This is a genomic window from Nonomuraea sp. NPDC003214, from assembly GCF_053590035.1.
In genome coordinates this window covers 57,012-168,403 of sequence record NZ_JBSFSX010000004.1, presented here as the reverse complement: position 1 = coordinate 168,403, position 111,392 = coordinate 57,012, and the positions used below count along the sequence as shown (strand labels likewise).

Below are 111,392 nucleotides of genomic sequence, written 5' to 3'. Positions count from 1 at the left end.
AGCAGCGGGTCGTCCACGTCGGTGGCGTTCTGCGTGTAGTGCACCTCGTGTCCGGCGTCGCGCCAGAGGCGGCCGACGAGGTCGAAGGCGAGGTAGGTGTTGGCGTGCCCCAGGTGCGTGGCGTCATAGGGGGTGATGCCGCACACGTACATCCGGGCGGTGGGGCCCGGGTCGGTCTGCCGCACCTGCTTGGCCGCGGTGTCGTAGAGCCGCAGCGGGACGCTCTCACCGGGCAGCTTGGGGATGTTGGGGGCGGACCACGATCTCATGTCTTCGAGCCTATCCGTCCCGATCAGCTGTCATGTCGGTGAAGTCGTACGTCACTCCGCCGGTGTCGAGCGTGAGCAGGGTGACACTGAGCGTGGTGAAGCGGCGGCCGTCGGGCAGCGTGTGGTCGACGATGAGCGCGGCGGGGTCGGCGGAGGGCGGATCGGTGATCAGCTCGTGCCAGTCGGCCGTGCTCTCGAACCGGGGCAGGAACGCGGTGACGCGCTCGCTGGCGGGGTCGAGGCCGCTGTTGACGATCATGCTGGTGCCGTCGGGCAGGACGGTCGTGGCGAGCCGTACGCCGTCCCAGGTGAACAGGCGGGCCCGGCCGGGGTCGGCGAGCACCAGGTGGAAGGGGTCGTAGCGGGTCAGGTCGAGGTCGGGCAGGTCGCCGGCGGCGACGGCGCGCAGCGGCAGGTCGCCGCGGGAGACCTTGACGGCGTCGGGGGCCTCGCGGCCGCGGCCGTTGAGGAGCGCGGCGGCGCGCCGGGCGGACGGGTCGACCGCCAGCCAGGTGCCGCCGGCCTTGAGGTCACGCCCGCCGACCACGCCGGGGTAGTCGGGCCAGTGCTCGCCGGGGCCCTCCCAGGGGCGGTCGGCGAACTCGTCGCGCACCCCCATGAGGGTGAGGGGCAGGCCCGTTCTCACGATCACCGTGCACATGCGGCAAAGCGTAGTAAACAGGATTAGATGGGCGGCCAGGGGATGGCAGGCCAGCCCTCGGAGGGCGAGGGGTGCACGCCGGTGTCGAGGAGCTTGCGCACCCGCTTCCACGTCGCCTCCACCTCCGCGAGCGTCAGCAGCTCGCGCAACCGGCGGCCGAGCGAGCCGGACTCCAGGTCGCGCTCCAGCTTGGCGAGCACCGCCACCGCCTCGCGGGCCAGCGGTTTGCCGCGCCACTGCCACAGCACGGTGCGCAGTTTGTCCTCCACGGCGAAGCAGACGCCGTGGTCGACGCCGTAGACGTGGCCGGTGGGCATCGGCAGCAGGTGGCCGCCCTTGCGGTCGGCGTTGTTGACGATCGCGTCGAACACCGCCATCCGCCGCACCACCGGGTTGCGGCTGCGCACCAGCCGCATCAGGTCGACCTCGCGCTCGGTGTCGATCCAGAGCTGGCACATGCCGGGACCGAACGGCCCGTCGCGGTAGACCGTGGGCGGCACGACGTGCCAGCCGGTCGCCTGGGAGACCTCGAAGGCCGCGACCTCGCGGGCGGCCAGGGTGCCGTCGGGGAAGTCCCACAGCGGCCGCTCGCCGCGCACCGGCTTGTAGACGCAGGCGACGCTGCGCGAGCCGAGCGTGACCGAGCAGTAGAGGGTCATGTTGGTGGCTTCGACGAGGCGGCCGGCCACCTCCAGGCGGCCGTCGCGGAGCAGCTTGAGCGTCTCCTCCTCGTTCATGGCCGTGGGAGGGGTGGGCCTGACGGCCGGCTCGCTCTCCGGAGCGGTCATGAAGCCGCCTCACCTCCGCGGTAGCCGTTGAGACGTACGCACACGTGACCCGTGGCGTCGAGCGGCTGCCCGCAGAGCGGGCACGGCGGGCGTCCCGCCGACACGATCTTGAGCGCCCGCTGGGTGAAGGCGCGGGCGGCCCCGGCGCTGATGCGCACCCGCAGCACCGCGGGCTCGGGCGCGTCGAGGTCGTCCTCGTCGACGACCTCCTGGGCCTCGATGACGACCTGGGAGCTCTCCTCGTCCCAGGACAGCGCCATCGTGCCGACCCGGAACTCCTCCGACACCGGGACGTCGAGGGGGCCGTCGTCGGCCAGGTCGGCGGGGGCGATGGCCGGCACCCGGGCGGTGCCGCCGCTGAGCCGCAGGACCTCGTCGAGCATCTCGTCGAGCCTGTCGGCGAGCGCGGCGACCTGCAGCTTCTCCAGCGCCACGGTGGTCAGTCTGCCCTCGGCCCTGGCCTGCAGAAAGAAGGCTCGTGCGCCCGGCCGCCCGAGGGCGCCAGCCACGAACCTCTCCGGTGGGTCGTAGTCGAAGACCGGCATAGCCTGACCTTACGTGGTCCCGGGCCCGCCGCCGACGGCGGCATCGCTCCCGGTGGAGTTTTCTCCCCCGTCTTTCTCCTCCGAATCCTCGGGCAACCGCAATTCCCCCATATCGTTAACTCTGAGAACAAAGGGACGCAAGGGGGCATAGCGAATCACGGTGAGAGCCGCCGGATCAGCAGTTATCCGCTGAAAGTGATCGAGGTGGAGCCCCAGAGCGTCGGCCACGATCGCCTTGATCACGTCTCCGTGGCTGCACGCCAGGTAGACAGCCTTCTCCCCCAGGCGTCTATTCCACTCCCGGACCGCCGCCACGGCCCGCGCCTGCATCGCCGCGAGCGACTCGCCGCCGGGGAACTCGGCGGCGCTCGGGTGGGCCTGGACGACCGGCCAGAGCGGCTCCCGCGCCAGCTCCTTGAGCGCGCGCCCGGTCCAGGCGCCGTAGTCGCACTCGATCAGCCGCTCGTCGGTCAGCACCGTCAGGTCGCGGCCCCCGGCCACCGCCTCGGCCGTCTCCACGCAGCGCTCCAGCGGGCTGGAGACGATCGCGTCGAGCCGTACGGAGGCGACGCGCCCGGCCAGCGCGGCGGCCTGCGCCCGGCCCGCGTCGCTGAGGTGCACCCCCGGGGTGCGGCCCGCCAGGATCGGCCCCGTCAGGTCGGTGAGCCCGTGGCGGGCCAGAAGCAGCGTCGTCACGACCCAAGTGTCGCAGGCGTCTATCACGGCGTTTCACCCACCCGAGCGGTAACCTGGCGGGATCATGGAGCAGCGCTATGTCGGCCACAGCGGCCTGTCGGTGTCCCGGATGGGCCTCGGCACGATGACGTGGGGGCGTGACACCGACGCGGACGACGCCGTGGCCCAGCTGCGCACGTTCATGGACGCGGGCGGCACGCTGGTCGACACCGCCGACGTCTACACCGGCGGCGACGCCGAGCGGCTGCTGGGCCGGATGCTGCGCGACTCGGTGCCGCGGGCCGAGCTGGTGATCTCGACCAAGGCCGTGGTGACCCCGCTGGGGCGCCGGCCGCGCGACGCCTCCCGGCGTCACCTGATCGCCGCCGTCGACGACTCGCTCGGCCGGCTCGGGCTCGACTATGTGGACCTGTGGCAGCTGCACACCTACGACGCCGAGGTGCCGCTGGAGGAGACGCTGGCCGCGGTCGACGCGATCGTCTCCTCGGGGCGGGCCGTCTACGCGGGCGTGTGCGACTACACCGGCTGGCAGCTCGCCGCGGCGGCCGTGACGCAGCGCGCGGCCCCGGGGCGGGTGCCGATCACCGCCGTGCAGGCCGAATACTCGCTGCTGGCCCGCGACCCCGAGCGCGAGCTGCTGCCCGCCGCCCAGCACTGCGGGGTCGGCGTGCTGGCCTGGTCGCCGCTCGGCCGGGGCGTGCTGACGGGCAAGTACCGGACGGGCATCCCGGCCGATTCCCGGGCCGCCACGCCGCATTTCGCGGATTTCGTCCGCCCGTATCTCGACGAACGCAGCCGCCGGGTGGTGGAATCGGTCATGACCGCGGCCGACGGGCTGGGGGTCTCGCCCTTGGCCGTCGCGCTGTCCTGGGTGCGCGACCAGCCCGGGGTGGCCTCGGCGATCGTCGGCGCCCGCACGCTGGCGCAGCTCAGGAGCACCCTCCCGGCCGAGGACGTGGTGCTGCCGATCGAGATCCGAGAGGCCCTGGATGACGTGTCGTCACCCGATTGACGGCGAACGAGAGCTCAACTCGCGTATCACTAGTCGATACCGAATCGCAACATTAACGGGAAAACACCTGCGTCTGATGGCCGATGTCCATAAAGATTTCCTCCGGGAGCGATTCGGGAGGGGACGAATGGGGAGCAGGAGCGCCATCTCGGCCGGGGTGCTGGCGATGGCGCTGGCGGCCGTGCCGGTCGCGGCGCCACCCGCCCAGGCCGCCGACTGCGAGCGCGGCGGCGGACTGCTCTCCGGGGTGACCGACAGCCTGTGCGGCGTCGTCGAGGCGGTCACCGGCACCGTCGACCAGCTCACCGGCGGGCTCACCGATCCGGTGACCGACGGGCTCGACAAGACCACCGACACGGTGCTCGGCACGGTCGGCGAGGCGGTCCCCACCGGCCGGCCGCGCGCCTCCGGCAAGCCGTCCGGCAAGCCCGCCGCCACGCCCGACCCCCCGGGCCCCGTCGAGCCGCCCGAGCCGCCCGACCCGAAGGTCACCGAGCTGCTGCCGGAGCCGCTCGACGAGGTGTGCCTGCCGGTGGTGGGCTGCGACGAGGACGGCGTGCTCGGCGGCCTCACCACGCCGACGCCGGCGGCGACCGGCCCTGACGACGGCGAGGACGACCGGCCCGCCGACGAGCGCGGGCGGCGCGAGGACACCACGGCCGTGCCCGCCGAGGTCGTCACCACGCCGCCGGGCGACACGGTCGTGCCGCCGGACAACCAGCCGCACCTGATCGACTCGCGGCAGGAGCCGGTGGGCGACAAGCCGTCGGCCGACCCGGAGGACTTCCGGATCGACCTGCTGTGGCCCAACCCGTTCGCCGAGGAGTTAGGCCTGCCCGCCGACGAGCGGCCCGTCGTCCGGCCCTCCACCCGCGCCTCCGACGTGGTCGGCACGGCGCTGACGATCATCCTGCTCGCCACGGCCGTGGCCGCCACCCGCATCGTGCAGCAGCGCCGTCACCGACGCGAGCAGAGCGAGACCATCCCCTTCGAGCCGGCGCGCGGCAACGGCCTCCACCGGCTCGCCTGACCCGCCCGCCGGGCGCGCCCGCCCGGCGTCAGGCCGGATCTCCGGGCCCGCTCTCCGGGGTCAGGCGCCGATCGCGTGGACGCCGCCGTCGACGTGCACGATCTCGCCCGTCGTGGCCGGGAACCAGTCGGACATCAGCGCCACGCACGCGCGGGCCGCCGGCATCGTGTCGGCCAGGTCCCAGCCGAGCGGGGCCTTCTCCGGCCAGCTGTCCTCGAACTCCTTGAAGCCCGGGATCGACTTGGCGGCCATCGTGCGCAGCGGCCCGGCGGCCACCAGGTTGGCCCGGATGCCCTGCTTGCCCAGGTCACGGGCCAGGTAGCGGTTGCACGACTCCAGGCCGGCCTTGGCCACGCCCATCCAGTCGTAGACCGGCCACGCCTTGGTCGCGTCGAAGTCGAGGCCGACGACCGCGCCGCCCTCCTTCATCAGCGGCAGGCAGGCCACGGCCAGCGCCTTGTAGGAGTAGGTCGACACGTGCACGGCGGTGGCGACGTCCTCCCAGGTGGTGTTGAGGAAGTTGCCGCCGAGCGCCGTCTGCGGGGCGAAGCCGATGGAGTGGACGACGCCGTCGAGGCCGTCGACGTGCTCACCCACCCGGGCCGCCAGCGAGTCGAGGTGCTCGGTGTTCTGCACGTCGAGCTCCAGCACCGGCGCCGGGGCGGGCAGCCGCTTGGCGATCCGCTCGACCAGGCTGAGCCGGCCGAACCCGGTGAGCACCACGGTGGCGCCCTCCTGCTGCGCCAGCTTGGCGACCGAGAAGGCGATCGAGGCGTCGGTGAGCACGCCGGTCACCAGGATGCGCTTGCCTTCGAGAAGTCCCATGTCAGTGCCCCATTCCGAGTCCGCCGTCGACGGGGATCACGGCCCCGGTGATGTAGGAGGCGTCGTCGCTCGCCAGGAAGCGCACGACGCGGGCGACCTCGGAGGGGGTCGCCTGCCTGCCGAGCGGGATGTTCTTGACGATCGCGTCGGTGTCGAGCTCGGCCGTCATGTCGGTGGCCACGAAGCCGGGCGAGACGACGTTGACGGTGATGCCGCGCGAGCCGTACTCCCGGGCCATGGAGCGGGCGAAGCCGATCAGCCCGGCCTTGGAGGCGGCGTAGTTGGTCTGGCCCGCCTGGCCGAGCATGGCGATGACGGAGGAGACGAGGATGACGCGGCCGCGCTTGAGCTTCATCATCGGGCGGATGGCCCGCTTGGCGACGCGGAAGGCGCCGGTCAGGTTGGCGTCGACGACGTCGGTGAAGGTCTCCTCCTTCATCATCGCCAGCAGCGTGTCCTTGGTGATGCCGGCGTTGGAGACGAGCACCTCGACGGGGCCGTGCTCGGCCTCGACCTTGTCGAAGGCGGCCTCGACGTCGGCCATGCTGGTGACGTCGCAGCGGACGCCGAACAGCCCTTCAGGCGGCTCCCCCGATCGGTAGGTGACGGCGACGGCGTCGCCGGCCGCGGCCAGTTCGCGGGCGATCGCGAGGCCGATGCCGCGATTGCCTCCTGTGACGAGTACAGAGCGTGCCATGAGAACTGACGCTATCTCCTACCGGCGGGTACCGGCTTGTCCGGGGGATACAAGATCACAGCGTTAGGATCGTGGACATGCGCCAGATCGATGACGATTTCCTCGCGCTGCCGCTCAGACGGCTCGCGGACGCCGCCCTGCAACGCGCACGCGAGCTCGGCGCGGAGCACGCCGACTTCCGGCTCGAACGCATCAGAGCCGAGACCCTGAGCCTCTACGACGCGCGCCTGGAGGGCGCCGCCGACGCCGACGACCTCGGCTACGCCGTGCGCGTGGTCAAGGGCGGCACCTGGGGGTTCGCCGCCGGGATCGACCTGACCCCCGAGGCCGCCGCGCGGGTGGCCGAGCAGGCGGTGCGGGTCGCGGAGGTGAGCGCCCCGATCAACCGTGAGCCGATCGAGCTCGCGCCCGAGCCGGTGCACGGCGAGGTCACCTGGGTGTCGTCCTACGACGTCGACCCGTTCGACGTGCCGTCGGCCGACAAGGTGGCGCTGCTGGCCGACTGGTCGGCGGGCCTGCTCAAGGGCGCCGACCACGTGTCGGCGCGGCTGCTGCAGGTCAAGGAGCAGAAGTTCTACGCCGACACGGCCGGCACCGTGACGACGCAGCAGCGGGTGCGGGTGCATCCCGTGCTCAACGCCATGAAGGCGTCGGAGACCGGCTTCGACGACATGTCCACGATCGCGCCGCCGGTCGGCCGGGGCTACGAATACCTGACCGGCACGGGCTGGGACTGGGCGGCCGAGCTGGCCGCGCTGCCGGAGCTGCTGGCCGAGAAGCTGGCCGCGCCGTCGGTCGAGGCGGGCGACTACGACCTGGTGATCCACCCGTCCAACCTGTGGCTGACCATCCACGAGTCGATCGGCCACGCCACCGAGCTCGACCGGGCGCTCGGCTACGAGGCCGCCTACGCCGGCACCAGCTTCGCCACCTTCGACCAGCTCGGCGAGCTGGTCTACGGCTCGCCGCTGATGAACGTGACCGGCGACCGCACCGTCGAGCACGGCCTGGCCACGATCGGCTACGACGACGAGGGCGTGCAGGGGCAGAGCTTCGACATCGTCAAGGACGGCGTCCTGGTCGGCTACCAGCTCGACCGGCGGATGGCGCTGATGAAGGGCCTGGGCCGCTCCAACGGCTGCGCCTTCGCCGACTCGCCCGGCCACATGCCGATCCAGCGCATGGCCAACGTGTCGCTGGCCGCCGCGCCCGGCGGCCCGTCGACGGAGGAGCTCATCTCCGGCGTGGAGCGCGGCATCTACATCGTCGGCGACAAGAGCTGGTCGATCGACATGCAGCGCTACAATTTCCAGTTCACCGGTCAGCGCGCGTACCGGATCTCCCACGGCGAGCTCGCCGGGCAGGTCCGCGACTTCGCCTACCAGGCCACCACCACCGACTTCTGGCAGTCGATGGAACGCGTCGGCGGCCCGCAGACGTACGTGCTCGGCGGGGCCTTCAACTGCGGCAAGGGCCAGCCGGGGCAGGTGGCGCCGGTCAGCCACGGCTGCCCGTCGGCCCTGTTCAGGAACGTACGGATACTCAACACCGTTCAGGAGGGCGGAAAGTGACTCCCCAGGAGATGGTGGAGCGGGCCCTGGAGCTCTCCACGGCCGACGGCTGCGTGGTGCTGGTGGACGAGGAGTCCACCGCCAACCTGCGCTTCGCCGGCAACACGCTGACGACCAACGGCGTGGCGCGCTCCAGCCGGCTGACCGTGATCTCGATCGCCGGGCGGGGCGTGGGCGTCGTGTCGCGCGCCGCGGTGCGGCCCGAGCAGCTCGCCGCCGTGGTGGCCGCCGCCGACGCGACCGCGCGCGACGCGCAGCCGGCCGAGGACGCGGGCGAGCTCGTCGCGGGCGGCCCGGCGAGCGCGTCGTGGGACGGCCCGGTGACGCCGACCGACATCGAGGTGTTCCGCGGGTTCGCGCCGGCGCTCGGCGAGGCGTTCGCCTCCGCCGAGGCGGGCGGCAGGAGGCTGTACGGGTTCGCCGAGCACACGCTGACCACGACGTTCCTCGGCAGCTCGACCGGGCTGCGGCTGCGCCACGACCAGCCGTCGGGGCGGCTGGAGCTCAACGCCAAGTCCGCCGACCTCAAGCGCTCGGCGTGGGCCGGGGTGGCCACGCGCGACTTCACCGACGTGGACGTGGCCGCCCTCGACGCGGGGCTGGCGCAGCGGCTCGACTGGGCCAAGACGCGCGTTGACCTCCCGGCGGGCCGCTACGAGACGCTGCTGCCCCCGACGGCGGTCGCCGACCTGATGGTCTACCTGTTCTGGTCCGCCGGCGCCAGGGACGCGCTGGACGGCCGCTCGGTGTTCTCCAAGCCGGGCGGCGGCACCCGGGTCGGCGAGCGGCTCGCCACGCTGCCCGTGACGCTGTCGAGCGACCCGGCGGCGCCCGGGATCGGCTGCGCGCCGTTCGTGACGGCACGCTCGTCCAGCAGGGAGAGCTCGGTGTTCGACAACGGGCTGCCGCTGTCGGCCACCGACTGGATCGCCGACGGCCGGCTGGAGGCGCTGCTGCAGACGCGCTACTCGGCCGGGCTGAGCGGCCTGCCGGTGACGCCCTCCGTCGACAACCTGATCATGAAGGGGCCGGAGGACGGCCGCTCCCTGGAGGAGATGATCGCCTCCACCGAGCGCGGCCTGCTGCTGACCTGCCTGTGGTACATCCGCCAGGTCGACCCGCAGACGCTGCTGCTGACCGGGCTCACCCGCGACGGCGTCTACCTGGTCGAGCACGGCGAGGTCGTGGGCGAGGTGAACAACTTCCGGTTCAACGAGAGCCCGGTCGACCTGCTGGGCCGCCTCACGGAGGTGGGCGCGCCGGAGCAGACGCTGCCGCGCGAGTGGGGCGACTACTTCACGCGGGCGGTCATGCCGCCGGTGCGGGTGCCCGACTTCAACATGTCGACGGTCAGCCAGGCGAGCTGATCGCCAGCTCGTGCACACGGCCCCAGCGCTGCCCGGTGACCAGCCGGGCGGTGCCGGCCGTCAGGTCGTACACGACCGACCAGCGCGTGTGCGGCTGCGCCACCCGGCGCAGCAGGGCCAGGGGGTCGGCGCCGGCCCCCTGGCTGAGCGCGCGGTAGCGGGGATCGGCCAGGCGGGTGGCGCGGCTCGCGCCGGTCATGGTGATGTTGGTCAGCACGCGGTCCTCGATGACGTTGAGCCTGCCGTCGCCGTACTCGACGACCGCCGAGCGGCCCGAGCGGTCGCCGATCAGGTAGTGCACCTGCGGGCCGCCGGAGAAGTCGACGTCGTAGCGGCGCATGAGGGCGACCGCCTCGTCCACGGTGGCGGCCCGGTCCAGGAGCAGCCGCATGACGCGGGCGCTGCCGACCGTCGTGCGTCCCGGCGCGCGGGCGGGCAGCAGCGCGTCGGGCACCTGGGCGAGGCCGACGGCCAGGCCCTTCTCGTTCATGCCGTCGAACGGCGCCAGCACCGCGTGCGCCAGCCGCCGCCGGTCGGCCGGGTCGCCGAGGTCCGGGGCGCCGCCGTGGCCGAGCACGTACGAGACGTCCGAGATCGACAGTGAGGCGTAGCCGCCCGGCGGGCGGGCGTGCACCACCATCGCCGGGTGCGGGTCCCAGTCGAAGTTGCGGCCGAACACCGGACCGGCCTCGCCGGGCTGCAGGAACAGCGAGCAGGCCCACGCGTCGTCGCGGCGGGCGAGCTCCTGCTCGGTGAGGGGCGCCTCGGCGTCGTAGCCGCCGTGGAAGGTCATCTCGTACAGCGGCAGGTCGTCCAGCCGGCGCAGGCTCGCCGCCGTACGGGCCGCCTCGGCGGCGCTCTGGCGCAGGACGGGGGCCGGGGCGGGCTCCTGTGACCGAGGCGGCGGCTGCCCGGCGGCCTCCCGCGGCGTGGCGGTCGTCCCGCAGGCGGCGAGGGCGCAGGCGAGCACGACGGCGAGCACAGCGCTGAGCACAGCGCCGGGCACAGCGGCCAGGGCAGGCGGGGCGGGCGGGAGCGCGGGGCGGCGGCGCATGCCCGCAGTGTGAACGGCCCGCGCCGCCCCTGTCACGTCCCGCACGGAACCGTGACAGAGACGGCGTTTCCCGGGCTGTCAGGGCGTGCTCAGGCGTCTTCCAGCCTGAAGCCGACCTTCATCCCGACCTGGAAGTGCGCCACCTCTCCCCCCTCGATGTGGCCGCGCACCTCCGTCACTTCGAACCAGTCGAGATGGCGCAGGGTCTGCGAGGCGCGCCGGATGCCGTTGCGGATGGCCTCGTCGACGCTCTCCCCCGAAGTGCCGACGATCTCGGTCACCCGGTACGTTCGGTCCGTCATGTCCACATCCTCCTTACTAGAAGGCCATGATCGCATGACCTGTGCTCCCAGGGGGGTGCGCCTTCGCGAGCGCCCCGTCCGAGGTCTACGGTGGGAAACATGAGGGGTTGGCGCAGGAAAGAGGCGGTTCACCAGGTGACGGACGCCCGTCCGTCGCTCACCGCCGACGTCCATCGGCGCGAGATCAGCTACCTGGTCAAGATGGGCATCCGGACGATCTGCCTGATCCTGGCGGTCGTGGTGCCGGTGCCGTGGCCCTACCGGCTGCTGTTCATCGCCGGGGCCGTCTTTTTGCCATACATAGCGGTAATCGGGGCCAATGAGAGGGGGAGGGACGCCCCACCTCCCACCTTTCACACACCCGAAGCTAACCAAAGCGAGATACCGCTGCACCGACGCGAGATCGGGTCGTGACTAAGTCTTGACGCATCCCATGGGTTGTAGGTGTACGCTTTAGGCAAGCGCTCCGGTCCCCCGTCGGAGTGCTGGTGCCGGCGTTCCGGGCCCCCGTCGGAACGCCGATGAAGCGACGCCGGGTGGTTTGCCCCCGTAACCACCCGGCGTCGCCCTTTTTCCAGGTAAAGCGTCGCATTAGATGATCTGTTCGACGCGCGCCCCCCGTATTGGATAGGGCTGCTTTCCCGAAATCGTTTACACCCCGCCCTGGCCGTATTTCACAGGAAATCTTCAGGTTCGGGCGGGGCGCTTGACAGCGGTAGTTCGTTCCAGTGTCAGCTGTCCGTCAGCGTCTCGGCCGTCGCCTCGCCCCAATTGCGGGCCAGCGTCGTCAGCCGCGCCACGGCCTCCTCAGGCGCCGTGCCGGCCCCCTCGGCCAGCCCCAGCAGGTACGCCGTCAGCGGCGCCGCCGGCCTCGCGACCCCGTGCGCCACCTCCTTGGTCAGCTCCAGGATCTGGTCCCGGTCCACCCGCGCCGGGTCGATGCCCAGCTCCTTGCAGGCCAGCGCGGTCCATTCGGCCAGTACGTTCATCCGTGCCTCCTCGAGGTCGTCCACAGTGTCGCAGTCGAACCATGCCCGGCGCGGCAACGCCACCCGGGCCCGTGCCAGCGGCGCCAGCAGCCCGCGCAGCGACCGCCCCTCATAGCGGCCCAGCGCCTCCCGCAGCCCCGCCACGTCCCACACGCCCAGCAGCCACTGCTCCCGCCCCTCCCCATCCACCGCCACCACCCCACCGCCCGGCCCAACCCCGGAACCGCCCCCAGCCGGTACGGGCCGACCAGCGTTGCCTGACGCCGCCCGTACCAAGGAAGCGCCCCCCACCCGGGAAGGCCCGGACAGCCCGGACACCGCCCCAGACGGGCCGGACGCCGTTCCGGGCTGACCGGACGCCGCCTCGGGCCGACCGGAGGCACCCGGTGGCGTGTGAGGCTCCTCCCCTCCGGAGGGAGCGCCCGCCACCGTGGGAGGCCCGGGCGGGCCCGAGGCCGCCCCAGACGGGCCGGGCGCTGCCTCGGGCCGACCGGAGGCACCCGGTGGCGTGTGAGGCTCCTCCCCTCCAGAGGGAGCGCCCGCCATCGTGGGAGGCCCGGCCGGGCCCGAGGCCGCCCCAGGCAGGCCGGACCCCGCCCCGAGCCGACCGGAGGCGCCTGGCGCCGGAGGAGGTTCCGGTCCCTCGGAGGGAGCCTCCACCATCCGGGAAAGCCCGGACGGGGCGGTCTGTCCGGTGGGGGCGTCCGTCGCCGCCAGGTGTGCGGGCCGGTCTGGCGCTGTCGCAAGGTGGGGCGGCAGGGAGTGGGCTGCGGTGAGGAGGGTGGTGAGGTGGTGGACGTTCAGGAAGGGGAGGTCGGCGGCGAGGAGGATCACCCAGGGGGCCGTGACGTGGGCGAGGCCGGCGCGCAGGGCGGGGATCGGGCCCGCGCCCGGCGGGTCCTCGCGCGTGAACAGGACGCCGGGCAGGTCACGGGGCGGGCCGACGACGATGACGCGCCCGGCGGCGGGGACGGCCGCGACGACGTTCTCGACCAGCGAGCGGCGGCCGACGTCGAGGCCGGGCTTGTCGAGGCCGCCGAGGCGGCGGGCCTGGCCCCCGGCGAGGATCACCGCGTCGTACCCGGGCGTCATGGCGCCGCGCCCGGGAGGGGGACGGCGTGGGCGGTGCGGCCGTGCACGCCGGTGGTCGTCGTGGCGGTGAACAGGGAGTTGAGCACGGCCTCCTCGACGGCGTCGAGCGTCGCCTCGAACAGCGGGCTCAGCGAGGCGTCCGGCACGGGGGCGGCGCCGGGGCGGACGCTGAAGGCGATGCCGTAGTCACCGCTGCCGTGGGTGTAGGCCGCGCCGACCCGGGCCAGGGCGAAGACGGCGCGCCGTGCCACCCGGGTGAGCTGCCGCGCGTCCAGCGGCGCGTCGGTGGCGACCACCACCATGCACGACCCGGCCTCCCCGTCGTCACCGGCCGCCACGGGGGCGGGGAGAGGCGCTGGAGCGGCACCCGGTGCCGGGGAGCCGGTCGACGGCCGGTCCGTCTCGAGGGGGCCGGCGGGCGACGGCAGGGGCCGGCCAGGGAGTGGCGTGACCGCCGGGGATCGGCCCGGCTGCCCAGGGGTGGCCGGGGGGAGGCGGAGGGTGCCGGCGAAGTTGGCCTGGACGAGGGCGCCCACGGTGTACGGGGGGACGAGGCGGGAGGAGGTGCCGATCCCGGCCTTGTGGCCGAGCGCCACGGTGCCGGTGCCCGCGCCGACGCAGCCTTCAGGGACGGCCCCGCCGGTCGCGGTGTCGATGGCCTCCAGCACGTGCGCCTCGGTGATGGGCCGGGCGCGGATGTCCGACAGGTGGCCGTCGTTGCACTCCCCCACGACCGGGTTGAAGGTGCGTACGCCGGCGCAGTCGGGCCGGGCGAGCATCCAGGTGACGAGCGCGTCGGCGGCGCGGAAGGCGGACAGCGTGGCGGTCAGGACGACGGGTGATTCCAGGAGGCCGAGCTCGGCGAGCTGGGTGGCGCCGATGAGCTTGCCGTGGCCGTTGCCGGTGAACACGCCGGCGGGCAGCGGGCTGACCGGGGTGGCGCCGGGGACGACGGCGGTGACGCCGGTGCGGATGCCGGGGTCGCGGACGACGGTGCGGTGGCCGACGCGGACGCCGGGCACGTCGGTGATGGCGTTGTGCGCGCCGGGCCGGCCGGCGAGCGGGAGGCCGAGGTCGCGCGCTCTGGGCACCTAGCCGCCGATCGCCGACATGGGCCGGGCGGGCTGGAGGAAGGACGGGTCGTCGATGCCGTGGCCGGGGCGCTTGCGGGCGACGGCGGCGAGCCAGCGCTGGGCGAGGTCGTCGTCGGTGGCGCCGGCGCGCATGGCGGACTTGAGGTCGGACTCCTCGGTGGCGAACAGGCAGTTGCGGATCTGCCCGTCGGCGGTGAGCCGCACGCGGTCGCAGGCGCCGCAGAACGGCCGGGTGACGGAGCCGATGACGCCGACGCGGCCGGGGCCGCCGTCGACGAGGAAGCGTTCGGCGGGGGCGCTGCCGCGGTCCTCGCTCTCGTCGGGGGTGAGGGTGAACGCGGCCGACAGCAGGTCGAGGATCTCGTCGGCGGTGACCATGGTGTCGCGGCTCCAGCCGTGCTGGGCGTCGAGCGGCATCTGCTCGATGAAGCGCAGCTCGTAGCCCTGTTCCAGGCAGTAGCGCAGCAGCGGGACGGCCTCGTGCTGGTTGACGCCGCGCATGAGCACGGCGTTGACCTTGACGGGGCGCAGGCCGGCGTCGTGGGCGGCGGCCATGCCGGCGATCACGTCGGTGAACCGGTCGCGGTGGGCGAGTTTCTTGAACGTGTCGCGGTCGAGGGTGTCGAGCGAGACGTTGACGCGGCCGAGCCCGGCGGCGGCGAGGGGGGCGGCCAGGCGGGCCAGGCCGATGCCGTTGGTGGTGAGCGACACCTGGGGGCGCGGGGTGAGCGCGGTGGTGCGGGCGACGATGTCGGGCAGCTCGCGGCGCAGCAGCGGCTCGCCGCCGGTGTAGCGGACCTCGCGGATGCCGAGGCGTTCGACGCCGATGGTGACGAGCCGGACGATCTCGTCGGCCGTGAGGAGCTGGGAGTTGGGCAGCCAGTCGAGACCCTCGGGCGGCATGCAGTAGGAGCAGCGCAGATTGCACTTGTCCGTGAGCGACACCCGCAGATCCGTCGCCACCCGTCCGAACGAGTCTCGCAACATGGGGCGTCACCTCCTGTCGTTCGCCAGAGGCCCAGCCTACGTCGGCCTTAGGTGCTGTCTCAAAACGCATACCGCTGTACGTGCCGGGCGTCGGCGAGGTACAGCTCGGGGTGGCCGTCGGCGAGGTGGGCGGCGAAGGCGGCGTCGCCGGCGGCGGCGCGTTCGCGGATGTGGCGGGCGAGCCCGTGCAGGACGCGGACGAGGGTGCCGGGCAGCGCCCGCCGGTCGGCCTCGGGCAGCCCGTAGGCGTCGCAGAACAGCCGCAGCCGCCGGATCTGCTCGGCGACGGGCGGCGGCTCCTCGCCGTGGCCGCCGAGGGTGATGGGGACGAAGCGGTAGGCGGCGTGGGCGACGTCCCACAGGCGGGGCGCGGGGTGCGCGGTGTCGAAGTCGATGAACGCGACGGGCACGCCGTCGCGGAAGACGCAGTTGTACGGGGCGACGTCGCCGTGGCAGACGACCTCGGCGGGCTCCTTGGGCGCGAACTGCCAGCGGGCGCCGTCCGGCGGGACATAGCCGATGGTGGCGTCGTGGTAGTCGCGCAGCAGCGCGGCCACGGCGGTCAGCGTGGCGTCGCTCCAGGTGGAGGCGGGCGCCGGGTAGTGGGCGACGACGCCGGGCACGTAGTCGAGGATCTCGCGCCCGCGCTCGTCGAGGCCGTGGGCGCGGGGCGCGCCGGTGAAGCCGCGGGCGGCCAGGTGGGTGAGCAGGCCGTGCACGGCGGGGGTCCACGGCGCGGCGGGGCGGCGGACGGTGTCGCCGGCCCGGACGACCTCGTTGACCCCGCCTCCGGCCAGCGGTTCTTCGGCGATCACGGCGGCGATCGTAACAAGCCGGCGGGGTAAAATGAGTGGGTTTTCACCTGCGCCCCCGGCAGACTGGATCAAGAACGAACCGAGGAGATCCACTCATGCCGCACCAGCCCGCACCGAACCTGCTGTCCTGGGCCAGCGAGATCGACGAGGGAACGATCACGCAGGCCGCCCGCGCCGCCCGCCTGCCGTTCGTCTCCGGGCACGTCGCTCTCATGCCCGACGCGCACGTCGGCATCGGCGCGACGGTCGGCTCGGTCATCCCCACCGAGGGCGCGATCATCCCGGCCGCCGTCGGCGTCGACATCGGCTGCGGCATGGTCGCGACCGAGACCACGCTCACGGCCGCCGACCTGCCGGCCACGCTCGACGCGCTGATGCCGCTGGTGGAGCGCCGCATCCCGGCGGGTGTCGGCAAGGGCCACGAGGACCCGTCGGTCGACCGGGCGCTGAGCGAGCTCGGCCGTCCGCGCACGGAGCTGACGGGCAAGCAGGAGGCGACGGTGTCGCGCCAGTTCGGCACGCTCGGCTCGGGCAACCACTTCGTCGAGGTGTGCCTGGACGAGCGCGACCGGGTGTGGACCGTGCTGCACTCGGGTTCGCGCGGCATCGGCAACCAGCTCGCGACCAGGCACATCGCCGGGGCCAAGAACCTGATGCGGCGCCAGGCGATCGGGCTGGAGGACCCGGACCTGGCGTACCTGGTGCAGGGCACGCCGGAGTTCGACGCCTACATCGAGGACATGCTGTGGGCGCAGCGCTACGCGATGGCCTCGCGGGCCCGGATGGACCGGGTCCTAATCGACGCCCTGTTCCGCGTCGTGGGCACGGGGCGGAGGGTGCGGACCATCAACTGCCACCACAACTTCACCCAGCTGGAGGAGCACCACGGCAAGAGGCTGTGGATCACCAGGAAGGGCGCGATCAAGGCCGACACCGGTGACGAGGGCGTCATCCCGGGCTCGATGGGGACGCGCTCGTACATCGTGAGCGGGCGCGGCAACCCGGAGTCGTACCACTCGTGCGCGCACGGGGCGGGGCGGCGGATGTCGCGCACCAGGGCCAAGCGGGAGCTGTCGGCCTCGTCGCTGAAGGCGGCGATGCGGGGCCGCACCTGGAACGAGGACCGCGCGGCGGCGCTGGTGGACGAGCACCCGGAGGCGTACAAGCCGATCGACCAGGTGATGGAGGACCAGAAGGACCTGGTGACGGTGCGGCACACGCTGCGGCAGGTGTTCAACTACAAGGGCTGACACAATGGCGGGCGTGACGACCGTGTACGTGTTCAACGGCCCCAATCTCAACCTGCTCGGCACCCGCAGGCCGGAGGTCTACGGGACGGCCACGCTGGCCGACGTGGAGGCGCTGTGCCGCGAGGAGTGCGCGGCGGCCGGCGTGGAGCTCGACTTCCGGCAGTCCAACCACGAGGGCGACCTCGTCGACTGGATCCAGGAGGCGGGCGCGGCGGTGAAGGCGGGCCGGGCGGTGGGCGCGGTGGTCAACGCGGGCGCCTACACGCACACGTCGGTGGCGCTGCACGACGCGATCGAGGGGGCGGAGCTGCCGGTGGTGGAGGTGCACATCTCCAACGTGCACCGGCGTGAGCCGTTCCGGCACCGCTCGTACCTGTCGCCGGTGGCGGCGGGGATCGTGGTGGGGTTCGGGGTGCGCGGCTACGCGCTGGCGATCAGGGGGCTGTGCCCGCCCAGCTGATGCGCTCCTCCAGCAGGGCCTGCTGGGCGGGGTTGGCGGTCAGGCGCAGGGCGCGCTCGTCGGCCTCGCGGGCCTCGCCTGGCCGGCCGAGGTCGCGCAGCAGCTCGGCGTGGGTGGCGTGATAGAGCGGATAGCGGTCGAGCGCGGCCCGCAGGTCCTTCAGCTCGCCGAGCGCGGCCTCGGGGCCGTCGGCGTGGCGCACGGCGACGGCGCGGTGCAGCCGGGTGACGGGTGAGGGCGCGAGCCGCAGCAGCATGTCGTAGAGGACGACGATCTGCCGCCAGTCGGTGTCGTCCCAGCGGGCGGCCTCCGCGTGGCAGGCCGCGATGGCGGCCTGGAGCTGGTACGGGCCGGGCGCGCGGTGGCGGCGGGCGGTGCGGGTCAGCAGGGCGGTGGCCGCGGCGATGGCGTCGTGGTCCCAGCGGGACCGGTCCTGGTCGCGCAGCAGCACGAGGCCGCCGGAGTCGTCGAAGCGGGCGGCGTCGCGGGCCCGGTGCAGCCGGATGAGCGCGAGCAGCCCGGCGGCCTCGGGTTCGGCGGGCATCAGCCCGGTCAGCAGCGAGGCGAGCCATTCGGCGTCGTCGACCAGGTCGCGCGAGTGGGCGCGCTCGGCGGTGCTGGACAGGTAGCCCTCGTTGAACAGCAGGTAGATGACGGCCAGCACCTCGCGCACGCGGGCGGGCAGCTCGCCGGCGGCGGGCACCCGGTACGGGATCCCGGCGTCGGCGATCTTCTTCTTGGCGCGGGTGATGCGCTGGGCGACGGTCGTCTCGGGGGCGAGGAAGGCGGCGGCGATCTGGCCGGTGGTGAGCCCGCACACCACGCGCAGGGTGAGCGCGATCTGCGCGGCCCTGGGCAGCGCCGGGTGGCAGCAGGTGAACATGAGCCGCAGCCGCCCGTCGGGCTCGGCCGGGGCGGGGTCGCGCAGCAGCTCCAGCTTGGCCCGGTAGACGGACTCGCGGCGCAGCACGTCCAGGCCGCGGCGGCGGGCCACCGTGTGGAGCCAGGCGTCGGGGCGGTCCGGGATGCCCTCGTCCGGCCAGCGTCGCAGCGCGGTCTCGACCGCGTCCTGGACCAGGTCCTCGGCGGCGGAGAAGTCGCCGAGGAGCGACACCAGCGAGGCGGCGAGCCGGCCCGCGTGCTCGCGCACCACGCGGGCCAGCTCGTCGGCGGGCGCGCCCGTCACCGTTCGACGGGCCTGATCTCGACCGTCGGGCAGGCGGGCCAGGTGCGGACCATGGCCAGGGCCTCGTCGAGGTCGGCCACGTCGATCTCGGCGAAGCCGCTGACGACCTCCTTGCCCTCCATGAACGGCCCGTCGGTGATGACGGGCTCGCCGCCGCCCTCCAGGCGGACGGTGGTGGCGGTGTGCGGCGGCGCGAGCTTGCTGCCGCCGGTGATCCGGCCGGCGTGGTCGGCGAACCACTGCTCGACCTTGCGTACGGCCTCGGCGCGCTCGTCGTCGGTCATGGCGGCCAGGTCCTTGGTGAACTGCTCGGTGTCCATGAACATCAGCACGTATTTCACGACATTCCCCTTCCCGTGGGTCTCACCTGTAAGACGAACGGGAGCGCGCCCGTCACGACACCGGCCGCCAGGCGGGCGGCTCGCCGGTGTCGGTCAGGTCCCAGGCGCCGTTCGCGCGCAGGCGGTCCTCGTAGTAGTGGACAGTGGCGGGCATGGGCACGCCGGTGGCGAAGGCGGCGCGGGCGGCCCGCCTGAGCCGTTCCGGCGGCACGCCGAGCGCGGCCTCGGCGACGGCGGCGAGGCGTTCGAGCGCGTGGTGGCCGAGGAAGCTGTCGTAGGCGAGGCTGAAGACGCTCTCGCGCGGCTGCCGGACGTCGCGGGAGATCACGTTGACGGGCGGCAGCTCGCGGGCGAGGCCGAGGTCGTGGCGGGTGCGGGGGTCGACGTAGACGCCGCAGTCGCGGTAGAGGACGGCCGTGCGCCCGCCGTCGTCGAAGGCGAACAGCGTGTTCTGGCCGTGCGGCTCCAGGACGCATCCCGTACGGGTCAGCGCCCGGCACCACAGCTCGACCATCGGGGTGACGACGCGGCGGGCCAGCCAGTCGCCGGGGTCCTCGCGGCTGCGGGCCACGAGCTGCTCCATCAGCGTCGGGTCGCCGGGCCGCCGCACGTCGTGGCCGTACAGCGCGAACAGCGGCACGGTGAACGGCAGGCCGCCGGAGCGGGGGCGGGCCTCGCGCAGCAGGAAGCCCCACGCCTCACGCGGGTCGTCGCCGAGCACGCCGCCCGCCACCTCGGGCAGCACGGGCAGCCCGGCGGCCAGCAGCTCCTCGGCGGCCCAGAGCTGCACGGTGATGATCGGGCGGCGCAGCCGCCGGGTGAACCGCGACAGCCTGCGCGGGTAGTGCAGCTTGACGAAGTGCGGCTCGACGGGCTCGGCGCCGATCCGCTCGACGAACACGGTGCGGGCGTTGGCCGAGGGCACCACGGTCAGGTCGGGGCCGCGTTCGGCCAGCGCGTCGCGGCCGGGCAGGGCGGGGTGGGCGAGCGTCTCGGGGTGGACGGGCAGCAGGAAGCCGTCGCCGCGCCGGTAGAGCTTGGTGAGCGTGGACTCGACGGCGTTCGTCAGGAACGTCCCGGTGACGCGGAAGGTCGGCACGGAGAAGCGGGGGCGGCCGAGCTGCGGGTGGTAGGGCTCGGAGATCTCCAGGTCGGCGGAGAAGCTGCTGTAGGCGCGGGTGCCCCCGCCCAGGTAGCGCTCGGCGTGCTGCCAGGTGTGGAGGGGGTCTGCCGCGTCATCGAGGATCATCGCGTCCGTCCAGGTAGTGCAGGCCGGGGTGGGGGTGCATGAGGAAGTCGTGGTGGGACAGGTTCCACGCGTAGGCGCCGGCCAGGCCGAAGGCGATCAGGTCGCCGGGGCGCAGGCCGGTGACGGGGGCGTCGCGGTGCAGCACGTCCTTGGGGGTGCACAGCTGGCCGACGAGGGTGGCGCGGCCGGTCAGTGCGGGGCCCGCGCTCTCGCGGTGGATCACGGTGAAGGGCTGGTCGTGGCCGCGGGCGACGGGGGTGCGCAGGTGGTGGGTGCCGCCGCGCAGGACGGCGTAGTCGCGGCCGTGGTTGCGCTTGACGTCGAGGACGTCGGTGACGTACCAGCCGTCGTAGGCGGTCAGCGCGCGGCCGGGCTCGATCCGCAGCCGCGCCCCGCCGAGGCGGGACAGCGCGCCGGAGTAGGCTTCCCAGCCGAACCGCTCGTCCGGGGCGGCGTAGTCGACGCCCATGCCGCCGCCCAGGTCGAGCTCGGGGGCGGTGAGGTGCGGCAGGTGCGCGCCGATCCAGCCGAGCGCCCAGCGGGCGACCTCGGCGGCGAGCCGGGCCAGGCCGGCCGCGTCCTCCCGGGCCCAGGTGAGGTGAGTGTGCAGGCCGTGCACGCGGATCCGCGGCGCGTCCGCGAGCAGCGGCAGGCAGGCGGCCAGCCCGGAGGGGTCCATGCCGAACGGGGTGGCGGCGCCCTCGCCGGGCAGGCCGGGGTTGGCGCGCAGCAGCACGTCGGCTCCGCGCGGGCCGGCCAGCTCGATCAGGCGGGCCAGCTCGCGGGGGCTCTCGACGTGCAGCCGCTCGACGCCCGCCTCCAGGGCGAGGGCCAGCTCGGCGGGGGTCTTGCCGGGGCCGCTGAAGGCGATCCGGGCGTCCGGCGCGACCTCCCGCACGTGCGCCAGCTCGCCGCCGGAGGCGACCTCGAAGCCGTCCACGTACGGGCGCAGCGTCCGCAGGATCTCGGCGGCCGGGTTGGCCTTGACGGCGTAGAAGACCTCGGCCGTGCCGCCCATCGCGGCGCGCACGTCCGCGGCGTGCGCGGCCAGGCCGGGCAGGTCGTACACGTAGGCGGGCAGGCCGCCGGCGCCCGCCAGCCGCAGCGCCGCGGCGCGCACCCGCTGCCTCACGGGCCGTCGCCCCGTTCGCGTCTCCTCATCGGCTCATTGTTCCGCATGGGCGGGTCCTTCGGGTTTCCTGAGAGTGAACGGGACGGCTGCGGGCCGGCCGGGCGGGTTCCCAGAGTTCTCCCAGAAGCTCACAGAAGGCGGTCGGCCGGACCCGCCAGGATCTCGGCCATGACGACGATCGACGTAAGAGGGCTCACCAAGCGGTACGGGCCGGACACGGTGGTGGACGACCTGTCGTTCACCGTCTCCCCCGGGCAGGTGACCGGCTTCCTCGGCCCGAACGGCGCGGGCAAGTCCACCACGATGAAGATGATCATGGGGTTGGCGGCTCCCACGAGCGGGTCCGCCACCGTCGGCGGACGCCGCTACCGGGACCTGCCCGTGCCCCTGACCGAGGTGGGCGCGCTGCTCGACGCCGGGGCGGTGCACGGCGGCCGGACGGCGTACGACCACCTGCTGGCGCTCGCGGTGAGCAACGGCCTGCCCCGGCGCCGCGCGGACGAGGTGCTCGCCAGGACCGGGCTGGAGTCCGTGGCCGGCAAGCGGGCCGGCGGGTTCTCGCTCGGGATGCGGCAGCGGCTCGGCATCGCGGCGGCCCTGCTCGGCGACCCGGCTGTGCTGATCTTCGACGAGCCGGTGAACGGGCTCGACCCCGAGGGCATCCGCTGGATCCGCGACTTCATGCGCTCCCTCGCCCGGGAGGGCCGGGCCGTGCTGGTCTCCAGCCATCTCATGAGCGAGATGGCGCTGACCGCCGACCACCTGGTGGTCATCGGCCGGGGCCGGCTCATCGCCGACACCGGGATGGGCGAGTTCGTGCGCGGCGCCGGCGAGGGCTCCGTGCTCGTCCGCGCGTCCGGAGCGGACTCCTTCGCGCGCCGGCTGACCTCCGCCGGGGCCGCCGTGCGCGGCGGGCCGGAGTCGTCCCTCGTCGTCTCCGGCATGACGAGCGCGGAGATCGGCAAGCTCGCCGCCTACCACGGCGTCGAGCTGAGCGAGCTCACCCCGCAGCGGCCCTCGCTGGAGGACGCCTTCATGGAGCTGACCAGGGACAGCGTCGAGTACCAGGGGGCCCGGGCATGAGCTCCGTGCGCTTCACCCGCCTCCTGCACGCCGAATGGATCAAGCTGCGCGGGCTGCGTTCCACCTGGTACACGCTGGCCTGCCTGTTCGTGGTCGGGCTCGGCATCACGGGCCTGTCGATGAGCACGGCCGGGGCCGACCACGCGGCCCTGACCGAGGCGGAACGGCAGGCGTGGGACCCGACGAACCTCAGCCTGACGTCGTACATCGTCGCCCAGCTGATCATCGGCGTGGTGGGCATCCTGGTCGTCACCTCCGAGTACGCGACCGGGCTGATGGCGACGACGCTGACCGCCGCGCCCCGCAGGCACCGGCTGCTGGCGGCCAAGGTGGTGGTGGCGACCGCGATCGCCGTGGTGGCGGGGCAGGCGCTGATGCTCGCCTCCTTCCTCCTCGGCCAGGCCCTCCTCGCCGGTCAGGGCGTGCCGTACGCGCGGCTCGGCGACCCGGGAGTGTTCTCCGCGGTGGCGGGCGGCGGGGTCTACCTGGCGGCGATCGCGCTGCTGTCGGCCGGGCTCGGCACGATCATGCGGGCCACGGCGGGGGCGCTCGCCACGCTGGTGGGGATCGTCTTCCTGGTACCCGCCCTCGCGGGCCTGTTCCCGTCGTGGCTGCAGGGCCTCGTCGCCGTCTGGCCGACCAGGGGCGCCGCCGCGGTGCTCACGACGGTCCCCGACCCTGCCTACCCGCACCCGTGGCTGAACCTGGGCGGGATGTGCCTCGGCGTGGCCGCCGTGCTGGCCGCCGCGTTCGTGCTCTTCCGGCGCCGCGACGTGTGATGGGCGGGCACCGGGCTTCCGTATCCTGGCTGGCGTGGACGGATCAGGCCGGGCGATGACGCCCGAGGACGCCGAGCGGCTGCTGGTGGTGGACGACGAGGCCACCGTCCGCGAGCTGCTCGCGGCGACGCTGCGCTTCGCCGGGTTCCGGGTGACCTCGGTGGCGACCGGGACCGAGGCGGTCGCCGCGGCCGGCGCCGAACCGCCCGACCTGGTGCTGCTCGACGTGATGCTGCCGGACATGGACGGCTTCGAGGTGGTCCGGCGGCTGCGCGAGCGGGGGCCGGTGCCCGTCCTGTTCCTCACCGCCCGCGACCGCCAGGCGGACAAGGTCACCGGGCTCTCCCTCGGCGCCGACGACTACGTGACCAAGCCGTTCGACCTGGAGGAGCTGATCGCCAGGATCCGCGCGATCCTCCGCCGCACCTCCGGCCACCACGCCGGGGTGCTGAAGGTGGGCGCGCTCACGCTCGACGCCGACGGGCACCAGGTGACGCGGGAGGGGCGGCCGGTCCGGGTCTCCCCCACCGAGTTCCGGCTGCTGCGCTACTTGATGGAGAACGCCGGGCGAGTGGTGTCCAAGGCGCAGATCCTCGACCGGGTGTGGCGCTACGACTTCGGCGGCGACGCCAGCATCGTCGACACCTACATCTCCTACCTGCGGCGCAAGGTCGACGCCGGGGAGCCCAAGCTCATCCACACCGTGCACGGCGTGGGCTACGTGATGCGCGAGCCCCGGCGGTGAGGCGGCTGTCGCTGCGGGCCAGGCTGCTGCTGCTCACCGCGGGGCTGCTGCTGGCCGGGCTGAGCCTGGCCGGCGCGGTCGTCGCCGACCAGCTGGAGCGCTACCAGCTCGGCCGGCTCGACGGCCAGCTGCGCTCGCTCACCGCGCTCGTCTCCAGCGTGCCCGCCCCGGGGCCGCCCGACCTCGCGGACGCCGCCGCCCGGCCCGGCCTCCTCGCGCAGGGACTCGACGTGTTCGGCAGCCCGTACCTGGTCTCTCTGGACGCGGGCGGCGCGGTGGCGGCGAGCGTGCACTCCCCCAGGGTGGCCGCCGCGACGCTGCCGCGCCTGGAGGACCTGCGCGCGGTGCCCGCGGACGCGTCGGCCGCCGACCTGCCCGCCGCCGACGGCTCGGGCCGGTGGCGGGCCGTCGCCCGGCCGGCCGCCGGGCGGGGCGGGACGGTGATCGCGGCGGCGCCGCTGGCCGAGGCCGACGCGACCATCGCCCGGGTCCGGGTCAGCAGCGTGATCAGCGGCGCGGTGCTGCTCGTCCTGCTGACGGGGGCCGGCTGGTTCGCCCTCGGCCGGGGGCTGCGGCCGCTGCGCCGGATCGAGCACACCGCGGCCGCGATCGCCGGCGGCGACCTCAGCCGGCGGGTGCCCGTGCTGGCGCCGCCCGGCACCGAGATCGGGCACCTGGCGGCGTCGCTCAACACCATGCTCGGCCAGCTCGAACGCGCCTTCGCCGACCGGGCCGCGTCCGAGGCGCGGATGCGGGCGTTCGTCTCGGACGTCAGCCATGAGCTGCGCACGCCGCTGTTCGTCATCAAGGGCTCGGCCGAGCTGCACCGGATGGGCGCGCTGGCCTCCCCCGCCGACGTCGACGAGGCGATGCGGCGCATCGACCGCGAGGCCACCCGGCTCACCGCGCTCACCGAGGACCTGCTGCTGCTCGCCCAGCTCGACGAGGGCGCCGACGAGCAGCTCGACCTGGCCCCGATGGACCTGCGCACGCTCGCCAACGACGCCCGGCACGACCTGCGCGCCCTCGACCCGGCGCGTCCCGTCGAGGTCACCGGGCCCGACGGCGGGCCGCCCGGCCCGGCGCCGGTCCACGCCGACGAGGCGCGGCTGCGTCAGGTGGTCGCCAACCTGGTGGGCAACGCCGCCGCCCACACCCCGCCGGGCACCCCCGTGCGGATCGGCGTCGGCACGGCGGACGGCCGGGCGGTGCTCGACGTGGCGGACGAGGGGCCGGGGATGACGGCCGAGCAGGCGGGCCGCGTCTTCGACCGCTTCTACCGGACCGACCGCTCCCGCGACCGCTCGGTCGGCGCCGGCGCGGGGCTCGGGCTGGCCATCGCCCGCTCCCTCGCCCGCGCGCACGGTGGCGACGTCGAGCTGCGGACCGCCCTCGGCGAAGGCGCCCGCTTCCGCCTGACCCTCCCCCTCCTGGACCCCTGACGGCCCCGTGCGGACCGTACGGCTCCCGCTCCCGGCGGGATCGGCGTGACGTGACCGCGCGGGGCGGGTCTTCCGGGTCCGCGCGGTCCCGAAAGGGGCGGGCGCGCCCCCGCGTGGGGGCGCGCCCGTGGGAAGCCGCGCGGGCCGTACGGCTCCCGGTGCCGCTCCTCCCTCGGCCCGCGCGGAGATCAGGGGTACGCGGTCACGGCGAGGCGCAGGTGTAGCCCGAGGGCGTCTGCGTGTTGCCGCTGGGGCGGTTGACCTGGAAGCCGAAGCTGGTGGCGGCGTTGGCGGCCAGGGTGCCGTTGTAGGAGACGCTCTTGGCCGTCACCGTCTGCCCGCTGGTGGTCAGGGTGGCGTTCCAGGAGCCCGCGAGGGTGTGGCCGGCGGGCAGGGTGAAGGTGACGGTCCAGCCGTTGAGCGTGGCCGAGCCGGTGTTGGTGACGGTGACGGGCTGCACGACGTAGCCGTTGTTCCACTGGGTCTGGATGGTGCCCGTCGCGGTGCAGGGGCCGCCGGGGCCGCCGCCCGCGCTGGTCTCGAAGGTCACCGTCGCCGAGGGGGTGGACAGGTTGCCGGCGCCGTCGCGGGCGCGCACGTACACCTGGTACTCCGTGTCGGCCGTCAGGCCGGTGAGGGTGGTGGAGTTGGTGGCCGACTGGCCGAGCAGCGTGTCGGTGGCGCCCTGCTCGCGGTAGACGTTGTAGCCGGCCAGGCCGCTGCCGCCGGAGTCGGTGGAGGCCGCCCAGGACAGGCTCGCCGAGCTGCTCGTGACGCCGGAGGCCGCCGGGGTGCCCGGGGCGGTGGGCGGGGTGGTGTCGTTGCCGGTGCCGCCGGCGAGCGCGTCGTGCACGGCGGTGTAGGCCGGCTTGGTCTGGTAGTTCTCGTTGTAGATGAGCGCGGCGCCCTCGCCGGGGAACGTGTCGGGCACCCAGGAGTGCCTGTCGGTGATGCCCCAGATGGTGACGCCGGCGCAGGCGGTCACGGCGAGGCAGGCGTTGACGACGTTGCGGTAGTAGGTGGCCTGGGTGGCGTCCTTGGAGGCGTCGCGCGGCATCTGCATGCGCACGTCGAGCTCGGTGATGCGCACCTGGACGCCGAGGTCGGCGAAGCGCTGCAGGTTCTGCTGCAGGTCGTTGGGGAAGCCGTACTGGATGGCCAGGTGGCTCTGGAAGCCGACGCAGTCGACGGGCACGTTCTGCTGGCGCAGCGACCGGACCAGGTTGTACATGGCGGTGCTCTTGGCGTTGATGCCTTCGACGTTGTAGTCGTTGATGCACAGCCGGGCGTCGGGGTCGGCGGCGCGGGCGTAGCGGAAGGCGTCGGCGATGTAGCTCTGGCCGAGCGTGTTGTACCAGAACGAGCTGCGCAGGCTGCCGTTCTCCTCGAAGACCTCGTTGACCACGTCCCAGGAGACCAGGGCGGGGTTGTCGGCGTAGCGGCCGGCGACCGTGTCGATGTGGTTGCGCATGGCCTCGCGCATGGCGGTGGCGGACAGGTTCTGCACCCAGGTGGGGGTCTGGCTGTGCCAGACGAGCGTGTGGCCGTGGACCTGCTGGTCGTTCTGCTCGGCGAAGTTCATGATGGCGTCGGCGCCGGAGAAGTTGAACTGGCCCTGGCTGGGCTCGGTGGCGTCCCACTTCATCGCGTTCTCGGCGGTGATCTGGTTGAACTCGCCGGCCGCGAGGGTGCGGTACTGGGTCTCGTTCGACAGCGGCCCGGTGGCGAGGGCGGCGCCGATGAACTTGCCGCGTGCGGCGGCGTGCTGGCGCAGCGGCGCCGAGGCGTCGGCGGGGGCGGCCGGCGCCAGGAACACGGTGAGCAGGGCGAGGGCCGCCGCCGCCGTGAGGGTTCTGATCCGGGCTCCGGATCTGTTGAGCGTTGTCGAGAGCACGAGCACCTACCTCCGCGAAGTTCCGATCCCGAAAGTTTCAACAGCCCGGGACCCTTGCGGGGAAGGTATTGACATGCGGGAGCGCGGTCAATGCCGGGAACGGCTTCCCGCCATCGGCGCAGGTGGTGAGCAGAAATTATCGGACGCAATATGAAACTTTCATGCGCGGAGGCGCCGCGTGCCCGCCCCGCTGGGGGAGCTGGGGGCGGGCACGGGGTCCCGGTAGGTGGGTGGCCTGCCGGGAGCATGGCGGTCAGGCGCCGGTCCTGCGCCTCGTGCCGGTCATGCGTCGTCGTCGGAGACGCGCGAGGCGTCCGTGCACGTGCTGGATCCGGAGCTGAGCACGGGGAACAGCGCGCCGCAGGTGCTGACCGGCGCCGACACCGGCTCGACGATCTCGTCGTTGAAGATGATGATGTCGCCGAGGAGCGGTGGAGCCGGCTTCGCCGCCGCCGGGGACACCTGCGCGAGCAAGCCGACGATCACGCCGCCGATACCCGTTGCTGCGGCGAGGCGGAAGCCGGGTCGCCCGGCCGGTGCCGGCTCGGCCGGCTGTTCAGCATGATGCGGTCGATGAGGGCCAGCGCGACAGCCGAGACGATGAAGGTCAGATGAATCAAGGTTTTCCATAGCAGTTCCCTGTCGGTGACGGCCGGGCGGGCCGCGTTGATGAATATCTGCAGCAGGTGGATGGAGGAGATGCCGATGATGGCCATGGCGAGCTTGACCTTGAGCACGTTGGCGTTCACGTGGGAGAGCCATTGGGGCTGGTCGGGATGCCCCTCGATGCGCAGGCGCGACACGAACGTCTCGTAGCCGCCCACTATCACCATGATCAGCAGGTTGGAGATCATCACCACGTCCACCAGGCCGAGGACGATGAGCATGACGGTGGTCTCCGGAGGGTGGCCGCCGAACCCGAGCTCCACGAGGTGGATCAGCTCGGCCATGAACCGCCACACATAGACGACCTGTGCGGCGATGAGGCCCAGGTAGAGGGGTGCCTGGATCCAGCGGCTGAGGAACATGACGTAGCCGAGGCGCTTGAGCGGGCTGCGCCGCTCCCGGGGGGCGCCGGCCACGTGCAGAGGCAGGGGCGGGTGCATCTAGGACGTGAGGAGGTTGACGTGCTGGATGACGGTCTCCAGGCCGATCAGCGGCTCGCCGCCGGCGTCCGCCGCCAGGGGCGGCAGGACGATCGCGGCCGCCGTGAGGACGGCGACGTACAGGGTCCGCAGGTACAACGCTGCTCCTTGGGGTTGCTGGGCGGAACGGAAGCCTGCGGCCGGGACGGGGGCCGCCCCGGCCTGCCGAGGGTCAGGGCGCGGTCAGGCAGTTGACGCCGGGCACCTCGGCCGGGAGTCCCGGGGCCGAGGGGTCGACGAGGGTGGTGACCTCGCCGGCGCTGGCCGTGAGGCACTCGATGGCCCCGACCGGGTCGACGATGGCGTGGGCGGGCGCGGTGGCGGCGAGCAGGCCGCCGGCCACGAGGGCGGCGACGCCGGTCAGGCGAAGCGTGCGGTGCATGAGACCTCCTGGGTCCGGTAGGGGAACACCCCTGAACTGCTACCCACAGTAGTTTTTCAGTAACTCTCAGTACAGGAATTGACCGCGATTCTCATGTGCGCCGCCGCGAAAAAGACCCTTTGCACGCCTTTGTGGATCATGTTAACTGGAGGAGAAAAGGTGGCGATCTATCATGCTGCTCATCGACGGCGTCCGCGTACGGCAGCGCGGCGAGGTCTGGCTCGACGACATCAACCTGGAGTTACCGAGGGGGATGACCACCCTCCTGGGGCCGATGACGGCGGGCAAGACGACGCTCATGCGGGTCGTCGCCGGGCTGCATCCACCGGACACGGGGCGGGTGCTCGTCGGCGGGCGTGACGTCACCTCGGTCTCGGTGCGCCGCAGGTCGGTCGCCTTCGTCTACCAGCGTTTCATCAACTACCCGACGCTGACGGTGTACGAGAACATCGCCTCCCCGCTGCGCCTGGACCGGGCCTTCCCCCGCGAGTCGGTGGACCGGCGGGTGCGCGAGGTGGCCGAGCTGATGGGCATCGGCGAGCTGCTGGACCGGCGGCCCGGCGAGCTGTCCGGCGGCCAGCAGCAGCGCACCGCGATCGCCAGGGCGCTGGCCCGGCCGGTGGACGTGCTGCTGCTCGACGAGCCGCTGGCCAACCTGGACTTCAAGCTGCGCGAGCAGTTGCGCGCCGACCTCAAGGGCATGTTCGCGGACTCCCCCGGCGTGGTGCTGTACGCGACGGCCGACCCGAACGAGGCGCTGTCGTTCGGCGCCCCGGCGGTGGTGCTGGGCGAGGGCCGGGTCCTGCACACCGGCGACGTGGCCGCCCTGTACGCCGGGCCGCCGTCGCTGGCGGTCGCGGCGGCGCTCAGCGACCCGCCGCTCAACGTGCTGCCGGGCGTGGCGCGCGAGGGCGGCATCGACTGCCTCGGCGCGACCTTCCCCGCCCCCGCCGGGCTGCGGCCGGGCCGTGAGGTGGCGCTGGCCGTGCGCCCGCACCAGGTGGCCGTCGAGCGCCCGGGCGGCGGCGCGGTGGGCTTCCCCGCGGAGGTCCGGCTGGCGGAGGTGACGGGCGGGTCGACGTTCCTGCACCTGCTGCTGGACGGCGGCCCGCACGTGGTGGCCCACCTGCCCGGCACGCGGGCCTACGAACCGGGCGGCCGGGCGACCGCGTACGTGGACCCGGAGGACGTGTTCGTGTTCGAGTCGCGGCATGGCGGAGGACAATCTGCATGACTGACATCCGGCTGGAGGGCGTGGGACACAGCTACGACGGCGGCCGGACGTGGGCGCTGCGGCCGACGACGTGGACGTGGCGCGGGTCGCGGGCGTACGCGCTGCTCGGGCCGAGCGGGTGCGGCAAGACGACGCTGCTGAACATCGTCTCGGGGCTGCTCTCCCCCACCACCGGCCGGATCTGGTTCGGCGACCGGGACGTGACCGGGGTGCCGACGGCGGGGCGCAACATCGCGCAGGTCTTCCAGTTCCCGGTGCTGTACGAGGAGATGTCGGTCTACGACAACCTGGCCTTCCCGCTGCGCAACCGGGGCCTGGGCCGGGCGGAGACGGACCGGAGGGTGCGGGAGGTGTCGCGGCTGCTGGGCCTGGACGAGCATCTGCGGCGCCGGTCGCGGCGGCTGGACCCGGGCCGGCAGCAGATCGTCGCGCTGGGCCGCGGGCTGGTGCGGCCGGACGTGGCGGCGGTGCTGCTGGACGAGCCGCTGACCGTGGTCGACCCGGCGGTGAAGTGGGCGCTGCGCAGCAAGCTGAAGGAGATCCACCGCGACACCGGGCACACGCTGATCTACGTCACGCACGACCAGACGGAGGCGCTGACGTTCGCCGACGAGGTGGTCGTGCTCAACGAGGGGCGCATCGTGCAGGCGGGCGAGCCGGGCGAGCTGTTCCTGTCGCCGGCGCACGAGTTCGTCGGCCACTTCATCGGCTCGCCCGGCATGAACGTGCTGCCGGGCGAGCTGTCCGGCGGCGTGGTGCGGGTCGGCGGCACGGCGCTGGGGCGGGCCTCCGGCGACCTGCCGCCGGGGCCGGTGCGGATCGGGGTGCGGCCGGAGTTCGTCCGCCTGGGCGCCGGGCACGGCGGGCTGAACGGGCTGACGGGCCGGGTGACGGGGGTGGACCGGATGGGCGCCTACGACCTGGTGCACGCGGCGGTGGACGGGCACCCGCTCGTCGTCCGCGCGGAGGCCGGGACGGCGGTCACGGTGGGCGAGGCGGAGCCGCTGAGCTTCGCCGAGGGGCGCGCGTTCCTGTTCAGGGACGCCGTCAGGTGCGGGGTCGTCGAGCCGCTGGACGGGAGGCCCGGAGCGTGAGCGACAAGCGCCCGCCGGAGGTCAAGCGGCGCGACAACCGGGCCTGGTGGCTGGTGCTGCCGGTCGTGCTCTCGGTGGCGTTCACGGCGGTGATCCCGCTGATGACGGTCGTGAACTACTCGGTGCAGGACGTGTTCAGCCCGAACGACCGGATCTTCGTCGGGCTGGAGTGGTTCCGCGACGTGACCCGCGACCCGGAGGTGCGCGCGGCGTTCGGCCGCACGCTGCTGTTCTCGGCGCAGGTGCTGCTCGTCGAGATCCCGCTGGGCGTGGCGATCGCGGCGACGATGCCGCGCCACGGGCGCATCGCGGTGCCGGCGGCGCTGGTCGTGGTGGCGCTGCCGCTGCTCATCCCGTGGAACGTGGTCGGCACCATCTGGCAGATCTTCGCCCGACCCGACATCGGCCTGGGCGGCTGGGCGGTCAACCGGGTGCCGGGCGTGAACTTCAACTACACGCTCGACGCCACCGACGCGTGGATCACGGTGCTCGTCATGGACGTGTGGCACTGGACGCCGCTGGTGGCGCTGCTGGCGTACGCGGGGCTGCGGTCGATCCCGGACCCGTACTTCCAGGCGGCGCAGATCGACGGGGCGTCGGCGTGGGCGACGTTCCGGCACGTCCAGCTCCCGAGGCTGCGCGGGGTGCTGACGATCGCGATCCTGCTGCGGTTCATGGACAGCTTCATGATCTACACCGAGCCGTTCGTGGTGACGGGCGGCGGGCCGGGCAACGCCACGTCGTTCCTCAGCATCCTGCTGTCGAAGATCGCCGTCGGGCAGTTCGACCTGGGGCCGGCGGGCGCGTTCTCGCTGCTGTACTTCCTGGTGGTGCAGATCGCCTGCTACGTGTTCTTCACCGTGCTGACGAGGAGCGGCCGATGAGCGGGCGGGACGGGCGGCGGCTGCCGTGGGCGCGGACGGTGTTCTGGCTGTACGGGGCGACGCTGCTGCTGCCGGTGCTGTGGATGTTCGGCATGTCGATCCGCCCGAACCAGGACATCCTCGGAAGCTTCTCGCTGATCCCGCAGCGGGTGACGTTCGACAACTACGTCACGTTCTTCACGAACCCGGTGTGGTATTCGAGCTACCTGAACTCGATCGTCTACACGTCGATGAACGCGGTGATGTCGCTGGTCGTGGCGTTGCCGGCGGCGTACGCGTTCTCCCGCTTCCGCTTCGCCGGGGACCGGCACCTGTTCTTCTGGCTGCTGACGAACCGGATGGCGCCCCCGGCGGTGTTCCTGCTGCCGTTCTTCCAGATCTACCAGTCGGTCGGCCTGTTCGACACGCATCTGGGCGTGGCGATCGCGCACATGCTGTTCAACGTGCCGCTGGCGGTGTGGATCCTGGAGGGGTTCATGTCGGGCATCCCCCGCGAGATCGACGAGACGGCGGCGATCGACGGCTACTCGCTCCCCCGGTTCTTCGTGCGGATCTTCCTGCCGATGATCCGGTCTGCGATCGGCGTGACGCTGTTCTTCTGCTTCATGTTCAGCTGGGTGGAGCTGCTCATCGCCAGGACGATCACCTCGGTGAACGCCAAGCCGATCGCCGCCACGATGACGCGCACGGTGAGCGCGGCGGGCGTCGACTGGGGGCTGCTGGCGGCGGCCGGGGTGCTGACGATCGTGCCGGGCGCGATCGTCATCTGGTTCGTGCGCAACTACATCGCCCGCGGGTTCAGCCTGGGGAGGGTGTGAGCGGTGCTGGAGTGGATGGTGTGGACGGCGCCCACGGCGCTGGTGTTCGCCGGGCTGGCGCTGCTGCTGGCCGGGATGGCCGTCTGGGCGCGGATCTCGCCGCCGGTGGCGCGGCGCGGCTTCCTGCGCATCGAGACCGATCGGGGTGACCGGCTGTACATCGGCCTCGTCAGCGCCGCCGTGGTGCTCGCCGGGTGGATCGCGGTCAGCGACCTGTCCATGTGGCTCGCGCTGGCGCTCGCGGTCGTGGTGGTGCTGGTCATCGGCAGATGGGGCTGACCCGAGGAGGCGCAATGGCGTTCATGGCACGAGGTCCGGCCGTACCCGTCCTGCTGCTCGCCCTGGTGGCGGCGGGATGCTCGCAGGGGCAGGGAGGCGGTGGCGGCGAGTTCCGGGAGGCGGACGCGAAGGCGGCGGCGCAGCGGTGGGTGTCCACCGAGTTCACGCCGAGCACGCTGACGCGCGACCAGCAGCTGGCCGAGATGGACTGGTTCATGAAGGCGGCCCAGCCGTACCGGGGCATGGAGATCAACGTCGTGTCCGAGACGATCACCACGCACCAGTACGAGTCGCAGCGCCTGGCCAAGGCGTTCGGCGAGATCACCGGCATCCGGGTCAAGCACGACCTGATCCAGGAGGGCGACGTGATCGAGAAGCTGCAGACGCAGATCCAGGGCGACCAGAACATCTACGACGCCTACGTCAACGACTCCGACCTGATCGGCACGCACGCGCGCGGCGACTACGTCTTCCCGCTGTCGGACTACATGGCCGGCGAGGGCAAGGCCGTCACCTCGCCGACGCTCGACCTCGGCGACTTCATCGGCATCAGCTTCACGACCGGGCCGGACAAGAAGCTCTACCAGCTTCCCGACCAGCAGTTCGCCAACCTCTACTGGTTCCGCTACGACTGGTTCACCGACCCGGCGATCAAGAAGCAGTTCCGCGACGCCTACGGCTACGAGCTGGGCGTCCCGGTCAACTGGGCGGCCTACGAGGACATCGCGGAGTTCTTCACCTCGAAGGTCAACGGCGACGGCACGATCGACGGCGTCAAGGTGTACGGCCACATGGACTACGGGCGCAAGGACCCGTCGCTCGGCTGGCGGTTCACCGACTCGTGGCTGTCGATGGCGGGCAACGGCGACCCTGGCCTGCCGAACGGGCTGCCGGTGGACGACTGGGGCATCCGGGTGGAGAACTGCCGACCGGTGGGCTCGTCGGTCACCCGGGGCGGCGACACCAACGGCCCGGCGGCCGTCTACGCGCTGACCAAGTACGTCGACTGGCTGAAGCGGTTCGCGCCGAGGTCGGCGGCCGGGATGAACTTCAGCGAGGCCGGCCCGGTGCCCGCGCAGGGCAACATCGCCCAGCAGATCTTCTGGTACACCTCGTTCACCGCCGACATGACCAAGCAGGGGCTGCCGGTCGTCAACGCCGACGGCACGCCGAAGTGGCGCATCGCGCCGAGCCCGCACGGCGCGTACTGGAAGGAGGGCAACAAGCTCGGCTACCAGGACGCGGGCTCGTGGACGCTGCTGCGCAACACCCCGGCGGAGCGCCGCGCGGCGGCCTGGCTGTACGCGCAGTTCGTCACGTCCAAGACGGTGTCGCTGAAGAAGTCCATCGTCGGGCTGACCTTCATCCGCGACTCCGACCTGCGCAGCGACCACTTCGAGCGCAACGCGGACAAGTACGGCGGCCTGATCGAGTTCTACCGGGGCCCGGCGCGTGAGCAGTGGACGCCGACCGGGACGAACGTGCCGGACTACCCGAGGCTGGCGCAGCTGTGGTGGCAGAACGTGGCCACCGCCGTCACCGGGGAGACGACGCCGCAGCAGTCGATGGACAACCTGGCCAGGCAGCAGGACGACATCCTGTCGCGGCTGGAGAGGCGCGGCTACGGCGGGGCGTGCGCGCCCAAGCTGAACCCCGAGCGTGACGCGCAGCACTGGCTGGACCAGCCGGGCGCGCCCGCGCCGAAGCTCGCCGACGAGCGCGGCAAGCCCGAGACGCTCGACTACGACCAGCTCGTCGCCCAGTGGAAGAAGATCGACTGACGGCGGCCCCGGTTTCCGGCCGGAGACCTCAGGGCAGGACTCCGGCCAGGGGATTTCGGGGGAAACACAAATGAACGGCTGGCCGCTGCTGCGGCAACTCATGGGCGGGGACCCCACCGGGCGGGGGCGGGCGGTCAGGTCCGCGCGCACCGACCGGCTGGAGGCGCGGACGGCGACGGCGGACCGGGTGGTCAAGTCCGTCTGCCCCTACTGCGCCGTCGGGTGCGCGCAGAACGTCTACGTCCGCGACGGGAAGGTCGTGCAGATCGAGGGCGACCCGGACTCGCCGGTCAGCCGGGGCCGCCTGTGCCCGAAGGGCGCGGCCAGCCTGCAGCTCACCACCGGCTCCGGCCGCCTGGACAAGGTCCTTTACCGGCCGCCGCACGCCGCCGGCTGGCAGGAGCTCGACCTGGACACGGCGATGGACATGGTCGCCGACCGGATCATCGCCACCCGTCGCGCGACGTGGGAGTGGGAGCGCGACGGCGCGCGCACCGCCCGCACGATGGGCATCGCCTCGCTCGGCGGCGCCACGCTGGACAACGAGGAGAACTACCTCATCAAGAAGCTGCTCACGGCGCTGGGCGTGGTGCAGATCGAGAACCAGGCGCGGGTGTGCCACAGCTCGACCGTCGTCGGCCTCGGCACCTCGTTCGGGCGCGGCGGGGCGACCACGTTCATGCAGGACCTGCAGCACGCCGACTGCATCGTCATCGAGGGCTCGAACTTCGCCGAGGCGCACCCGGTGGGCTTCCAGTGGGTGATGGAGGCCAAGGCGCGCGGCGCGACGGTGATCCACGTCGATCCGCGGTTCACCCGCACGAGCGCGCTGGCCGACCTGCACGTGCCGCTGCGGGCGGGCAGCGACGTGGCGTTCCTGGGCGGGCTGATCAACCACGTGCTGACCGAGGAGTGCTACTTCCGCGAGTACGTGGTCGCGTACACCAACGCCGCCACCCTGGTCGGCGAGGACTACCGCGACACCGAGGACCTCGACGGGCTGTTCTCCGGCTTCGACCCGCAGGAGCGCTGCTACGACCACCGGAGCTGGCAGTACGAGGGGATGCCGGTGATCTCGGCGGCGGGCGAGCGCGAGCAGCCGCAGGCGGGGCAGAGCGAGATGCACGGGGCGGGCGGCTCCAGCATGCGCGGCACGCCGACGCGGGACGAGACGTTGCAGCACCCGCGCTGCGTGATGCAGATCCTGCGCCGCCACTTCGCCCGCTACACGCCGGAGATGGTGGAACGGGTGTGCGGGGTGCCGCCCGAGCTGTTCGCGCGGGTCTGCCGCCATCTGACGGAGAACTCCGGGCCGGACCGGACGTCGGCGTTCGTGTACGCGGTCGGGTGGACGCAGCACAGCGACGGCTCGCAGTTCATCCGGGCGGCGAGCATCCTGCAACTGCTGCTGGGCAACATCGGCCGGCCGGGCGGCGGCATCCAGGCGCTGCGCGGGCACGCCAGCATCCAGGGCTCCAGCGACATCCCGACGCTGTTCAACCTGCTGCCCGGCTACATCCCGATGCCGCACGCGCACCGCCACCAGCGGCTGGAGGACTTCCTGCGCGCCGACGCGCCGGTCAAGGGCTACTGGGCGCACATGCCCGCCTACCTGGTGAGCCTGCTCAAGGCGTGGTGGGGGCCGTCGGCGCGGCCCGACAACGACTTCCGCTTCGGCTACCTGCCCCGGCTGACCGGCAGCCACAGCCACTACGACACGGTGATGGCGCAGCTCGACGGCACCTGCAAGGGCTACCTGCTGCTGGGCGAGAACCCGGCGGTCGGCTCGGCCAACGCCCGCATGCAGCGCCTGGGCATGGCCGAGCTCGACTGGCTGGTGGTGCGCGACTTCAACCTGATCGAGAGCGCCACCTGGTGGAAGGACGGGCCGGAGATCGAGACCGGCGAGCTGTCCACCGCCGAGATCGGCACCGAGGTGTTCTTCTTCCCGGCCGCCGCGCACACCGAGAAGGACGGCAGCTTCACCAACACCAACCGGCTGCTGCAATGGCACCACAAGGCCGTCGAACCGGCCGGCGACCGGCGCAGCGACCTGTGGTTCATGTACCACCTGGGGCGGATCATCCGGGAGAAGCTGGCCGGGTCCGCCGACCCGATGGACGCGCCCGTGCTCGACCTGACCTGGGACTACCCGGTGAGCGGGCCGACGGCCGAGCCGGACGCGGAGGCGGTGCTGGCGGAGATCAACGGCACCGACGCCGAGGGCCGGCCGCTGTCCGGCTACGACCAGCTCAGGAGCGACGGCTCGACGGCGTGCGGGTGCTGGATCTACTGCGGCGTCCGCGCCGGCGGCGTCAACCAGGCGGCCCGCCGCAGGCCCGGCGCCGAGCAGGACTGGATCGCCGCCGAGTGGGCGTGGGCGTGGCCGGCCAACCGGCGGCTGCTGTACAACCGGGCCTCGGCGCGGCCCGACGGCAGCCCGTGGAGCGAGCGCAAGAAGCTCGTGTGGTGGGACGGGTCGGCCTGGTCGGGCTACGACGTGCCCGACTTCGAGCGGGGCAAGGCGCCGGACTACCGGCCGCCCGAGGGCGCGGCCGGGGTCGAGGCGCTGTCGGGCGTCGACCCGTTCATCATGCAGGGTGACGGCAAGGGCTGGCTGTTCGCGCCCGCCGGGGTGCTCGACGGGCCGCTGCCCACGCACTACGAGCCGCAGGACTCGCCGGTGGCCAACGCCCTGTACGGGCGGCAGCGCAGCCCGGCGCGCAAGCTCTACCCGCACGTGCACAACCGCTACCACCCCAGCGGCGGCGAGGCGGGCGCGTCCGTCTACCCGTACGTGGTCACCACCTACCGGCTCACCGAGCACTTCACCGCGGGCGGGATGAGCCGCAGCACGCCCTACCTGGCCGAGCTGCAGCCGGAGATGTTCTGCGAGGTGTCGCCCGAGCTGGCCGCCGAGCGCGGCCTCACGCACGGCGGCTGGGCGACGATCGTCACCGCGCGCAACGCCATCGAGGCCCGGGTGCTGGTCACCCAGCGGATGACGCCGCTGCACGCCGACGGGCAGGTGATCCACCAGATCGGGCTGCCGTTCCACTTCGGGCCCAACGGGCGGGCGCGCGGCGACGCCGCCAACGAGCTGTCGGCCATCTCGCTCGACCCGAGCTCGCACATCCAGGAGGTCAAGGCGCTGTCGGCGGACATCCGGCCCGGCCGGCGCCCGCGCGGCCCGGCGCTGCCGGAGCTCGTCCAGCACTACCGGCTGCGCGCCGGGATCACCGAGCGCACCGGAACGGAGGCGTGACATGGGCCGCGTCGGCTTCTTCACCGACACCAGCGTGTGCATCGGCTGCAAGGCGTGCGAAGTGGCGTGCAAGGAGTGGAACGCCGTCCCGGACGACGTCCTCGGCTTCACCGGCATGTCGTACGACAACACCGTGGGGCTGGGCGCGAGCACGTGGCGGCACGTGGCGTTCGTCGAGCAGCCGCACCCCGACTTCCGCTGGCTGATGGCCTCCGACGTGTGCAAGCACTGCACCGAGGCGGCCTGCCTGGACGTGTGCCCGACCGGGTCGCTGTTCCGCACCGAGTTCGGCACCGTCGTGGTGCAGGAGGACGTGTGCAACGGGTGCGGCTACTGCGTCCCGGCGTGCCCGTACGGGGTGATCGGCAAGCGGGAGGGCGACGGGCTGGCTCACAAGTGCACGATGTGCTACGACCGGCTGGGGGCCGGGATGGAGCCGGCCTGCGCGAAGACGTGCCCGACGGACTCGATCCAGTTCGGCGACCTCGACGAGCTGCGCGAGCGGGCGTCGCGGCGGCTGGAGCGGCTGCACGAGGCCGGGGTGGGCTCGGCCCGGCTGTACGGCCACTCCCCCGCTGACGGGGTGGGCGGCGCCGCGGCGTTCTTCCTGCTGCTGGACGAGCCGGAGGTGTACGGGCTGCCGCCGGACCCGGTGGTGACCACGCGGGACCTGCCGTCGATGTGGCGGCACGCGGCCGTGGCCGCGGCCGGGCTGCTGGCGGGGCTGGTGGCGCTGTCGTGGAGGGGGCGGTCATGACCGGGCTGACGGACGTGCGGCTGGACGGGGACCCGGCGCTGCCGCCGGGCCGCGACGCCGTGCCGGAGTCGCTGGGCCGGCCCCGGGAGCGGCGCATGGTGCCCCGGGCGGACTTCGGCTCCTACTACGGGCTGCCGGTGCTCAACGAGCCCACCTGGCAGGCGCACGACATCGGCGGTTACCTGTTCCTCGGCGGGCTGGCGGGGGCCTCGTCCACGCTGGCCGCCGCCGCGCACTTGACGGGCCGCCCACGCCTGGCGCGGGCCTGCAAGACGGCGGCGCTGTGCGGGGTGACGGGCTCCCTGTACGCGCTCATCCACGACCTGGGGCGGCCGGGGCGCTTCCTCAACATGCTGCGCGTGTTCAAGGTGACCTCGCCGATGAGCGTCGGCACCTGGATCCTGACCGCCTACGGCCCGCAGGCGGGGCTGGCCGCGGCGACGGCGCTGGTGCCCGGGCCCTGGCCGGGGGTCGCGAGATGGGCCACGGTGGGGGCCGGGCTGCTGGGGCCGGCGCTGGCGACCTACACGGCGGTGCTGATCTCCGACACCGCGGTGCCCGCGTGGCACGGCGGCTACCGGGAGATGCCGTTCCTGTTCGCCGGGTCGGCGGCGGCGTCGGCGGCGGGGATCGGCCTGCTGGCCGCGCCGCTCGCCGAGGCGGCCCCGGCGCGGCGGGCGGCCGTGGCGGGCGTCGCCGTCGAGCTGGCCGCCTCCGCGCGGATGAAGCACCGGCTCGGCACGGTCGCCGAGCCGCTGCGACGGGGCCGGGCCGGGCGGCTGCTGCGCCTCGGGCAGGCGCTGTCGGTCACCGGGGCGCTGGTCGGCCTGACCGCCGGCCGCCGCAGCCGCCGGGCCGCCGTCGTGGCCGGGGCCGCGCTGCTGGCCGGTTCGGTGTGCACCCGGTTCGGCGTGTTCGAGGCGGGGACGGCCTCGGCCCGCGACCCCCGCTACACCGTCGAGCCGCAACGCGCCCGGCTCACCGAGGAGGAGGACGACACCCAGTGAAGAAATACGTCCCGTTCGCGATGATCGTACTGATCACCTGCGCCGCCTCGTGGCTGGCGGCGCGCGCCCCGGAGGTCAGGCGGGAGCCTTCTCGCCCTCGGCGGGCTGGAGGTCGACGCTGTCGCGCAGCGTGATCCTCGGCAGGAACAGCGTGGCCACGACGCCGACGGCGGCGATGCCGGCCGAGATGAGGAAGATGTGCCCGGTCGCGTCGCCGTAGGCGGTGCGGATGACGGTCGCGAACGGCTCGGGCAGCGCCTCCAGGTTGAGCGAGCCGGCCGACTCGGCGGCGGCCCGGCCGGTGACGCCCGCCCTGGCCAGGCCCCGGGTGATGTCGGTGGCGACCTGCTGGGCCAGGACCGCGCCGAGCACCGAGACGCCGATGGTGCCGCCGAGCGAGCGGAAGAACGTGATCGCGCCGCTGGCCGCGCCCAGCTCGCGCAGCGGGACGGTGTTCTGGATGGCCAGGACGAGGTTCTGCATCGACATGCCGACGCCCGCGCCGACCAGCACCATCGCGCCGCCGATCAGCCAGAGCGAGGTGTCGTGGTCCATCGTGGACAGCACGAGGAACCCGGCGGTCAGCACGATCGACCCGCTGACGATGTACGGCTTGACGCGCCCGGTCTTCGACACCAGGTTGCCGCTCACGGCGGAGGAGACCAGCACGCCGAGCATCATCGGGATGGTGAGCAGCCCCGACTCGGTGGGCGTGTAGCCGCGGCCGATCTGGAAGTACTGGCCGAGGAAGACCGCCCCGCCGAACATCGCCATGCCGACCGCGAGGCTGGCCAGGATCGCCAGGGCGGGGGTGCGGCGGCGCACCACGTGCAGCGGCACGACGGGCTGGCTCACCCGTGACTCCACCCAGGTGGCGAGGGCCAGGACGGCGAGGCCGCCGCCGGCCATGACCGCGGTCTGCCAGGAGAGCCAGTCGAAGGAGTTGCCGACGAAGGTGATCCAGATGAGCAGGACGCTGACGCCGGCGGCGATGAGCGTCGCGCCCACGTAGTCGATCTTGACGTTCCGCGCGCGGACCGAGCTGACGTGCAGCGTCTTGTGCAGCAGGGCGAGCGCGGCGATGGTGAACGGCACCGCGACGAAGAAGCACCAGCGCCAGCCGAGCCACGAGGTGTCGGCGATGAGGCCGCCGAGCAGCGGGCCGGCGACGGTGGCCACGGCCATGACGCCGCCCAGGTAACCGTTGTAGCGGCCGCGCTCCTTGGGGCTGATCATGGCCCCGATCACCACCTGGACCAGCACCTGCAGGGCGCCCATGCCGAGGCCCTGCACCGCGCGGAAGGCGATGAGCTGCCCGGTGTTCTGGGCGAACCCGCAGGCCAGCGAGCTCACCATGAAGATCACGATGGAGATCTGGATCAGCAGCTTCTTGTCGAACAGGTCGGCCAGCTTGCCCCAGATCGGCGTGGACGCCGTGGCGGCCAGCAGGGAGGCGGTGACCACCCAGGTGTACTGCGACTGGCTGCCGTTCAGCGCGCCGATGATCTGCGGCAGCGCGACGGACACGATCGTGCCGCTGATCATCGCGACGAACAGGACCAGCAGAAGCCCGCTGAGGGCTTCGAGAATCTGCCGGTGGGTCATCTGCCCGGGTGGTGCGTCCATGGTGGCGCTCACGCGCTTTCCCCCAAATCCTCATCAAACGTGCAGAGGACACCCTACATTCGCACTGGGCAAGTTTGCGCACTGGGCAGTTATTCCCAGCCGGTAAGATGTCCGCATCATGGACAGCACGCTGGGCCTGCGGGAGCGCAAGAAGGCGGAGACGCGGCAGGCCGTGCACGAGGCGGCGCTGCGGCTCACGATCGAGCACGGCTTCGACGCCGTCACCGTCGAGGCCATCGCCGACGCGGCCAACATCTCCCGCCGCACGTTCTCCAACTACTTCGCCGGCAAGGAGGACGCCATCCTCTACGGCGACGAGCGGCGCATCCGGGCGCTGGTCGAGCGAGTGCGCGCCGAGCCCGCCGACCGGCCCGCCTGGCTCGCGCTGCGCGGCGCCGTCCAGCGGCTCTACGAGGAGATCGGCGTCCCGGAGCGCGAGCAGGCGGTGCGCACCCGGCTGGCCATGAAGCACCCGTCGCTGCTGGCCCGCCAGCTCGCCAACCACGCGGCCTTCGACCGGGAGCTGGCCCAGGCCCTCGCGCTGCGCCGCGGCGGCGGCGTGAGCCCCCGGGTGATGGCCGCCGCCTTCCTCGCCGCGCTCCGGCTCGCCACGCACACGTGGATCGAGGAGGAGCAGGCCCGCCCGCTGCACGAGGTCATCGACGAGACGCTGGAGCAGATGGCGCGCCCCTTCACCTGACCGCCCCTTCACCTGACCCGCCCCTTCGCCCGGCTCGTCCCGTCGTCCGGGCGGGTCAGGTCTCGTCGGGCACCGTGACGCCGAGCAGCGGCCGCACCTCGACGCCGCCGCGCACGACGGGCACCAGCTCCGCGATCGACAGCGCGTGGTCGTGGTCGCGCGCCTCGACGACCAGGACCCCGGCCAGCGCCTCCTCCGCCTCGGCGAACGGCCCGTCGGTCACCCGGCCGCCGCGCATCGCCGTGGCGGTCTCGGGCTGCTCCAGGGTCAGCCCGGCGACGAGCCGGCCGCCGAGCCCGGTGACCCGCCCGGGCAGGGCCCGGTGCGCCTCCTGGACGTCGTGCGGCAGGTCGGCGGGGGCGACGGCCTCGTACACGAGCACCGCGTAGCGGGCCATCACCCCACCTCCCCGCGGATCTCGAAATGCCGTGTCATGGTGTGTCTTCTCCCCCGTACGGCGAACAGGGTGCGCCGGAACGGGCAGCGTCACGGCAAAGCTTCGTTGGGCACCGTCTCTGTTTGGGCAGCGCTTCTCCAGGTAGACGCAGCGTATGAACAGCGACATCGAGGCCGTGGTCGTCGGCGACGTGATGCTCGACTCCTGGCTGCGCGGCCCGGTGCGGCGGATCGCCCAGGAGGCGCCGGTGCCGGTGGTCAGCGTGGAGGCCACCGACGAGGCGCCGGGCGGCGCCGGCAACGCGGCGGCGAACCTGGTGGCGCTCGGGGCCCGGGTGCGCCTCGTGGGTGCGGTCGGGGACGACGCCTGCTCGGGCACGCTCACCCGGGCGCTCGAACTGCTGGGCGTGGACGCCCGGCTGGTGATCGTGCCGGGCCGCCGTACCCCGCACAAGCAGCGGCTGATGGTCGGCGAGCAGCTCATCGCCCGCTACGACGAGGAGGACCGCGAGCCGCTCGGCGGCGAGGCCGAGGAGCGCGTGCTGGCCGAGCTGGAACGGGCGCTGCGCGGCGCCGACGTGGTGGTGGCCTGCGACTACGGCGGCGGCGTCTGCACGCCGGCGGTGCGGCGGGCGCTGACCGGGCTGCCGGTGCTGGTCGTGGACGCGCACGTGATCACGCCGTGGCGGGAGTGCGGCGCGACCGCGATGCTGCCGAACTACGGCGAGGTGCTGCAGCTCCTCGGCGAGGACGGCGACACCGCCGACCGGGTGCGCTTCCTCACCGACCGGTCCGAGCGGCTGCTGGCGGCGTCGGGGGCGCGGATGGTGGTGACGACGCTCGACGGCGAGGGCACGCTGCTGCACCGGCCGGGGCGGCCGCCGTACCGGACGTACGCCGATCCCGCGCCGGACCACATGACGACGGGGGCGGGCGACACGTTCACCGCGGCGTTCGCGCTGTGGCTGGCGGGCGGCGCGGAGCCGGAGCAGGCGGCGCGGGCCGCGCAGGCGGCGGCCGGGGTGGTCGTGCGCAGGCCGGGCACCGCCACCTGCACCCGCCACGAGCTGCTGAAGGCGCTGCGCGGCGAGGACGAGCTGCTGCGCCCGGCCGACCGGCAGGCCGAGCGGCTCGCCGAGCGGCTGGACGAGCACCGGCGGCGCGGAGATCGGATCGTGTTCACCAACGGCTGCTTCGACGTGCTGCACCGCGGCCACGTCACCTACCTGGAGCGGGCCGCGCAGCTCGGCGACGTGCTCGTGGTGGCCGTCAACAGCGACGCCAGCACGGCGCGGCTGAAGGGGCCGGGCCGGCCGATCAACTCGTGCGAGGACCGCATGTCGGTGCTGGCCGCGCTCGGCTACGTCGACTACGTGACCTCCTTCGAGGAGGACACGCCCGAGCGGCTGCTGCGGATGATCCGGCCCGACCTGTACGTCAAGGGCGGCGACTACACGGCCGCCATGCTGCCGGAGGCGCCGCTGGTGCGGGCGATGGGCGGCGAGGTCATGGTGCTGGACTACGTCTCCGACCGGTCCACGACCGCGATCATCGAACGGGTGCGCTCGCTGCCGGAGCAGCCATGACCCCATTCGCGCGCCACCACGTCTTGGAGCCGCCGTGAGGATCGCGGTGCTGCGGGCGAACGCGGTCGGGGACTTCCTGCTGGCGCTGCCCGCGCTGGAGGCGCTCAGCAGCCGCTACCCGGGGGCGGAGATCACGCTGCTCGGGCTGGACTGGCACGCGGCGTTCCTGCGCGGCAGGCCGGGGCCGGTGGCCGAGGTGGTGGCGCTGCCGCCGGTGACCGGCGTGTCGACGATGGAGGCCGGGCACCGGGCGCCGCCCGAGCTGTTCGCCCGGCTGCGGGAGCGGCGGTTCGATTTGGCGGTGCAGATCCACGGCGGCGGGCGGCACTCCAACCCGTTCGTGCGGGAGCTGGGCGCGGGCCTGACGGTGGGGCTGCGCGCGCCGGACGCCGAGCCGCTGGACCGGTGGGTGCACTACGGCGGCCACCAGCACGAGACGCTGCGCTTCCTGGAGGTGGCGGCGCTGGTCGGCGCCACCGCCGACCGGCTCGAACCGAGGGTGGAGGTCACCGCGGCCGACGCCGCCGAGGTGGCGGCCGTGCTCGGCGAGCCGCCGCCCGGCCTGGTCGCCGTCCACCCCGGCGCGAACGACCCGCGCCGCCGCTGGCCGGTCGAGAGCTTCGCGGCCGTCGCCGACGCGCTCGGCCGGCCGGTCGTGGTCACCGGCAGCCGGGCCGAGCGGGACCTGGTCGCGGGGGTGGTGTCGGCGATGCGGCGGCCCGCCCTGCCGCTCGCGGGAGAGCTCGGCCTGGGCGGGCTGGCCGCCCTCTACCGGGCGTGCGACCTGGTGGTGGCCAACGACACCGGGCCGCGGCACCTGGCGGCGGCCGTGGGCACGGCGACCGTCGGCGTCTACTGGTGCGGCAACCTGATCAACGCGGGGCCGATCAGCCGGGACCGGCACCGGCCGCTGGTGTCGTGGACGCCGGCCTGCCCGGTGTGCGGGACCGACGGGCTCGACCCGGCCGTGCCGCGCTGCCCGCACGACCCGTCGTGGGTGGCCGGCATCCCGGTGGAGGCGGTGCTGGAGCAGGCGCACGACCTGCTGCGATCCGATCACCGGCCATGAGTGGTCGTGCTCCCGGCCGGGAACGCGGAAGGCCCGCACCCTCGGGGGGTGCGGGCCTTCCGGTGAAGCCGTGTGAAGGGGTCAGGCCGGAACGATGTTCTCGGCCTGGGGGCCCTTCTGGCCCGCGGTGATGTCGAAGCTGACCTTCTGGCCTTCGCGCAGCTCGCGGTAGCCGTTGCCCGCGATGTTGGAGTAGTGGGCGAAGACGTCAGCGCCTCCACCGTCCTGCTCGATGAAGCCGAAGCCCTTTTCAGCGTTGAACCACTTCACGGTGCCAGTCGCCATGTCAATCTCCTTCGATTGGCGAAGAGTGCGGGGAAGCGCGGTTCGCGGATCCCGTGTCGCCGTAGTGACACCTGAGGAAGATGACCGCCGAAAACACAAATGCGCCCGAGGGTCACATCCCGCCAGGCGCACACGAAATCCATGGGTACCAGAACTGCAACGCCTAATACGCTAGCACGCTCCGCGCTCTCTGACGACGATCTCGCGAAGATCGACAGCTGTCGTGGCGCCGCGTCATGACCAGAGTGCGGCGGGATCGTCAAGAATGCCCCGGACCGTCGCCAGCGCCGCCCCCAGCAGCGGGCCGCGACGGCCCAGCTCGGACACGGTCAGCGCCTCCGGGTCCCACGGCCGCACGGTCACCCGCGCCGCCAGCTCGCGCCGCATCGCCGGCAGCAGCCACTCCCCCAGCTCCGCGTACGCGCCGCCGAGGACCACGGCCGCCGGGTCGAGCAGGTTCACCGCCCCGGCCAGCGCCGTCCCCAGCGCCGTCCCGGCCCCGTCGAGCGCCCGGACCACCGGCGTCTCCCCCGCCCGCGCCAGCTCCGCCAGCGCCGCCACCACGTCCGCACCCGCCGGGACCGCATCCACCGGGGCCGCGCCCGCCGGGGCCGCACCCGCCACGTCCGCGCCCGCCGGGGCCGCGCCGACCGCCGCCGGGAGCGGGAGTCCCGCGGCGCGCAGGACCGCCGCCTTGCCCGCGTACTGCTCCAGGCAGCCCCGGGCGCCGCACGAGCACGGGAACCCGTCCGGATGCACCGGCATGTGCCCGAGCTCGCCCGCCAGCCCCCGGGCGCCGCTGAACAGCCGCCCGCCGACCACGAGCGCCGCGCCGATGCCGCTCTCCGCCGACACGTGCACGAAGTCGTCCGCCACCGGATGCGCCCACAGCTCGGCCAGCGCGCCCAGGTTGGCCTCGTTCTCCACGCGCAGCGGCAGCTCCCCCGGCCACAGCCCGGCGACGGGAACGTCGTGCCAGCCCAGGTTCGGCGCCCGGGCCACGGTGCCGGGCACGTCCCCCACCAGGCCGGGCACCGCCACCACCGCCGCGACCGGCCGCAACCCCAGCTCGGCGGCCCGCCGGGTGGCGTCGTCGGCCAGCTCCGACAGCGCCGCCATCACCCCGGCCGGGCCCAGTGCCGCGTTGGGGCTCTCGGCCCGGGACCACACCCGCACCTCACCGCGCAGGTCGGTGACGCAGGCGCCCAGATGCTCGACGCCCACCTCCAGCCCCAGCCCGGCCGGGCCGTCCTCGCTCACCGCCAGCGCCGTCCCCGGCCGCCCCACCCGGCCGCTCGCCGCCGGCCCCAGCTCGGTCAGCAGCCCCCCGGCCAGCAGCTCGTCCACCAGGCTGGAGACCGCGGTCCTCGTCAGCCCGGTCCGCCCCGCCACCGCCGCCCGCGACACCGGCCCGTGCGCGGCCACGGTCCCCATGACGAGCGCCAGGTTGTGCTGCCGCATCCCCTGCTGCGACGCCGGCCGCCCCCCGTCCTGCCGACGCGCCTGCTCCCAACGTCTCACACCCGCACCCCCGCACCAGCGACCCGCCCGCCTCCACCCCGAAGAGCCCCACCCTCCGCAGGGGCGACTCCCCGTACGCGGCTCCCGCCCCCACGAGCCGCCTCCCGGCCGGAAGCGGCAGACCGTCCCCCCGCCCGCGCCCGCTTGCTCCCCGCAGGGCCGCCCCCTCGATCACCTCGGGACCCGGCACCACCTTGCCCCGCACGGGGGGCCATGCCTTCGGAACCGGCAGCCCCCTGCGCAAGCCGCGCCTCCGTACGGGCACCGCCGCCCCTCCCGCAGACGGGCCCGCCCTCCGCAGGGGCGGCGTCCCGTACGACGTCGGCGGCAGCAGCGCCGCGCCCGCTCCCCTGGGTGGCAGCCTTGCCCCCCACGCACGCGGGCCCGCCCTCCGCAGGGGCGGTGGCACTGGCGGTGGCAGCGCGGTGCCCGCTCCCCCGGTCCGCAGGCTTGCCCTTCTCGCACTCCAGCGCGCCCTCCCGAGGGGGCGTGGCGCGCACAAGGGGCCCGCAGCCGGGGACGTGTCGCGGGCGGGGGGCCTCGGCTTCGAGGGAGGTCGCCGGGGGAGGGGCGGTGCTTCCGGTGGGCATGGGGATCTTCCGGGGGTCAGGGGGTGGTCAGGAGACGGTCGGCACGGGGCAGCGTACCGGCGATCCTGTCCATCGCCTCGGCGTCCCTGGGGAGCGGGTCGAGGAGGGTGCCGCGGGCGGTCCCCCAGCGGCGGGCGACCTCGTCGGGGGCCTCGCCCGTGAGGAGGGAGGCCGCCTGGGCGGCGGCGCCGAGGGCGACGAGCTCGCCGGCGGCGGGGATGAGGACGGGCCGGCCCGAGAGGCGGCGGATGGTGTCGCGCCAGGCGGCGCCGCGCGCGCCGCCGCCGATAAGGACGAGCGGCACGTCCGGGTCGGGCTGTTCGCCGCCGGCGCGCAGGACGTCGTCGAGGGCGGCGAGGAGCGAGTGCGCGGCTCCGTCGTAGGCGGCCTGGAGCACCTGGCCGGCGGTGGTGTCGTGGCGCAGCCCGTACAGGAGGCCGGCGGCGTGCGGCAGGTTGGGGGTGCGTTCGCCGTCGAGGTAGGGCAGGACGACGGCGGTGCCGCCGGGCTCGACGGCGTCGCGGTCGCGGCCGAGCAGGGAGGCGATCTTGTCGACGGCCTGGGTGCAGTTGAGCGTGCAGGCGAGCGGCAGCCAGTTGCCGAGGGCGTCGGCGAACCCGGCGACGACGCCGGTGGGGTCGGCGGGCCGGCGCCGGGTGACGGCGTAGACGGTGCCGGAGGTGCCGAGGCTGAGCACGGGGGTGCCGGGGAGCAGGCCGAGGCCGAGCGCGGCGGCCATGTTGTCGCCGGTGCCGGCGGCGACGGGGGTGCCTTCGGCGAGCGGCCCGCCGGGGAGCGCCGTGCCGGCGAGGCCGGTGGTGACGCGGGGCAGTCTGGCGGGGTCGAGCCCGGCGGCGTCCAGCAGGCCGGTGTCGTAGCCGGTGGGGGTCCACCAGCCGGTGCCGGAGGCGTCGCCGCGGTCGGTGACGGCCTGGCCGGTGAGGCGTTCGGTGAGGTAGTCGTGGGGCAGCCGGACGGCGGCGGCGCGGGCGGCATGGGCGGGCTCGTTCTCGGTCAGCCAGAGCCATTTGGTCAGGGTGAAGGCGGCGGTGGGGACGCTGCCGACGCGTTCGGCGAGCCGGTCGGCGCCGTGCTCGGCGACCAGGGCGGCGGCCTGGCCGGCGGAGCGGACGTCGTTCCAGAGCAGGGCGGGGCGTACGGGCTCGCCGGCGTCGTCCAGGGTGACGAGGCCGTGCTGCTGGCCGCCGACGGAGGCGGCGGCGGCGCGGGCGGCGTGGCCGGTGGCCTCGACGGCGTCGCAGAGGGCCTGCCACCACTGCCGGGGGTCGCTCTCGCGGCCGGCGCCGGCGGTGACGGTGTGGGGGGCGCGGCCCTCGCCGACGACGGCGCCGGTGTCCACGTCCACGGCGACGGCCTTGGCCGACTGGGTAGAGCTGTCGATGCCGATGACGACGCGCTGTGCCGACATGCTGCCTCCTGCATTCCGGGGGCGGTCTTCCCTCCGCCGCCTTGGCATATTAATTTGTTTTCTGCCCTTACGAATAGGAGTCCCAGTGACTGACAGCCTCACGCCCCGCCCGGAGCACAAGTTCTCCTTCGGTCTGTGGACCGTCGGCTGGCCGGGTCGCGACCCGTTCGGCGACGCGACCCGCCCGGCGCTCGACCCGGTGGAGACCGTCAACCGGCTCGCCGAGCTCGGCGCGTACGGGGTGACGTTCCACGACGACGACCTGATCCCGTTCGGTTCCGGCGACGCCGAGCGCGACCGCCACGTCAAGCGGTTCCGCCAGGCGCTGGACGAGACCGGCCTCGTGGTGCCGATGGCCACGACGAACCTGTTCACGCACCCGGTGTTCAAGGACGGCGGGTTCACGGCCAACGACCGTGACGTGCGCCGCTACGCACTGCGCAAGACCATCCGCAACATCGACCTGGCCGTCGAGCTGGGCGCCAAGGTCTACGTGGCGTGGGGCGGCCGCGAGGGCGCCGAGTCGGGCGGCGCCAAGGACGTGCGGGTGGCGCTCGACCGCATGAAGGAGGCCTTCGACCTGCTCGGCGAGTACGTGCTGAGCCAGGGCTACGACCTGCGCTTCGCCGTCGAGCCCAAGCCGAACGAGCCGCGCGGCGACATCCTGCTGCCGACGGTCGGGCACGCGCTGGCGTTCATCGGCGAGCTGGCCCATCCGGAGCTGGTCGGGGTCAACCCGGAGACCGGCCACGAGCAGATGGCCGGGCTCAACTTCACCCACGGCATCGCCCAGGCGCTGTGGCACGGCAAGCTGTTCCACATCGACCTGAACGGGCAGACGGGCGTCAAGTACGACCAGGACCTGCGCTTCGGCGCGGGCAACCTGCGGGACGCGTTCTGGCTGGTGGACCTGCTGGAGAGCGGCGGGTACGAGGGGCCGCGGCACTTCGACTTCAAGCCGCCGCGGACCGAGGACGTCGACGGCGTGTGGGCGTCGGCGGCCGGCAACATGCGCAACTACCTCATGCTCAAGGAGCGCGCGGCGGCCTTCCGCGCGGACCCGGAGGTGCAGGAGGCGCTGCGCGCGTCCCGGCTGGACGACCTGGCCAGGCCCACGCTGGCGGACGGGGAGACGCTGCAGGACCTGCTCGCGGACCGCGGCGCGTTCGAGGAGTTCGACGCGGACGCGGCGGGGGCGCGCGGGATGGCGTTCGAGCGGCTCGACCAGCTCGCCATGGAGCACCTGCTGGGCGCCCGCTGAGGCTTGAGGGGCGGCCGCCTCCGGGTGGCCGCCCCTCGTGCGCTGCGCGGACGTCCCAGGGGCCCCGTTGGTTTACCCAGATATCCGAATTTTCCTGACAAGTTGGTTCTGGCCCCGACAGAATGCGATTTCCATCCAGCGTCTACCGGAAACTGGAGGGAACACCGCATGCGCCGATCCCTTGGGATGATCGCCTGCCTCGCCACCGCCGCCACGCTCGTGACGCCCGCCGCCCACGCGGCGAGCACGGCCTCCACGGAAAGCACCGCCCACGCGGAAAGCACGGCTCAGGCGGCCTGCCGGCTGTCCGTGACGGGACCGCAGGTCGGCGACGACGGCAGGATCCGGGCGTCCGCCACCAGGAGCGGCTGCGAGCGCCCGGCGCTGATCCGCGTGCGCGTCAAGCGCGCCCAGCCCGGCAAGGACCCGGTGGTCAAGAGCGGCGCCCGGCGGGCCGCCGGCGCCCGCCTCACGCTCACGCTCCCGTGCGCCCCCGGCGTCTACTACGCGCTCGCCACGGACTACCGCGGCCACACGGCCAGGTCCCGCCCGGTCCGGCTCACCTGCTCCCCCGCCCCGGCCCCGACCCCGACCCCGTCCGCCACCGCGACGCCCGCCCCTGCCCCGACCTCCTCGCCCGCTCCCCCGGCGGGCACGGTCGGCACGGCCGAGGAGAACGAGGTCGTCCGCCTGACCAACGCCGAACGCGCCAAGGGCGGCTGCGCCCCGCTCAAGCATGACCCGCAGCTGCGCAAGGCCGCCTTCGGCCACTCCTCCGACATGGCCGCCCGCGGCTACTTCAGCCACACCTCCCAGGACGGCCGCTCGTTCATGGACCGCATCCGGGCGGCCGGGTTCACCGGCGGCACCGGCTGGGCCGAGAACATCGCCATGGGCCAGCGCACCCCGGCCGCGGTGGTCAGCGGCTGGATGAACAGCTCCGGCCACCGGGCGAACATCATGAACTGCACGTACACGCTCATCGGCGTGGGCGCGGCCAAGAACGCCAAGGGCCAGACCTACTGGACCCAGAACTTCGCCGCCCGCTGATCCGTACGGCCCCCGGCGCGCCCCGGGGGCCGTACGTCACTCCTGAAGGGGCTGCGGCTCCAGGTTCAGCACCACCACGCGCGGCGCCACTCCCGTGATGGCCACGTGCAGGGCCAGCGTGACCAGGTTGTAGGCGACGTGCACGGCGATGGCGGCGGGGAGCCCGTACTCGAACATGACCAGGAACAGGAACATGCCCATGTACCAGGACCAGATCCACCCGATCAGCCCCTGGTAGAGGTGGCCGTTGCGGAAGCGGCCGTTGCTGGCGAGGATCGCCGCGGCCACGGCCCAGGCGCCGAGCGTGAGCTGCTCGTGCAGCATGCCGAAGGTGGCGAGGTCGGCGAGCGGGATGAGCACCTCGGTGAACAGCCACCGCACCGGGTGCAGGTCGGCGAAGCCCAGCAGGACGAAGTCGGCGAAGGTGGCGCCGGCGATGGCCGCGTAGAAGAGCACCCACCGGAACGCGATCTCCTCCAGCGCGCTCTGGAACAGCATCCGGGCCGGCCCGAGCCGGATGACCTGGGCGTCCTCGACGCCGTAGGCGGCGATCTGCCGCTGGGCGTGACGCTGGCGGGGCGCGGCGATGGCGGTGATCAGCAGCCCGGCCGCCAGGACCGGCCAGACGAGCGTGACCGCGCCGGTGAACGCGGGCCAGAGCGGCCGGTCGAGGGCCCAGAACGTGTCGAGCTCGAACGGGATGACGTCGGGTGCGAGCCATTCGAGCGCCAGCACCAGCAGGGCGGAGAGCCCCAAGCCGAAGGGGAGGATGCAGCAGGACAGGGCGAAGCCTAACAATGGCATGCCGGAGGCCCTTCTGAAGGGTTCAGCCTCTCTCCATCATGCCGAGAAACGGGGCGGAATCCGCTGCCGCCGGGGCCGGATCGGGCGGCGGCAACAGAGCCGTGGCGCGGGGGCTAGGCAGGCGCTCCCGGGACGGCCCTCCCTAGGCGGGGACCCGCCCGACGGCGCCGTCGATGCGCAGCTTGGGCATGCCGTCCATCAGCGGGATGTCGTCGTCGCCGGCGAGCCGCCAGTCCTGGACGGGCACGAGCCCGGGCCCGATCAGGTCGAAGCCGTCGAGCAGCGCCAGCACCTCGTCGCGGGAGCGGAACGTGGGATGGGCCGGGGTGTTGGCGGTGGCCCGGTAGAGCTCGCCGCGCGCCTCGGGGTCGCTCTCCAGCATCGCGTGGGAGAGCACCAGGTGGCTGCCGGGCGCCATCCGCTTGCGGAAGGCGGCGATGATCCCGGCGGGGTCCTCCTCGTGCTTGACGAAGTGGAAGATGCCGACGAGCAGCACCCCGACGGGCTGGTCGAAGTCGATGAGGCCGGTGACGTGCGGGTCGGTCAGGATGTCGGCGGGCCGGCGCAGGTCGGCCTGGATGCTCTCCACGCCGGGCGAGTCGGCCAGCAGCACCTGGGCGTGCAGCCGCACCACCGGGTCGTAGTCGACGTAGATCACCCGGCAGGCGGGGTGCACCTCGCGGGCGACCTCGTGCACGCTGGGCGAGGTGGGGATGCCGGCGCCGACGTCGATGAACTGCCGCACGCCCTGCTCGGCCAGATGCCGTACGGCGCGCACGAGGAAGATCCGGTTGGCCCGGGCGACGAGGCGGGAGTCGGGCGCGACGGCGAGCAGCCGTTCGGCGACGGCGCGGTCGACCGCGACGTGGTCCTTGCCGCCGAGCAGGTAGTCGTAGACCCGGGCGGAACTCGGGACGCCGGGGTCTACGCCGGGCGGAACCCGCTCAAGCTCGGTCACGGAGGGGTCTCCTTCACCTCAAGCAAGCCTCAAGCAGCTTGATCGACATGCTACTCGGTCAAGCAGGGCGGATGCGTGCCTATCAGGCGGGCAGCGGGGGCCGGCTCAGCGGGGCGGCGCGGTGGACTCCCTGACCACCAGCCGCACGGCGATCCGGGTGTCGCGGCCGGTGAGCCCGGGGCGCCGGATGCGCTGCACGAGGTGCCAGACGGCCTGCGCGCCCAGCAGCTCCTTGTCGCTGGCGATCGTGGTGAGGGGCGGGGAGGCGTGCGCGGCCATGGCGATGTCGTCGTAGCCGATCACGCTGACGTCGCCGGGCACGCACAGGCCGCGCTCGCGCAGCGCGGCGAGCGCGCCGAAGGCCGACTCGTCGTTGGCGCAGAAGACGGCGGTCGGCGGCACGGGCAGGGCGAGCAGCGCCGCCATCTGCTCGTGGCCGGTCTCGGAGGTGAACTCGCCGCGCCGGACGTAGCCGGGCGGCGGGCGCAGCCCGCGCTCGGCGAGGGCCCGCCGGTAGCCGGACAGCCTGCGGGCGGCGGGCAGCACGCGCTCGTCGGCGGTGATGACGGCGGGCGGCGGGTCGGTGTGGCCGAGGTCGAGCAGGTGGCGGGTGGCCAGGTAGCCGCCGGTCTCGTCGTCGTGGCCGACCTGGTCGACGGCCAGTCCGTCGGGCAGGTCGCCGGCGGCCGACTCCAGCAGCACGCAGGTGACGCCCGCGTCGAGGATGCGGAGCAGCTGGTCGCGGGGGGCCGAGCTCAGCACGAGCAGGCCGCCGACCTGCTCGCGGGCCACGCACAGCGGCAGCAGGTCGCCGCGCCGCTGCACCACCTCGTACGTCATCGACAGGCCCAGCTCGGCGCACGCCTGCTGGGCGCCGAACAGGACCGGGGCGTAGTAGGGGTTCGCCGGGGCGAACAGGTCGTCCACCCAGGAGACGAACCCGATCATCCCGCCCGGCGCGGCGGTGGCCTTGCGGGCGCGGGGCCGGTAGCCGAGTTCCTCGGCCGCCTGCCGCACGGCGGCGCCGGTGGCCGGGGACACCCAGGACTTGCCGGCGAACACCGCCGAGGCCGTGCCGATGGCCACACCCGCCCGCTCGGCGACCTCCTTGAGCGTGACCCGGCTCATCGACTCCCCCGCGTTGAAATCTTCAGCCGAGCCTACTGAACTTTCAACACGACAGGAACGGACGAATGCGACATCATGCGTCCGGTGAAGCTTAGAAAGCCTGTCACGCTCGTCCTCCTGCTCGCCTCCTCGGCCTGCGGGCTGACGAACGGGGCAGAAGCACCCCAATCTGCCAGCCGGTCCAGCGCGCCGCCGCCGGCGTCCTCGGCGCCCGCCACCACTGCGCCCGCCACTGCGCCCGCCACCGCATCCGCCACGGTGCCCGCGACGGCCGCGCTCGCGGAGTCGCGCAGCACGCTCACGCCCGACCTCAAGGTGGAGGTCACCGGCCTGAACCGGATCGGCGGCGCGCACCTGGCCGTCCAGGTCCGGCTGACCAACACCGGCGAGTCCGACAGCATCTCGTGGACCGGCCAGCTCGGCGACCAGACGAGACCGCTGGGCCAGATCCGCTGGGCCTCCGGGATCGGCGTGCTCGACACGGCCGCGCGCTCGTGGATCCTGCCCTACCAGCCGGCCGGCTCACCGTGCCTGTGCAGCGACCAGGACCGCGACAAGCTGCCGTACTCGCTCGACCCGGGACAGTCGGTCGACCTGTACGCGATGCTGCCCGCGCCCGCGGGCTCCCCCTCCACCGCCACCGTGGTCACCCCGGTGGGCCCGCCGATGCCGGACGTGCCGATCAGCGATGATCCGCCCGTCACCCCGCCCGGCGTCACCCTCCCCGACCCCGGCGCCGAGCAGGTCACCACGCTGGCCCGTCGCATCGTGACGCCGTCGGAGTCCACCGACCAGTCGGAGGAGACCGCCGACGACGGCAAGGACCTGAGCATCAGCCTCTCCTCCGACGTGCTGTTCGCGGTCAACCGGGCCACGCTCACGCCCAAGGCCAGGGCGGTGCTCGCGCGCGCCGCGAAGCTCGTCGACGCCTCCCCCGGCGACACCGTCAAGGTCGAGGGGCACGCCGACTCCTCCGGCACCGACGCGATCAACGACCCGCTGTCGGCGCGCCGCGCCCAGGCGGTCCGCAAGGCGCTGTCGGCGCTGGTCACCCGGGACGGCGTCACCTACCAGGCCCGGGGGTTCGGGTCGCGGCAGCCGCTCTACGACAACGGCACCGACGAGGGCAGGCGGCGCAACCGCCGGGTCACGGTGACGTTCGCCAAGCCGGAGCCCGCCCCGGCCGCCACCCAGCCGAGTGCGCAGCCGAGTGCCCAGCCGGCCGAGGGCCTGACCGGCTCGACCACGGCCGACGGGCAGCCGTTCAAGCTGGAGGTGACCGGCCTGCGGCGGCTGCCGGACGGGCTCGGCCTGCTCACCTACCGGGTGAAGAACGAGGGCGGCGCCGAGGCCTGGTACAACGAGCTGCACCGCGCCAAGGACTGGATGTCGTTCAAGTATCAGGCGGCCACCGCCGTCACGCTCACCGACGAGCGGGGCAGGCGCCGCTACCTGCCGGGGCGGCTCCAGGTGCCGGCCGAGAACGGCGGCGTCGACGCCTACTGCGCGTGCACCGACGTGTCCGGGGTGCGCCTGTCCAGCGAGAAGTTCGGGCCGGGGCAGGAGCGGGAGTTCTGGGGCCTGTTCGAGCTGCCGGCGGCGGCCGGGGAGCTCACCGTGGAGATCGCCGGCTTCGGACCGCTGCGGGTGCCGCTCCCCTGACAGTTCCGCTCCGGGAATGCCGTGACGACGGCGGACGCCCGGTCCCCCGCGTGTGAGGGGCCGGGCGTCCGCGTGATCGGCTAGCGGTGGTGGTGGCGGCCGTAGACCTTGACCCAGTCGGTGTCGGACGACGGCTCCAGGTGGCGCGAGCCCTCGAAGACCGCCCGCCAGGTCCCGGACGAGCGGGCCTCGACCCGGGTGTGGAAGTAGCCGTCGCGGCCGGTCTTCAGCGTGTCGACGTACTCCCAGCGGCCGCTGTAGGACGGCTTGAAGAGGATGACGATCCGCTTCCAGCCGAGCCGGTGCCAGCTGCCTTCCTTGCAGCGGTTGTCGTGCAGGACCACGACGAGGCCGCTGGCGAAGTCCTCGTCGCAGTGCACGGACAGCTTGCCCTCGACGGTCAGCGGCTTGCCGCGCCAGGCGGGCTCGGGGTTGACGTCGAGGTCGAGCCGGGTCTGGCCACTGTCGTAGCCGGGGTCGGCCATCGCGGGCGCGGCCGCTCCCGCGAGCACGGTGGCGCCCATGGCGGCCGCCGCCACTCCGGCGGCGAGTCGTCGCATCATGAAACTGACTTCCTTCCCCGTATGGAACGCGCGCCGGGACGGCACACGTCACCGTCCAATGACGCGTAAGGGTAAAGAAAGGTTGCGAAGCGGACGATCACAATTTCGCAACACCAATTCCGGTGATGTCGTTTATGGAGTTGTATTAGGGCTTTTATCCTGCGATTTCGTGGATTTTGGACTGGTCAGGCGCGTAGTGGCCGGTGCCCGCGTACCGCACCCGCCAGAAGCCGCCCGTCCGATCGCGCACCGTGTGCGTGAACGAGCCCTTGGCGTCCGTGGTGACGTACCCGGCGTGCGCCCACTCGGCGGACGGGCTCTGCCGCCACAGCAGCTCCACCCGCTGCCCGCCGAACGGCGAGAGCCCGGTCAGGCCGCGCGCGTCGGCCCTCTTCAGCGAGCCGTGCAGCCGGACCCCCTCGGCGTGGCGGGACCGCTCCACCGCGACGTCCGACAGCCGCGTCTCCCGCCTGAGCTGGAACGTCTCGTACGCGGTCACGCTCGCGCCCTGCGCACCCTTGGCCGTCGCGGTGATCGTCCAGGTGCCGGCCGGGTAGAAGCGGGTCAGCTCCTTGTCCGGCAGGAAGCGCCAGGTCTGCCAGCCGCCGCTCATCCGCATCGGGCTCGGCGCCAGCCGCCACACCAGCCGCACCGGCACCCCGGGCCGCCCCTCGGCGCCCTCCTCGCGCACCACCTGCGGCCGGAACGCGCCCGCCGCCGTCCGCACGGTCTCGGCGGCCGAGCGCACCGCCTCGGCCCCCGACCGGACGGCCTCCGCCCCGGGCCCGCCGGCCTCCCCGCCTGGCCGCCCGGCCTCCGTCGCGGGCCGGGCGGCGCCCTCGCCGGGCCGCGCCGCGTCCGCGCCGTCCGCCCCCCGGTCCGCCGCACTGTTGGCAGTGCCGTCCGCTGTGCCGTTAGATGTGCCGTTAGATGTGCCGTCCGCTGTGCCGGGCCGGGCCGGGTTCTCCGGTACGGCCTGCGCCGGTGGCAGGGCGTCGGCGCCGCCTTCGGTGACGTTCTCGTCCGGGGCGAGGACGCGGGGCCGGCCGGGCGGCGACGGGCGCTCCGCGCCGGCGGGCGGCGAGCCGGGCTCGACCGTGACGGTCACCCCGTCGCGCCCCCGCACCCCCTTGGCGACCACGTCGATCACCAGGCGGACGGAGTCGCCTGCCCCGACCACCGGAGCGGCCGGCCGTACGGTGATCTCCCGGATGGCGAGCTCGGTCGCGGCGGAGGACGCCGGTGCGGGCACCGTGAGCGCACCCGCCGCGAGCGAGACGAGAAGAAGGCTTCTGGTCATGATCAAGACGGTACGAACCGCCCGGTCATGACCTGGACCACGACACACGCCCCCGATGGCAACCGATGGCAAAAGGTCAGGAGTCGTACAGCCCGGCGATGAGATCGGCGTACTTGGCGTGGACCACCCGCCGCTTGAGCTTGAGGCTGGGCGTCAGCTCCTCGGTCTCGGCGGTCCACTCGGCGCCGAGCAGCGCCCACCGCTTGACCTGCTGGACCCGGGCGAGCTTGGCGTTGGCGGCCTCGACGGCCGTCTCGACCTCCTTGAGCACGTCGGGGTGGGCGGCCAGGTCGGCGAGCGTGGTGAACGCGATGCCGCGCGCCTGGGCCCAGCCGGGCGCGACCTCGCCGTCGAGGGTGAGCACGGCCACCGGGTGCGGCCGGTTGTCGCCGTAGGCGAGGGCCTGGCCGATGAGGGGGTGCTCCTTGAGGTGGTTCTCGATCTCGGCCGGGGAGATGTTCTCGCCCCCGGCGGTGATGATCAGCTCCTTCTTGCGGTCGACGACCCGGTAGAAGCCGTCGGCGTCGACGGTGCCGATGTCGCCGGTGTGCAGCCAGCCGTCGGCGTCGATGAGCTCGGCGGTGGCCTCCGGGCGGCCGAGGTAGCCGGTGGTGTTGAGCGGGCTGCGGGTCAGGAGCTCGCCGTCGCCGGCGATGCGCACCTCGACGCCGGGCTCGGCGCGGCCGACGGTGCCGAGGCGGTAGCAGGCAGGGCCGTTGCCGGTGAACGCCCCCGTCGTCTCGGTCATCCCGTACACGTCGATGACCTTGAGCCCGAGCCCGGCGTAGAAGCGCTGGACCTCGCCGGCGAGCGGGGCGGCGCCGGTGGCGGTCCACTGGGCGCGGTCGAAGCCGATCATGCCGCGGATGACCGACAGGAGCGAGGCGTCGGCCTTCTCGTACGCGACCTCGATCTCGGGGGTGAGGGTGGCGCCGTACTGCCCGGCCTCGACGTAGGCGACGCCGGCCGCCATGGCCTGCCGTACGGCCTCCTGCTGCTCCTCGGGCTGGGTGGCCAGGACGGCGAGGAGGCGGGCCATCATCTTCTCCCACACGCGGGGCACGCCGAAGAACAGCATCGGCCTGACCTGGCCGAGCGTGGCGCCGAGGTTGGCCAGGTCGGTGCAGAAGTGCACGTGGGAGACCTTGACCAGCGGCAGGTAGAGGCTGAGGACGCGCTCGGCGATGTGCGCGTAGGTGAGGTAGGAGATCTGGGTGCCGAGCAGCGGCAGCGAGGCCATCCGGTCGGTGGACTCGACCTCGTAGAAGATGTTGGTGTGGCTGAGCGGCACGCCCTTGGGCATGCCGGTGGTGCCCGAGGTGTAGAGGACGGTGGCGACGTCGGCGGGGGTGACGGCCCGCCAGCGGGACTCGACGGTGGCGGGGTCCTCGGCCAGCCGGGCGCGGCCCAGGTCGAGGAAGTCCTGCCAGGACATGAACCGGTCGCCGTCGGGCGCCCCCTCCAGCATGATGATCGTGCGGAGGCCGGGCAGCCGGTCCAGGACGGGCTCCCAGCGGGCGAGCTCGGCGGGGCCGCCGAGCACCGCGTAGCGGGCGCCGACGTCGCCGGCGACGAAGGCGATCTGGTCGGGCGCGAACGTGGAGTAGACGGTGCAGCCGACGCCGCCCGCGTGCACGGCGCCCAGGTCGGCCAGCACGTGCTCGCTGCGGTTGACCATCATCAGCGCGACCGGGTCGCCGGGCTCCAGCCCGAGCGCGGCGAAGGCGGCGGCGATCTCCAGCACGCGGCCGCGCGCCTCGGCGTAGGTGAGCGTGGCCCAGCCGCCGGCCGGGCCCTCGACGGGGTCGGAGTAGGCGGGGGCGTCGGGGTGGCTTTCGGCGACCTGCCGGAGCTGCTCGCACACGGTGCGGCCGGCGATGAGCCGCTCGATCTCCGCCCGGACTTCGAGGACTTCTGCCATGGCGCGGGCCTCCAGTCAGCGACCACTTACACATTTGGCATGCATCGCACCACACCGCGCGGGTAGCGGCAATGGGTCTGGCACATCTGTGACGTAGAGTAATCTTTCACACGCTTTGAGTGACCATCGGGGGCACGGATGAGTAACGGCGGCAGGACGTTCTTCGGTCACCCGTGGGCCCTGGCGACGTTGTTCGGCACCGAGATGTGGGAGCGGTTCAGCTGGTACGGGCTGCGTGCCATCCTGGCGACGTTCATGGTGGCCTCCCCCGCCAACCAGGGGCTCGGCATGACCGAGGAGACCGCCCAGGCGGTCGTCGGCGTCTACGGCGCGCTGATCTACCTGGTGGCGCTGCCCGGCGGCTGGATCGCCGACCGGATTCTCGGGCCGCGCCGGTCGGTGTTCTGGGGCGGGTTCGTCATCATGTGCGGCCACATCAGCATGGCCATCCCGGTCCAGGGGCCGGCCTTCGTGTGGCTCGGGCTGCTGCTGATCATCGCGGGCACCGGCCTGCTCAAGCCGAACATCTCCGTCATGGTGGGCAAGCTCTACCCCGACGACGCCGACGCGCGCCGCGACGCCGGGTTCTCGCTGTTCTACCTGGGCATCAACCTGGGCGCGTTCTTCGCCCCGATCGTGGTGGGCTGGCTGGCCGCCGGCGACCGGTGGCATCTGGGCTTCAGCGCGGCGGCGGTCGGCATGGCGCTGGGCCTGGCGCAGTACGCCTGGGGCGGCCGCCGCAGCCTGCGCGGTGTGGGCGAGCGGCCTGGCATGCCGCTGTCGCCCGCCGAGCTGCGCCGCTTCGTCCTGATGACCTGCGCGGCGGTGGCGGTCGCGGCCGTGGCGCTGGGCGCGTGGGCGGCGACCGGCACGTTCACGCTCAGCCGGTTCACGCTCGTGGTGACGGTCGTGATCCTGGCCGTGCCCGTCGTCTACTTCGGCTACATCATGCTCGGCAGCCACGACCTGACCGAGGACGAGCGGTCCAGGATGAAGGCGTACATCTGGCTGTTCATCGCCGCCGCCATCTTCTGGATGATCTACGACCTGGCGCCGAGCAAGCTGCTGTTCTTCGCGCAGAACAACACCGACCTGTCGCTGTTCGGGGTGCCGATCCAGGCGGCGACCACGCAGTCGTTCAACCCGCTGTTCATCATGATCTTCGTGCCGGTGTTCGCGGCGCTCTGGGTCAAGCTGGGCAACCGGGTCAGCACGCCGCAGAAGTTCGCCTTCGCGCTGGTCATGGTGGGGCTCAGCTTCGTCATCATGGCGCTGGCGGCGTCGCTGGCGCAGAGCGGCCGGGTGTCGGTCTGGTGGCTGGTGCTGGTCTACCTGGTGCAGGTGTTCGGCGAGCTGTCGCTCAGCCCGGTCGGCCTCTCGGTCACCACCAAGCTGGCGCCGCAGGCGTTCAAGGGGCAGATGCTCGGCGTGTGGTTCATCGCGGTGTCGGTGGGCGACGCCGTCGGCGGGCAGACCGGGCGGCTCGGCAACGTGATGTCCGAGCCCGCCTACTACCTGCTGCTGGCGGCGCTGGCGATCGTCGCCGGGCTGGCGCTGTTCATGTTCACCCGCAAGCTGCGCGCGCTGATGGCCGAGCACCACGTGCCCGCCATGCCCCCCATCCGCTAGCCGCCCCGCGGACATCCTGTAGACATTGCCAACGTGTCAGAACTTCTCGATCTCGCCGGCATCTTCGTCTTCGCGCTGTCGGGCGCCCTCATGGGCGTGCGCAAGCGGCTCGACGTGGTCGGCATGGCGGTGCTCGCCGAGATGACCGCGCTGGGCGGCGGCATCGTGCGCGACCTGGTGCTCAACGTGCGGCCCGCCGCGTTCCAGAGCCTCGGCTACGTGCTGGTGCCGGTCGTGGCCACGGCCGTGGTCTACTTCTGGCACCCGCACGTGGCCCGCGTCATGCCCGCCATCCTCGTGCTCGACGCCGCCGGCCTCGGCCTGTTCTGCGCCGTCGGCACGGCCAAGGCCCTGGAGTACGGGCTGAGCCCGCTGCACGCCGCCCTGCTGGGCGTCGTCACGGCGGTGGGCGGCGGCATGCTGCGCGACGTCCTGGCCGGCGAGATCCCCACCCTCCTGTACGACCGGCAGCTGTACGCGCTGCCCGCCCTGCTGGGCTCGGCGGCGATGGCGATCCTGTCGGAGCTCGGCCTGCACGGCTGGCCCGCCACGCTGGGCGCGGCCGTCCTCGCCTTCGTGCTGCGGATCGCCGCCATGCGCCTCAACTGGCGGGCCCCCCTGGCCAGGGGGATCACCGAATGACCCCGCTCACACCATCGGGCTGAGGGAGTCGGGCACCCGGGCGGGGCCGATCGGGCCGTGCCGGTGGGCGGCGGCGACGCGGGTGACCGCCTCCCGCAGGAGCGCGGGCGGCAGCGTGTAGGGCAGCCGCAGGTAACCCTCCAGCGTGCCCTCCAGGCCGAACCAGGGGCCGGGCGCGATCCGTACGCCATGACCGGCGGCCGCCTCGGCGAGGGAGACGGCGGAGCCGGAGCCGAGCCGGATCCACAGCGTGCCGCCGCCGCGCGGCACCGCGAACTCCCACTCGGGCAGGTGCGTGCGCAGCGCGGTAACCAGGGCGTCGCGGGAGGCGCGCAGGGCGCGGCGGCGTTCGGCCCTGGTCTCCTCCAGCCGGTCGAACAGCCGCGCGACGACGAGCTGTTCCAGCACCGGGCTGGCGATGTCGGCGGCGGCGCGGTGCAGCGCCATGCGCCGGGCCAGCGCGGCGGTGGTGCGGATCCAGCCGATGCGCAGCCCGCCCCACCACAGCTTGGACGCCGACCCGATGCTGATCACCCGGCCGTCGGTGTCGAAGGCCGCCATGGGGGCGGTGCGGGGCACGTCGTCCAGGGCCAGCTCGGCCCACGTCTCGTCGACGAGCAGCGTGGTGCCGCAGCGCCGGGCGGCGCCGGTGAGCGCGGCGCGGGTGGCGTCGTCCATGAGCGCGCCGGTGGGGTTCTGGAAGTCGGGCATCAGGTAGGCGAGGCGGGCGGCCGGCTGGCGCAGGGCGGCGGCGACGAGGTCGGGCTGCCAGCCCTCGTGGGTGACGCCGACGGGGACGATCCGGGCGCCGCGCAGGCGGACGGCGTCGATGGCGTGCGGGTAGGTGGGCGACTCGACCACGACGGGGTCGCCCGGCCCGGTGAGCACGCCGAGGACGAGCTGGATGGCGTTCTGGGAACCGGTGGTGACGAGGATCTGCTCCGGCCGGGTGGCCAGGCCGCGCCCGGTGTAGTAGGCGGCGATCCGCTCGCGCAGCACGGGCAGGCCGAGCGCGTGGTAGCCGTTGCCCATGCCGTAGCGGGGCAGGTCGTCGACGGCGGCGGCCATCACCTCGCGCAGCGCGGAGGGCGCGGGCGGGGCGGCGGCGTGCATCTGGATGAGGCCGCCGTCGTCGACGGCCAGCCACGGGTTGTCGGACGACACGGCGGGGTCGGGCAGCACGGTCCAGCTTCCCGAGCCCTGCCGGCTCTCCAGGTAGCCGCGCTCGCGCAGCAGGTCGTAGGCGGCGGTCACGGTGGTGCGGCTGACCTGGAGCGCGCCGGCCAGGTGCCGTTCGGCGGGCATGCGCACGCGGACCGGGATGCGGCCGTCCATCACGAGGGCGCGCACGGCGTCGGCGAGCGCCCGGTAGTAGGGCCGGGCGTCCGGTGGCACGTCGGCGAGCCGGGCCACCTGCTGAGCCGACAGATGCTTCATAAGGCCACTTTTCCTGATTGGCCCTGTAAGAGCAAACCGGGAGCGTGCCACTCTGGGTCCATCATGAGCGAAGCGACTGTCACCCCGATCGGCTCCCTGCCCCTGCGCCTGCTGCGGCTCTACGGCGGCCTGGCCCTGTACGGCACCGGCATCGGCCTCCAGGTCGAGTCCGGCCTCGGCAACGGCCCGTGGGACGTCTTCCACCAGGGCGTGGCCCGCTGGACCGGCCTCAGCATCGGGACCGTCATCATCATCGTCGGCGCGGTCGTGATGCTCGCCTGGATCCCGCTGCGGCAGCGGCCGGGCCTCGGCACGATCAGCAACGTGATCTTCGTGGGGCTCTTCGCCGACGCCGCCATCCTGCTGCTCCCCCCCTCGGGCCACCCGGTGCTCGGCTGGCTGTACGTGGCGCTCGGCGTCTCGTCGATCGCGCTGGCCACCGTGCTCTACATCAGCGCCGGGATGGGCGCGGGCCCGCGCGACGGCGTCATGACCGGCCTCGTCCGGCTCGGCCTGTCGGTCCGGCTGAGCCGCTTCCTCATCGAGATCACCGTGCTGGCGGCCGGCTGGCTGCTGGGCGGCACGGTCGGGCTCGGCACCCTGCTGTTCGCCCTCGCCGTGGGCCCGCTGACCCAGGTCTTCACCCGGTGGTTCCCGCTGCGGTGAGCGCGACCCGGGGCCGGTCATGACGCGACATGACCGGCCCCGCCGCGTGTAGCGTCGAGACATGCGGATCGAGGACTACGCGCTCATCGGTGACATGCAGTCGGCCGCCCTGGTCGGCAGGGACGGCTCCATCGACTGGCTCTGCCTGCCCAGGTTCGACTCCCCCGCCTGCTTCGCGGGCCTGCTCGGCAGCGACCGCAACGGCCACTGGTGGCTGGGGCCGACCGGGCGCAGGCCCGCCGACCGGCGCCGCTACCGGCACGAGACGCTCATCCTGGAGAGCGAGTGGGACACCCCCACCGGCACCGTCCGGGTGATCGACTTCATGCCGCCGCGTGACGTCAACCCCGACGTGGTGCGCATCGTGGAGGGCGTGTCCGGCACCGTGGAGATGTCCACGCAGTTGCGGGTGCGCTTCGACTACGGGCGGATCGTGCCGTGGATGCGCCGCACCGACGGCCACCTCCAGGCGGTCGGCGGCCCCGACTCGGTCTGGCTCCACTCCCCCGTGCCGCTCAAGGGCGGCGACTACGCCCACGTGGCCACGTTCGAGGTCAAGGAGGGCGACCGGCTGCCGTTCGTGTTCACCTGGCACCCCTCGCACGAGCCGATGCCGCCCCAGATCCACTGCGAGAACCAGCTCGCCGAGACCGAGGCCATGTGGGCCGAGTGGGTGTCGCGGTGCACCTACGACGGCCCCTGGCGGGAGGCCGTGGTCCGCTCCCTGATCACGCTGAAGGCCCTCACCTATGCGCCCACCGGCGGCATCGTGGCCGCCCCCACCACCTCACTGCCCGAGGACCTGGGCGGCGTGCGCAACTGGGACTACCGCTTCTGCTGGCTGCGCGACGCGACCCTGACGCTCGACGCCCTGATCGGCTCCGGCTACCTGGAGGAGGCCGGCGCCTGGCGGTCGTGGCTGCTGCGCGCGATCGCCGGCCGCCCCCAGGACCTGCAGATCATGTACGGGGTCGCGGGCGAGCGCCGGCTGCCGGAGCTGGAGCTCGACTGGCTGGAGGGCTACGAGCGCTCCCGGCCGGTCCGCATCGGCAACCAGGCGGTCAACCAGCTCCAGCTCGACGTCTACGGCGAGGTCATGAGCTGCCTCTACCTCTCGCGCGCCTCCGGCCTGGCCCCCGACGACCGCGGCTGGGCCGTCCAGCGCGAGCTGCTCAACTACGTCGAGGAGCACTGGGACGAGCCGGACGAGGGGCTGTGGGAGGTCCGCGGCCCGCGCCGCCACTTCGTCCACTCCAAGATGATGTGCTGGGCGGCACTCGACCGGGCCGTCAAGTACGTCGAGAACTTCGGCCGCACCGGCCCCGTCGACCGGTGGCGGGCGCTGCGCGACAAGGTGCACGCGGAGATCTGCGACAAGGGCTACGACGCCGGCCGCAACACCTTCACCCAGTCCTACGGCTCGCACGAGCTGGACGCCTCGCTGCTGCTCATGCCGATCATCGGCTTCCTGCCTCCGGACGACCCGCGCATGATCGGCACCGTGGCCGCGATCGAGAAGGAGCTGATGTCCGACGGGTTCGTGCTGCGCTACCCCGTGGCCGAGGACAACGACGTCGACGGGCTGCCGGGCGGCGAGGGCGCGTTCCTGGCGTGCAGCTTCTGGCTGGTGGAGGTGATGGCCATGCAGGGCCGCCGCGACGAGGCGTGCGCGCTGTTCGACCGGCTGCTGGCGCTGCGCAACGACCTCGGCCTGCTCGCCGAGGAGTACGACCCGCGCTACGACCGGCTGGTGGGCAACTTCCCGCAGGCGTTCTCGCACGTCCCGCTCATCCACGCGGCCCGCGCCCTCAGCGGCGACCCGCGCGTGGAGCCCCGGGCACTGAACGAGATGCCGCGCGAGCCCTAGACGGCCAGCCGGGCCAGCACCCGCGCGAACTCCGGCGGCGGGGCCACGACCAGCCGGATCTGGCCCTGCTGCCGCACGATGTCGGCCCGGATGAGGGTCAGCCGCCCCTCGTGCCACCAGTGCACCTGCGGGCTGAGCCCGCCGGTGCGGGCCGCGTGCAGCCGCAGCCGCTCGATCGCCCGCACCACGCCGATCCCGTCCACCGGGTGCACGAGCAGCGTGTACGGGTCGGGCAGCACGACCAGGGCGCCGTCGGCGGGCACCGGCAGGTAGTCATCCAGCCAGCGCAGATGGGTGGCGGCGGCCGGGATGCGGCCGGTCAGCCGGGTCACCGGGGTGCCCGACAGCTCGATGGTCTCCACCGACAGCTTGTCGTCCAGCCGGACGTTGGAGACGGCCAGCTCCAGCGCCTGCCCGGAGGGCAGCGGCCAGCAGCCGGCCTCCTCGGGGCGCACCGGCCGGGAGCCGACCGTGAGCAGCTCCACCGCGTCGCCGTTGAGGTGGCGGCCCACCACCCGGGTCAGGTCGGCGACCTCGTCCACCGCCTCGACGCGGGTCCGCAGCAGCGGCTTGACCTGGTCGAGGTCGCACACGTCGAGCAGCTCGTCGGCCGCGGCGACGGCGCCGGCCAGGTGCTCGGAGACCAGCGTCGGCCAGTCCTCGCGGGCCCGGCGGCCGGCCTCGCGGCGCAGGCCGGTGAGCCTGACCAGGATCTCCCGCCCGCCGCCGAGCGTCAGGGACGCGCCGTCGGCGGCGAAGCGGCAGCTGTAGCCGAGCGAATCGGCCACGAGGGCGAGCAGGGAGTCGAGGTCGACGTCCTCGACCGCCCGGCGCGAGGGCTCCCGGTCACGTTTGAAAAAGTTCACGCGCCGCATCCCCCCAATGTCCGGTTCGTCCCCTATGTGAGTCCTACCTTGCCGGTTCGTCGTTCCCGATCGGGCCAGCCAGCGAGCACGATTCGGTATCGATAACCCCAAGCGCCCCAAGCCACACACTCATCTGGGGAGACCCATGCCCCACGGGCAGTCCTGCCACGATCGGCACCCCCAGCGGGAGCAGCCGGTCGCGCAGCACCGGGTAGGGGTCACCGCAGTCGACCCAGGAGCCGAGCGCGATCCCCCGCACACCGTCGAACGCCCCCGACTGCAGGAGCTGGGTGAGCATCCGGTCGATCCGGTAGGGCTCCTCGGTGATGTCCTCCAGCAGCGCGATCCGGCCCGCGAACGACGGCTGGTGGCGGGTGCCGCACAGGGAGGCCAGCAGCGACAGGTTACCGCCCGTCAGCACGCCCTCGGCGCGGCCCGGCGCGAGCGCCAACTCCCCCTTCACCGCGGGCACTGTGCCGGTCAGCGTCGCCCGCAGGTGCTCCCACGTCGCCGCCTCCGGCCCGTCCTCGCCGCCCAGCAGCAGGCCGCCCGGCATCGGGCCGTGCAGCGTCGGCACCCCCAGCTCGATCCCGAACGACTGGTGCAGCGCGGTGATGTCGCTGGAGCCGACCAGCACCTTCGGACCGGCGGCCCGCATGGCGTCCCAGTCGAGCAGCCCGAGCAGCCGGGCCGCGCCGTAACCGCCCCGGGAGCAGAACACCACCGACACCGCCGGGTCGCACCAGGCCGCCTGCAGATCGGCGGCACGGTCGGCGTCGGAGCCCGCCAGATAGGGCAGCTCCTGGCGGTCCAGCGCGTGGGCGCCCACGACCACCTTCAGGCCGAGCCCCTCCAGGCGCTCGACGCCCCGCCGGAGCTGGGCGGCGTCGGCCGGGCCCGACGGGGAGACGATCGCGACGGTGTCGCCTGACTGCAAAGCTGGGAATGGCACGTTCACCCGCCAAACGGTGTCACACTTTACCTTCCGGATGCGACTCGCGACCGGCTCACGGGCTGCCCGACGAGGCGAACTGGGTGCGGTAGAGCTCCGCGTAGAGGCCGCCGCGCTCCAGCAGCTCCTCGTGCCGGCCCCGCTCGGCGATGCGGCCGTCGTGCACGACCAGGATCTCGTCCGCCTCCCGGATCGTCGACAGCCGGTGCGCGATCACCAGCGACGTGCGGCCCGCCAGCGCCGTCTTGAGCGCCTGCTGGACGGCCGCCTCCGACTCCGAGTCCAGGTGCGCGGTGGCCTCGTCGAGCACCACCACGCGCGGCGCTTTGAGCAGCAGCCGCGCCAGCGCCAGCCGCTGCTTCTCCCCGCCGGACAGCCGGTAGCCGCGCTCGCCCACCACCGTGTCGAGCCCATCGGGCAGCGACTCCACCAGGTCGCCGATCTGCGCCGCCCGCAGCGCCGCCCACAGCTCCTCCTCGTCCGCCTCGGGACGGGCGTAGCGCAGGTTGGCGCCGATCGTGTCGTGGAACAGGTGCGAGTCCTGCATGACGACGCCGATCGTGTCACGCAGCGAGGCGAACGTGGCGTCACGCACGTCCATCCCGTTGATCCGCACCGCGCCCTCGTTGACGTCGTAGAGCCGCGACACCAGCGAGGTGATCGTGGTCTTGCCGGCCCCCGAGTGGCCGACCAGCGCCACCAGCCTCCCCGGCCTGGCGGTGAACGACACGCCGTCGAGCACCTGCTGGGAGGGGCCGGTGTCCTGCCGGGCCACCGACTCCAGCGAGGCCAGCGACACCTCCGCGGCGGCCGGGTAGCGGAAGCGCACGTCGTCGAACTCGACCGTCACCGGCCCCTCCGGCAGCGGGCGGGCGTCCGGCCGCTCGGCCACCATCGGCTTCAGGTCCAGGATCTCGAAGACGCGGTCGAAGCTGACCAGCGCCGTCATCACGTCCACGTGCACGTTCGACAGCGAGGTCAGCGGCCCGTACAGGCGCATCAGCAGCGCCGCCAGCGCCACCAGCGTGCCCAGCTCGAACACCCCGCCCACGGCCAGCACGCCGCCGATGCCGTAGACCAGCGCGGTCGCCAGCGCCGCCACCAGGCCGAGCGCGACCCGGAACACGGTGCCGTACATGCCGACCGTCACCCCGACGTCACGCACCCGCGCGGCCCGGCCGCCGAACATGCGCGCGTCGTCCTCCGGCCTGCCGTAAAGCTTGGCCACCGTCGCGCCCGCCACGTTGAACCGCTCGGTCGTCACCGAGCTCATCTCGGCGTCGAGCTGCATCTGCTCACGGGTCAGCGCCGACATGCGGCGGCCCACCCACTTGGCCGGCACGATGAAGATCGGCAGCAGCACCAGCGCGACCAGCGTCACCTGCCACGACAGCACCAGCATCGCGCCCAGCACCAGGACCAGGCTGACGACGTTGGACACCACCGACGACAGCGTGCTCGTCAGCGCCCGCTGCGCGCCGATCACGTCCGTGTTGAGCCGCGACACCAGCGCGCCGGTCTGCGCGCGCATGAAGAACGCCACCGGCATCCGCTGCACGTGGTCGAACACCTCGGTGCGCAGGTCGTAGATCAGCCCCTCGCCCACGCGCGCCGAGAACCACCGCTGCACCAGCGTCAGCCCCGCGTCCACCAGCGCCAGCGCGGCGATCGCCACCGCCAGCCCGACCACCACGCCGGGCCGCTTCGGCAGGATGCCGTCGTCGATGATCGCCTTCATCAGCAGCGGGTTGGCGATCACGATCACCGCCCCCGCCACGACCAGCGCCAGGAACGCGGTGATCTGCTTGGTGTAGGGCCGCGCGTAGCCCGCGATGCGCCGCACCGTGCCCGGCGCGAGCCGCTGCTTGGTCACGTCGCCGTCGCGTCGCAGCGACGCCCACACCTGAGGCCCGAAGCCTCCGCCCATCATGGCCATCAGGCAGCCCTCCTCCCCCAGCAGAGCGCCCCCGGACGGCCCCCCGATTCCCACATCCGCTCACCGCGAAACCGCCCACCCCCGAAGCCCCCCGAACCCCAGGAGAACCCCACCCAGGCACCCCCAGCGAACCACACCGCCGCAGCCCCAACGGGCCGAGCCACCCAGCGGCGTGGCACCCAGTGGGGTGGCCGCGCGGAGGGCTGCACAGGGGCGCGGCACCCAGCGGGGGTGGCCGCCCAGCGGTTCAGGGCGGCTGCGTCACCGTCCTGGGTGGGTGGGCCGGTGTCTTGGGTGGGCGCTTCCCCTGGCCGCCCCGCCCTAAGAACGACGGGGCGGGCGCGTCATCCCAGGTGAAGGGGCATGGGCGCCACCCTAGGTTGGGCCAGCGCCCCGAGGGCGTACAGGGTGCCCCCTGGCGTCAGGCGGGTGACGGCCGGGCGCAAGGGGGCCGGCGGGTCAGGCGGGGGTGTCGCCGAAGAGGGCGCGCAGGCGGAGGGCCTGTTCGGCGCCTTCGGCGGCGGCCTGCTCCTCCAGGGTGCGCGAGCGCGCGCCCTGGAGGAGTCGCTTGGTCGCGGCGGCCGCGTCACGGTTGGTGGACAGCAGTTGCGCGATCTTGTCTTGTACGGCCCCGGCCAGGTCGCCCCCGGCGACCACCAGCTCGGCCAGGCCGATGCGCGAGGCTTCTTCGGCTTCCACGGTCCTGGCGGTCAGGCAGATGTCGATCGCCTTGGCCAGGCCGACCAGCTCGACCAGCGGCTTGGTGCCGGTCAGATCGGGCACCAGCCCCAGTGCGGGCTCTTTCATGCAGAACTTGACATCGTCGGCCACGATCCGCAGGTCACAGGCGAGCGCGAGCTGGAATCCCGCGCCGATCGCGTGGCCCTGCACGGCCGCGATGGAAACGATCTCGGGGCGGCGTAGCCACAGGAATCCCTGCTGGGCCTCCTTCAGCCGCTGCTCGAACGAGGTGCTGTCGAGCCGCGCCGCCGAACTGAACGAGCCCTGTCCGGGCACCCCCTCAGGTGTGAACATGCGCAGGTCGATCCCTGCCGAGAAGGACGGTCCCTCACCTTTCACCACGACCACGCGCACCTGCTCCGGCAGGCTGTCGCCGATGCGAGCCAGACCCGACCACATCGCGGACGTCTGGGCGTTCCGCTTGTCCGGCCGGTCCAGCGTGATCGTCGCTATCTCACCGTCCACCTCGAAGCGCAGGCCGGCCTCCGCCAGTGTGGCGGCAGAGACGTCCTCCGCATTCCCCCCGCGCTGTCGTTGCGCCTTCGCTTCCGCCATCGCCTGCTCCCTCGTCGGCTTACCGTCGCGCCCGAGCTTACAGAATATGATTCTGGCTCGGGCGCGACGGCGGCTGACTAGGAACGGGCGGCTGCGGACGCACGTTCCGAGGCGGCCGTCAGCGCTTGGACTTGCCTCGGGTCGCCCCGCCGCGCCCGCGCAGAGTCACGCCGGACTCGCTCAGGATGCGGTGGATGAACCCGTAGGACCGGCCGGTAGAAGCGGCCAGGGCGCGGATGCTCTCACCCGCGGCATAGCGCTTCTTGAGATCGCCGGCCAGTTTTTCACGATCGGCCCCGGTGACCCGGGTGCCCTTCTTCAGTGTCTCGGCCACGAGTACCTCCTGTAGTGCCGGACTTCCGCAGCGTTACTCCGCCATGATCAGTCATTTCAGCGGGATCGGCTACCTACTCCACGGGAAAAGATCCGTACCCACCCAAATTAAGATCAGGCAAGTGCCACAAGATCGGAAAATTCCTCGCTCCACGCGTCTTCAGTTCCGTCTGGCAGCAAGATCACCCTATCCGGTGAAAGGGCATCAACGGCACCCTCGTCATGGGTAACCAGGACGATCGCTCCTGAATACGACCTCAGAGCCTCCAGAACCTGCTCGCGGCTGACCGGGTCGAGGTTGTTCGTGGGCTCGTCGAGCAGCAGGACGTTGGCGCTCGACAGCACCAGGATGGCCAGCGCCAGCCGGGTCTTCTCGCCTCCGGAGAGCACCGAGGCCGGCTTGTCGACGTCGTCGCCGGTGAACAGGAACGAGCCGAGAACCTTGCGCAACTCGGTGTCGGTGAACGTGCCGCCCGCCGAGCGCATGTTCTCCAGGAGGGTGCGGGAGCCGTCGAGCGTCTCGTGCTCCTGGGCGTAATAGCCGATCTTGAGGCCGTGGCCGGGCTTGATCGCGCCTGTGTCGGGCTCCTCGATCCCGCCGAGCAGGCGCAGCAGCGTGGTCTTGCCCGCGCCGTTGAGCCCGAGGATGACGACCCGGTGACCTCGGTCGATGGCCACGTCGACGTCTGTGAAGACCTCCAGGGACCCGTACGACTTCGACAGGCCCTCGGCCATGAGCGGGGTGCGCCCGCACGGCTGCGGCTCGGGGAAGCGGAGCTTGGCGACCTTGTCGCCCTTGCGCTCCTCCTCGGTGCCGGCCAGCAGCCGGTGGGCGCGGCGCATCATGTCCTGGGCGGCCTTGGCCTTGGTCGCCTTGGCGCGCATCTTGTCGGCCTGCGCGAGCAGCGCGCCGGCCTGCTTCTCGGCGTTGGCCCGCTCGCGCTTGCGGCGCTTCTCGTCGGTCTCGCGCTGGGCCAGGTAGGCCTTCCAGCCGACGTTGTAGTGGTCGATGACGCACCGGTTGGCGTCCAGGTGCAGGACCTTGTTGACCGTGGCTTCAAGAAGCTGGACGTCGTGGCTGATGATCACCAAGCCGCCCTGATGGGATCGCAAAAAATCACGAAGCCACCCGATTGAGTCCGCATCTAGGTGGTTTGTCGGCTCATCGAGTAGGAGAGTTTCCGCTCCGCTGAAAAGAATTCGCGCCAATTCCACACGCCTGCGCTGACCGCCGGAAAGCGTTTCCAGCGGCTGCCCCAGCACGCGGTCGGGCAGGCCGAGGCTGGAGGCGATGGAGGCGGCCTCCGACTCGGCCGCGTAGCCGCCCAGCACGTGCATCTGGTCCTCCAGCCGGCCGTACTGCCGCACCGCCTTCTCCCGGGTGCGGTCGTCGGCGGAGGACATGCCGAGCTCGGCCTGGCGCAGCTTGCGGATCACCTCGTCCAGCCCGCGGGCGGACAGGATGCGGTCGCGGGCCAGCACCTGGAGGTCGCCGGTGCGCGGGTCCTGCGGCAGGTAGCCGACGCTGCCGCTGGTGGTCACCCCGCCCGCGGCGGGCAGCGCCTCACCGGCCAGCACCTTGGTGAGGGTGGTCTTGCCGGCGCCGTTGCGGCCGACCAGACCGATCTTGTCGCCGGGGTTGACCCGGAAGGACGCGCTCTCGATGAGCAGCCGCGAACCGGCGCGCAGTTCGATGTCACTAGCAATGATCATGGTTGGCTCAGCACTCCCGAGCTAGGAAACGAGGGATTTCAGAAGGCGTGCGACGCCGGTCAATCGGGAGTGTGCATACAGATCAGTGTAGGGCCCTGACCAAGAGTTATGACGGGCCCGAATGATCACCGCCGCCAGGACGGGAGCAGGGCGGCGCACCGCCTCGCACGTCACCGCGAGACGACTGTTGAATCGACTCAAACCGCCCGGACCTCACACACCCCTGCGCGGCTCGCTGGACGCCCGAACGACCAGGTCGGGCTGGAAGATGACCTGCCGGTGGCGGTGCCGCCCGGGCTCGGTGACCTCCTCCAGCAGCAGCTCGATCGCGGTGCGGCCGAGCAGCTCGCGCGGCTGGCGCACCGACGACAGCGGCACGGCCGCCGCCGCCGCGAACTCGATGTCGTCGTAGCCGACGATGGCCATGTCGGCGGGCACCCGCAGCCCGTGGGCCGCCATGGCCTGGAGGAAGCCCAGCGCCACCACGTCGTTGGCGCAGAAGGCCGCCGTGGGGCGCTCGCCGGGCGGCATCGCGGCCAGCCGCTCGCCCGCTCGCCTGCCGGTGTCGAAGCTCAGCGTCGGCATCGCGCACGCGACCAGCTCGACGCCGTCGCCGGCGGCCTCGACGGCGCTCATGACGCCCGCGTGGCGGTCGGCGACCTGTTTGATCGACGGCGGCCCGCCGATGAACGCGATGCGCCGGTGCCCGCGCTCGATCAGGTGCTCCCCGGCGATCCGGCCGCCGAGCCGGTCGTCGACCGCCACCGAGCACTGGGTGCCGGAGGCGGCGCTGTCGACCAGCACCACGGGCGTGCCCCGGGCTGCCAGCTCGGTGAGGCGGGGGCTGGCGGCGTCGACGGGGGTGATGAGGATGCCGAGCACGCGCTGCTGTTCGAGCTGGTCGAGGTGGCGGCGCTCGCGGACCGGGTCGGCGCCGCTGTTGCACAGCACGACCATCGTGTCGTGCTCATCGGCCGGGCCCTCGGCGCCCTGCGCGACGTCGGCGAAGAACGGGTTGGACACGTCCAGCACGACCAGCCCGACCGTGCGGCTGCGGCCGACGCGCAGGTGGCGGGCCACCTCGTTGCGGACGAAGCCCAGCTCGCGGATCGCCTGGAAGACCCGCTCCCGCGTGGCGGGCGAGACGATCTCGGGCCGGTTGAGCACGTTGCTCACGGTGCCGACCGAGACCCGCGCCAGCTGCGCGACCTCCTTGATGCTCCTGGTCCCCATTGATCCTCACGAGGCCGTGCCGCTGTGACGCGCCCCAGCATAGCGGCATTCAAGATTGTTTTGAATCGTCTCAAAGGCGAGCTCAGGCCGTCATCCCGTCGAGCATCAGGCCCAGGAACCAGGCCGGGCGGGCCGCCACGTGCGGCGGCAGCGCCTCCGGATGACAGGCGAACAGGTTGAGCGCGGCCACCACGTCGGCGGCGCCGACGTCGCCGCGCATGACGCCGTCGGCCTGAGCCCGGCGCACCAGCGCGTCGAGCCGCTCCAGCCAGCGGGCGCGGGCGCGGGTGAACCCGGCCTGATCCTCGTACGTCCCGCCCGGCAGCTCGGCGAGCGCGGCGGCGAGCGCGCCGCGCCCCGGGTCGGCCGCCCACAGCGCGAACGCGCGCACCCCCTGCCAGGCGTCGGGCGCCTCGGCGGCGGCCCGGTCGAGCGCCTCGGCGAGCGAGCCGACATAGTGCTCGGCCACGGCGGCCACGAGCGCCTCCCGGTCGGGGAAGCGCCGGTAGAGCGTGCCGACGCCGACGCCCGCGCGACGGGCGATGAGCTCCATCGGGGCGCCGGTGCCGCGCTCGGCCATCACGGAGGCCGCCGCCTCGACGATCTTGGCCAGGTTGCGCCTGGCGTCCGCACGCACGACGCCCAGCGTACCGGGACACAAGTGGACGATGCGATTCCGGTTACGGTACGGTCCAAGCGGAATCCCATCGTCCACTTAGGAGGTTGCCGTGATCGTGGTCACCGGCGCGACCGGTTCCATCGGCAGGGCCCTGACCGGGCTGCTGCCCCGCGAGGAGGTCGTGGCCGTCGTCCGCCGCCCGGCCGGGCTCGCGTGCGCGGAGGCCGTGGCCGACTTCGAGCGCCCCGAGACGATCGGCCGGCTGCTGTTCCCCGGCGACCGGCTGTTCCTCAACAGCTCCCTCTGGCCCGACGTCGCCGACGCCCAGCGCGCCGTCGTCGACCTGGCCGCCGAGGCGGGCGTGGCCCAGATCGTGTCCGTCTCCGTCCGGGGCGCCCGGCCCGGCGGGCCGCTCGGCGCCGACCCGCACGGGCGCATCGACGACCACCTGCGGGCGCGCGGCGTCCCGTACGCGATCCTGCGGCCGAGCGGGTTCATGCAGAACCTGCCGGGCGAGGTGCGCGACGGCCGCTTCCACGGCTCGTACGGGGAGGCCCGGGTCAACTACATCAACACCCGCGACGTCGCGGCCGTCGCCGCCGCGCTGCTGACCGCCCCGGTGGGGCCCTCGGCGGTCCACGAGCTGACCGGGCCGCAGTCGTACACGCACGAGGAGATCGCCGCCGTGATCAGCGCCGCCGCCGGGAAGCCGGTCGCCTACGTGGACCTGCCGGTGCCCGAGATGACCGCCCACCTGGTCGCGCGGGGCCTGCCGGAGCCGGCCGCGGGCGCGCTGGCCGCCATGATGAGGGACATGGGGCGTACGGACTGGTGGTCGCTGAGCACGGCGGTCCGCGACCTCACCGGCCGCCCGCCCCGCACGCTGGCCGCCTTCGCCGCCGAGCACGCGGCCGCCTTCGCCTGACGCCCGGCAGACCGGGCGGACCCGGCGGACCGGGCGGACCCGGCGGGCCGGGCGGACCCGGCGGGCCGGGCGGGAGGTCAGGCCGGGTCGGTGATCAGGATGCGGACGGCGCGGAACCGGCCCGGGGTGTCGCGGAGGACGGCCAGCCGGGGGTCCGGCACGTCCAGGAACGGCTCCGACTCCAGCGCGAACAGCGGCGCCAGCCTGCGGTCGGCGCGCAGCGCGTCGACCGCCTTGCGGTCACCGCCGAACACCACCGCCTCCAGCTCGCCGAGGTGCGGCGTCAGCACGCGCAGCGCCGTCTCGGCCGCCGCCTCGAACGCCTTGCCCGCCTGGTTCTCCCGGCGTCTGGCGAACCGCTGCTGCGACCAGCCGCCCGCCGCCGTGCGGCCCTGGACCAGCCGTGAGCCGACCTTGGAGGCGACCAGCTCGCCCCCGTGGAACACTCCGGCCGCGTAGCCGCCGAGCCGCACCAGCACCACGCCCACCCGGCGGTCCTCCCGCGCGTGCCCGGCCAGCCGGGTGACGTGCGGCGGCCCCGGCCGCATCGGCGGGAACGGCACGTGCAGCTCGGCCACCGCCCCGTCGGCCGCCGTGAGCCTGACCACCCGCTCGTCGCCGGTCGCCTCGAACGGCCCGTGGCGTCCGGCGAACCCGTCGATCCACGGGTGCACCCGCTCCGGCGGCACGCTCACCCAGCGTCCGCCGCCCTTCGCAGGCCGGGCCCTCACGCGGGCACGTCGCCGTCCGCCACCGCCCTGCCGCGGCCCGGATCGCGGCCCGGATCGCGGCCCGGATCGCGGCCCAGGCCGCGGCCGAAGGTCCGGTCGACGGCGATGCGGGTCAGCCAGCCGAGCCCGGCGGTGAACAGCGGCGGCCACACGACGGGCCCGAACGTGTAGCCGACCAGCACCGCCAGCGGGATCCACACGCGGTGCACGGCCTGGTGGACGAGGCCGGGCGGGCGGGCCCCGGCGAGCCCCGCCAGGCTCGGCAGCGCGAAGAACGCCAGCGCCGCGGCCGTCGTCGACAGGCCGTACTTGACGCTCTCGAACACGGCGAACGCCGCCAGGAACAGGGCCAGCGCGCCCCAGGCGATCCGCCGCGGCAGATCGCGGCTCGCCGGCACGTCGCGCGTGTGTTCGGTTGTCACGGGACCAGCGTAGACCCGAACGGCATTCCCCTTCGAGCGGGTGGGAAATACCGCGAGAAATGTCGGTGAACTTCGCCGCACCGCCCTTCCCCGCGTGCTCGGGTGACACCATCATCTCAACGTGTCCTCCCTGTTCACCGGCCCTGTCGTGGACCTCGACACCGGATCGGTCATCGCCTACCCCGCGCTTCTGGACGCCTCGGGCCAGCTGCGGGCCGCGCCGCTTCCGATGGTGCTGGAGCTGCCCATGCGGGTGGTGCTGTCGGGCGCCGGGGCGCTCGTCCCGCTGCACGAGGCGCTGCGCCGCGCCCGGAGGCATCCACGCGAGGCGATCCTGCTGCTGTCGGGACCGTGCGCGGTGACCGACCGGCCGGTGCTGAAGGTGGCGCTGGACGGGCTGCGCAACCTCGGCTACCTGCTCGGCTTCGGCGGCGCCGGGGCGGAGAGCGTGCCGCTCGACCTCATCGCCGACACGGCCCCGTACCTGGTGGCGATGGCGCCCGACCTGATCGCGCGGGCGCCGCGCGACCACCGGGCGGCGGCGGTGGCGCAGGGGCTGATGGCGCTGGCGCGCGGCGTCGGCGCGCACGTGCTGGCCCCCGGCGTGGAGGACCCGGCGCAGCTGGAGGCGGCACGCGGGTGGGGGGTGCGGCTGGCGCACGGGCCGCTGCTCGCGCCCGGCCCGGACGGCCGGGTGCGGGTGCCGCTGCCGCCCGCCGACGACTCCCCCGCGGCCGTCATGCTCGGGCCGCGCGTGCAGGAGCTGCTGCTGCCCGCGGTGACGCTGCCGGTGGCGGCGACCGCGGAGGAGGCGGTGGAGGCGTTCGGGCACGAGCCGACGATCACCAGCGTCATCCTGGTGGACGAGTACCAGCGGCCCAGGGGCAGCCTGGACCGCAGCCGGTTCCTGCTGTCGATCGCCTCCCGCTACGGGCACGCGCTGCACGGCTCGAAGCCCGCGCAGCGGCTGGCCGACCCGCCGCGCACGGTGCCGAAGACCACCCCGGCGGTGGCGGCCATGCAGGCGGCCGGCCGCGACGCGCTGCGCGTCTACGACGACCTGGTGGTGACCGACGAGCTGAGCCGCTGCCTGGGCATCGTCCGCGTGTCGGACCTGATCCGCGAGGTGGCGGCGATGCGCGCGTAACGACTCGGTCCCGGTGCTGGGCACGGCCGCGGGGCCGGGATAGGAAGAGGGCGTGACTCCTCGGCTGAACAGACGGGCCCTGCTCGGCGCGGGAGTGCTGGCGAGCGTGGCCGCCTGCACGTCCTCCCCTGCCGCCTCCCCTGCCGCTCCGCCTCCCTCCGCCGGGGCCTCCGCCGGGGGTTCCGCGCCGCCTTTCGACCCTCAGGACTGGGAGTCCGTACGCGCCCAGTTCGCGCTCGACCCCAAGTACGCGCAGTTCGCGGCGTTCATCCTGGCGCCCGCTCCGGCGATGGTCCGCGAAGCCGTCCAGAAGCACCGCGACGCCCTGGACCGAAACCCGCACTACCTGCCGGACGGCGGCGACCCCGACGAGGCGATCCGCGCGTCCGCCGCCCGCCACCTGGGCGCCGAGCCGTCCGGCATCGCGCTGACCGACAGCACCACGATGGGCCTCGGCCTGCTCTACTCCGGCCTGCGGCTGCGCGCGGGCCAGGACGTGCTCACCACCGAGCACGACTTCCTGGCCACCCACGAGGGCCTGCGCCAGCTCGCCCGCCGCACGGGGGCCGAGGTGCGCCGGGTCAGGCTGTACGACGACCCGGCGCGGGCGTCGGCCGGCCGGATCGTCACGGCGATCAGGGAGGGCCTGCGCGACCGCACCCGGATCGTCGCGATCACCTGGGTGCATTCGAGCACCGGCGTCCGCCTGCCCGTCCGGGAGATCGCCGACATGCTCGCCGACGTCAACCGGTCACGCGACGAACACGACCGCGCGCTGCTGTGCGTCGACGGCGTGCACGGCTTCGGCGCGATGGCCGACGGCGTGGCCGAGCTGGGCTGCGACTTCCTGGTCAGCGGCACGCACAAGTGGCTGTTCGGGCCGCGCGGCACCGGCATCGTGTGGGGCCGCGCCTGGGACGCGCTCGACCCCGTCATCCCGGCCTTCAGCCAGGGCTCGTTCGAGGCGTGGCGCACCGGCGAGCCGCCCGCGCGCACCGACGCCCGCCTGGCGACCCCGGGCGGCTACAAGGCGTTCGAGCACCGGTGGGCGATGCCGGCGGCGTTCGGGTTCCAGGAGGTCATCGGCCTGGACCGGATCCAGCGGCGCACCCAGGAGCTGGCCACCCGGCTCAAGGCCGGCCTGGCCGGTCTGCCGCACGTCACACTCGCCACCCCCGCCGACCCCGCGCTCTCGGCCGGCCTGGTGTGCGTCTCGGTCGACGGCATGCAGCCCGGGGAGGCGATGCAGCGGCTGCGCGCCGGCATGATCGACACGAGCCTCACCCCGTACGATCCGCCGCTGCTGCGGTTCGGCACCAGCATCGTCACCACCCCCGAGCAGGTCGACCAGGCCGTCGAGGCGGTGAAGAAGCTCGGCTAGCGCCGCCCCGGGCCTCACAGGCGGGTCCACCGCTGGTTGGGCGCCCCGCTGCAGGACCAGATCTGGAGCCTGGCGCCGTTGGCCGTGGCGTTGCCGGACACGTCCAGGCACTTGCCCGCGCCGACGGCGGTGATGCTGCCGTCGGCGTTGAAGCGCCACTTCTGGTTGCTCTGACCGTTGCAGTCCCAGATGATGACGCCGGTGCCGTCGGCGGTGGCGGCCCTGTCGACGTCCAGGCACTTGCCGCCGTAGACGCGCAGTTCGCCGGCGGCGGTGGCGGTCCACTGCTGGTTGCTCTGCTGGTGGCAGTCCCAGATCACCACCTGGGTGCCGCTGACCTGGGACGCGCCGGACACGTCCAGGCACCTGCCGGAGCCGGCGCCCTGGATCCGGGTGGCGGGCGGCGCAGGGGTGCCGCCGCTGACCCGGAAGACGGCGGTGCCGTGGGGCGGGACGCTGGCCGAGATGGTCCCGGTGGTCGTGGTGACGGCGTTCGTCCAGGCGTCGCGGAGCGTGAACGGGCCGCCGGTCAGGCCGATCGCGGAGGCGGTGGTGCTGATCGTGGTGGTGGCGCCGCCCTGGTTGAACAGCGCCACCGCGACGTCGCCGTTGCTGAGCCGCTTGGCCAGCACGCGGCGGGTTCCGTCGTGGCTGACCTGGGTGGCCTGCAGGCCGAGCGGGTCCTGGTTGACGGCGATCAGGTTCTGATTCTTCATGATCGTCGCGGTGGCGGCGTCCATGTTCCGGACGTCGTTCCCGGCGATCAGCGGGGCGGCCATGACGGCCCACAGGGCGAAGTGGCTGCGCATCTCGGTGTCGTTCATGCCGCCCCGGCCGACGACCATCATGTCGGGGTCGTTGAACTGCCCCGGCCGGGCGTTGCCCGCGAGGGGGACGTTGACGTCGACGATGTTCTGGATGCCCATCGGGTAGCCGTTGGTCTGGCCCGTGTTCCAGGCGTTGGTGATGTCCTCGGTCGTACGCCAGATGTTGGCCACGTCGCCCCAGTCGCGGCGCGGGCCGGTCTTCTCGTGAATGCTGTTGGGGTTGATGCTGTAGAGGATCGGCCGGCCGGTGGCCGCCAGGGCGTCCCGCATCTTGGCGAAGGTGCGCACCTGGTCGTCGATGGTGCCGGTGGGCGAGCACCAGTCGTACTTGAGGTAGTCGACGCCCCAGGCGGCGAACTGCCGGGCGTCCTGGACCTCGTGGCCGAGGCTTCCGGTCGCCCCCGGGTAGGAGCCGAAGTACTGGGCGCAGGTCCGGTCCAGGGGCGCCTGGTAGAGGCCGAACTTCAGGTTCCTGGCGTGCAGGTAGTCGCCGAGCGCCTTCATGCCGCTCGGGAACCGGGACGGGTTGGCCCGCAAATTCCCGGCGGAGTCGCGGGCCGGATCGAACCAGCAGTCGTCGACCACGACGTACTGGTATCCCAGGTCGCGCATGCCGGAGCTGACCAGCGCGTCGGCCGTCTGCTTGATCAGCGTCTCGTTGATGTTGCAGCCGAAGGTGTTCCAGGTGTTCCATCCCATCGGCGGGGTGCGGCCCACGCCGTTGTCCAGCGCCCGCGCGGGCGTGGCCGGGCCGACCGCCACGACTGTGGTCGCCAGGGCCAGGATGGCGGCGGCGGCGTGGACCAGGGGGAGGCGCGTTCGGTTCCTGTCCATCGATGTCTCACCTCGGAGGTCGAAGGGATGGGGGCGGTCCTTCCGCCAGGTCACCGGAAGGAGGCGTCGTCGACGTAGAGGCCGTCGGTCCCCGCGACGGTCTCGACGTAGAAGGAGGCGCCGGTCAGCGTCCCGGTCCAGGAGACGGTCGTGGTGCCGGTGAGCTGGGTCCAGCCGTTCGCGCCGACGGTTCGCGCCGGGGTGAGCTGGTGGTAGCTCGTGGTGCCGTTCGCCGTGACCGCCAGGGTCGCCTTCGCGCTGGGGGTTCCGCTCTGCGACCGCACCCAGACGCTCGTGGTGTAGCTCCTGCCGTTGGTGAGCCGCCCGGTCAGGCTCTGGTGGGGGCCGTTCCAGGCCGCGGTACGGCCGGAGTTGAGCAGGGACCGGCTGCCCGTGCGGGCGACGTCGGCGGCGGAGGTCAGGGTGCCTCCGGAGGTGGTCCAGCCCGTCGTGCCGTCCTCCATGCCGCCGTTCGTCAGCAGCTCGGCGCCGCTGCCGCCGCTCGGCGTGAACTGCCACCAGCCGAGGTTGAGCAGGTAGCCGCTGCCGCCGGCGAACCTGAGGTAGAGGTCATGGGTGCCGGTCGCCCCGGACACCGGGCAGGTGACCGAGGTCCAGTTCTGCCAGCCGCCGGTGCCGGTGACGGCGCAGGTGCCCACGAGGGCACCGGTGGCGCTGCCGAGCCGCAGCTCGATCCGGCCCCCGCTGGTGGCCGAGGCGACGCGGGCGGTGAAGGAGGAGGCGCCGTTGCCGAAGGCGACGCCCTTGACCTTGAGGTGGTCGCCGTTCTCGATGAAGCCCACGTTCAGGCCGCCTTCGGCGGAGGGTTCGGTCTCGACCCCGGAGGACCAGGCCATGGTCTCGGCCTCCTGCCGGACGAACGGGTCGAGGGTGCCGATCTGCGGCGGCCCGGCGGTGGTCATGTTGATGACGGGGATGGTGCCGTCGGCGTTGTACGTGAACTTCTCCACGGCCACCGACCTGGTGAAACCGCCTCCGCCGGGGAGGGCGCCGTTGTGGTAGAAGAAGTACGACCCGCCGGCGAAGTCGACGATCCCGGCGTGGTTGGTGAAGCTGCTCCCCTGGCGGGGCATGATCGTTCCCCGGTAGGTCCAGGGGCCGGTGGCGGTGGGCGCCGTCGAGTAGGCGATGAACTCGGAGCAGCATTCGGCGGCGAACACATTGTAGTAGAGGCCGTTGCGCTTGAAGACCCAGGGGGCTTCCTCGTAGAGGGTCGGGCGGGCGGCGTTGCCGGTGCGCGTGCCGTAGCCCGCGGTGGTGAGGGGGATCTGGGTGGGGCTGCCGGAGTAGGAGATCATGTCCGTGTTCAGCCGGACGTACCAGAGGCGAGGGTTGCCCCAGTACAGGTAGGCCTGGCCGTTGTCGTCGATGAGGACGTTGGGGTCGATCTCGCCGTTGTTGACCAGCGGGCGCCCGATGGCGTCCCGGAAGGGCCCGGTCGGGCTGTTGGCGACCGCGACGCCGATGGCCATCGAGCCGCTGGCACGGTCGCGGACCGGCACGTACCAGTAGAAGCGGCCGTTGCGGTGGGCGACGTGGCCGGCCCAGGCGTTGGCGTCGGCCCAGGCGAAGGTGGCCAGGCTCAGGGGCGAGCCGTGGTCCGTCCAGTTGGCCATGTCCGAGGAGGAGTAGACGCGCCAGTCCCGCATGGTGAAGTACGTGGAGCCGTCCTCGTCGTGTCCGGTGTAGACGTAGACCCGGCCGTCGTGGACGAGTGGCGCGGGGTCGGCCGTGTAGATGGTCTGCACGATCGGGTTGTCGGCTCCGGCCGCCGACGGGAACAGCACGGCCGGAAGCAGCAGGCCGACGGCACACAGAAGCGTGCGCAGGGCGGATCTCACCGGTTGTCCTCCTCCGACTTGCGCTGTTAGCGCTAACATTCGGTACCGCAGAGTGCCCCTCCGAGGGGCCCGATGTGCCGGAGTACATCCGAGGTCCCGCCCCGCGTCAACGACAGGAGTCCCCCACGCCGCCGGCGCCCTGCCTCACCTGGCGCGCTCTCCCCCGCCCGGGTGAAAGTTTCACCGACGGAGCGGCGGCGGCGTGCGTCAGACGACGCGGCTGACCAGGCCCGTGTCGAGGCAGTAGTGGGCGCCCATGACCGTCGCGCGCCCGCGCAGCAGCGGGTCGGCGCGCAACTCCTTCACCGTGGCGGCGGTGTGGGCGCGCGTCATCGCGGCCACGTCGCCGCCCGAGCTCTCGTACGCGCCCGCCAGCGCCGCCACGACGGCGGGCAGTTCCCCCGGCAGCGTGGCGCGCTCGCGCAGGGCCGTCGCCGCCGCCGTCACCGCGCCGCAGCGCTGATGCCCGAGCACCAGCACGAGCGGCGCGCCCAGCGCGTGCGGGCCGTACTGGACGGCGGCCCTGACCAGCGGGTCGAGCGTGTGCGCGGCGGTGCGGACGACGAGCAGGTCACCGAGCCCGGCGTCGAACACGACCTCGGGCGGCACCCGCGAGTCGACGCACGACAGCACCACCGCGAACGGCGCCTGCGCCCGCGCCACCTGCCGCCGCCGCTCCACGTCCTGCCCGGCCCGGCCCGGGGTCCCGGCCGCCCAGCGGCGGTTGCCGTGCTTGAGCCACGTCCACGCGTCGCGCACGGTGAAAGCGCGGCGGGCGCACCGCTCCGTAACGGGTCGGATACTCACGGACCGGTACGTTCCCGCCCGGAACAGGCGATTACCTGACGGCGCAGGCAGAGGTCACAGGCGGCAGGCGTAGATGTCGGTGACCAGGATGGCCCTTGCGCCGATGTCCCACAGCTGGTCCATCACCTGCTGGTGCCCCCGGCGCCGGACCATGGCGCGCACGGCCACCCAGCCCTCCCGGTGCAGCGGCGAGACCGTCGGCCCCTCCATGCCCGGGGTGAGCGCGATGGCCTCCTCGATCCGCTCGGCGCGGATGTCGTAGTCCATCATCACGAAGTCGCGGGCGTGCACGACGCCCTGCAGCCGGCGCACGAGCTGCTCGACGCCGTTGGTCGCCGGGGCGGTGTGCTGCTTGATGAGCACCGCCTCCGACTTCATGATCGGGTCGCCGAACACCTCCAGGCCGACGTTGCGCAGCGTCGTGCCGGTCTCCACCACGTCGGCCACCGCGTCGGCCACGCCGAGCCTTATGGCGGTCTCGACCGCGCCGTCGAGCTTGATGACGCGCGCGTCGACGCCCTGGTCGGACAGGTATTTCTCCAGCAGGCCCGCGTAGGCGGTGGCCACCCGCAGCCCCTGCAGGTCCTTGACGGACGTCATCGTGCCGGCCCGGGTGGCCAGCCGGAAGGTGGAGGCGCCGAAGCCGAGCGGCATGACCTCCTCGACCGACGCGCCGGAGTCGACGAGCATGTCGCGGCCGGTGATGCCGGCGTCGAGCGTGCCCTCCCCGACGTAGACGGCGATGTCGCGCGGGCGCAGGAAGAACAGCTCGCAGCCGCTCTCCTCGTCGACGACGACGAGCTCCTTGCTGTCTCTGCGGGACCGGTAGCCGGCCTCCTTGAGCATGACTTGGGCGGCCTCACTGAGAGTGCCCTTGTTCGGTACGGCCAGGCGAAGCATGTCTGATTCCTCGGTGTCCAGAGTCGTTGCGGAAGACCGGAGGCGGGCGCGGGGGCGCCCTAGAGATGCTTGTAGACCTGGTCCAGGCCGATCCCCTTGGCGATCATGAGCACCTGGACGTGGTAGAGGAGCTGGGAGATCTCCTCGGCGGCCCGGTCGTCAGACTCGTGCTCGGCCGCCATCCAGCTCTCGGCGGCCTCCTCGACGACCTTCTTGCCGATGGCATGGACGCCGGCGTCGATGGCGGCCACGGTGCCGGAGCCGGCGGGCCGGGTCCGGGCCTTCTCGGACAGCTCGGCGAACAGCTCTTCGAAGGTCTTCATGATCTCTCTCGTCGATCGGCTGGCGTGCGGTAACAGCCTAGTCGCCACGCGACCCCGCTTCGTGCCGCGTCCGCCAGCCGAGACGCCCGCGAGTCGCGCGGGGCCCGTGCCTGGCGGCAGGCGGGGGCCGAGGCCGGTGACGGCGTGGCGGCGGCCGTCCGGACCGGGAACGGCCCGTACGTCGTGCGGGCAGGCCACCGGCGGGCGGGTGAGGCGCGCCCGCCAGGGTGCGGGAACGCGGACGCCCGCCGTGCCCGGGAGGACCGGGCGCGGCGGGCGTCGGACGAACTCATGGGGCGGTGCGGCCCCGGGGATCAGCGCTCGTAGCGGCGGGCGGAGCCGCCCCGGCGGAAGCCGCCGTTGCCACGGTCGTCGGCGCGGAAGCCGCCCCGCTGGCCGCGGTCGTCGGGACGGGCGCCGCCGGAGCGGTAGCCGTCACGGGGACGGTCGTCCGTGCGGACGCCGCGCTCGCGGTCGGCCGAGAACGGGCGGCCACGGTCGGTGGAGTGGCGGCGGTCGTCGGAGCGGAACCCGCCACGCGGCCGGTCACCCTCACGGAACCCGCCACGCCCACGGTCGCCACCGGAGAAACCGCCACGGTCGGCGTCGTTGCGGAAGCCGCCACGGTCGCCGTCGTTGCGGTAACCACCGCCGGAGTAGCCGCCACGGTCACCGTCGTTGCGGTAATCACCGCCGGAGTAGCCGCCGCGGTCGCCGTCGTTGCGGTAGCCACCGCGGTCACCGCCGCGGTCGCCGCCGCCGAAACCGCCGCGGTCGCCGTCGTTGCGGTAGCCACCGCGGTCACCGCCGCGGTCGCCGCCGCCGAAACCGCCGCGGTCGCCGTCGTTGCGGTAGCCGCCGCGGGGGCGGTCGCCGCCGGAGCGGCGGTCGTCGCCGAACGTGCGGGGCTCGTCGTGACGGCGCGGGTAGCGGTCGTCGGTGCGGCGCTGGCCGCCGAACGAGCCGTCCTCGGTCCGGCGCGGGCCGGCGAAGGGCGGACGGTCGCCGTCGTGGCGGCGCGGGCGGCGCTCGCCGTCGAACTCACGGCGCGGACGCCGGCCGCGGCGCTCGGAGCCGGCGTGGCCGCCTTCGCGCCGGGGGCGCAGCGGCTTGCGCACGTCGGGCTCCCACACGGGGATGGCCTCGCCGCTGGGCGTGCGGGCCCCGGCGATCTCGGCCAGGCGCGGGTGGCCGGGCGTCGCCTTGAGGCGGAACGGGTGGATGCCCGCCCGCCGGGTCAGCGCGTCGGTGGAGCGGCGCTCGTTCGGGAGCACCAGCGTGACGACGGTGCCCTTCTCGCCGGCGCGGGCGGTGCGGCCGCCGCGGTGCAGGTAGCTCTTGTGGTCCTGCGGCGGGTCGACGTGCAGCACGAGGCTGATGTTGTCGACGTGGATGCCGCGGGCGGCCACGTCGGTGCAGACGAGCACGTTGACCGAGCCCTCGCGGAACTCGGCGAGGATGCGGGTGCGCTGGTTCTGGCGCTTGCCGCCGTGCAGGCCGCCGGCCTTGACGCCGACGCGGGCGAGCTGCTTGCACAGCCGGTCGACGCCGTGCTGGGTGCGGACGAAGATGATCGTACGGCCCTCGCGGTTGGCGATCTCGGCCGTGACGTCGAACTTGTCGTCGCGCGTCACCTGCATGACGTGGTGTTCCATCGTGTCGACCGGGGAGGTCGCGGGGGCGACGGAGTGGGTGATCGGGTCCTTCAGGAAGCGCTGCACGAGCTTGTCGACGTCGCCGTCGAGCGTGGCGGAGAACAGCAGCCGCTGACCGTCGGCCGGGGTCTGCGCGAGCAGCTCGGTGACGACGGGGAAGAAGCCGAGGTCGCACATGTGGTCGGCCTCGTCCAGGACGCTGATCTCGACGTCCTCCAGCGAGCACTCGCCCTGCCGGATGAGGTCGCCGAGACGGCCCGGGGTGGCGATGACGATGTCGACGCCACGGCGCAGCGCCTCGATCTGCTTGCCCATGGACATGCCGCCGACGACGACCTTCATGCGCAGGCCGAGGCCGCGGCCGAGGGGCTCGATGGCGTCGTGCACCTGGAGCGCGAGCTCACGGGTGGGGACGAGGATCATGGCGCGGGGCCGGCCGGGGGCCGGCTTGACGCCGGCGAGGCGGGCCATCGTGGGCAGGCCGAAGGCCAGCGTCTTGCCGGAGCCGGTCTGGCCGCGGCCGAGGACGTCGGCGCCGGAGAGCACGTCGGGGATCGTCGCGCTCTGGATGGGGAACGGGCTGTCGATTCCCTGCCGGGAGAGACCGCTGATGAGCGGCTTGGGCAGGCCGAGCAGCTCGAACTCGGACGGGCCCTGCTCAGGGGTCGTCTCGGGCAGGGCAGCGTCAAGCATGGTCACGAACTTCGTGCCTTTCAGTCGAAGTGGCACGTCACTTCTGCGAAAGGACGAGCCAGGACGTACGGCGGCCTTGCCGTACACGGTGCAGTGCGCCCGCCGTGGGGGCGAGCGGAGGGGGAGGCGCACCTGGGCGCCGGCCGCAGGCGGCGCGGGACGCGCGATGAGGCGTCAGGTGTCCCTGGTGCCAACGCGGGGAGGATCAAGACTATTCCCCGCCGGGGCGCCGGACTTTCCGGATCCCCTGGCATGCTGAAGCGGCTGACGCGGAGCGCCAGCCGACCAGCGGTAAAGATCAGACGTTGAAGCCTAGCATACGAAGCTGCTCACGGCCCTCATCGGTGATCTTGTCCGGGCCCCACGGCGGCAGCCAGACCCAGTTGATCTTCACATCGGAGACCATGCCCTCCAGGGCGGAGTGCGCCTGGTCCTCGATGACGTCGGTCAGCGGGCAGGCCGCGCTGGTCAGCGTCATGTCGATGGTGGCCACCGGCTTGGCGCCGCCGTCGGCCGGGTCGAGGTTGAGGCCGTAGATCAGGCCGAGGTCGACGACGTTGATGCCGAGCTCGGGGTCGACGACGTCCTTGAGCGCCTCCATGACCTCTTCGACGCTCGCCTCGCCGTCGAAGCCGGTCGGGGTCTCGACGGGCTTGCTCATCGTGCAGCACTCCTCACTACAGCGTCCTTGTAGGCCATCCACGACAGCAGCGCGCACTTCACGCGGGCCGGGAACTTGGCCACCCCGGCGAACGCGACCGCGTCGCCGAGCACGTCCTCGTCGGCCTCCACCTGTCCCCTGCCCTGCATGAGCCGGGTGAACTCGTCGACCACCGACAGGGTCTCCTCGACGGTCGAGCCGGCGGTCAGCTCGTGCAGCACCGAGGCGGCGGCCTGGCTGATGGAGCAGCCCTGGCCGTCGTAGGAGACGTCCTCGATGCGGCCCGCGTCGCCCACCTTGACGCGCAGCGTGATCTCGTCGCCGCACGTGGGGTTCACGTGGTGAACCTCGGTGTCGTACGGCTCGCGCAGCCCCCGCCCCTGCGGGTGCTTGTAGTGCTCCAGGATCAGCTCCTGGTACATCGACTCGCCGATCATGGCTATGCGAACACCTTCTGTACGTGGTGGAGGCCGCGCACCAGGGCGTCGACCTCGCCCGTGGTGTTGTACAGGTAGAACGACGCCCTGGTGGTCGCCGGTATTCCGAACCTGAGGTGCAGCGGGCGCGCGCAGTGGTGGCCGACCCGCACGGCGATGCCGAACCGGTCGTCGAGGATCTGGCCCACGTCGTGCGGGTGGATCCCCTCCAGCGTGAACGCCAGCGTGCCGCCCCGCAGATCGAGCGAGTCGGGCCCGATCAGGCGCAGGCCGGGCACCTCGCGCAGCGCGTCGAGCGCGTAGGCGGTGAGCTCGCGCTCGTGGGCCTCCACGGCCGCCATGCCGATGCCGGTCAGGTAGTCGACGGCCGCGCCGAGCCCGATGGCCTCGACGATCGGCGGGGTGCCGGCCTCGAACTTGTGGGGCGCGGGCGCGTACGTCGAACGGTCCATCCAGACCGCCTCGATCATCTCGCCGCCGCCGAGGAACGGCGGCATGGCCTCCAGCAGCTCGCCGCGCGCCCACAGCACGCCGATGCCGGACGGGCCGACCATCTTGTGGCCGGTGAAGGCCACGAAGTCGGCGTCCAGCCCCGCCATGTCCACGGGGTGGTGCGGGACGGACTGGGAGGCGTCGAGCAGGACCAGCGCGCCGGCCCGGCGGGCGAGCGCGACCACGTCGGCGACCGGGTTGACGGTGCCGAGCACGTTCGACTGGTGCGCGACCGAGACGATCTTCGTGCGTTCGGTGACGACGCCGTCGGCGAGGTCGAGCCGGCCCTCGTCGGTGACGCCGAACCACTTCAGCGTCGCGCCGGTGCGCTGCGCGAGCATCTGCCACGGCACGATGTTGGAGTGGTGCTCCATCTCGGAGATGACGATCTCGTCACCGGGGCCGAGCGTGAAGCGCGGGTCGGCGCACGCCGGGTTGCCGAAGCTGTAGGCGACGAGGTTGAGCGCCTCGGAGGCGTTCTTGGTGAAGACCACCTCGTCGCGCGACGGGGCGCCGACGAACGCGGCGACCTTGTCGCGCGCGCTCTCGTACGCCTCGGTCGACTCCGAGCCCAGCACGTGCATGGCGCGCCCGACGTTGCTGTAGTGCATCGCCAGGTGCTCGCGCATGGTCTCGACGACCGATGTGGGCTTCTGCGAGGAGTTGCCCGAATCGAGGTAGACGAGCGGACGCCCGCCGGGCAGCTCGCGGGAGAGGACCGGGAAGTCTTTCCTGATCCTCTCCACGTCCAAGCTGGTGGAAGTCATGCAGATGCCTTCGTGTACTGCTCGTAGCCCTCGGCCTCGAGCTTGTCGGCCAGCTCCGGCCCGCCCTCCTCCACGACCCGGCCGGCCGCGAAGACGTGCACGAAGTCGGGCTTCACGTAGCGCAGGATGCGGGTGTAGTGGGTGATGAGCAGCACGCCGGTCTCGCCGGAGGCGCGGAAGCGGTTGATGCCCTCCGACACCACGCGCAGGGCGTCGACGTCGAGGCCGGAGTCGGTCTCGTCGAGCACCGCGATCTTCGGCTTGAGCAGCTCGAGCTGGAGGATCTCGTGGCGCTTCTTCTCGCCGCCGGAGAAGCCCTCGTTCAGGTTGCGCTGGGCGAAGGCCGCGTCGATGGACAGGGCGTCCATGCCGCTCTTGAGGTCCTTGGCGAACTCGCGCAGCTTGGGCGCCTCGCCGCGGACGGAGGTGACGGCCGAGCGCAGGAAGTTGGACACCGACACGCCGGGGACCTCGACCGGGTACTGCATGGCGAGGAACAGGCCGGCGCGGGCGCGCTCGTCGACCGACAGCTCCAGCAGGTCGACGCCGTCGAGCAGCACCTCACCGCCGGTGATCGTGTACTTCGGGTGACCGGCGATCGCGTAGGCGAGCGTGGACTTGCCCGAGCCGTTGGGGCCCATGATGGCGTGGGTCTCGCCGGCCTTCACGGTCAGGTTGACGCCGCGCAGGATTTCCTTGTCCTCGACGGCGACCTTCAGGTCACGGATCTCAAGGGTGGACATGTGTTTATGACTCCTTCGAGAGCGAGACGAGGACGTCGTCGCCGTCGATCTTGACTGTGTAGACGTTCACGGGCTTGGTCGCGGGCGGGCCGGTGGGCTTGCCGGAGCGGATGTCGAAGCACGAGCCGTGCAGCCAGCACTCCAGGGTGCCGTCGTACACCTCGCCCTCGCTGAGCTTGACCTCGGCGTGCGAGCAGATGTCGTGCAGGGCGAACACCTCGTCGCCCTTGCGCACCAGCGCCACGGGGGTCTCGCCCACCTCGACGCCGATCACCCCCTCGTCGGGGATGTCGCTGACCTTGCACACCTTCTCGTAGCCGCTCATCGTGCGAGCTCCGCCTCCACCGCGTTCATCACGCGCTCGCGCAGCTCGTCGACCTGGATCTTCTCGATGAGCTGGCCGAGGAAGCCGCGGATGACCAGGCGGCGGGCCTCGTCGAACGGGATGCCGCGGGCCTGGAGGTAGAAGATGTGCTCGTCGTCGAGGCGGCCCGACGTCGAGGCGTGCCCCGCGCCGGCGACCTCGCCGGTGAGGATCTCCAGGTTGGGCACCGAGTCGGCGCGGGCGCCGTCGGTGAGGATGAGGTTGCGGTTGAGCTCGTAGGTGTCGGTGCCCTCGGCCGCGACCCTGATGATCACGTCGCCGATCCAGACGGCGTGCGCGTCCTCGCCCTGGAGCGCGCCGCGGTAGTCGACGTTGCTCTTGCAGTTGGGCTGCGAGTGGTCGACGAGCAGGCGGTGCTCCAGGTGCTGGCCCGCGTCGACGAAGTAGACGCCGGACAGGTCGGCGTCGCCGCCGGGCGCGGTGTAGGAGACGCTGGGCGACAGCCGCACCAGGTCGCCGCCCAGGGTCACCACGAAGCTCCGGAACGTGGCGTCCTTGGCGAGCTGGGCGTGGTGGTGGGAGACGTGCACGGCGTCGTCGGCCCAGTCCTGGAGGCTGACGACCTTGAGCGTGGCGCCATCGCCGACGACGAACTCGACGTTGTCGGCGTAGACGGCGCTGCCCTCGTGCTGGACGACCACGGTCGCCTGCGCCATCGGCTCGACGACGACCACGATGTGGCCGTACGCGGCGCCCTCGCCGCCGTTGCCCTTGATCTCCACGGAGATCGCGTCGGCCGGGGCGGCCTCGCGGGGCACGGTCACGACCAGCGCCTTCTCGAAGCCGTTGTAGGCCTGGGCGCTGACCCGGTCGGCGGGCACGTACGCCTTGCCGATGCGCTCGTCGTCGCGGCCGACCCACTCGGCCCGCACGCCCTCGGGCGTGTAGACCTGGGTGACCACCTGGCCGCTGGCCGCGGCCTGGCCGTTGTGCAGCCCCTTCAGACGCGACAGCGGCGTGAAGCGCCACGCCTCCTCGCGGCCCGTGGGGACCTCGAAGTCGGCCAGGTCGTACGACGCCTTCTCGTGCAGGGTCGACAGGGGCTTCTCGTTCAGGCCCATCAGCCGACGGCTCCTTCCATCTGCAGCTCGATCAGCCGGTTCAGCTCGAGCGCGTATTCCATGGGCAGCTCACGCGCGATCGGCTCCACGAAGCCGCGCACGATCATCGCCATCGCCTCGTCCTCTTCGAGCCCGCGGCTCATGAGGTAGAACAGCTGGTCCTCGCTGACCTTGGAGACCGTGGCCTCGTGGCCCATCGAGACGTCGTCCTCGCGGACGTCGACGTACGGGTAGGTGTCGGAGCGGCTGATCTGGTCGACGAGCAGGGCGTCGCACTTGACGGTGCTGGCGCTGCCGTGGGCGCCCTCCTCGATCTGCACGAGACCGCGGTAGGAGGTGCGGCCGCCGCCGCGCGCCACCGACTTGGAGATGACGCTGGAGCTCGTGTTGGGCGCCAGGTGCACCATCTTGGAGCCAGCGTCCTGGTGCTGGCCCTCGCCGGCGAACGCGACGCTCAGCGTCTCGCCCTTGGCGTGCTGGCCCATCAGGTAGACGGCCGGGTACTTCATGGTTACCTTGGAGCCGATGTTGCCGTCGATCCACTCCATGGTCGCGCCCTCGTAGGCGACGGCGCGCTTGGTGACCAGGTTGTAGACGTTGTTCGACCAGTTCTGGATGGTCGTGTAACGGCAGCGGGCGTTCTTCTTCACGATGATCTCGACGACCGCGGAGTGCAGCGAGTCGGAGGAGTAGATCGGCGCGGTGCAGCCCTCGACGTAGTGCACGTAGCTGTTCTCGTCGACGATGATGAGCGTCCGCTCGAACTGGCCCATGTTCTCGGTGTTGATCCGGAAGTAGGCCTGGAGCGGGATCTCGACCTCGACGTTCGGCGGCACGTAGATGAACGAGCCACCGGACCACACGCTGGTGTTGAGGGCGGCGAACTTGTTGTCGCCCACCGGGATCACCGAGCCGAAGTACTCCTTGAAGAGCTCCTCGTGCTCGCGCAGGCCCGTGTCGGTGTCGACGAAGATGACGCCCTTCTCCTCAAGGTCCTCACGGATCTTGTGGTAGACGACCTCGGACTCGTACTGGGCCGCGACGCCGGCGATGAGGCGCTGCTTCTCCGCCTCGGGGATGCCGAGCTTGTCGTAGGTGTTCTTGATGTCCTCGGGCAGCTCGTCCCAGGAAGCGGCCTGCTTCTCGGTGGAGCGCACGAAGTACTTGATGTTGTCGAAGTCGATGCCGGTGAGGTCGGAGCCCCAGGTCGGCAGCGGCTTCTTGCCGAACAGGCGGAGCCCCTTCAGGCGAAGGTCGAGCATCCACTCCGGCTCGTTCTTGAGCGCGGAGATTTCTCGGACGACCTCCTCGGACAGGCCGCGCTTGGCCGCGGCCCCGGCGGCGTCGGGGTCGGCCCAGCCGAACTTGTAATTCCCGAGGCCTTCCAGCTCCGGGCGGTCGGTGACAGTCACCTTCCGGTCTCCTTGTTCTTATCGATGGCTCTATGTGCGGGCCCCAGCGTCTGGGGGCTGACGTGCGTGGTGCAGACCCCGTCGCCGTGCGCGATCGTGGCCAGGCGCTGCACCGGGGTGCCGAGCAGTTGCGCGAACGCCTCCGTCTCGGCCTCGCACAGCTGCGGGAACTCCGCGGCCGCGTGCGCCACCGGGCAGTGGTGCTGGCAGAGCTGGTCGCCGCCGGACTTGGCCTTGCTGGCCGAGGCCGCGTAACCCTCCGCCGACAGCGCCTGCGCCAGGACCTGGACCCGCTGGTCGGCCGGCACCGCCCGCATGACCGGCTCCATCCGCCGCAGCAGGCCGGAAACCTGTGAGCGGGCGAAGTCGGACACGGCTTCTTCTCCCATGCGCTCGGCCAGGAAACGCAGCGCGCTCCCGGCCAGATCGTCATAGGCGTGCTCGAAGGCACTGCGCCCCGCGTCGGTGATGGCGAACAGCTTGGCCGGCCGCCCGCGCCCGCGCTGACCGCGCTGGCGCCCGGTGCGAGGCTCGATCATCCCGTCGGTCAGCAGCGCGTCGAGGTGACGGCGGACGGCCGCGGGCGTGAGCCCGAGCCGCTCGCCCAGCGCCGCCGCGGCGATGGGACCGTGTTCCAGGATCAGCCGGGCCACGCGCGCACGGGTGCTGCGCTCGCTGCCTGGCTCGATCGTGGGCACGTTTTTCACAACATCAGTGTGCCGTAATTCCTTCCCGCATCTCAAATGAATCCGGGGGACCCGGCAATGCAATTTCTCACGCAGGGTAGGCTTACCTAATTTCGCTGGCGTCCCAGGATGCCGAAGCTGAGCGCCGAAGCGGCCATCAGGGCGAGCATCAGCGCGGCCATCGGCACGGCGGTGTCCTGGCCGGCCAGGCCCACCAGCGGGGCCGCGACCGCCCCCAGCGCGAACTGCAGGACGCCCAGCAGCGCCGAGGCCGACCCGGCGACCTGCGGAGCCTGCCCGGCCAGCGCCAGCGCGCCGGTGCCCGGCAGGACGAGCCCCTGGCCGCACATGATGACGAACAGCCCCGCCACGATACCCGCCAGCCCCAGCCCGGTGACCGCGGCGGCCAGCAGCAGCCCGCCTCCCACCAGGCTCACGAACAGGCCGGCGAACACCAGCCGAGCCGGCCGGACCCGGCCCGACAGCCTGCCGCCGACCTGGGCCATCACGGTCAGGCCGAGCGCGTTGAGCCCGAAGATGAGCGAATACTGCTGGGGCGTGGCCGCGTACACCTCCTGCAGCACGAACGGCGAGCCGGAGATGTAGGCGAACATGGCGGCGAAGGCCAGCCCGGCCGTGAGGGCGCAGCCCATGAACGCGCGGTCGCGCAGCAGGGCCCAGAACGTGGCCAGCGTGTGCTTGAGCCCGCCGCCCTCCCGCTGCTCGGCGGGCAGCGTCTCGCGCACGCCGGGCAGGACGGCCAGCAGCAGCACCAGCCCCGCCAGGCTGAGCGCGACGAACACGCCGCGCCAGGAGGTGAAGGCCAGCAGTTGCGCGCCCGCCACCGGGGCCAGGATCGGCGCCAGGCCGCTGACCAGCATGAGGGTGGCGAAGATGCGGGCGATGGCGGGCCCGTCGTACAGGTCGCGGACCACGGCGCGGACGATGACCAGCGCGGCCCCGCCGAGCATGCCCTGCAGCAGCCGCAGCACGATCAGCACGGGCACCGACGGCGCGAAGGCGCACAGCAGCGACGTCAGCGCGAACCCGGCCACGCCGACGATCAGCGGCAGCCGCCGCCCGCGCACGTCGCTCACGGGCCCGGCGATCACCTGGCCGGCCGACACGCCGATGAGACAGGCGGTGAGCGTGAGCTGGACCTGGGCGGCGGGGCTGAGCATCTCGCCGCTGATGGCGGGCAGCGCGGGCAGGTACATGTCGATGGACAGCGGCCCGATCGCCGACAGCGCGCCCAGGATGAGGAGCAGGAGCCCCCGCCGTTCCTTGGCGGCCGGTCGCGTTCGGGTGGTTTGTGCGGCCAGATCCTCCGCCACGGACATGCGTGCCCCTCTCCCTCGCAGGCGTCACGGCCCACGAGGGCCGAGGGGTCAAACCATCATCTGGTCCCCCGAATTCCCAATTATGGGATAAATTTCGGCCAGCTTGCCCTGCGGGCCGGACCGGCCCCGGCAGTCCCTAAACTCGTGCGCATGGAATCCCCAGCCGTCGAGATCGCGGACCTGGTCAAGCGCTATGGCGGCACCACCGCGGTCGACGGCCTCAGCATGCTGGCCGCCCGCGGCGCGGTCACCGCCGTCCTCGGCCCCAACGGCGCCGGCAAGACCTCGACGGTGGAGATCTGCGAGGGGTTCCGCAAAGCCGACGCCGGCACGGTGCGGGTGCTCGGCAGCGCCCCCGACGCCGCCGCGCTGCGCCCCCGGGTGGGCGTCATGCTGCAGTCCGGCGGGGTCCCGCCCGCGATGCGCTGCGCCGAGTGGCTGCGGCTGGTCGCCCGCTTCTACGCCCGTCCCCTCGACCCGGGCGCGCTGCTGGAGCGTCTCGGCCTCTCCGATCACGTACGGACCCCGTACCGGAGGCTGTCGGGCGGCCAGCAGCAGCGGCTGTCGCTGGCCGCGGCCGTCATCGGCAGGCCCGAGCTGGTCTTCCTGGACGAGCCGACGGCCGGGCTCGACCCGCAGGCCAGGCACGCGTGCTGGGAGCTGGTGGGCGAGCTGCGCGCCGCCGGGGTGTCGGTGGTGCTGACCACCCACCACATGGACGAGGCCGAGCGGCTGGCCGACAAGGTCGTCATCATCGACCGCGGCCGGGTGGTGGCCGAGGGCAGTCCCGCCACGCTGACCGGCGCCGAGCGGCAGCTCCGCTTCCGCGCCCGGCCGGGGCTGGGGCTGGAGGAGCTGCTCAACGCGCTGCCGGCCGGGAGCGCGGCCAAGGAGTCGCCGGCCGGCCACTACATCATCGAGGGCCAGGTGGACCCGGAGCTGCTGGCCACCGTGACGGCCTGGTGCGCGGCGGAGGGCGTCACGGCCGACGACCTGCGCATCGAGCGCCGCACGCTGGAAGACGTGTTCCTGGAGCTGACGGGCAGGGAGCTGCGATGAGCGCCACGCTGGACTTCACCCCCGCGCCGGGGGCGGCGCCGTTCCCGCGCATGGTGCTGGCGCAGGCCGGGGCCGAGATCCGGGCCATGCTGCGCAACGGCGAGCAGCTGCTGCTCACGATGATCATCCCGGTGCTGCTGCTGGTCGGCTTCTCGGTGGCGCCGCTCATCGACGTGGGCGGCGGCGACCGGGTGGCGTTCCTCGCGCCGGGCGTGCTGGCGCTGGCGGTGATGTCGACGGCGTTCACCGGGCAGGCGATCGCCACCGGGTTCGAGCGGCGCTACGGGGTGCTCAGGCGGCTGGGCGCCACGCCGCTGTCGCGGGGCGGGCTCATGCTGGCCAAGACGGCCGCGGTGATCGCGGTGGAGGCCATCCAGGTCGCGGTGATCGTCGCGGTCGCGCTGGCACTGGGCTGGCAGCCGCACGGGTCGCCGTTCGCCGCCGCGCTGCTGGTGCTGCTGGGCACCGCCGCGTTCAGCGGGCTCGGGCTGCTCATGGCCGGCCTGCTGCGGGCCGAGGCGACGCTGGCCGCCGCCAACCTGGTCTACCTGCTGCTGCTGGCGGCGGGCGGGGTGGTGTTCCCGCTGGCGAAGTTCCCCGCGTCGGTGCGGCCGGTGCTGGAGCTGCTGCCGATCTCGGCGCTGACCGGCGGGCTGCGCGCGGTCCTGTCGGGCGGCGCGGCGCTGCCGCTGGGCGCGCTCGCCGTGCTGGCCGTCTGGGCGCTGGCCTCCCTGGGACTTGCCGCCCGTACCTTCCGCTGGGACTGACCCGCGCCGGGGCTGAGCCGCGCGACGCCCTGGCCTAACCGGGCGTCGCGTCCGGGACGAGGGCGCCGTAACGGCGTCTGGCGAGGGCGGCCACGACGGTGAGGGGCAGCGCCGCCGCCGCGGCGAGCCCGAACAGCAGCCCGTAGCGGCCGTCCCCGGCCAGCGGCCCGGCCGCCCACGAGGAGGCGGCGCTGCCGACGAACAGCGCCGAGGCGAAGAACGCCACGGCGGTGCCCCGGGCGTGCGGCACCACGGAGGTGACCCACGTCTGCAGCGACGAGTGCATGAACGACCAGCCGCCGCCGAGCAGCAGCGCGGTCACCGTGACGGCGGCCACGCTCACCCCGGCGGCGACGACGGCGTACCCGGCGCACATCTGCGCGCCCCCCGTCGCGATGAGCCACCACGCGGGCCACCCGCGCGACAGCCGCATGACCAGCCGGCTGAACAGCCACACGCCGAGCCCGTAGGCGGCGGCGCAGAGCCCGGCCACGGTGGTGGAGACGCCGTCGTGCTGCAGGGCGGTGGCCAGGAACGCCATCGTGCCGATGAGCACGGCCCCCTCCACGAACGCCAGCGCGAACACCAGCAGCGCCCACGGGCTGCGCAGGACCGCGCCGACGTGCCCGCCGCGCCCGGGACCGGCGGCGCTCCTGGGCGGCTCCGGCAGGGCGCGCAGCGCGACGGCGCAGGCCAGCGCGCACGCGGCCGGGACGGTGAACACCAGCCGCCAGCCCGCCAGGTCGCCGAGCAGCCCGCCGAAGCCGGTGGCCAGCGCGGTGCCCAGCGCCATCACGCCCATCAGGTCCGACAGGGCGCGCTGGCGGCCGGACGGCTGGACGGTGTCGCCGACGTACGCGAGCGAGGTGGGCACGATCGCGCCGAAGCAGGCGCCCGCGGCGACCCGGGACAGGACGAGCGCGCCGAGCACCGGCATGAACGCGGAGACCAGGCCCGTCACGGCCGCGCCGAGCAGCGCGGTCCGCATGACGCGCACCCGCCCGAACCGGTCGGACAGCACGCCCCACAGCGGCTGCACCAGCCCGTAGGCGAGGTAGTAGCCGCTGGCCACGGCGACGGCGGCGGCCAGCGGGACGCCGAGGTCGACGCCGATGAGCACGAGCATGGGCGTCACGGCGAAGCGGTCGAAGCAGCTGACGAACGAGGCCGCGGCGAGGGAGGACGGCGGCCTGTCGAGAGTGGCGGACATGGGTCCCTTTACTGATTCATGGGGTTATCGGGCAGTCATATCACCTCGGCTGCGGCGATGCCGGAGGCGGTGGGTAGGCTGCGAGGGCCTTTTCGCTGTGAGGAGATCCGTGACCGCCTTCGCCTACGACGACCCGCTCGACCGCGGCGGCCGCCTGCCCCGGGCCGGCAGCCTGCTGCGCGGCGCCGCCGATTCCATTCCGCCGTCCGGGCTGGTGCTGCTGGGGATCTTCTCCGTGCAGCTCGGGGCGGGGTTCGCCAAGGAGCTGTTCGCGGCGCTCCCGCCGAGCGCGGTGGTGTTCCTGCGGATCGCGGCCGGGGCGCTGATCATGGGGGCGGTGGCCCGGCCCCGGCTGCGCGGGCTGGCGTGGCGCGACTGGGCGGTGGGCCTGGCGTTCGGCTTGACGCTCGCGGTGATGAACCTGACGTTCTACGAGGCGCTGGCGCGGCTGCCCATGGGCGTCGCGGTGGCGATCGAGTTCCTGGGGCCGCTGGGCGTCGCGGTGGCGGCCTCGCGGCGGCGGCTCGACCTGCTGTGGGTCGGCCTGGCCGCGGCCGGGGTGGTGCTGCTGGCGCCGTGGGGGCAGTCGGCCGGGGTGAGCTGGGCCGGCATCGGCTTCGCGCTGGTGGCGGGCGCCTGCTGGGCGGCCTACATCCTGCTGTCGGCGGCGGCCGGCGGCCGTTTCCCGGGCACCACCGGGCTGTCGTTCGCGATGATCGTGTCGGCCGTGGTGATCGCGCCGGTGGGCGTCACGACCGGCGGCGCCGACCTGCTCCAGCCGGAGCTGGTGCTCATCGGGCTGGGCGTGGGGCTGCTGTCGTCGGTGATCCCCTACTCGCTGGAGCTCAAGGCGCTGCGCCGGATGCCCAAGCACGTGTTCGGCATCCTGATGAGCGTCGAGCCCGCGGCTGCGGCGCTGATCGGCGTGCTGCTGCTGGGCGAGATCCTGAACGTGCAGCAGTGGGCGGCGGTGCTGTGCATCGTGGCGGCCAGCTTCGGCTCGACCCGGGCGGGCCGCTAGGGCGGGCCGGGGCGGGGACGGGGCTGGGACGGGCTCAGGCGTTGCTGGCCCAGATGCCGCGCACGTGCTGGATGTGCTCCGACATGATCAGGCGGACGGCCTCCACGTCGCCGCCCTTGAGCGCGTCGAGCAGCTCCACGTGCTCGCGGGCGGAGTCGGCCAGCGTGCCGCGCTGGGAAAGCTGCGACAGGCCGTAGAGGCGGGCCCGGGTGCGCAGGTCCCTGACGACCTCGACCAGGTGCGCGTTGCCCGACAGCGCGAGCAGCTCCAGGTGGAAGCGCAGGTCGGCGTCGACGTAGGCGAGCAGGTCGCCCTGCTCGGCGGCGGCGACGATCTCCTCGGCGACCGGGCGCAGCCGCTCGAAGTCGGCGGCGCGCCCCGTGTCGGCCAGCCGCGCCACGGTCGGCACCTCGATGAGCCTGCGGATCTCGGTCAGCTCGTCCAGGTCGCGCTCGGACAGCTCGGTGACGCGGAAGCCCTTGTTGCGCACCGCCTCGACCAGGCCCTCCTTGGCCAGGTCGAGCATGGCCTCGCGGACGGGCGTGGCCGACACGCCGAACTGCGCGGCCAGCACCGGCGCCGAGTAGACCACGCCGGGGCGCATCTCCCCCGTGATCAGCGCGGCCCGCAGCGCGTGCGCCACCTGCTCGCGCAGGCTCTGCCGCTCGCCCACCATCGGCAGGTCGAGCCGGTCCTCGGCAGCCATCCGCCCATCCCTTCCCTAGGTCCTCCGGGACCGGGTCCGCTGAAACCACGCCTCGTACGCGGCGGCCGCGACGACCAGGTCCTGCCACGCCATGCCGGTGCCCTTGAACACGCGGGGCCCGTCGCCCGGGACGACCCGGCCCGCGACCAGCTCAGCGAGGTTTCCGGCGAGATGATGAGTGGTGATCGTACCGTGGCGGATGGGGATGACCACATCCCCCGCTTCGGCCAGCGCCGCGGACCTCGCCTCGACGACCACGCACGACCGGGCGATCAGCTCGCCGTCGAGCTCCCGGGCGTCCTGCTCGTGCGACCCGATGGCGACCACCGTGGCCCGATCGCGCACCAGCGCGCCGTCGAACAGCGGCTGCCTGGCGGTGGTGCAGCAGACGACGAGGTCCGCCCGCGCCACGGCCGCGCCGACCCGCTCACCGGCCTGGTCACCGGCCTTCTCACCGGTCTGATCACCAGGGCCGGTCAGCGCCTCGGCCTCCAGGCCCAGCTCGCGGCAGCGGGCGGCGAACGCCCCGGCCCGGCCGGGGTCGCGGCCCACGACCGTCACCCGCCGAACGGGCCTGACCCCGGCGAGCGCCTCGACGTGGCCCCACGCCTGCGGGCCCGTGCCGAACACGAGCAGGTCGCCGGCGTCCGGCTCGGCCAGGTGGCGGACGGCCAGCGCGGAGACGGCGGGCGTGCGCAGCGAGGTGAGCGCGATCCCGTCCATCGTGGCGAGCGGCGCCAGCGTGCGGCCGTCGAACAGCAGGTACGTGCCCTGGATGCGGGGCAGCCCGAGCGCGGCGTTGCCGGGCGCCACGGTCGCGGCCTTGACCCCGGCGTACCGCCCGGCCGCCGCGGGCATCAGCAGGAGCTGACCGGCGGGCAGATCGACGACGGGCCGCTGCGGCGTCGCCTCCGGGTCCAGCCCGCCGAGCAGCGCCTCCTCCAGGAGCCGCACGGCGGCGGCCACGGGCACCAGCCGCCGCACGGTGTCGGCGTCGAGATGGGGAAGGGTCATCGCAGCGTGAACCCCGTGCCGATGGGGTCGTCCGGGTCGAGCTCGAAGGTGTGCCTGCCGGTGCGGTAGGCCATGCCCTCGATCTCGGGCACCACCCCGGCGGGCGTCTCGGCGGCCACCCGGGCGCGGAACACGCTGCCGACGACGCTCTCGTGCACGAGCGTGCCGCGGTGGCCGTCCTCGTGCAGCAGGGCGAGCCGGGCGGCGGTGCCCGACCCGCACGGCGAGCGGTCCACCTCGCCGTCGGCGAACACGGTGACGTTGCGCTGGCGGCCGGGGCCGAGGTCGTCGTAGAAGATCACGCCGTAGACGCCGGACAGCCGGTCGTCGCCGGGGTGCCGGGTGGCCGGGTGCCCCTCCAGCCCGGCCTTGATCCGGCGGCCCCAGGCGATGAGCTCGCCCACGTGGCGCGGCTCGACGGACAGGCCGACGGCCTTGGCGGGCACCGAGGCGTAGATGGCGCCGCCGTAGGACAGGTCGGTCTCGATCCCGGCGGCCGGGACGCCGCGCGCGATCACGTACGAGGGGACGCTGACGAAGGTGACGGCGGTGACGCGGCCGGCCTCGCGGCGGACGCGGGCGGTGACGCGGCCGGAGGGCACGTCCACGACGACGTCGGTCTCGCCGTCGGGGTCGCTCTCGACCAGGCCCTCGCGGACGGCGTGCACGCCGAGCGCGATGGTGCCGTGGCCGCAGGCGGTGGAGTAGCCGTCCTTGTGCCAGAACAGGACGCCGAGGTGGGCGCCGGGGTCGTCGGGCGGGACGAGGAAGCAGCCGTACATGTCGGCGTGGCCGCGCGGCTCGTGGCAGAGCAGCCGCCGCACGTGGTCGGCGGCGGCGGGGGCGTTGGCGCGGCGTTCGAGCACGGTGGCGCCGGGGATGGCGGGGACGCCGCCGGTGACGATCCGGAACGGCTCGCCGCCGGTGTGGTAGTCGACGGTGCTGATCAGGGGCGTGCTCGCAGGCAGGGTCACAGGGGTGCTCACAGCTCGAACCCTTCGGGGAACGGGTCGCGCGGGTCGAGGAAGTACTGGGCGGTGCCGGTCACCCAGGCGCGGCCGGTGATCGACGGGACGACGGCGGGCCTGCCGCCGACGACGCCGTCCTCCAGCAGGCGGCCGATGAAGCGGGTGCCGATGAACGACTCGTTGACGAAGTCGCGGCCCAGCGGCAGCTCGCCCCGGGCGTGCAGCTGGGCCATGCGGGCGCTGGTGCCGGTGCCGCACGGCGAGCGGTCGAACCAGCCGGGGTGGATGGCCATCGCGTGCCGCGAGTGGTGGGCGTCGGAGCCGGGTGCGGCGAAGTAGACGTGGTGGCAGCCGCGGATGCGCTCGTCCTCGGGGTGCACGGGCTCGTCGGCGGCGTTGACGGCCGCCATCGTGGCCAGCCCGGCGGCCAGGATGTCGTTCTTGGCCTTGCGGTCGAACGGCAGCCCGTACGCGTCGAGGTCGACGATGGCGTAGAAGTTGCCGCCGTAGGCGAGGTCGTAGCGGATCTCCCCGTAGCCGGGCACGGTGACGGTGGCGTCGAGCCGGTCGGCGTAGGAGGGGACGTTCCTGAGGGTCACGGACGTCGCCATGCCGTCGCGGACGGCCACGTCCACGACGACGAGCCCGGCGGGCACCTCCAGGCGGACGGTGGTGACGGGCTCGACGACCTCGACCATGCCGGTCTCCACCAGCACGGTCGCCACGCCGATCGTGCCGTGGCCGCACATCGGCAGCAGCCCGGACACCTCGATGAACAGCACGCCCCAGTCGGCGTCGGGCCGGGTGGGCGGCTGCAGGATGGCGCCGCTCATGGCGGCGTGGCCGCGCGGCTCGTTCATCAGCAGCTTGCGGATGTGGTCGAGGTGGTCGCGGAAGTAGACCCGCCGCTCGGCCATGCTCGCGCCGGGGATGACGCCGACGCCGCCGGTGACGACCCTGGTGGGCATGCCCTCGGTGTGCGAGTCCACGGCGTGGAACACGCGTTTGGTCCTCATCGCAGTCCTTCCGCGAGTGCCTTCTCGGTGGCGGCGCGCACGGCGGCGGCCTGCTCGTCCGTCAGCGGCCGCCGGGGCGGGCGGCAGGGGCCTCCTGGACGGCCCGCCAGGTCCATCGACAGCTTGATGGCCTGGACGAACTCCGTCTTGGAGTCCCAGCGCAGCAGCGAGTGGAGCTTACGGTAGAGCGGCAGGGCGGTGCCGAGGTCTCCGGCGACGGCGGCCCTGTAGAGGGCGGCGCCGGCGGCGGGCAGCGCGTTCGGGTAGCCCGCGATCCAGCCGGCCGCGCCCGCCAGGGCCAGCTCCAGCAGCACGTCGTCGGAGCCGATCAGCACGTCCAGGCCGGGGGCCAGCTCGGCGATCTCGTAGGCGCGGCGCGGGTCGCCGGTGAACTCCTTGACGGCCACGATCAGGCCCTCGTCGAACAGCCGGGCCAGCAGCACGGGCGTCAGGTCGACCTTGGTGTCGTAGGGGTTGTTGTAGGCCACCACGGGCACCCCGGCGGCGGCGACCTCGCGGTAGTGCTCGGCGACCGCGGCCTCGTCGGCGCGGTAGGCGTTCGGGGGCAGCAGCAGCACCGACCCGCAGCCCGCCTCGGCGGCCTGCTCGGCCCAGCGCCGCGACTCGCCCGAGCCGTACGCGCCGACGCCCGCCATCACGTTGCGCCCGCCCACGGCCTCGACGGCGGTGCGCACGACGCGGGCCCGCTCGTCGGCGGTGAGCGTCTGGTACTCGCCGAGCGACCCGTTGGGCACGACGCCGTCGCAGCCCTGGTCCACCAGCCAGCGGCAGTGCTCGGCGTAGGCGTCGAAGTCGACGGTCAGGTCCGCGCGCAGGGGGAGCGCGGTGGCGACCATGATGCCGTGCCAGGCCTTGCTGCGTTCGGTCATGGATGTCCTCCCGTGGGGGGTTCGGCGGCTTCGGCGAGTGCTGCGAGGGTGATCGGCTGGGCGACGGGGCGGCGCGGCGGCGCGGGCCGCTCGCCGGTGAGGCAGGCGACGGGGTAGCCGCAGATGCGGCCCTGGCACCAGCCCATGCCGGGCCTGGCCAGCAGCTTGACCGAGCGCGCGTCGGTGGCGCCCAGCTCCTGCGCCTCGCGCAGGCGGGCCAGCGGCACCTCCTCGCACCGGCACACGAGCGTGTCGTCGCGCAGCCAGCCCTGCCAGCCGTCCTTCACGGGGTAGGCCGCCAGCAGCGCGCGGGCGAAGGCGCGCAGGCTGTCGCGCCGCCGGACGAGCGGGCCGGGCAGGGCCCTGCCGGCGGCGGCGAGCCCGGCCAGGCGGCCTTCGAGCTCGGCCAGCCGCCAGCCGCCGACGCCGGTGGGCTCCCCGGCGGCCCACACGCCGGGGACGCCGGTGGCCTGACGGCCGTCGACGGCGAGGACGGGGCTGCCGTCGGCGTCGTGCCGGATGGCGCAGCCGAGCTGGACGCCCAGGTCGATCTGGGGGGTGAAGCCGTAGCCGGTGGCCAGCGTGTCGCAGGCGACGCGGCGGGTGGACAGCACGTTCCAGGCGCGGCCCAGGCGGGCCACGGTGACGGCTTCGAGCCGGTCCCGGCCGTGCGCGGCGATCACGGCGGTGCGGGGCCGGTACGGGACGCGGTGCCGGGCGAGCGTGAGCGCGTACGAGGCGGCCTCCCCGGCCTTGCCCAGGGCGAGCAGGGGGTGGCGGGCCAGCCCGAGCCCGGCGCTCGCCTCGTGCACGCCGAGCACGCGCGCCCCGGCTCCGGCCAGCCCGGCGGCGACCGGCAGCAGGAACGGGCCGGTCCCGGCGACGACGACGCGCTGCCCGGCGACCACGCCGTTGCCCTTGAGAAGCGCCTGCGCGCCGCCCGCGGTGAGCACGCCGGGCAGGTCCCAGCCGGGGAACGGCAGCGGCCGGTCGTGCGCGCCGGTGGCGATGAGCAGGTGCCTGCCGCGCACGTCCACCGGCCGCTCGGCGCCGTCCGAGGTGGTGACGCAGTGGGCGGTCAGGTCGCCGTCCGGCTCGCGGGTGACGCCCCAGACCTGGTGGCCGAGCAGCACGTCGGCGCGTTCGGCCAGCGCCCGCGCCCGGCGGGCGAACCCGTCGAAGCCGGGCGTGCCGGGGTTCGGCGGGGCGGCGGGGTGGCGGAAGTACTGGCCGCCCAGCCGCGCCCCGGAGTCGAGCAGGGCCACGCGCAGCCCGTGCTGGGCGGCCGACAGCGCGCCCGCGACCCCGGCGGCGCCTCCTCCGATCACCACCAGGTCGTACGGGTTGCCGGTCATGAGGTGGTCACCTCGTCGCCGGGCCGGGCCTCCAGCAGGCAGGCGCGCTCGGGCGGCCGGCCGTTGACGGTGACCAGGCAGTCGAAGCAGACGCCGATCCCGCAGAACAGCCCGCGCGGCCGCCCGCCGAACCGGGTGGTGCGCCAGGAGCGCACGCCCGCCGCGTGCAGGGCCGCGCCGATCGTCTGGCCCGGCGTCACCGGCACGGGCCGGCCGTCGATCGTGATCTGGAAGGTCAACGCGGCTCCTCCGGGAATCGGTCGGGGCGGAACGGGTGCGGGTCGAGGGCGGGCTCGCGGCCGGTGAGGAGCTGGGCGAGCAGGTGGCCGGTGGCGGGGGCCAGGCCGATGCCGGCGCCCTCGTGCCCGCAGGCGTGGTACAGGCCGGGCGCGCGCGGGTCGGCGCCGATCACGGGCAGGTGGTCGGGACAGTAGGGCCGGAAGCCGCAGTAGGACCTGATGACCCGCACGCCGCGCAGCGCCGGGAAGAGGTCGACGGCCTGCTCGGCCAGGCGCGCGAGCACGGGCACCGAGGTGGTGCGGTCGAAGCCGACGCGCTCGCGGCTGGCGCCGATGAGCACGGTGCCCGCCTGGGTGCCCTCGACGACGGCGGACGTCTCCAGCGCCGCCGAGTCGCTGGCCACGTTGGTGACGTAGGCGGCGGTGTAGACCTTGTGCCGGATCAGCGGCTCGGCCAGCGGTTCGGTGACCAGGATGAACCCGCGCCTGGGGAGCACCGGCAGGCTCACCCCGGCCAGCGCGGCGAGCTCGCCGCCCCAGGTGCCGGCCGCGTTGACGACGGCGCCGCCGAGGATGTCGCCCCGGTCGGTGCGCACGCCGGTGACGCGGTCGCCGGAGCGGACGAAGCCGGTGACGGTGACGCCCAGGCGCAGCCGGACGGCACCGTGCCCGTAGCTGTCGGCGCCGTGCCTCAGCAGCCTGGCGGCGGCCAGCATGGGCTGCACCTGGGCGTCCTGCGGGTAGAACACGCCGCCCGCGAGCCCGTCGGCCAGATGCGGCTCCAGGTCGCGCAGCGCGCCTGCGGCGACGCTCTCGTGCTCGACGCCCTGCTTGCGGGCCAGCTCGGTGAGCCGGTCCTGGATCTCGGCGGTCTCGGCGACGACGAGCCCGCCCTTGGGCTCGAACTCGAAGCCGCCGCGGGTCTCGGCCAGCTCGCGCCAGAGCCCGTTGGACAGCAGCGCGAGGTCGAGCTCCGGTCCGGGCTCCTTGTCGGAGACGAGCACGTTGCCCTCGCCCGCCCCGGTCGTGCCGCCCGCGACGGGGCCCCGGTCGACGACGGTCACGTCCAGCCCGGCGCGCGCGGCGTAGTAGGCGCAGGCGGCGCCCACGACGCCGGCCCCGACGACGATCACGTCGGACATCGGCTCACCTCCACCTCAGTAATATGTCACATGTCCAGCGGAGGGAAAAGCCGGTGTCGGGACCGCCACACCCGCCACCTACCATCGATGACGTGAAGCTACCCGGGCGCTACGCCGACTCCTTCGTGTCATCCTTCTGGTCGCCGACCACGGCGACGTTGCGCGGATGGGCGCTGGCCGCCGTCGTGGCCAACGCGGGCATCACGGTGAGCGGCGCGGTCGTGCGGGTGACGAACTCCGGGCTCGGCTGCCCCACCTGGCCGCGCTGCACCCCCGACAGCTTCGTCCCGGTCGCGCACCCCGAGGTGGCGCCGATCAACATGGCCATCGAGTTCGGCAACCGGCTGGTCACGTTCCTCGTGCTGGTCATCGGGGTGGCCTGCTGGGTGGCCGCCCACCGGCTCAAGCCGCGGCGCGCCTCGCTGGTCAAGCTGGCCTGGCTGCAGCCGATCGGCATCATCGCGCAGGCGCTGTGGGGCGGCGTGGTGGTCAGCACCCTGCTCAACCCGTTCACGGTCGGCATGCACTACCTGCTGTCGATCGGGCTGACCGCCGCCTGCTGGGCCCTGTACGCGCGCGCCGGCGAGGGCGACGCGCCCGCGCGGCGGCTGGTCCACCGTGACGTGCGGCGGCTCGGCCACGCGCTGCTGGCCGCGGTGTTCACGCTGCTGGTCGCGGGCGTGCTCGTGACCGGTACGGGCCCGCACTCGGGCGACGAGCTGGCCAGCCGCTTCGACCTCGACATCGAGAGCGTGGCCCGGCTGCACGCCGACGTCGCCTACCTGGTGGTCGGGCTGACGTTCGCGCTGCTGTTCGCCCTGCACGTGACCCGCGCGCCCCGGCGGGCCCGGCGCGCGGCGCTCGCGCTGCTGGTGGTCGAGCTGCTGCAGGGCGTGATCGGCTACACGCAGTACTTCCTCGGCGTCCCGGCCGCGCTGGTCGCCCTGCACGTGGTCGGCTCCACGCTGGTGTGGATCTTCACGCTGCGCGTCGTCTCGGCGCTGCGCACCCACGACCCCGCCGGCGAGACGGCCGGCGAAGAGGCCGGTGAGGCGGGCAGCCCCTCCCCCACCGAAGTCCCCGCCAAGTCCTGACGGGGTATGCCAGGGTATGGGGTGAGATGTCGGCCACTCCCCCACCGAGGCGAGGTGCCCTTTTGCGGGGATTCGTCCGCCCCACTCGTCAGACGATGCGGCGCGCGTACCAGGGGCTCGTGCTCGCGAGCGTGCTCGCGCTGGCGCCCATGACGTGGGCCTGGCTCGGCAGCGACGGCCACCGCGAGGTGGCCGGCACGGCGGGCTGGCGGGCGCGGGTGCCCGCCTCGCAGGCCGCGCTCGTCCTCGGCGCCGGGCTGTACGGCGGGCGGCCCTCCCCCATGCTGGCCCGCAGGCTCGACATCGCCGCCGAGCTCTACCGCGCGGGCAAGGTCAGGGCGCTGCTGCTGTCGGGCGACAACAGCCGGGCCGCCTACGACGAGCCGACCGCGATGCGTGACTACCTGCTGGCCAGGGGCGTGCCGGAGCGGGTGATGGTGCTCGACTACGCCGGGTTCGACACCTGGGACTCGTGCGTGCGGGCCCGCCGGGTGTTCGGCGCCGAACGGCTGACCGTGGTGACGCAGGTCTTCCACCTGCCCCGGGCCGTCACGCTCTGCCGGACGGCCGGGCTGGAGACGTTCGGCGTCGGCGACGACTCCACCGCGCACTGGCCGGTCCCCACCTACGCCTACGCCACGCGCGAGCTGGTGGCCACCGGCAAGGCGTTCGCCGACGCGCTGCTGCTGCGCTCCGACCCGGTCTTCCCCGGCCCCGTGGAGACCTCGCTGCGGCGCATCGTCGACGCGCCCGCCTGACCGGGCTCAGCCCGGCATGTAGCCGTGGCTGCCGGCCGGCGTGGGCGGCATCGGGAAGTCGGCCCTGGCCGTGCTCATGCACTCCAGCAGCGCCCGCTGCTCCTCGTGGAAGGTCTGGTCGTCGACCATCCGCCGGGCCGCCCGCTCGTGCAGCAGCCCCAGCTCCGTCGCGGCGAGCTGGTAGTCGCTCATCGCCCGCAGCCCGCGCTTGCCGCCGTACATCCTGGCCCACTGCCGGGCCCGGCGGCGCCGGGGCAGCGCCGACAGCATGATGATGTCGTCCTTGCTGACGAGCTTGGTCGGCTCGTACGGCGGCAGGTAGCGCTGGATGAGCGCGACGATGCGGCGCCGGTCGCGGAAGACGACCACGATGAGCGCCACCAGCACCATCATCAGCGTCACGTACGCGACCACGAGCCCCGGGAAGCCGCCGTAGGAGACCAGGCCGTTCCACAGGCCGTGCAGCACCATCGCGCCCGACCAGCCCGCCATGATGGAGAAGACCCGCTCCGACCCCTCGCGGGTGGCCGCGTGTGCCACCGCCACCCCGATCATCGAGGTGAACAGCGGATGGGCGAACGGCGACAGGATGCCGCGCAGCACCACGGTCACGGCCAGGCTCACGCCGCCCGCCTCGGAGTTGAGCGCCTGGAGGTAGTAGCTGACGTTCTCGCTCATGGCGAAGCCCAGGCCGACCATGCTCGCGTAGATGATGCCGTCGGTCAGCCCGTCGAGCTCGGCCCTGCGGAAGCGCAGCAGGCCGAGCAGCACCAGGCCCTTCATCGTCTCCTCGACCACCGGGGCGCCGAAGGTGGCGGCGATGTTGCGGGCGGTGTCCTCCGACAGCTTGACGGTGTCCATGATGTAGTGCAGGTTCAGCGAGTTGACCACGCCCGCCACGAGCACGGCGACGCCCGCGCCCCACGCGAAGGCGAAGATCAGGTTGCTGCGCGGCTCCGGCTCCATCCGGTCGAGCGCGAGCACGGCGGCCAGCAGCAGCGGCACCGGCGCCAGGGCCAGGCCGAGCGAGATGAAGAACTGGACCGGCTCCCCGTTGATCACGTCGATGGCGAACGAGGCCAGGGCGCAGATCCCGGTCAGCACCAGCCCGGTGATCAACGCGAACGACGGGCGGTCCTTCAGCACCCAGCGTGGATCACGGGACGGCATACGGTGACTGTAACGGATCAGGAATGCGCTGTCCTTCCAAGGCGGCACGGCAGGCCCGGATGGTGATGTGCCCGCTTTCCCGGCGGTCATGCGGCGCCGGGGTCAGGACAGCAGCGGGTCGATGGCGACCGCGAGGAACAGCAGCGCCAGGTAGGCGTTGGACCAGTGGAAGAAGCGCATCGGCCGCAGCGCCACGCCGGTCTTGCCGGAGTTGAGGCGGCTCAGCAGGCGGTGCACCTCCCACAGGCACGCCACGCCGAGGACGGCGGCGACGGCCGGGTAGAACAGGGTCGTGCCGGCCACCGGCCACAGCGCCAGCGAGCAGAGCACGGTGGCCCACGTGTAGGCGATCGACTCCAGGATGACCCGGCGCTCGGTGGCGACCACGGGCAGCATAGGCACCTTGGCCGCCGCGTAGTCCTCCTTGTAGCGCATGGCCAGGGTCCAGGTGTGCGGCGGCGTCCAGAAGAACACCACGCCGAACAGCACCAGCGGCGCCCAGTCGAGACGCTCGGTGATGCCCGCCCAGCCGATCATGACCGGCATGCAGCCCGCGATGCCGCCCCACACGATGTTCTGGGCGGTGCGCCGCTTGAGGATCATCGAGTAGACGAGCACGTAGAACAGGATCGCGCCGGTCGACAGCGCCGCGGCCAGCCAGTTGGTCGTCAGCCACAGCCCGGCCGTGGAGAGGGCGCCCAGCACGATGCCGAAGATCAGCGCGCCGCGCGGCGACACCTGGTGCCTGGCCAGCGGGCGGCGCCGGGTGCGGCGCATCTTCTGGTCGATGTCGCGGTCGACGTAGCAGTTGAGCGCGTTGGCGCTGCCTGCCGACAGCGTGCCGAACACCATGACGGACACGGCCGTCCACAGCGGCGGCAGGCCGCCCGCTGCCAGGAACATCACCGGCAGCGTCGTGATCAGCAGCAGCTCGATGATCCGCGGCTTGGTCAGCGCGATGTAGGCCTTGACGACCGACCCGATCGAGCGCGGGCCGGCCGGGAGCGGCTCCCCGGCCTCGGGGGCCGGCGCCGTCGTCTGCCTGTTCGTCAGCACCGTCAAGGCGCTTCCAGCACGTGCGGAGTCAACGCGTAACCTCTGATTGGAGCTGATTCGTGAGTGGCCGCCGCGGCGACCAGGGAACAACCAAACTGTAGTCGCCGGGTCGGCCGGTCCGGCCAATGGGGGGCTCGCACCGCGAACGGACACGCTCCGGGGTGGGATGGGAATCGATCTCCAGTCCCACTCGGTTAGGGTCCGGTGTGGGCGGGATACGCCAACCGGCACCACCAAGGACAACTAGATTCCGGAGACCGAGCACTTGAGCACCGAACTCGTGCCAGCCCTTGAATGGACCGACCTGGACAAGCAGGCGGTCGACGTCGTTCGAGCCCTGGCGATGGACGCTGTGGAGAAGGCGGGTTCGGGTCACCCCGGCACCGCGATGAGCCTG

Annotated in this window: 109 protein-coding genes and 1 pseudogene (2 of these 110 cut by a window edge); 39 read left to right on the top strand and 71 right to left on the bottom strand. The window is 73.1% G+C overall.

The features are described 5' to 3' along the window. The 5 genes in view from mshC to ACWDXC_RS13205 are tightly spaced (at most 23 nt apart) and all read right to left on the bottom strand, a layout consistent with a single transcriptional unit that may run on beyond the window. A protein-coding gene (gene mshC / locus ACWDXC_RS13225; RefSeq protein WP_449981238.1) for a cysteine--1-D-myo-inosityl 2-amino-2-deoxy-alpha-D-glucopyranoside ligase crosses the window boundary here: on the bottom strand, positions 1-269 show its 5' end (the start). 955 nt of this gene lie to the left of the window's left edge; 269 of the gene's 1,224 nt are visible here — the first part of the coding sequence; it begins with the start codon at positions 267-269; its stop codon lies beyond the left edge, outside the window. 10 nt (positions 270-279) lie between these two features. Then, positions 280-930 carry an NRDE family protein gene (locus ACWDXC_RS13220; RefSeq protein WP_449981236.1) on the bottom strand — a complete coding sequence of 217 codons (651 nt, stop codon included), beginning with the start codon at positions 928-930 and terminating at the stop codon, positions 280-282. Positions 931-953: 23 nt separating this feature from the next. Beyond that, on the bottom strand, positions 954-1,718 hold the full coding sequence (locus ACWDXC_RS13215) for an SCO1664 family protein (protein ID WP_219505580.1): 765 nt from the start codon (positions 1,716-1,718) through the stop codon (positions 954-956). Beyond that, positions 1,715-2,263, bottom strand: a complete 549-nt coding sequence (locus ACWDXC_RS13210) for a DUF3090 domain-containing protein (protein ID WP_219505583.1) — start codon at positions 2,261-2,263, stop codon at positions 1,715-1,717. Before ACWDXC_RS13210 ends, ACWDXC_RS13215 begins: the two co-directional genes overlap by 4 nt. 9 nt (positions 2,264-2,272) lie before the next feature. Further along, the gene (locus tag ACWDXC_RS13205; RefSeq protein ID WP_449981234.1) at positions 2,273-2,959 is read right to left on the bottom strand and encodes an MSMEG_4193 family putative phosphomutase; all 687 of its coding nucleotides are present in this window, start codon (positions 2,957-2,959) and stop codon (positions 2,273-2,275) included. A 64-nt stretch (positions 2,960-3,023) separates the two neighbouring features. On the opposite strand from ACWDXC_RS13205, the gene ACWDXC_RS13200 reads away from it, so the two are divergent. Both ACWDXC_RS13200 and ACWDXC_RS13195 read left to right on the top strand, forming a co-directional pair. Continuing rightward, entirely contained in the window at positions 3,024-3,971 is a 948-nt protein-coding gene (locus tag ACWDXC_RS13200; protein WP_449981232.1) for an aldo/keto reductase, read from the top strand. 127 nt (positions 3,972-4,098) lie between these two features. Beyond that, positions 4,099-5,001: a hypothetical protein gene (locus ACWDXC_RS13195; RefSeq protein WP_449981230.1), complete on the top strand. Its 903-nt coding sequence runs from the start codon at positions 4,099-4,101 to the stop codon at positions 4,999-5,001. A gap of 60 nt (positions 5,002-5,061) precedes the next feature. On the opposite strand, the gene fabI is transcribed toward ACWDXC_RS13195, so the two are convergent. Together fabI and fabG are read right to left on the bottom strand one after the other, a co-directional pair. Further along, positions 5,062-5,826 carry an enoyl-ACP reductase FabI gene (gene fabI / locus ACWDXC_RS13190; protein ID WP_449981228.1) on the bottom strand — a complete coding sequence of 255 codons (765 nt, stop codon included), beginning with the start codon at positions 5,824-5,826 and terminating at the stop codon, positions 5,062-5,064. A gap of 1 nt (position 5,827) precedes the next feature. Continuing rightward, entirely contained in the window at positions 5,828-6,523 is a 696-nt protein-coding gene (fabG, locus tag ACWDXC_RS13185) for a 3-oxoacyl-ACP reductase FabG (RefSeq protein WP_219505592.1), read from the bottom strand. Between the two features lie 77 nt (positions 6,524-6,600). Between fabG and ACWDXC_RS13180 the strand changes: the two genes are divergently transcribed. Further along, positions 6,601-8,094: a TldD/PmbA family protein gene (locus tag ACWDXC_RS13180; protein WP_219505594.1), complete on the top strand. Its 1,494-nt coding sequence runs from the start codon at positions 6,601-6,603 to the stop codon at positions 8,092-8,094. Continuing rightward, complete coding sequence (locus tag ACWDXC_RS13175; protein ID WP_357586769.1) at positions 8,091-9,461, top strand: metallopeptidase TldD-related protein; 1,371 nt, start codon at positions 8,091-8,093, stop codon at positions 9,459-9,461. The genes ACWDXC_RS13180 and ACWDXC_RS13175 overlap by 4 nt, the downstream gene beginning before the upstream one ends. Here ACWDXC_RS13175 and ACWDXC_RS13170 read toward each other — a convergent pair. After that, on the bottom strand, positions 9,445-10,515 hold the full coding sequence (locus ACWDXC_RS13170) for a carcinine hydrolase/isopenicillin-N N-acyltransferase family protein (RefSeq protein WP_449981225.1): 1,071 nt from the start codon (positions 10,513-10,515) through the stop codon (positions 9,445-9,447). The two genes, ACWDXC_RS13175 and ACWDXC_RS13170, sit on opposite strands and share 17 nt — an antisense overlap. A gap of 89 nt (positions 10,516-10,604) precedes the next feature. Beyond that, entirely contained in the window at positions 10,605-10,817 is a 213-nt protein-coding gene (locus ACWDXC_RS13165) for a dodecin (RefSeq protein WP_049573305.1), read from the bottom strand. Positions 10,818-10,916: 99 nt separating this feature from the next. Here ACWDXC_RS13165 and ACWDXC_RS13160 point away from each other — a divergent pair, with 99 nt between their 5' ends. Next, positions 10,917-11,231, top strand: coding sequence for a DUF3099 domain-containing protein (locus tag ACWDXC_RS13160; protein WP_219505599.1), 315 nt, complete (start codon positions 10,917-10,919; stop codon positions 11,229-11,231). Between the two features lie 317 nt (positions 11,232-11,548). Here the strand turns inward: ACWDXC_RS13160 and ACWDXC_RS13155 are convergent, their stop codons facing one another. From ACWDXC_RS13155 to ACWDXC_RS13135, 5 genes and pseudogenes are all read right to left on the bottom strand, one after another. Continuing rightward, positions 11,549-11,995 carry a DUF6457 domain-containing protein gene (locus ACWDXC_RS13155; RefSeq protein WP_449982030.1) on the bottom strand — a complete coding sequence of 149 codons (447 nt, stop codon included), beginning with the start codon at positions 11,993-11,995 and terminating at the stop codon, positions 11,549-11,551. 561 nt (positions 11,996-12,556) lie between these two features. After that, positions 12,557-12,898, bottom strand: a pseudogene (mobA, locus tag ACWDXC_RS13150) (molybdenum cofactor guanylyltransferase); the annotation flags it as partial. Beyond that, positions 12,895-13,989, bottom strand: a complete 1,095-nt coding sequence (locus ACWDXC_RS13145) for a P1 family peptidase (RefSeq protein WP_449981223.1) — start codon at positions 13,987-13,989, stop codon at positions 12,895-12,897. The pseudogene mobA and the gene ACWDXC_RS13145, both read right to left, overlap by 4 nt. After that, complete coding sequence (gene moaA / locus ACWDXC_RS13140; protein ID WP_449981221.1) at positions 13,990-14,979, bottom strand: GTP 3',8-cyclase MoaA; 990 nt, start codon at positions 14,977-14,979, stop codon at positions 13,990-13,992. Between the two features lie 59 nt (positions 14,980-15,038). Next, entirely contained in the window at positions 15,039-15,794 is a 756-nt protein-coding gene (locus tag ACWDXC_RS13135) for a phosphotransferase (protein WP_449981219.1), read from the bottom strand. 95 nt (positions 15,795-15,889) lie between these two features. On the opposite strand from ACWDXC_RS13135, the gene ACWDXC_RS13130 reads away from it, so the two are divergent. Both ACWDXC_RS13130 and aroQ read left to right on the top strand, forming a co-directional pair. After that, the gene (locus tag ACWDXC_RS13130) at positions 15,890-17,044 is read left to right on the top strand and encodes an RtcB family protein (protein ID WP_449981217.1); all 1,155 of its coding nucleotides are present in this window, start codon (positions 15,890-15,892) and stop codon (positions 17,042-17,044) included. Between the two features lie 4 nt (positions 17,045-17,048). Next, positions 17,049-17,504, top strand: a complete 456-nt coding sequence (gene aroQ, locus ACWDXC_RS13125) for a type II 3-dehydroquinate dehydratase (protein ID WP_364170154.1) — start codon at positions 17,049-17,051, stop codon at positions 17,502-17,504. Here the strand turns inward: aroQ and ACWDXC_RS13120 are convergent. The 4 genes from ACWDXC_RS13120 to ACWDXC_RS13105 are packed head-to-tail and all read right to left on the bottom strand — an operon-like array spanning position 17,479 to position 21,412. Continuing rightward, a complete protein-coding gene (locus ACWDXC_RS13120; protein WP_364170151.1) occupies positions 17,479-18,690 on the bottom strand; it encodes an RNA polymerase sigma factor in 1,212 nt (403 codons plus the stop codon). The genes aroQ and ACWDXC_RS13120 overlap by 26 nt on opposite strands. Beyond that, a complete protein-coding gene (locus ACWDXC_RS13115) occupies positions 18,687-19,031 on the bottom strand; it encodes a YciI family protein (protein ID WP_364170149.1) in 345 nt (114 codons plus the stop codon). The genes ACWDXC_RS13120 and ACWDXC_RS13115 overlap by 4 nt, the downstream gene beginning before the upstream one ends. A 52-nt stretch (positions 19,032-19,083) precedes the next feature. Further along, on the bottom strand, positions 19,084-20,280 hold the full coding sequence (locus ACWDXC_RS13110; protein WP_449981214.1) for an IucA/IucC family C-terminal-domain containing protein: 1,197 nt from the start codon (positions 20,278-20,280) through the stop codon (positions 19,084-19,086). Beyond that, a complete protein-coding gene (locus ACWDXC_RS13105) occupies positions 20,267-21,412 on the bottom strand; it encodes an alanine racemase (protein ID WP_449981212.1) in 1,146 nt (381 codons plus the stop codon). Before ACWDXC_RS13105 ends, ACWDXC_RS13110 begins: the two co-directional genes overlap by 14 nt. A gap of 168 nt (positions 21,413-21,580) precedes the next feature. On the opposite strand from ACWDXC_RS13105, the gene ACWDXC_RS13100 reads away from it, so the two are divergent. The 4 genes from ACWDXC_RS13100 to ACWDXC_RS13085 are packed head-to-tail and all read left to right on the top strand — an operon-like array spanning position 21,581 to position 25,461. Then, positions 21,581-22,495, top strand: a complete 915-nt coding sequence (locus ACWDXC_RS13100) for an ABC transporter ATP-binding protein (protein ID WP_449981210.1) — start codon at positions 21,581-21,583, stop codon at positions 22,493-22,495. Further along, positions 22,492-23,274, top strand: a complete 783-nt coding sequence (locus ACWDXC_RS13095; RefSeq protein WP_449981208.1) for an ABC transporter permease — start codon at positions 22,492-22,494, stop codon at positions 23,272-23,274. Before ACWDXC_RS13100 ends, ACWDXC_RS13095 begins: the two co-directional genes overlap by 4 nt. A 55-nt stretch (positions 23,275-23,329) precedes the next feature. Then, entirely contained in the window at positions 23,330-24,019 is a 690-nt protein-coding gene (locus ACWDXC_RS13090) for a response regulator transcription factor (RefSeq protein WP_449982028.1), read from the top strand. Then, entirely contained in the window at positions 24,016-25,461 is a 1,446-nt protein-coding gene (locus tag ACWDXC_RS13085) for a sensor histidine kinase (RefSeq protein ID WP_449981206.1), read from the top strand. Before ACWDXC_RS13090 ends, ACWDXC_RS13085 begins: the two co-directional genes overlap by 4 nt. 202 nt (positions 25,462-25,663) lie before the next feature. On the opposite strand, the gene ACWDXC_RS13080 is transcribed toward ACWDXC_RS13085, so the two are convergent. The 5 genes from ACWDXC_RS13080 to ACWDXC_RS13060 form a co-directional block, all read right to left on the bottom strand. Then, complete coding sequence (locus tag ACWDXC_RS13080) at positions 25,664-27,355, bottom strand: endo-1,4-beta-xylanase (protein WP_449981204.1); 1,692 nt, start codon at positions 27,353-27,355, stop codon at positions 25,664-25,666. 282 nt (positions 27,356-27,637) lie between these two features. Beyond that, entirely contained in the window at positions 27,638-27,841 is a 204-nt protein-coding gene (locus tag ACWDXC_RS13075) for a hypothetical protein (protein WP_449981202.1), read from the bottom strand. Continuing rightward, on the bottom strand, positions 27,838-28,437 hold the full coding sequence (locus ACWDXC_RS13070; RefSeq protein ID WP_308125777.1) for a TIGR00645 family protein: 600 nt from the start codon (positions 28,435-28,437) through the stop codon (positions 27,838-27,840). The genes ACWDXC_RS13075 and ACWDXC_RS13070 overlap by 4 nt, the downstream gene beginning before the upstream one ends. Positions 28,438-28,461: 24 nt before the next feature. Continuing rightward, entirely contained in the window at positions 28,462-28,599 is a 138-nt protein-coding gene (locus tag ACWDXC_RS13065; protein ID WP_219505623.1) for a hypothetical protein, read from the bottom strand. 73 nt (positions 28,600-28,672) lie between these two features. Next, a complete protein-coding gene (locus tag ACWDXC_RS13060) occupies positions 28,673-28,882 on the bottom strand; it encodes a hypothetical protein (RefSeq protein ID WP_449981200.1) in 210 nt (69 codons plus the stop codon). A 172-nt stretch (positions 28,883-29,054) separates the two neighbouring features. On the opposite strand from ACWDXC_RS13060, the gene ACWDXC_RS13055 reads away from it, so the two are divergent. From ACWDXC_RS13055 to nrfD, 9 genes are all read left to right on the top strand, one after another. After that, a complete protein-coding gene (locus ACWDXC_RS13055) occupies positions 29,055-30,116 on the top strand; it encodes an ABC transporter ATP-binding protein (protein WP_449981198.1) in 1,062 nt (353 codons plus the stop codon). Then, on the top strand, positions 30,113-31,210 hold the full coding sequence (locus ACWDXC_RS13050; protein ID WP_449981196.1) for an ABC transporter ATP-binding protein: 1,098 nt from the start codon (positions 30,113-30,115) through the stop codon (positions 31,208-31,210). The genes ACWDXC_RS13055 and ACWDXC_RS13050 overlap by 4 nt, the downstream gene beginning before the upstream one ends. Beyond that, positions 31,207-32,094 carry a carbohydrate ABC transporter permease gene (locus tag ACWDXC_RS13045; protein ID WP_449981194.1) on the top strand — a complete coding sequence of 296 codons (888 nt, stop codon included), beginning with the start codon at positions 31,207-31,209 and terminating at the stop codon, positions 32,092-32,094. Before ACWDXC_RS13050 ends, ACWDXC_RS13045 begins: the two co-directional genes overlap by 4 nt. Further along, the gene (locus ACWDXC_RS13040) at positions 32,091-32,912 is read left to right on the top strand and encodes a carbohydrate ABC transporter permease (protein ID WP_219505634.1); all 822 of its coding nucleotides are present in this window, start codon (positions 32,091-32,093) and stop codon (positions 32,910-32,912) included. The genes ACWDXC_RS13045 and ACWDXC_RS13040 overlap by 4 nt, the downstream gene beginning before the upstream one ends. 3 nt (positions 32,913-32,915) lie before the next feature. After that, positions 32,916-33,191, top strand: coding sequence for a DUF2160 domain-containing protein (locus ACWDXC_RS13035; protein WP_219505636.1), 276 nt, complete (start codon positions 32,916-32,918; stop codon positions 33,189-33,191). A gap of 23 nt (positions 33,192-33,214) precedes the next feature. After that, a complete protein-coding gene (locus ACWDXC_RS13030; protein ID WP_364170115.1) occupies positions 33,215-34,972 on the top strand; it encodes an ABC transporter substrate-binding protein in 1,758 nt (585 codons plus the stop codon). 70 nt (positions 34,973-35,042) lie between these two features. After that, on the top strand, positions 35,043-38,237 hold the full coding sequence (gene fdh, locus ACWDXC_RS13025; RefSeq protein WP_449981191.1) for a formate dehydrogenase: 3,195 nt from the start codon (positions 35,043-35,045) through the stop codon (positions 38,235-38,237). 1 nt (position 38,238) lies between these two features. Beyond that, a complete protein-coding gene (locus ACWDXC_RS13020) occupies positions 38,239-38,994 on the top strand; it encodes a 4Fe-4S dicluster domain-containing protein (RefSeq protein ID WP_449981189.1) in 756 nt (251 codons plus the stop codon). Next, the gene (gene nrfD / locus ACWDXC_RS13015; RefSeq protein WP_449981187.1) at positions 38,991-40,001 is read left to right on the top strand and encodes an NrfD/PsrC family molybdoenzyme membrane anchor subunit; all 1,011 of its coding nucleotides are present in this window, start codon (positions 38,991-38,993) and stop codon (positions 39,999-40,001) included. The genes ACWDXC_RS13020 and nrfD overlap by 4 nt, the downstream gene beginning before the upstream one ends. A 75-nt stretch (positions 40,002-40,076) precedes the next feature. Here the strand turns inward: nrfD and ACWDXC_RS13010 are convergent, their stop codons facing one another. After that, on the bottom strand, positions 40,077-41,606 hold the full coding sequence (locus ACWDXC_RS13010) for an MDR family MFS transporter (protein ID WP_375074165.1): 1,530 nt from the start codon (positions 41,604-41,606) through the stop codon (positions 40,077-40,079). 139 nt (positions 41,607-41,745) lie between these two features. On the opposite strand from ACWDXC_RS13010, the gene ACWDXC_RS13005 reads away from it, so the two are divergent. Further along, entirely contained in the window at positions 41,746-42,327 is a 582-nt protein-coding gene (locus tag ACWDXC_RS13005; protein ID WP_219505642.1) for a TetR family transcriptional regulator, read from the top strand. Positions 42,328-42,382: 55 nt separating this feature from the next. On the opposite strand, the gene ACWDXC_RS13000 is transcribed toward ACWDXC_RS13005, so the two are convergent. Continuing rightward, a complete protein-coding gene (locus ACWDXC_RS13000; RefSeq protein WP_449981185.1) occupies positions 42,383-42,724 on the bottom strand; it encodes a YciI family protein in 342 nt (113 codons plus the stop codon). A gap of 154 nt (positions 42,725-42,878) precedes the next feature. Between ACWDXC_RS13000 and rfaE2 the strand changes: the two genes are divergently transcribed. Together rfaE2 and ACWDXC_RS12990 are read left to right on the top strand one after the other, a co-directional pair. Then, entirely contained in the window at positions 42,879-44,309 is a 1,431-nt protein-coding gene (rfaE2, locus tag ACWDXC_RS12995; protein ID WP_449981183.1) for a D-glycero-beta-D-manno-heptose 1-phosphate adenylyltransferase, read from the top strand. A gap of 34 nt (positions 44,310-44,343) precedes the next feature. Beyond that, positions 44,344-45,378, top strand: coding sequence for a glycosyltransferase family 9 protein (locus tag ACWDXC_RS12990; RefSeq protein WP_449981181.1), 1,035 nt, complete (start codon positions 44,344-44,346; stop codon positions 45,376-45,378). Positions 45,379-45,459: 81 nt separating this feature from the next. Here ACWDXC_RS12990 and ACWDXC_RS12985 read toward each other — a convergent pair whose 3' ends face one another. From ACWDXC_RS12985 to xylB, 3 genes are all read right to left on the bottom strand, one after another. Next, positions 45,460-45,663, bottom strand: a complete 204-nt coding sequence (locus ACWDXC_RS12985) for a cold-shock protein (protein WP_049575752.1) — start codon at positions 45,661-45,663, stop codon at positions 45,460-45,462. A gap of 234 nt (positions 45,664-45,897) precedes the next feature. Further along, positions 45,898-47,184: an ROK family protein gene (locus ACWDXC_RS12980; protein WP_449981179.1), complete on the bottom strand. Its 1,287-nt coding sequence runs from the start codon at positions 47,182-47,184 to the stop codon at positions 45,898-45,900. 606 nt (positions 47,185-47,790) lie between these two features. After that, on the bottom strand, positions 47,791-49,203 hold the full coding sequence (gene xylB / locus ACWDXC_RS12975) for a xylulokinase (protein WP_449981177.1): 1,413 nt from the start codon (positions 49,201-49,203) through the stop codon (positions 47,791-47,793). An 85-nt stretch (positions 49,204-49,288) separates the two neighbouring features. Between xylB and xylA the strand changes: the two genes are divergently transcribed. Both xylA and ACWDXC_RS12965 read left to right on the top strand, forming a co-directional pair. Continuing rightward, complete coding sequence (xylA, locus tag ACWDXC_RS12970; RefSeq protein WP_364170088.1) at positions 49,289-50,464, top strand: xylose isomerase; 1,176 nt, start codon at positions 49,289-49,291, stop codon at positions 50,462-50,464. Between the two features lie 168 nt (positions 50,465-50,632). Further along, positions 50,633-51,514, top strand: coding sequence for a CAP domain-containing protein (locus ACWDXC_RS12965; protein ID WP_449981175.1), 882 nt, complete (start codon positions 50,633-50,635; stop codon positions 51,512-51,514). A gap of 36 nt (positions 51,515-51,550) precedes the next feature. On the opposite strand, the gene ACWDXC_RS12960 is transcribed toward ACWDXC_RS12965, so the two are convergent. From ACWDXC_RS12960 to ACWDXC_RS12950, 3 genes are all read right to left on the bottom strand, one after another. Beyond that, complete coding sequence (locus tag ACWDXC_RS12960) at positions 51,551-52,318, bottom strand: hypothetical protein (protein ID WP_449981173.1); 768 nt, start codon at positions 52,316-52,318, stop codon at positions 51,551-51,553. Between the two features lie 142 nt (positions 52,319-52,460). Further along, positions 52,461-53,276: an SAM-dependent methyltransferase gene (locus tag ACWDXC_RS12955; protein ID WP_219505649.1), complete on the bottom strand. Its 816-nt coding sequence runs from the start codon at positions 53,274-53,276 to the stop codon at positions 52,461-52,463. Between the two features lie 105 nt (positions 53,277-53,381). Then, the gene (locus ACWDXC_RS12950; RefSeq protein WP_449981171.1) at positions 53,382-54,404 is read right to left on the bottom strand and encodes a LacI family DNA-binding transcriptional regulator; all 1,023 of its coding nucleotides are present in this window, start codon (positions 54,402-54,404) and stop codon (positions 53,382-53,384) included. Positions 54,405-54,488: 84 nt separating this feature from the next. Here ACWDXC_RS12950 and ACWDXC_RS12945 point away from each other — a divergent pair, with 84 nt between their 5' ends. Further along, positions 54,489-56,066, top strand: coding sequence for an OmpA family protein (locus tag ACWDXC_RS12945; protein ID WP_449981169.1), 1,578 nt, complete (start codon positions 54,489-54,491; stop codon positions 56,064-56,066). Between the two features lie 80 nt (positions 56,067-56,146). Here the strand turns inward: ACWDXC_RS12945 and ACWDXC_RS12940 are convergent, their stop codons facing one another. From ACWDXC_RS12940 to ACWDXC_RS12930, 3 genes are all read right to left on the bottom strand, one after another. Further along, complete coding sequence (locus tag ACWDXC_RS12940; protein WP_219505654.1) at positions 56,147-56,629, bottom strand: hypothetical protein; 483 nt, start codon at positions 56,627-56,629, stop codon at positions 56,147-56,149. 154 nt (positions 56,630-56,783) lie between these two features. Continuing rightward, on the bottom strand, positions 56,784-57,929 hold the full coding sequence (locus ACWDXC_RS12935; RefSeq protein WP_449981167.1) for a hypothetical protein: 1,146 nt from the start codon (positions 57,927-57,929) through the stop codon (positions 56,784-56,786). 76 nt (positions 57,930-58,005) lie between these two features. Next, the gene (locus tag ACWDXC_RS12930; RefSeq protein WP_449981165.1) at positions 58,006-59,850 is read right to left on the bottom strand and encodes an AMP-dependent synthetase/ligase; all 1,845 of its coding nucleotides are present in this window, start codon (positions 59,848-59,850) and stop codon (positions 58,006-58,008) included. A gap of 138 nt (positions 59,851-59,988) precedes the next feature. Here ACWDXC_RS12930 and ACWDXC_RS12925 point away from each other — a divergent pair, with 138 nt between their 5' ends. Then, the gene (locus tag ACWDXC_RS12925; RefSeq protein WP_449981163.1) at positions 59,989-61,479 is read left to right on the top strand and encodes a peptide MFS transporter; all 1,491 of its coding nucleotides are present in this window, start codon (positions 59,989-59,991) and stop codon (positions 61,477-61,479) included. A 33-nt stretch (positions 61,480-61,512) separates the two neighbouring features. Then, complete coding sequence (locus ACWDXC_RS12920; protein WP_219505662.1) at positions 61,513-62,121, top strand: trimeric intracellular cation channel family protein; 609 nt, start codon at positions 61,513-61,515, stop codon at positions 62,119-62,121. Between the two features lie 6 nt (positions 62,122-62,127). Here ACWDXC_RS12920 and yczR read toward each other — a convergent pair whose 3' ends face one another. Further along, positions 62,128-63,558, bottom strand: coding sequence for a MocR-like transcription factor YczR (gene yczR / locus ACWDXC_RS12915; protein ID WP_449981160.1), 1,431 nt, complete (start codon positions 63,556-63,558; stop codon positions 62,128-62,130). 63 nt (positions 63,559-63,621) lie between these two features. Here yczR and yczE point away from each other — a divergent pair, with 63 nt between their 5' ends. Together yczE and ACWDXC_RS12905 are read left to right on the top strand one after the other, a co-directional pair. Beyond that, on the top strand, positions 63,622-64,224 hold the full coding sequence (gene yczE / locus ACWDXC_RS12910) for a membrane protein YczE (protein WP_449981158.1): 603 nt from the start codon (positions 63,622-63,624) through the stop codon (positions 64,222-64,224). Between the two features lie 61 nt (positions 64,225-64,285). Continuing rightward, positions 64,286-66,091, top strand: coding sequence for a glycoside hydrolase family 15 protein (locus tag ACWDXC_RS12905; RefSeq protein WP_364170061.1), 1,806 nt, complete (start codon positions 64,286-64,288; stop codon positions 66,089-66,091). Here ACWDXC_RS12905 and ACWDXC_RS12900 read toward each other — a convergent pair. The 8 genes from ACWDXC_RS12900 to ACWDXC_RS12865 all read right to left on the bottom strand — a co-directional run bounded on the left by ACWDXC_RS12900 (position 66,088) and on the right by ACWDXC_RS12865 (position 75,057). Further along, complete coding sequence (locus ACWDXC_RS12900) at positions 66,088-66,966, bottom strand: hypothetical protein (RefSeq protein WP_449981156.1); 879 nt, start codon at positions 66,964-66,966, stop codon at positions 66,088-66,090. The two genes, ACWDXC_RS12905 and ACWDXC_RS12900, sit on opposite strands and share 4 nt — an antisense overlap. 34 nt (positions 66,967-67,000) lie before the next feature. After that, entirely contained in the window at positions 67,001-67,915 is a 915-nt protein-coding gene (locus tag ACWDXC_RS12895; protein WP_449981154.1) for a S66 peptidase family protein, read from the bottom strand. 49 nt (positions 67,916-67,964) lie between these two features. Then, entirely contained in the window at positions 67,965-69,845 is a 1,881-nt protein-coding gene (locus ACWDXC_RS12890; RefSeq protein WP_449981152.1) for an ABC transporter ATP-binding protein, read from the bottom strand. Between the two features lie 459 nt (positions 69,846-70,304). Continuing rightward, on the bottom strand, positions 70,305-71,141 hold the full coding sequence (locus ACWDXC_RS12885) for an enoyl-CoA hydratase/isomerase family protein (RefSeq protein WP_357586718.1): 837 nt from the start codon (positions 71,139-71,141) through the stop codon (positions 70,305-70,307). Between the two features lie 118 nt (positions 71,142-71,259). After that, on the bottom strand, positions 71,260-71,475 hold the full coding sequence (locus ACWDXC_RS12880; protein ID WP_020547488.1) for a helix-turn-helix domain-containing protein: 216 nt from the start codon (positions 71,473-71,475) through the stop codon (positions 71,260-71,262). Between the two features lie 113 nt (positions 71,476-71,588). Next, a complete protein-coding gene (locus ACWDXC_RS12875; protein WP_219505678.1) occupies positions 71,589-73,187 on the bottom strand; it encodes an ABC-F family ATP-binding cassette domain-containing protein in 1,599 nt (532 codons plus the stop codon). Positions 73,188-73,400: 213 nt separating this feature from the next. Then, positions 73,401-74,420 carry a LacI family DNA-binding transcriptional regulator gene (locus tag ACWDXC_RS12870; protein ID WP_449981150.1) on the bottom strand — a complete coding sequence of 340 codons (1,020 nt, stop codon included), beginning with the start codon at positions 74,418-74,420 and terminating at the stop codon, positions 73,401-73,403. 82 nt (positions 74,421-74,502) lie between these two features. Then, the gene (locus ACWDXC_RS12865; protein WP_449981148.1) at positions 74,503-75,057 is read right to left on the bottom strand and encodes a TetR/AcrR family transcriptional regulator; all 555 of its coding nucleotides are present in this window, start codon (positions 75,055-75,057) and stop codon (positions 74,503-74,505) included. Positions 75,058-75,148: 91 nt separating this feature from the next. Here ACWDXC_RS12865 and ACWDXC_RS12860 point away from each other — a divergent pair, with 91 nt between their 5' ends. After that, a complete protein-coding gene (locus tag ACWDXC_RS12860; protein WP_449981146.1) occupies positions 75,149-75,964 on the top strand; it encodes an NAD(P)H-binding protein in 816 nt (271 codons plus the stop codon). A 77-nt stretch (positions 75,965-76,041) separates the two neighbouring features. Here ACWDXC_RS12860 and ACWDXC_RS12855 read toward each other — a convergent pair whose 3' ends face one another. Together ACWDXC_RS12855 and ACWDXC_RS12850 are read right to left on the bottom strand one after the other, a co-directional pair. Next, the gene (locus ACWDXC_RS12855; RefSeq protein WP_449981144.1) at positions 76,042-76,695 is read right to left on the bottom strand and encodes an acVLRF1 family peptidyl-tRNA hydrolase; all 654 of its coding nucleotides are present in this window, start codon (positions 76,693-76,695) and stop codon (positions 76,042-76,044) included. After that, positions 76,692-77,117, bottom strand: a complete 426-nt coding sequence (locus ACWDXC_RS12850; RefSeq protein WP_449981142.1) for a hypothetical protein — start codon at positions 77,115-77,117, stop codon at positions 76,692-76,694. Before ACWDXC_RS12850 ends, ACWDXC_RS12855 begins: the two co-directional genes overlap by 4 nt. 121 nt (positions 77,118-77,238) lie before the next feature. On the opposite strand from ACWDXC_RS12850, the gene ACWDXC_RS12845 reads away from it, so the two are divergent. Both ACWDXC_RS12845 and ACWDXC_RS12840 read left to right on the top strand, forming a co-directional pair. Beyond that, positions 77,239-78,264 carry an EAL domain-containing protein gene (locus tag ACWDXC_RS12845; RefSeq protein ID WP_449981140.1) on the top strand — a complete coding sequence of 342 codons (1,026 nt, stop codon included), beginning with the start codon at positions 77,239-77,241 and terminating at the stop codon, positions 78,262-78,264. Between the two features lie 52 nt (positions 78,265-78,316). Beyond that, positions 78,317-79,645, top strand: a complete 1,329-nt coding sequence (locus ACWDXC_RS12840) for an aminotransferase class V-fold PLP-dependent enzyme (protein WP_449981138.1) — start codon at positions 78,317-78,319, stop codon at positions 79,643-79,645. A gap of 14 nt (positions 79,646-79,659) precedes the next feature. On the opposite strand, the gene ACWDXC_RS12835 is transcribed toward ACWDXC_RS12840, so the two are convergent. The 15 genes from ACWDXC_RS12835 to ACWDXC_RS12765 all read right to left on the bottom strand — a co-directional run bounded on the left by ACWDXC_RS12835 (position 79,660) and on the right by ACWDXC_RS12765 (position 95,530). Beyond that, a complete protein-coding gene (locus ACWDXC_RS12835) occupies positions 79,660-81,306 on the bottom strand; it encodes a glycoside hydrolase family 27 protein (protein ID WP_449981136.1) in 1,647 nt (548 codons plus the stop codon). Positions 81,307-81,356: 50 nt separating this feature from the next. Further along, on the bottom strand, positions 81,357-83,168 hold the full coding sequence (locus tag ACWDXC_RS12830) for a family 43 glycosylhydrolase (protein WP_449981134.1): 1,812 nt from the start codon (positions 83,166-83,168) through the stop codon (positions 81,357-81,359). Between the two features lie 207 nt (positions 83,169-83,375). Next, complete coding sequence (locus tag ACWDXC_RS12825; protein WP_449981132.1) at positions 83,376-83,975, bottom strand: carbonic anhydrase; 600 nt, start codon at positions 83,973-83,975, stop codon at positions 83,376-83,378. A gap of 54 nt (positions 83,976-84,029) precedes the next feature. Beyond that, positions 84,030-84,875, bottom strand: a complete 846-nt coding sequence (gene hisG / locus ACWDXC_RS12820; protein WP_219505693.1) for an ATP phosphoribosyltransferase — start codon at positions 84,873-84,875, stop codon at positions 84,030-84,032. Between the two features lie 59 nt (positions 84,876-84,934). Next, complete coding sequence (locus ACWDXC_RS12815; RefSeq protein ID WP_219505694.1) at positions 84,935-85,198, bottom strand: phosphoribosyl-ATP diphosphatase; 264 nt, start codon at positions 85,196-85,198, stop codon at positions 84,935-84,937. 314 nt (positions 85,199-85,512) lie between these two features. Further along, on the bottom strand, positions 85,513-87,546 hold the full coding sequence (locus ACWDXC_RS12810) for a DEAD/DEAH box helicase (RefSeq protein WP_449981129.1): 2,034 nt from the start codon (positions 87,544-87,546) through the stop codon (positions 85,513-85,515). Positions 87,547-87,844: 298 nt separating this feature from the next. Beyond that, entirely contained in the window at positions 87,845-88,207 is a 363-nt protein-coding gene (locus ACWDXC_RS12805; RefSeq protein ID WP_219505697.1) for a metal-sulfur cluster assembly factor, read from the bottom strand. After that, positions 88,204-88,644, bottom strand: coding sequence for a Fe-S cluster assembly sulfur transfer protein SufU (gene sufU / locus ACWDXC_RS12800; RefSeq protein WP_219505699.1), 441 nt, complete (start codon positions 88,642-88,644; stop codon positions 88,204-88,206). Before sufU ends, ACWDXC_RS12805 begins: the two co-directional genes overlap by 4 nt. A gap of 2 nt (positions 88,645-88,646) precedes the next feature. Then, positions 88,647-89,903, bottom strand: a complete 1,257-nt coding sequence (locus ACWDXC_RS12795) for a cysteine desulfurase (protein WP_449981127.1) — start codon at positions 89,901-89,903, stop codon at positions 88,647-88,649. Continuing rightward, positions 89,900-90,646, bottom strand: coding sequence for a Fe-S cluster assembly ATPase SufC (gene sufC / locus ACWDXC_RS12790; RefSeq protein WP_364170020.1), 747 nt, complete (start codon positions 90,644-90,646; stop codon positions 89,900-89,902). The genes ACWDXC_RS12795 and sufC overlap by 4 nt, the downstream gene beginning before the upstream one ends. 4 nt (positions 90,647-90,650) lie before the next feature. Further along, positions 90,651-90,971: a non-heme iron oxygenase ferredoxin subunit gene (locus ACWDXC_RS12785; RefSeq protein ID WP_219505703.1), complete on the bottom strand. Its 321-nt coding sequence runs from the start codon at positions 90,969-90,971 to the stop codon at positions 90,651-90,653. Then, positions 90,968-92,092 (bottom strand): Fe-S cluster assembly protein SufD, encoded by a 1,125-nt coding sequence (sufD, locus tag ACWDXC_RS12780; protein WP_449981124.1) that lies wholly within the window; start codon positions 92,090-92,092, stop codon positions 90,968-90,970. The genes ACWDXC_RS12785 and sufD overlap by 4 nt, the downstream gene beginning before the upstream one ends. Next, positions 92,092-93,504, bottom strand: coding sequence for a Fe-S cluster assembly protein SufB (sufB, locus tag ACWDXC_RS12775; RefSeq protein ID WP_449981122.1), 1,413 nt, complete (start codon positions 93,502-93,504; stop codon positions 92,092-92,094). The genes sufD and sufB overlap by 1 nt, the downstream gene beginning before the upstream one ends. Continuing rightward, positions 93,501-94,202, bottom strand: coding sequence for a helix-turn-helix transcriptional regulator (locus tag ACWDXC_RS12770; RefSeq protein WP_219505750.1), 702 nt, complete (start codon positions 94,200-94,202; stop codon positions 93,501-93,503). The genes sufB and ACWDXC_RS12770 overlap by 4 nt, the downstream gene beginning before the upstream one ends. Before the next feature lie 95 nt (positions 94,203-94,297). Then, entirely contained in the window at positions 94,298-95,530 is a 1,233-nt protein-coding gene (locus ACWDXC_RS12765; RefSeq protein ID WP_449981120.1) for a multidrug effflux MFS transporter, read from the bottom strand. A 150-nt stretch (positions 95,531-95,680) separates the two neighbouring features. Between ACWDXC_RS12765 and ACWDXC_RS12760 the strand changes: the two genes are divergently transcribed. Continuing rightward, the gene (locus ACWDXC_RS12760) at positions 95,681-96,589 is read left to right on the top strand and encodes an ABC transporter ATP-binding protein (protein WP_219505709.1); all 909 of its coding nucleotides are present in this window, start codon (positions 95,681-95,683) and stop codon (positions 96,587-96,589) included. Next, positions 96,586-97,356, top strand: coding sequence for an ABC transporter permease (locus ACWDXC_RS12755; RefSeq protein WP_449981118.1), 771 nt, complete (start codon positions 96,586-96,588; stop codon positions 97,354-97,356). The genes ACWDXC_RS12760 and ACWDXC_RS12755 overlap by 4 nt, the downstream gene beginning before the upstream one ends. Positions 97,357-97,390: 34 nt before the next feature. Here the strand turns inward: ACWDXC_RS12755 and ACWDXC_RS12750 are convergent, their stop codons facing one another. Further along, positions 97,391-98,566 (bottom strand): MFS transporter, encoded by a 1,176-nt coding sequence (locus ACWDXC_RS12750; RefSeq protein WP_449981116.1) that lies wholly within the window; start codon positions 98,564-98,566, stop codon positions 97,391-97,393. A gap of 109 nt (positions 98,567-98,675) precedes the next feature. On the opposite strand from ACWDXC_RS12750, the gene ACWDXC_RS12745 reads away from it, so the two are divergent. After that, positions 98,676-99,587, top strand: a complete 912-nt coding sequence (locus ACWDXC_RS12745; RefSeq protein ID WP_449981114.1) for an EamA family transporter — start codon at positions 98,676-98,678, stop codon at positions 99,585-99,587. Between the two features lie 34 nt (positions 99,588-99,621). Here ACWDXC_RS12745 and ACWDXC_RS12740 read toward each other — a convergent pair whose 3' ends face one another. Genes ACWDXC_RS12740 through ACWDXC_RS12705 form a run of 8 tightly spaced genes read right to left on the bottom strand, consistent with a single transcriptional unit; the run spans position 99,622 to position 106,917 of the window. Beyond that, positions 99,622-100,293: a GntR family transcriptional regulator gene (locus tag ACWDXC_RS12740; protein WP_219505715.1), complete on the bottom strand. Its 672-nt coding sequence runs from the start codon at positions 100,291-100,293 to the stop codon at positions 99,622-99,624. 15 nt (positions 100,294-100,308) lie between these two features. After that, positions 100,309-101,307, bottom strand: coding sequence for an ornithine cyclodeaminase family protein (locus tag ACWDXC_RS12735; RefSeq protein ID WP_449981112.1), 999 nt, complete (start codon positions 101,305-101,307; stop codon positions 100,309-100,311). Next, complete coding sequence (locus tag ACWDXC_RS12730; RefSeq protein ID WP_449981110.1) at positions 101,304-102,293, bottom strand: proline racemase family protein; 990 nt, start codon at positions 102,291-102,293, stop codon at positions 101,304-101,306. Before ACWDXC_RS12730 ends, ACWDXC_RS12735 begins: the two co-directional genes overlap by 4 nt. Beyond that, the gene (locus tag ACWDXC_RS12725) at positions 102,290-103,291 is read right to left on the bottom strand and encodes a proline racemase family protein (protein WP_357586681.1); all 1,002 of its coding nucleotides are present in this window, start codon (positions 103,289-103,291) and stop codon (positions 102,290-102,292) included. The genes ACWDXC_RS12730 and ACWDXC_RS12725 overlap by 4 nt, the downstream gene beginning before the upstream one ends. Beyond that, positions 103,288-104,181 (bottom strand): dihydrodipicolinate synthase family protein, encoded by an 894-nt coding sequence (locus ACWDXC_RS12720; protein ID WP_449981108.1) that lies wholly within the window; start codon positions 104,179-104,181, stop codon positions 103,288-103,290. The genes ACWDXC_RS12725 and ACWDXC_RS12720 overlap by 4 nt, the downstream gene beginning before the upstream one ends. Next, entirely contained in the window at positions 104,178-105,536 is a 1,359-nt protein-coding gene (locus ACWDXC_RS12715) for an FAD/NAD(P)-dependent oxidoreductase (protein WP_449981106.1), read from the bottom strand. The genes ACWDXC_RS12720 and ACWDXC_RS12715 overlap by 4 nt, the downstream gene beginning before the upstream one ends. Beyond that, entirely contained in the window at positions 105,533-105,775 is a 243-nt protein-coding gene (locus ACWDXC_RS12710) for a (2Fe-2S)-binding protein (protein ID WP_231618791.1), read from the bottom strand. Before ACWDXC_RS12710 ends, ACWDXC_RS12715 begins: the two co-directional genes overlap by 4 nt. Further along, positions 105,772-106,917 (bottom strand): NAD(P)/FAD-dependent oxidoreductase, encoded by a 1,146-nt coding sequence (locus ACWDXC_RS12705; RefSeq protein WP_449981103.1) that lies wholly within the window; start codon positions 106,915-106,917, stop codon positions 105,772-105,774. The genes ACWDXC_RS12710 and ACWDXC_RS12705 overlap by 4 nt, the downstream gene beginning before the upstream one ends. A gap of 92 nt (positions 106,918-107,009) precedes the next feature. On the opposite strand from ACWDXC_RS12705, the gene ACWDXC_RS12700 reads away from it, so the two are divergent. Together ACWDXC_RS12700 and ACWDXC_RS12695 are read left to right on the top strand one after the other, a co-directional pair. Next, positions 107,010-108,011 (top strand): COX15/CtaA family protein, encoded by a 1,002-nt coding sequence (locus ACWDXC_RS12700; RefSeq protein ID WP_375074157.1) that lies wholly within the window; start codon positions 107,010-107,012, stop codon positions 108,009-108,011. A 95-nt stretch (positions 108,012-108,106) separates the two neighbouring features. Beyond that, the gene (locus ACWDXC_RS12695; RefSeq protein ID WP_449981101.1) at positions 108,107-108,769 is read left to right on the top strand and encodes a SanA/YdcF family protein; all 663 of its coding nucleotides are present in this window, start codon (positions 108,107-108,109) and stop codon (positions 108,767-108,769) included. 6 nt (positions 108,770-108,775) lie between these two features. Here ACWDXC_RS12695 and ACWDXC_RS12690 read toward each other — a convergent pair whose 3' ends face one another. Both ACWDXC_RS12690 and ACWDXC_RS12685 read right to left on the bottom strand, forming a co-directional pair. Beyond that, positions 108,776-109,939, bottom strand: a complete 1,164-nt coding sequence (locus ACWDXC_RS12690) for a PrsW family intramembrane metalloprotease (RefSeq protein ID WP_449981099.1) — start codon at positions 109,937-109,939, stop codon at positions 108,776-108,778. Positions 109,940-110,041: 102 nt separating this feature from the next. Further along, positions 110,042-111,001, bottom strand: a complete 960-nt coding sequence (locus tag ACWDXC_RS12685) for a heme o synthase (RefSeq protein WP_219509943.1) — start codon at positions 110,999-111,001, stop codon at positions 110,042-110,044. A gap of 337 nt (positions 111,002-111,338) precedes the next feature. Between ACWDXC_RS12685 and tkt the strand changes: the two genes are divergently transcribed. Next, a protein-coding gene (gene tkt / locus ACWDXC_RS12680) for a transketolase (protein ID WP_449982025.1) crosses the window boundary here: on the top strand, positions 111,339-111,392 show its beginning. 1,977 nt of this gene lie beyond the right edge of the window; the window shows 54 of its 2,031 coding nt (coding positions 1-54); it begins with the start codon at positions 111,339-111,341; its stop codon lies off the right edge, out of view.

Coding starts and splice junctions, on each gene's coding strand:
- ACWDXC_RS13060 (WP_449981200.1), bottom strand. CDS start 28,882: ATGCACCGCACGCTTCGCCTGACCGGCGTCGCCGCCCTCGTGGCCGGC.
- ACWDXC_RS12985 (WP_049575752.1), bottom strand. CDS start 45,663: ATGGCGACTGGCACCGTGAAGTGGTTCAACGCTGAAAAGGGCTTCGGC.
- ACWDXC_RS12930 (WP_449981165.1), bottom strand. CDS start 59,850: ATGGCAGAAGTCCTCGAAGTCCGGGCGGAGATCGAGCGGCTCATCGCC.
- ACWDXC_RS13210 (WP_219505583.1), bottom strand. CDS start 2,263: ATGCCGGTCTTCGACTACGACCCACCGGAGAGGTTCGTGGCTGGCGCC.
- ACWDXC_RS13095 (WP_449981208.1), top strand. CDS start 22,492: ATGAGCTCCGTGCGCTTCACCCGCCTCCTGCACGCCGAATGGATCAAG.
- ACWDXC_RS13010 (WP_375074165.1), bottom strand. CDS start 41,606: ATGACCCACCGGCAGATTCTCGAAGCCCTCAGCGGGCTTCTGCTGGTC.
- ACWDXC_RS13005 (WP_219505642.1), top strand. CDS start 41,746: ATGGACAGCACGCTGGGCCTGCGGGAGCGCAAGAAGGCGGAGACGCGG.
- ACWDXC_RS13195 (WP_449981230.1), top strand. CDS start 4,099: ATGGGGAGCAGGAGCGCCATCTCGGCCGGGGTGCTGGCGATGGCGCTG.
- ACWDXC_RS12735 (WP_449981112.1), bottom strand. CDS start 101,307: ATGACCCTTCCCCATCTCGACGCCGACACCGTGCGGCGGCTGGTGCCC.
- ACWDXC_RS12750 (WP_449981116.1), bottom strand. CDS start 98,566: ATGTCCGCCACTCTCGACAGGCCGCCGTCCTCCCTCGCCGCGGCCTCG.
- ACWDXC_RS13160 (WP_219505599.1), top strand. CDS start 10,917: ATGAGGGGTTGGCGCAGGAAAGAGGCGGTTCACCAGGTGACGGACGCC.
- ACWDXC_RS12870 (WP_449981150.1), bottom strand. CDS start 74,420: ATGGGGACCAGGAGCATCAAGGAGGTCGCGCAGCTGGCGCGGGTCTCG.
- ACWDXC_RS12715 (WP_449981106.1), bottom strand. CDS start 105,536: ATGACCGGCAACCCGTACGACCTGGTGGTGATCGGAGGAGGCGCCGCC.
- ACWDXC_RS13020 (WP_449981189.1), top strand. CDS start 38,239: ATGGGCCGCGTCGGCTTCTTCACCGACACCAGCGTGTGCATCGGCTGC.
- ACWDXC_RS13040 (WP_219505634.1), top strand. CDS start 32,091: ATGAGCGGGCGGGACGGGCGGCGGCTGCCGTGGGCGCGGACGGTGTTC.
- ACWDXC_RS12900 (WP_449981156.1), bottom strand. CDS start 66,966: ATGCGGCGCGTGAACTTTTTCAAACGTGACCGGGAGCCCTCGCGCCGG.
- ACWDXC_RS13090 (WP_449982028.1), top strand. CDS start 23,330: ATGACGCCCGAGGACGCCGAGCGGCTGCTGGTGGTGGACGACGAGGCC.
- ACWDXC_RS12925 (WP_449981163.1), top strand. CDS start 59,989: ATGAGTAACGGCGGCAGGACGTTCTTCGGTCACCCGTGGGCCCTGGCG.
- ACWDXC_RS12755 (WP_449981118.1), top strand. CDS start 96,586: ATGAGCGCCACGCTGGACTTCACCCCCGCGCCGGGGGCGGCGCCGTTC.
- ACWDXC_RS13215 (WP_219505580.1), bottom strand. CDS start 1,718: ATGACCGCTCCGGAGAGCGAGCCGGCCGTCAGGCCCACCCCTCCCACG.
- ACWDXC_RS12960 (WP_449981173.1), bottom strand. CDS start 52,318: ATGCCATTGTTAGGCTTCGCCCTGTCCTGCTGCATCCTCCCCTTCGGC.
- ACWDXC_RS13000 (WP_449981185.1), bottom strand. CDS start 42,724: ATGGCCCGCTACGCGGTGCTCGTGTACGAGGCCGTCGCCCCCGCCGAC.
- ACWDXC_RS13170 (WP_449981225.1), bottom strand. CDS start 10,515: ATGCGCCGCCGCCCCGCGCTCCCGCCCGCCCCGCCTGCCCTGGCCGCT.
- ACWDXC_RS13200 (WP_449981232.1), top strand. CDS start 3,024: ATGGAGCAGCGCTATGTCGGCCACAGCGGCCTGTCGGTGTCCCGGATG.
- ACWDXC_RS12695 (WP_449981101.1), top strand. CDS start 108,107: ATGCGGCGCGCGTACCAGGGGCTCGTGCTCGCGAGCGTGCTCGCGCTG.
- nrfD (WP_449981187.1), top strand. CDS start 38,991: ATGACCGGGCTGACGGACGTGCGGCTGGACGGGGACCCGGCGCTGCCG.
- fabG (WP_219505592.1), bottom strand. CDS start 6,523: ATGGCACGCTCTGTACTCGTCACAGGAGGCAATCGCGGCATCGGCCTC.
- ACWDXC_RS12740 (WP_219505715.1), bottom strand. CDS start 100,293: ATGGCTGCCGAGGACCGGCTCGACCTGCCGATGGTGGGCGAGCGGCAG.
- hisG (WP_219505693.1), bottom strand. CDS start 84,875: ATGCTTCGCCTGGCCGTACCGAACAAGGGCACTCTCAGTGAGGCCGCC.
- ACWDXC_RS13100 (WP_449981210.1), top strand. CDS start 21,581: ATGACGACGATCGACGTAAGAGGGCTCACCAAGCGGTACGGGCCGGAC.
- ACWDXC_RS12890 (WP_449981152.1), bottom strand. CDS start 69,845: ATGGCCATGATGGGCGGAGGCTTCGGGCCTCAGGTGTGGGCGTCGCTG.
- rfaE2 (WP_449981183.1), top strand. CDS start 42,879: ATGAACAGCGACATCGAGGCCGTGGTCGTCGGCGACGTGATGCTCGAC.
- ACWDXC_RS12805 (WP_219505697.1), bottom strand. CDS start 88,207: ATGAGCAAGCCCGTCGAGACCCCGACCGGCTTCGACGGCGAGGCGAGC.
- ACWDXC_RS12950 (WP_449981171.1), bottom strand. CDS start 54,404: ATGAGCCGGGTCACGCTCAAGGAGGTCGCCGAGCGGGCGGGTGTGGCC.
- sufU (WP_219505699.1), bottom strand. CDS start 88,644: ATGATCGGCGAGTCGATGTACCAGGAGCTGATCCTGGAGCACTACAAG.
- ACWDXC_RS13030 (WP_364170115.1), top strand. CDS start 33,215: ATGGCACGAGGTCCGGCCGTACCCGTCCTGCTGCTCGCCCTGGTGGCG.
- ACWDXC_RS12765 (WP_449981120.1), bottom strand. CDS start 95,530: ATGTCCGTGGCGGAGGATCTGGCCGCACAAACCACCCGAACGCGACCG.
- ACWDXC_RS12835 (WP_449981136.1), bottom strand. CDS start 81,306: ATGGACAGGAACCGAACGCGCCTCCCCCTGGTCCACGCCGCCGCCGCC.
- ACWDXC_RS12935 (WP_449981167.1), bottom strand. CDS start 57,929: ATGACCAGAAGCCTTCTTCTCGTCTCGCTCGCGGCGGGTGCGCTCACG.
- yczR (WP_449981160.1), bottom strand. CDS start 63,558: ATGAAGCATCTGTCGGCTCAGCAGGTGGCCCGGCTCGCCGACGTGCCA.
- ACWDXC_RS13110 (WP_449981214.1), bottom strand. CDS start 20,280: ATGATCCTCGATGACGCGGCAGACCCCCTCCACACCTGGCAGCACGCC.
- ACWDXC_RS12760 (WP_219505709.1), top strand. CDS start 95,681: ATGGAATCCCCAGCCGTCGAGATCGCGGACCTGGTCAAGCGCTATGGC.
- ACWDXC_RS13165 (WP_049573305.1), bottom strand. CDS start 10,817: ATGACGGACCGAACGTACCGGGTGACCGAGATCGTCGGCACTTCGGGG.
- ACWDXC_RS13055 (WP_449981198.1), top strand. CDS start 29,055: ATGCTGCTCATCGACGGCGTCCGCGTACGGCAGCGCGGCGAGGTCTGG.
- ACWDXC_RS12815 (WP_219505694.1), bottom strand. CDS start 85,198: ATGAAGACCTTCGAAGAGCTGTTCGCCGAGCTGTCCGAGAAGGCCCGG.
- ACWDXC_RS12720 (WP_449981108.1), bottom strand. CDS start 104,181: ATGACCGAACGCAGCAAGGCCTGGCACGGCATCATGGTCGCCACCGCG.
- yczE (WP_449981158.1), top strand. CDS start 63,622: ATGAGCGAAGCGACTGTCACCCCGATCGGCTCCCTGCCCCTGCGCCTG.
- ACWDXC_RS12795 (WP_449981127.1), bottom strand. CDS start 89,903: ATGACTTCCACCAGCTTGGACGTGGAGAGGATCAGGAAAGACTTCCCG.
- ACWDXC_RS13220 (WP_449981236.1), bottom strand. CDS start 930: ATGTGCACGGTGATCGTGAGAACGGGCCTGCCCCTCACCCTCATGGGG.
- xylB (WP_449981177.1), bottom strand. CDS start 49,203: ATGTCGGCACAGCGCGTCGTCATCGGCATCGACAGCTCTACCCAGTCG.
- sufC (WP_364170020.1), bottom strand. CDS start 90,646: ATGTCCACCCTTGAGATCCGTGACCTGAAGGTCGCCGTCGAGGACAAG.
- ACWDXC_RS12940 (WP_219505654.1), bottom strand. CDS start 56,629: ATGATGCGACGACTCGCCGCCGGAGTGGCGGCGGCCGCCATGGGCGCC.
- ACWDXC_RS13050 (WP_449981196.1), top strand. CDS start 30,113: ATGACTGACATCCGGCTGGAGGGCGTGGGACACAGCTACGACGGCGGC.
- sufD (WP_449981124.1), bottom strand. CDS start 92,092: ATGGGCCTGAACGAGAAGCCCCTGTCGACCCTGCACGAGAAGGCGTCG.
- ACWDXC_RS12875 (WP_219505678.1), bottom strand. CDS start 73,187: ATGATCATTGCTAGTGACATCGAACTGCGCGCCGGTTCGCGGCTGCTC.
- ACWDXC_RS12885 (WP_357586718.1), bottom strand. CDS start 71,141: ATGGCGGAAGCGAAGGCGCAACGACAGCGCGGGGGGAATGCGGAGGAC.
- ACWDXC_RS12905 (WP_364170061.1), top strand. CDS start 64,286: ATGCGGATCGAGGACTACGCGCTCATCGGTGACATGCAGTCGGCCGCC.
- aroQ (WP_364170154.1), top strand. CDS start 17,049: ATGGCGGGCGTGACGACCGTGTACGTGTTCAACGGCCCCAATCTCAAC.
- ACWDXC_RS12785 (WP_219505703.1), bottom strand. CDS start 90,971: ATGAGCGGCTACGAGAAGGTGTGCAAGGTCAGCGACATCCCCGACGAG.
- ACWDXC_RS12810 (WP_449981129.1), bottom strand. CDS start 87,546: ATGCTTGACGCTGCCCTGCCCGAGACGACCCCTGAGCAGGGCCCGTCC.
- ACWDXC_RS12725 (WP_357586681.1), bottom strand. CDS start 103,291: ATGAGGACCAAACGCGTGTTCCACGCCGTGGACTCGCACACCGAGGGC.
- ACWDXC_RS13130 (WP_449981217.1), top strand. CDS start 15,890: ATGCCGCACCAGCCCGCACCGAACCTGCTGTCCTGGGCCAGCGAGATC.
- ACWDXC_RS13180 (WP_219505594.1), top strand. CDS start 6,601: ATGCGCCAGATCGATGACGATTTCCTCGCGCTGCCGCTCAGACGGCTC.
- ACWDXC_RS12690 (WP_449981099.1), bottom strand. CDS start 109,939: ATGCCGTCCCGTGATCCACGCTGGGTGCTGAAGGACCGCCCGTCGTTC.
- moaA (WP_449981221.1), bottom strand. CDS start 14,979: ATGTTGCGAGACTCGTTCGGACGGGTGGCGACGGATCTGCGGGTGTCG.
- ACWDXC_RS12965 (WP_449981175.1), top strand. CDS start 50,633: ATGCGCCGATCCCTTGGGATGATCGCCTGCCTCGCCACCGCCGCCACG.
- fabI (WP_449981228.1), bottom strand. CDS start 5,826: ATGGGACTTCTCGAAGGCAAGCGCATCCTGGTGACCGGCGTGCTCACC.
- ACWDXC_RS12705 (WP_449981103.1), bottom strand. CDS start 106,917: ATGTCCGACGTGATCGTCGTCGGGGCCGGCGTCGTGGGCGCCGCCTGC.
- fdh (WP_449981191.1), top strand. CDS start 35,043: ATGAACGGCTGGCCGCTGCTGCGGCAACTCATGGGCGGGGACCCCACC.